This window comes from Thermanaerovibrio acidaminovorans DSM 6589 (genome assembly GCF_000024905.1).
GTDB classification, from domain to species: Bacteria; Synergistota; Synergistia; order Synergistales; family Synergistaceae; genus Thermanaerovibrio; species Thermanaerovibrio acidaminovorans.
Genome location: NC_013522.1, coordinates 1,380,092 through 1,494,157, shown reverse-complemented (window position 1 = coordinate 1,494,157; position 114,066 = coordinate 1,380,092). Strand labels below are relative to the sequence as shown.

Below are 114,066 nucleotides of genomic sequence, written 5' to 3'. Positions count from 1 at the left end.
CTGGTCCGGGTGGCGGGGTACAGCGACTACTTCGTGGACCTGGACCGGTACCATCAGGAGGAGATCATAGCCAGGACCGCCCAGGAGGAGATATAGGCCAGGGGAGCTCGGGGAGTAAATGTGAAATTCGTAATTTTGGGGGGAGCCGTGGGGCTCCCCCTTTTTTGGACTATGTGGTATCTTGTGCGGGTGGCATGGGTAAGGCGATAGGTGGCAATCTGCCAACTTTTGATCTAGTTTATGCGGGTTTTTGGCTTGCAAATGCAATGTGAAATCCGCTTCAGCCGGTTGGCGGAAGTTATACCACCTTTCGTGAGTTTGTTATAATGTTCCCGATTGGGGCAGGATGCGGAGGCGGGAACATGCCCCCCTTATCCCGGGCCCCACGGGATAGAGGGAAAATCAAGGAGGTAGGATAGGATGCGACCGAAGGTTACGCTGGATGGTAACGAAGCGGCGGCCTACGTGGCCCATGCGACCAACGAGGTCATAGCCATCTACCCCATCACCCCCTCGTCCAACATGGGGGAGTGGGCGGATCAGTGGAGCGCCGAGGGTAGGACCAACATCTGGGGAGCGGTGCCCACTGTGGTTGAGATGCAGAGCGAGGCGGGGGCCAGCGGCTCCTACCATGGGGCTCTGCAGGCGGGGGCGCTGGGCACCACCTTCACCGCCTCCCAGGGGCTCCTGCTGATGATCCCCAACATGTACAAGATCGCCGGAGAGCTCACCAGCACGGTGATGCACGTCTCCGCCAGGTCCGTGGCGGCCCATGCGCTCTCCATCTTCGGTGACCACTCGGACGTTATGGCCGCCAGGTCCACCGGCTGGGCGCTCCTCTGCTCCGGCTCGGTCCAGGAGGTCATGGACATGGCCCTCATCGCCCAGGCGGCCACCCTGGAGGGTCGGATCCCCATCCTGCACTTCTTCGACGGCTTCAGGACCAGCCACGAGGTGGCCAAGGTGGAGCAGATCACCTACGACGACATGAGGGCCATGATCGACGAGGACCTGGTGAGGGCTCACCGGGAGAGGGCGCTGAACCCCGATGACCCGGTCATCCGGGGCACCGCCCAGAACCCGGACACCTTCTTCCAGTCCATGGAGACCCGGAACCCCTACTACATGGCCATGCCGGACTGCGTCCAGCGGGCCATGGACCGGTTCGCCAAGATAACCGGCCGGCACTATCACCTCTTCGACTACGTGGGGGCCCGGGACGCGGAGAAGGTGATCATCATGATGGGCTCCGGTGCTGAGGTGGCCCACGAGTGCGTGGAGCACCTGGTGGAGCGGGGCGAGAAGGTGGGGCTCGTGAAGGTCCGCCTGTTCAGGCCCTTCAGCGCCGAGAGGCTACTGGAGGCGCTACCCGCCACCGTCCGGTCCATCGCGGTGCTGGACCGCTGCAAGGAGCCCGGCGCCAACGGGGAGCCCCTCTACAAGGACGTGGTGGAGGCCCTGGCCAACCGGCCGGAGATCATGGTGGTGGGCGGCCGCTATGGCCTCTCATCCAAGGACTTCACCCCCGCCATGGTGAAGGGGGTCTTCGATGAGCTGGACAAGCTGGAGCCCAAGAATGGCTTCACCGTGGGCATCGAGGACGACGTCACCTACCTATCCATCGACTACGATCCCAGCTTCGTCACCGAGGATCCCAAGACGGTCCGGTGCCTGTTCTACGGCCTGGGGTCTGACGGCACCGTGGGGGCCAACAAGAACTCCATAAAGATCATCGGCGAGGAGACGGACTACAACGCCCAGGGCTACTTCGTCTACGACTCCAAGAAGTCCGGCGGGCTCACCATAAGCCACCTGCGCTTCGGTCCCAAGCCCATAAGGGGCTCCTACCTGATCAGCAACGCCAACTTCGTGGCCTGCCATCAGTTCTCCTTCATCGAGCGGCTCAACGTGCTCAAGAGGGCCGCCAAGGGTGGAGTGTTCCTCCTCAACAGCCCCTACGGCCCCGACCAGGTGTGGGACAAGCTGCCCATCACCATCCAGCGGGAGATCATCGAGAAGGAGCTCAAGTTCTACGTGATCGATGCGGTCTCCATCGCCAAGGAGACCGGCATGGGCGGCCGCATCAACACCATAATGCAGACCTGCTTCTTCGCCATAAGCGGCGTTCTCCCCCGGGAGGAGGCCATCGAGCAGATAAAGAAGTCCATCAAGAAGACCTACGGCAAGAAGGGTGAGGACGTGGTGATGAGGAACATCGAGGCGGTGGAGGCCACCCTGTCCAACCTCCACCAGGTCAAGGTGCCGTCCCAGGTGACCAGCACCTTCGACCTGAAGCCCCCCATGTCCCAGTGGGCCCCCTGTTTCGTCAAGGAGGTCCTGGGCCCCATGCTCATCGACGAGGCGGACTCGGTGCCCGTATCCGCCCTGCCGCCCGATGGGACCTATCCCACCGGCACCTCCCAGTACGAGAAGAGGAACATCGCCATCGACATCCCCGTGTGGGATCCGGAGGTGTGCATCCAGTGCGGCAAGTGCTCCCTGGCCTGTCCCCACGCGGCCATAAGGGCCAAGGTGTACGATCCCAAGCTCCTCGAGGGGGCCCCCGCCGCCTTCAAGTCCGCGGATGCCAAGTGGAAGGACTTCCAGGGGATGAAGTACACCGTTCAGGTGGCCCCGGAGGACTGCATCGGCTGCGGCCTGTGCGTGCAGAACTGTCCCGCCAAGAACAAGGCCAACCCGGGGCGCAAGGCCATCAACATGGAGTCCAAGCTCCCCTTGAGGGACCAGGAGGCGGAGAACTGGGACTACTTCCTGGCCATCCCCGACATGGACAGGAGCAAGCTGAACAAGAGCACCGTCAAGGACATCCAGCTCCTGCGGCCCCTCTTCGAGTTCTCCGGCGCCTGCGGCGGCTGCGGTGAGACCCCGTACCTTAAGCTGGCCTCCGCTCTGTTCGGCGACAGGATGCTGGTGGCCAACGCCACCGGTTGCTCCTCCATATACTGCGGCAACCTGCCCACCACCCCCTGGACCTACGACGACCTGGGCAGGGGGCCCGCTTGGAGCAACTCCCTCTTCGAGGACGCGGCGGAGTTCGGCCTGGGCTTCCGGCTCGCGCTGGACCAGAAGGCGGACTACGCCCGGGTGCTGCTCAAGAAGATGGCCCCCCAGATCGGGGACGAGCTGGTGACCGCCATCCTGGAGGCCAAGCAGACCACCGAGGAGGAGATCGAGGCCCAGCGGGAGCGGGTGGCCATCCTGGAGGACAAGCTCTGCGAGATAGGCACCTTCGAGGCCATGGAGCTCCTCACCGTGGCTTACGCGCTGGTGAAGAAGAGCGTGTGGATCGTGGGCGGCGACGGCTGGGCCTACGACATCGGCTACGGCGGGCTGGACCACGTGATCTCCATGAACAGGAACGTGAACATCCTGGTGCTGGATACGGAGGTCTACTCCAACACCGGCGGCCAGATGTCCAAGTCAACCCCCAGGGGTGCCATAGCCAAGTTCGCCGCGGGGGGCAAGAGGCAGGGGAAGAAGGACCTGGCCATGATGGCCATGACCTACGGTCACGTTTACGTGGCTAGGGTGGCCATGGGGGCCAACGACAGCCAGTGCGTCAAGGCCTTCCTGGAGGCGGAGGCCTACGACGGTCCCTCCATGATCATCGCCTACAGCCACTGCATCAACCACGGGTTCGACCTGAGGCACGGGTTCGAGCAGCAGAAGCGGGCGGTGGAGTCCGGGCACTGGATACTCATGCGCTATAACCCGCTGCTTGCCAAGGAGGGCAAGAACCCTCTAATATTGGACAGCAAGGAACCCACCCTTCCGCTGAAGGACTACGTCTACAACGAGACCCGCTACAGCGCCCTTCAGAGGATGAACCCCGAGGAGGCGGAGGCGCTTCTCCAGGAGGAGGAGCGGGAGCTTCGCCAGAGGTGGAGGCTCTACAAGCACCTGGCGGAGATGCCCATGGAGGGCTAGGCCCCGGTTGGTGTCGGAGGGGCGGGGGTAGGACCCCCGCCCCTTTTTGAATGGGCGGAACATTTGGAATATACAGGGGAGCTTGGAGGTGTGGAGGAGTTGTCTCAGGATAGGATGAGCAATGACAACGGTAAGCGCAGGGCTTACGTTAAGGTGTCCGAGGCGCCCGCTACGGCTGGGGAGTCGGCGGCCCCCAAGGGGTGCTTTCGGGATCCCTTTGCGGTCGGTCCCCGCAGGATTGGTATAACCGAGACCGCCTTCCGGGATGCCCATCAGTCCATAATGGCCACCCGTCTCAGGACCGAGGACATGATCCCCATAGCGGAGGCCATGGACCAGGTGGGGTACCACTCCATGGAGGTTTGGGGGGGCGCCACCTTCGATGCCTGCATGCGGTTCCTGGACGAGGATCCCTGGGAGAGGCTGCGGGAGCTCCGCCGCAGGATGCCCAACACCAAGCTCCAGATGCTTCTGAGGGGCCAGAACCTGGTGGGGTACCGGCACTATGCGGACGACGTGGTCAGGGAGTTCGTGAAGAGGGCGGTGGGTAACGGGATAGACATCATAAGGATCTTCGACGCCCTTAACGACCTTAGGAACATGGAGGTGGCGGCGGACCAGGTCAAGCGGGAGGGGGCTCACCTGCAGCTGGCCATCTCCTACACCATATCGCCGGTGCACACCCTGGAGTCCTTCGTGAAGCAGGCGGAGGATATGGTCTCCATGGGGGCGGACTCCATATGCATAAAGGACATGGCGGGGCTTCTGTCCCCCACCGAGGCGGGGAAGCTGGTGTCCGCCATAAAGTCCCGGATAGGCAGGGTGCCCCTGCAGGTCCATAGCCACTACACCAGCGGCTTCGCCGCCATGACGTACCTGGCGTCCATAATGGCCGGGGCGGACGTGGTGGACTGTGCCATATCCCCCTTCTCCATGGGGACCAGCCAGCCCGCCACGGAGACCATGGTGGCCGCCCTGGCGGGAGGGGCCTTCGACACCGGGCTATCGTTGGAGAAGCTGTTGCCGGTGGCGGAGCACTTCTCGCGTCTCAGGGAGAAGTACTCGAAGCTCATCATGGGGGTTCAGGGGGTAGATATAAACATCCTGATCTACCAGGTGCCCGGTGGCATGTACTCCAACCTGCAGAGCCAGCTCAAGGAGCAGGGGGCGCTTCACAAGCTGAGGGAGGTGCTGGAGGAGGTGCCCCGGGTCAGGAAGGAGATGGGCTATCCTCCTCTGGTGACCCCCACGAGCCAGATAGTGGGTAGCCAGGCGGCGGCCAACGTGCTGGTGGGGGAGAGGTGGAAGGTGGTACCCAAGGAGGTCCGCCAGGTCTTTCAGGGCTACTACGGCCGCACCCCTGCGCCGGTGGACCCGGAGATCCAGCGGAAGGTGCTTGGGGACGAGGAGCCCATCACCTGCCGTCCCGGGGAGCTCCTGGAGCCCGAGCTGGAGAGGGCCTACCGGGAGGTGGAGCCCTGGGTGCTTCAGCCCGAGGATGTGCTGTCCTACGTGCTGTTCCCCCAGGTGGCCAAGGACTTCCTGCCCCGGAAGTACGCCCGGTCCACCCTGAGGGACGTGGGCTTCGAGGAGCTCCGGGAGGGGGCCGCCTACCCGGTGTAGCGGGGCCGGGCAAGTAGAAAGGCTTTTAAACCAGCAAAGGTTTTACATTTTTAGGATCCACCGTCCAGGTCCCATCTGGGGCCCGAGGCGGTGGATTTTATTTTGTCAAGCCGGGTCCCGGCGGTTTTTATGGCATTTATTGACGTTAAGTGGAGAAAAGCTTCACATTAAGGACGGGTTTTTGTAGCATATGGGCAAGCTGGGGATGGTAAGAGAGGACCAGTTAGGTGTGAGACCATGAGAGGAGGTAGGTTGGTATGACGTACCTGGCTTTGGCGGCGTTCTGTCTCTCGGTCTTCGGGCTTCTGGAGCTATTGGACGTGGTGGGCATGGGGCTTCACATGCTGGTGCCCTCCAGGGTTCGCCACGCCTTCTTTGGGGCGGTGAGCCTCTGCGTGTCCTTCATAGTGATGGCCCCCCTCTCCATATAGGGCGGTATGCCTTGGATCGGTCAAGGGAGAGCTGAAAAGTTGAATACGCCGGAGGTTTCCTGAGGGCCGCTTGGGCGGCCCTCGAGTTTTTTATTGGAGCGCAGAAGCCTTAATTTTCCGGCTCATTTTATCCATTGACCCCGGAATGGCTCTATGATATATCATAACATGGTATCTTAAATATATTTTATGGGGGTGAAAATATTGGGTTTGACGAGGGGCGAGAGACGAGGCCTGGTCTTTCTCGTGTTGGCCGTATTGGGGTTCATGCCACCGGTGACATGGTTGGCTAATCGGTTGACGCCCATGGTTTTGGGGATGCCGTTCCTCCTCTTCTGGCAGTCTCTGATGATCCTTTTCACATCCCTATGGATAGCCATGGCCTATTGGACCAAGGAGAGGGGGGATGGACGTTGATCAACGTTGCCCTTGTGATCATATTCGGCTGGCTTCTGGCCACCACGGTGGTCGGGATAATGGCGGGGCGTAACAGGGCCTTCAGCATGGAGGAGTACTTCGTGGCGGGTAGGTCCTTTGGCCTGATCCTCTTCTACACCACCGCGGCGGCGGAGATATACAGCTCCTTCGCCTTCCTGGGCCTGGCCGGGTGGGCCTACAGCAAGGGTATGAGCATCACCTACGCCTTGGCCTACGGTTCCATAGCCTACGCCATATACTTCCTCCTGGGTCCACGCATAAACCGGCTGGGCAAGAGGATGAACTACATAAGTCAGCCGGACTACCTGGAAGACAGGTACGGAAGCAAGGGGCTTGGTGTGTTGGCGGCGATCATAGGGGTGGTGTTCATAATCCCCTACCTGCAGCTTCAGATAATGGGCAGCGGCATGATAGTGCAGCTCGCCTCCGGGGGGGCCATAAGCTGGCAGTGGGCGGTTCTAATCAGCTTCGTTGCGGCGGTCATCTTCGTCTACGTATCGGGCCTAAGGGGTATAGGGTGGACCAACTTCATGCAGGCCATAATCATGCTGGTCGGCATGGCCTCCGTTGGCTTCCTGGTGTCCAGGAACTACTTCGGAGGGGTTGGTAGGATGTTTGAGACCTTGGCGGAGCTCAGGCCCACGCACCTGGTGCTGCCGGACACATCGGGCAACGGGATGTTCTGGTACGCCTCCACCGCCCTGCTTTCCGGGCTGGGCTTTTGGATGTGGCCCCATCTTTTCGCCGCCACCTACAGCGCCAAGGACGAGAACGTGGTTAGGCGCAACGCGGTGATACTGCCCCTGTATCAGCTGGCCATGGTGCCGGTGATAATAGTTGGCTTCGCGGTGGCCGCCAAGGGGGCGGTGGATCCCTCCTTCGGGCTCAAGATAGCCAAGCCGGACCACGCCATGTTCGTGGCGCTTCTTGACAGCACGCCCCCTTGGGTGGTTGGGCTACTGGGAGCCGGGGGCCTTGCGGCCTCCATATCCACCTCATCGGGATTGATCCTTACCGCCGCCAACCTGACCGCCCGGAACATAATGCAGAAGGGCCTGCTCCCCCGGATGACGGACATGCAGGTGGCGAGGGCGGGGAGGGGGCTGGTGGTGCTTTACACCGTGGTGGCGCTGGTCTTCGCCTTCCTGGCCCCGTCGATGCTGGTTAACCTTCTGATCGTTGGCTACTCGGGCATAACCCAGTTCTTCCCCGGGGTGGTGTTGGGGGTCTTCTCCGAAAGACCCACCAAGTGGGGGGTGATCAGCGGCCTTGTGGTTGGTCTGTCCGCCCTGTTCATGTTCCAGTTCGGGGGGATAAAGGCCCCGTTCGATCTGCAGCCCGGGTTCGTGGGGCTGATCCTTAACTTCGCAACCGTTTGGGTTGTGAGCGCGTTCACCGAGCCGGTGGATGACGCCAGGCTGAACCGATTCAAGTCGGCCCTGTCCGATGGGGAGGTGGCGTAGGGTGATGGACTGGATTCTCGAGGCGGCGGAGGCCATGGGGCCCCAGCTGACCGAGTGGCGGCGCTGGTTTCACGCAAACCCGGAGCTCTCATTCCAGGAGGTGGAGACATCCCGGAGGGTGGCGGAGATACTGAGGTCCTTCGGCTGTACCTCCGTCCGGGTGGGGGTGAAGGGGACCGACACGGGGGTGGTGGCGGACATCGACCCCGGACGTCCGGGACCCTGCGTGGCCCTTAGGGCGGACATGGACGCGCTCCCCATCCAGGAGAGGGGCAGTGCCCCCTACAGGTCCCGCCGTGACGGGGTCATGCACGCCTGCGGCCACGATGCCCACGTTACCATGCTGCTGGGGGCCGCCAAGGTGCTGATTGACATGGGGGATCGGCTGCCCGGCAGGGTTAGGCTCATCTTCCAGCCCTCGGAGGAGTCCCCTCACAGCAGCGGCGCCAGGGCCATGATAGAGGAGGGGGTCCTGGATGGGGTTGGGGCCATAGCGGGGCTCCACGTGTGGGGCACCATGCCCTCCGGGCTGGTGGGGTACCGGGTGGGTCCCTTCATGGCCTCCGCAGACGAGTGGGAGTGCCTCATATTGGGCAAGGGGGGACATGGGGCGGTGCCTCACCTTGCGGCGGACCCCATCGTGGCCGCCGGGGCGGTGATAACCTCCCTTCAGACCATCGTTAGCCGGGAGGTGGACCCCCTGGAGCCTGCGGTGGTCACCTGCGGCCACATGGAGGCGGGCACCACGTTCAACGTGATACCCGACCGGGCGCTTTTGAGGGGCACGGTCAGGACCTTCGGCCGGGGTGTGTGGGAGTCAATGCCGGGCAGGTTGAGGCGAATATGCGAGGGGATCTGTTCCGCCATGAACTGCAGGGCGGAGGTGAGGTACAACCGGGTGCTGCCCCCCACGGTGAACCATCCGGAGCTGACGCTGGAGGCGGCCCAGGTGGCCCGGGAGATGTTCGGTCCCACCGAGGTTCAGGAGATCCCCCCCACCATGGGAGCGGAGGACATGGGGCTGTACCTGGAGAAGGTGCCGGGCACGTTCCTGTTCCTGGGTATAATGAACGAGGCCAAGGGGGTCGTGCATCCCCAGCACCATCCGGAGTACGACGTGGACGACCAGGTCCTCCCCCGGGGCAGCGCCCTCCTGGCCGTCCTGGCCCTCCGCTTCCTGTCCAAGCTCAGCTGAGACAGGCTAAGCAGCGACCGCCTGGACCCGGCCTTGGGCCCGGTCCAGGCTTTTCATTCCACTTTTCGCCATTTCCCGTTGACACCCCCGGCCCCCTGGTGTACCCTCTAACCCATTCGATCACCACTCATCACTCATCAACAGCAGGGGGAATGGGGGTGTCCTTCCAACTTGGACAGGGGAGCGGAGCTGGAGCTTAACGTCCTCATGATCATAAGGGACTCGATGGTCCCCATGGGGGCCGGGGCCATAAGGAGGGAGCTGGAGAGGCGGGGCATCTTCGTCTCCGAGGCGACGGTGGGTCGCCTCCTGGTGGACCTGGAGATCCTCGGAATGCTCAGGAAGGACCGGAACAAGGGCCGCAAGATAACCGACCTGGGGCTGAAACGGCTGGAGTTGCTGGAGCGGGACAGCGTCAGCAGGTCCATGGCCAGCAATCTGGTGGACTCAATCCTCTCCGACGAGAGGGACCGGATCATGGACCTGCTGGAGGCTAGAAGGGCGGTGGAGCAGGAGGTGGCCCGCCTGTCGGCCCAACGGGCCACTGAGGACCAGATAAGGGCCCTGTGGGCATCGGTGGAGTGCATGGAGGAGGCGGTCCGGCGGGGAAACCCGGTCTGGGAGGAGGATGGCCGCTTTCACCGCATGCTGGCCATGGCCTCCGGCAACCGGCTACTGGTGGCGGTGGTGGAGCTCCTTCGCCAGAACCCCTTCGACGCCCGGGGGCTTGAGATGGTGCGCCGCCTCTCGGGACGGCTGGCCAACTCGGACCACCGGTCCATCATGGAGGCGGTGGAACGCCGGGACCCCCATGGGGCGGAGATGGCCATGAGGCGGCACATAGACAACCTGGTTGAGGACTGCCGGCGCCTTTCGTCCGGCTTGGAGGAAGCTAAACTACCTTAGAGGGAGGGGTATCGATGAGGTTCTTTGCGTGGCTGGGGGGGGCGATGCTGCTGGTCATGGCTTTGGTCTCCGGGGCTCCGGCGGCGGAGGAGATAAAGATAGGTCACTCGGTGTCGCTCACCGGCGGGGCCTCCATGTGGGGCCAGTCGGAGAAGCTGGCGTTGGATCTTTTGGTGAAGAGGATAAACGCCCAGGGGGGCGTACTTGGGCGAAAGATAAGGCTCATAAGCTACGACAACCGTAACGATCCGGTGGAGTCGGTGAACGTGGCCCGTCGGCTCATCGACGACCGGGTGGTGGCCATAATAGGCCCCGCCCAGAGCGGCAACGCCATAGCCACCGCCCCGGTGGTGGAGAGGGCCAGGATCCCCATGGTGGTCACCACCGCCACCAACCCCTACGTCACCATCGACAAGAGGACCGGCAAGACCCGGGCCTTCGTCTTCCGCCCCTGCTTCATCGACCCCTTCCAGGGCACCGTGGCGGCCCGGTTCGCCTACCGGGACCTCAAGGCCAGGACCGCCGCCATCCTCTACGATGTGGGCTCCGATTACGGCCAGTGGCTGGCCCGCTACTTCGAGGAGGCCTTCGCAAAGGAGGGGGGCAAGGTGGTGGCCAAGGAGGCCTTCCGGACCGACGAGCTGGACTACCGGGCCCAGATGGGCAAGATCCGCTCCGTCAAGCCCGACGTGATCTTCATCCCCACCAGCCAGAAGGAGGCCGCCATGGCGGCCAAGCAGGCTAGGGACATGGGCATCCGCTCCACCCTGCTGGGCACCGACAACTGGGGGAGCCCGGATATAATCGACCTGGGGGGCAACGCGGTGCACGGCAGCTACTTCGTGAACCTGACGGACCTCTCGGATCCGGACATAAAGGGCTTCGTGGCGGAGTACAGGAGGGCCTACGGGGCGGATCCGGTGTTGCCCAACCCGGTCATGGCCCAGGATGCCCTGCTGCTGATCGTGAACGCCATAAAGGTCTCCAAGGGCACCGACGGGGAGAGGATGGCCCGGGCCATGGAGAACACCCGGAACCTCAAGGTCACCAGCGGCACCCTGACCATTGACCCCAAGACCCACGACCCGCTCGACAAGCCGGCGGTGATCCAGAGGGTGGACGTGAAGGCCCGTTCGTTCCAGTTCGTCAAGAAGTTCGATCCAAAGGGGCGCTAGGCGGCGTCCGATCCAGGCAGGAGGCGTAGATCCCGTTGTTCTTGCAGACCTTGATAACCGGCCTCTCGGTGGGGGGTGTGTACGCCCTCATGGCCCTGGGGTACTCGTTGGTGTTCAGCGTGCTCAACTTCAGCAACTTCGCCCACGGGGCGGTGATAATGCTCGGGGCCTACATGGGCCTGGGGCTCGCCATGAGGCTCAACCTGGGGCTGGGCCTGGTGGTGGCCCTGAGCGCCGTGGGGGCGGGGGTGATCGGGATCCTGAACGAGAAGCTGGCCTACTCGGCCATCCGCCGGAAGGGATCCCCCTCCCTTTACCTCATGATATCCGCCATGGGCTGTGCGGTCCTGCTGGAGAACCTGGTCTACGCCACCATAGGGTCCCGGTTCTACTCCTTCCCGGAGTTCTTCCCGCGCACCTCGGTCCACCTCCTTGGGGCCTCGATAAGCCTCATGGACCTTTGGGCCTTCGGGTTCTCCCTCCTGGCCATCTGGGGGCTCAACCTGTTCCTCACCCGGTCCAGGACCGGTATGGCCATAAGGGCGGCGGTGCAGGACATGACCATGTGTGCCGTCATGGGGGTCAACGTGGACCGGCTCATCTCGGTGGTCTTCTTCCTGGCGGGGCTCTTTGGGGGCATATCGGGGGTCTTCCTGGGCATAAAGTACCTGGTCTACCCCACCATGGGCTGGGTTACCAACAAGGCCTACATAGCGGCGGTCATAGGGGGCCTGGGGAGCCTGCCGGGGGCCCTGGTGGGGGGGATCCTCCTGGGGCTCCTGGAGACCTTTGTCTCCACCTACGTCTCCAGCGTCATGCGGGACGTGTTCAGCTTCGGCCTCCTGGTGGTGCTGCTCCTGGTCCGGCCAAACGGCCTCATGGGCCGCAGGTCCGCGGAGAGGATATAGCCATGGACTACGTGCTGTCCATCCTGTCCCTGGGGGCCATAAACGGAATAGCGGTCCTGGGGCTCGCCATCTTCACCGGCTTCACCGGCATGTTCTCCCTGGGGCACTCCGCCTTTGTGGGCATTGGGGCCTACGGGTCCGCCATCCTGACCTACTACTACTTCGTTCCCTTCCCCCTGGCCCTGCTGGCGGGCTCCCTGATGGCCGCCCTGGTCGGCCTCCTGGTGGGTGCCCCGGCTCTGAAGGCGGACCTTAGGAGCGACTACTTCGCCATCGCCATCCTGGGCTTCGGGGAGGCGTTCCGGGTGCTGGTGGAGAACCTGGACCTCACCAATGGCGCCAGGGGGCTCCCCGGGCTGGAACCCTTCTCCACCCCGGCCTGGATCTTCGGGTGCCTCGCCCTGGCGCTGGCTCTGGCCTTCAACTTCGTCCGGTCCCCCCTGGGCCGGAGCTGCGCCGCGGTCCGGGAGGATCCGGTGGCGGCCCAGATGGCGGGGGTGAGCCTGTTCACCGTGAGGCTCTGTTCCCTGGCGTTCAGCGCCGCCCTGTGTGGCCTCTCCGGTGGCCTCATGGCCCATTACCTTTCCTTCGTCCAGCCCTCCATGTTCACCCTGACCCAGTCCACCATGTTGCTGGCGGCGGTCATAGCGGGGGGCATGGGGAGCCTCACGGGCCCCTTGCTGGCGGCCTTCATCTTCGTGGCCCTGCCGGAGGCTCTCCGCATGGCCCAGATGTGGCGCCTTGCGGCCTACGGGCTGATCCTGGTGGCCATGATGGTTTTGAGGCCCAAGGGCCTAATGGGGTATCGGGAGGTGTGGCAGCTACTGCCCGCCTTCAGGGGGAGAGGTGACGGGCGTGCTTAGGCTGGAGAGCCTTTCCAAGAGCTTCGGGGGCGTGGCGGCGGTGAGGTCCCTCTCCATGGAGGTGGAGGAGGGGCTCATATGGGGCCTCATAGGCCCCAACGGGGCGGGAAAGACCACGGTCTTCAACCTGGTGTCCGGCGCGGTGCGCCCCGACGGGGGCCGGGTGATCTTCCGGGGCCGGGATATAACCGCCCTGGCCCCCCACAGGATAGTCAAGCTGGGCATGGCGAGGACCTTCCAGAACATAAGGCTCTTCCATAACCTGTCGTGTCTTGAGAACGTGTGCATCCCCATGCTCCAGGCCGAGGGACCCTTGAGGTCCCTCCTGGGCTTCGGGGGCCGGGACGTCCGTCGAAAGGCCATGGACCTGCTGGACCGGGTGGGGCTGGCGGACATGTGGGACCGGGGGGCGGGCACCCTGCCCTACGGGCTCCAGCGGAAGCTGGAGATCGCCCGGGCGCTGGCGTCGGGGCCCAGGCTACTCCTCCTGGATGAGCCCGCGGCGGGGATGAACCCCGAGGAGTCCCGCCGCCTGGGGGACTTTATCACCCAGGTGCGTCAGGCCTTCGGCCTCACGGTGATCCTCATAGAACATCACATGGACGTGATCATGCGGATATGCCACCGGGTGACGGTGATGAACTTCGGCTCCATCCTCTTCCAGGGGACCCCGTCGGAGGTGCTGGGGTCCCGGGACGTGATGGAGGCCTACATGGGCCGGAGGAGGTGGGCGGTAGGTGCTTAAGGTGGAGTCCCTCCGGGTCAGCTACGGCAAGATCGAGGCCCTGAAGGGGGTCAGCCTTGAGGTCTTAGCCGGGGAGCTGGTGGCGCTGGTGGGGTCCAACGGGGCGGGGAAGTCCACCCTAATGTGGACCCTGGCGGGGGTCCTAAGGCCCATGGCGGGCGGGGTGACCTTCAACGGATCCCCCCTGCCCCCCAATCCCTCCCGGGTGGCCCGGATGGGCATGGCCCTGGTGCCCGAGCGGCGGCGCCTCTTCCCGGAGCTCACGGTCCGGGAAAACCTGCTAATGGGGGCCTTCACCCGCCCCAGGGACGAGGCCCCGGGGACCATCGAGGAAGTGTTGCAGATATTCCCCCCCCTGTCGGACAAGATGGATACCCTGGCGGGCTCCCTTTCCGGGGGGGAGCAGCAGATGGTGGCCATAGGGAGGGCCATCATGTCCAGCCCGTCCCTGATGCTACTGGACGAGCCCACCCTGGGGCTCTCGCCCCTCATGGTGGACCGGGTGATGGACGCCATACTGGAGGTCAACCGAAGGGGCGTTTCGGTCCTCCTGGTGGAGCAGAACGCGGAGCTGGCACTGGAGATATCCCAGCGGGCCTACGTGCTGGAGGGGGGATCGGTGGTGCTGGAGGGTCCGTCCCGTCAGGTGGCGTCGAATCCGGCGGTGAGAAGGGCCTACCTGGGGGATGGGGTTGGCATCCCATCCGACTAGCCGCCGACGGGACCTGTAGAGGGGGGAGGCCAGGCCTCCCCCCTTTGAGTCTGAGTTGGTGCCTTACTTCTTGGCCTTCCCCTGGTTGGCCACCGCCTGCTGGGCCTTGGCGATCTCCTCCGGGTCCCCCAGGTAGCGGCTGGATATGGGCTTGAAGTTCTCGTCCAGCTCGTAGAGGAGGGGTATGCCGGTGGGGATGTTGAGCTCCAGGATGTCCTGGTCGGACACGTTGTCCAGGTACTTGACCAGGGCCCTTATGCTGTTCCCGTGGGCCACCAGCAGGACCTTGCGCCCCTCCTTGAGGGAAGGGACGATCTCGTCGTTCCAGTAGGGGAGCACCCGGGCCACCGTGTCCTTGAGGCACTCCCCCAGGGGCACCAGCTCCCTGGGAAGGTCCCTGTAGCGGGGGTCCAGGATGGGGTCCCTCTCGTCCCCCTGGTTCAGCATGGGGGGCCGCACGTCGTAGCTCCTGCGCCAGATCTTTACCTGCTCCTCCCCGTACTTCTCCGCGGTCTCCGCCTTGTTGAGCCCCTGCAGCGCTCCATAGTGACGCTCGTTCAGTCTCCAGGAGGGCTTGACGGGGATCCACATGAGATCCATCTCCTCCTGGATGAGCCACAGGGTCCGGATGGCCCGCTTGAGCACCGAAGTGTAGGCCAGGTCGAAGGTGAAGCCCTCCTCCTTGAGGGTCCTGCCCGCCTTCCGGGCCTCCTCTATCCCCTTGGGGGACAGGTCCACGTCGGTCCAGCCGGTGAACCGGTTCTCCTGGTTCCACTGACTCTCCCCGTGTCGCACCAGAACTATCTTGTACAATCTAATCACCTTCCTAGGTTGGAGTGATCATCTCTCCGATCTCGGACAAATGATATTCTCATAAGATAAGGGATGCAAGCTTCCCACGGGGGGGATGGGGTTGTTCGATTTCCACGAGCCGGTGCCCAGGGCGGGGACCGGGTGCAAGAAGTGGGACCTCCTGGATCGGATCTTCGGTGAGCACCCCAGGGGTATGCTGCCCTTCTGGATCGCCGACACGGAGTTCCGGGTCCCGGAGGAGGTGGTGGAGGAGCTTCGCCGCCGGGTGGATCACGGGATCTTCGGGTACCCGGTTAGGGACCAGCGGGCGGTGGAGGCTGTGGCCCGCTGGTGGGGCAGGAGGCACCGCTGGGAGGTGGACCCGGGCTGGATATGCCACAGCCACGGGGTCATGGGGGGAGTGGCGCTGGCCATCCGGCTCTTCACCCGGGAGGGGGACCGGGTGGCGGTCCAGACCCCCATATACCCCCCCTTCCGCTGGGTGGTGGAGAACAACCGCCGGGTCCTGGTGGAGAACCCCCTGGTCATGCGGGACGGGAGGTACCATATGGACCTGAACGGGCTGGAGGAGATCTTCGCCTCCGGCGCGAGGGCGCTTCTGTTCTGTAGCCCCCACAACCCCACCGGGCGGGTCTGGACCCGTGGGGAGCTCGAGGCCCTGGCGGCCCTGGCGGAGAGGTATGGGGTTCTGGTCATATCCGACGAGATCCACTGTGACCTGGTCTACGATGGATCCCCCGGGCACGTGCCCTTCCCGTCGGTGAGTCCCTGGGCCCGGGAGGGCTCCATTCTCTTCTCGTCCCCCAGCAAGACCTTCAACCTGGCGGGGTTCTACACCGCCTACGGGATAATCCCCAACGGGGCCATGAGGCGGGCCTACGAGACGGAGCTGAACAACCTGTTCATGGACCAGGGTAACGAGCTTGGCCAGCGGGCCATGGGGGCCGCCTACTCCGCCGGGGAGGCCTGGCTCGAGGGGTTGCTCTCGTACCTTAAGGCCAACCGGGACCTGGCGGTCCGGCGCCTCGGCTCCATACCCGGGGTGATCCCCACGGTGCCGGAGGGGACGTTCCTCATGTGGATAGACTTCGGAGGCCTCCTTCGGGACACGGGCCTTACCGCCGCGGGGTTCCTGAAGTGCCTGGGGCTTGCGCTGAACAAGGGGGAGTCCTTCGCGGAGGGGCATCAGGCCTTCGCCCGGCTCAACTTCGGCTGTCCCAGGGCGATGCTGGAGGAGGCATTGGGCCGGATCGAGGAGGGTGCCCGGGCGGTCATATTGGGCCCCAGGGGGTCTGCTTGAGGAGGGATTGGCCGATGGAGGATCTTAGGTTCTGCAGGTTCATGATGGAGGACCGCACGCCCCGGTTCGGTCTCATCCGGGGACAGGTGGTTCACCAGGTTTCGTCGGACCCCTTCGGTCCCATGGAGGAGACGGGTCTTAGGGTCCCATTGGAGGAAGTGAGGCTCCTGCCCCCCGTGACTCCCCCTTACGTCTACTGCGTTGGCAGGAACTACGTGGAGCACGCGGAGGAGCTGGGCAACCGGGTGCCGGAGGAGCCGCTGATCTTCATGAAGCCCGGCACGTGTGTGGTGGGCCCCCAGGATCCGGTCCGGATCCCCCCTTGGGTCGGCCGGGTGGACTACGAGGGGGAGCTGGCGGTGGTGATCCGCCGGAGGTGCCGGAACGTGTCGGAGGAGGAGGCGCTGGACTTCGTCCTGGGGTACACCGGTTTCAACGATGTGACCGCCCGGGACCTCCAGCGGTCCGACGGTCAGTGGACCCGGGCCAAGGGGTTCGACACCTTCGGTCCCCTGGGGCCCTGCTTGAGGCTGGTGAGAGACTGGCGGGAGCTGGGGGACCTGGTCACCCGCCTGAACGGAAGGCAGGTACAGCTGGGGCAGTTCCGCCGGATGGCGTTCCCGGTGGAGAGGATCATAGCCCACGTGAGCCGATTCGCCACCCTGATGCCCGGGGACGTGATAGCCACCGGCACCCCCGCTGGGGTGGGCCCCTTGTCCCCCGGCGACCGGGTGGAAGTGGAGATAGGAGGGGTCGGGTGCCTTTCGAACCCCTGCGAGGCGGATTTGTAACCCGTTGAAGGCCGCCCTGTTAAGGGGTAATATCTGATCGTCAGGTTGGTTCCAGTGCAGGTCCTTAGGGGCCTGATCCGCTGAGTTGAGGAGGGGATTTGAATGGGCGACAAGGTATGGGTTGTCATAGAGGCGGATGGGGAGCGTTACGATGCCCACGTCTTCAGGAACCGGAGCGACGCGGAGCACTACGCCAACGAGAGGCTGGGGGGCGAGGGGATCTGCGCCTGCTCCGGCTGCTGCCCGGATGTGAAGATCGTGGAGACGGTGCTGGTGGATCGGCAGGAGGTCAAGCACGACGACGGCCACTGGGGGGTCCAGGTGCCGGACATAAACGAAACTTTCGTGGAGGGCCTCATGGAGGAGATAGACTGGGAGGGCATTGAGGCGGCCCCCGAGGAGATCAAGGAGAAGTTCTTCAAGGAGAAGGGGGAGGAGGTCCGCAGGGAGGCCCAGAACATCCTCAAGGAGTTCCTCCTGGACGAGCTTAAGGACTACCTGGAGACCCAGTGCCGCTGCCAGGAGGACTGATTCAGGTGTCCGGCCCTTCCGGCGACGTGATGGATCTCATAAGGGCCTCCTCCGTCCTGAGGGGGGCGGTGATGGAGGAGCTTAAGTCAATAGACTCGCTCCTCAACGCCTGGGCGTCCTCTGGGGAGCCCGGCGTGCGGTTCGCCGTGGCCCACGCCCTCTCGTGCAAGCGCCAGGCCCTCTTCGAACTGTGGACCGCCCTTCAGGAGGTGGAGGAGGGGATCTTCTCCGGAACCCCCGAGTGCGACTGCGGCAGGCTTTAGATCCAGGTTGACGGGTCATCTCCCCTGGGGGGGTGGCTTGGTTTGTGCGCCCCCCGGGACGGCTGTCAAGGAAAAGAGCTTGACAGCCGTCCCGGGGGGTGTTAAATTACCTTGGCCTGCGTTTGGGTTTAGCGCGGCGTTGGGGGGTTCTCCATGGAAGACCTGTTGGATGAGCGTCTTAGGCTCTGCGAGCTGTACGACCTCTACGGTGGTCTTCTGACCGAGAAGCAGCGGAGGGCCTTCGAGCTGGTGGTCCTGGAGGACTGCAGTCTCTCGGAGGCGGCGGTGGAGCTGGGGGTGAGCCGACAGGGGGCCCACGACCTGGTTCAGCGGTCCAGGGAGCACCTGGTGGAGGCGGAGAGGGCCCTTGGGGTCCTGGAGGATCGGGAGCGGCTCCGGGGAGAGCTTAAGCGGTTGCTGGACCGCTACGGGTCAAGGCTCCCGGGGGATTTCGTGGAAGAGCTTTCCAAGCTCATAGGCGGAGAGGAGGGGCGGGATGTTTGACTCCCTGAAGGATAGGTTCGAGAAGGTCTTCACCTCCCTTAGGGGCAAGGGCAAGCTGACCGAGGAGGACGTCAAGCTGGCCCTTAGGGAGGTCCGCCTGGCCCTCCTTGAGGCGGACGTGAACTACAAGGTGGTCAAGGACTTCGTTGAGCGGGTTCGTCAGCGGGCCACCGGCCAGGAGGTCCTCTCGTCCATAACCCCCGCCCAGCAGGTCTACGCCATCGTGTTCGAGGAGCTACTGGACCTGATGGGCAGGGAGGTCAAGCCCCTGTCCATATCGCCCAAGCCGCCCACGGTCTACATGATGGTGGGCCTTCAGGGGTCCGGTAAGACCACCACCGCCGCCAAGATAGCCCTCAAGATGAAGAGGTCTCACCGGCCCATGCTGGTGGCCTGCGACCTGAGGCGTCCCGCCGCGGTGGAGCAGCTACGGGTCCTGGCCTCCACGGTGGGAGTCCCCTTCGTGGGACCCGAGGAGGGGGAGACGGATCCCATAAGGGTGGCCCGGCGGGCCCTGGAGAGGTGCTCCGAGACCCTGGTGGACCTGGTGATAGTGGACACCGCCGGTCGGTTCCAGATAGACCAGGAGCTGATGCAGGAGGTCCAGGACCTCAAGGGGGCGGTTAACCCCCACGAGGTGTTGCTGGTGGTGGACTCCATGACCGGTCAGGAGGCGGTGTCGGTTGCCAGCGCCTTCAACGATCGGCTGGGGCTCACCGGGGTGGTGCTCACCAAGCTGGATGGGGACGCCAGGGGTGGCGCCGCCCTTGCCATCCGGGCGGTGACCGGGACTCCGGTCCGGCTCGCCGGGTTGGGCGAGAAGGTGGACGACCTGGAGGTCTTCGACCCCAACAAGATGGCCCAGCGGATCCTGGGCATGGGGGACGTGATGGGGCTTCTCGAGCGGGTCCAGCAGGCCACGTCCGAGGAGGACGTGGAGCGGCTCTCGGAGAGCATAAAGAGGAACCGGTTCACCTTGGAGGACATGTTGATCCAGCTCCGGCAGGTACAGAAGATGGGCCCGTTGGAGAAGGTGATAGAGATGCTCCCGATCCCCGGGGTCAGCAAGGCCTTGAAGGACGCCAACGTGGACCCCAAGAGGATCAAGCACATGGAGGCCATAATCCTGTCCATGACCCCCCGGGAGAGGCGGAACCCGGAGATAATAAAGGGCTCCCGCCGGAGGCGGATAGCCCAGGGGTCTGGCACGTCGGTTCAGATGGTGAACCAGCTTCTGCATCAGTACGAGCAGATGAAGGACCTTATGAAGGCCTTCGGCAAGGGGCCCAAGAGGGGCTTCAAGGTGCCGCCGGGGCTGAAGGGTCTTTTCAGATAGGTTCGTCCCACCGGGACGTAGACCAATTAAAACAGGAGGTGTGAGTCCATGGCGGTTCGCATTCGTTTTGCCCGTCACGGGAGGAAGAAGAGTCCCTTTTATCGTTTGGTGGTGGCGGATTCCCGCTCCCCCAGGGACGGCAAGTTCATCGAGCTCATCGGCACCTACAATCCGATGACCGATCCGGCGGAGCTGAAGGTGAACGAGGAGAGGGCCCTCTACTGGCTTAAGCAGGGAGCCACCCCCTCTGACACCGCCCGGGCGGTGCTGAAGAAGACCGGCGTCTGGGAAAAGTTCGAGGCTGAGAAGGCCTAAAGGGCCCGGTAGCCATGCCTAACTATGCCGCTCTGGTGGAATGGATAGTCAAGGGCCTGGTGGACCTTCCCGACCAGGTGGAGGTCACGGAGGACAGGGGTTCCTCCGGGGCGGTCCTGGTGACCATCAAGGTGGCGGATCAGGACATGGGGAGGGTCATAGGCAAGAAGGGATCCACCATAAACGCCATAAGGCTCATAGCCAAGGCGGCGGCCGTGAAGGCCAAGGAGCGGGTGGACGTGGAGGTCCAGGAGGAAGAGGAGCCAGATGGGGAGCGATAGGTCTCGGGTGACGGTGGGGTGCATAGTGGGCACCCACGGGATCAAGGGGAGCTTGAAGCTTAAGCCCCTGACGGACTATCCCGAGCGCTTCCTGCACATGGAGACCCTCTACCTGGAGTTGCCCCAGGTCAAGGGGCGTCATCGCCCCCCCAGGGAGCTCAAGATCCTGGACGTGCGCTTCCAGGACGGGAAGGACCTCTTCATCGTGACCCTGGAGGGGATCGACACCATCGAGATGGCGGAGGACCTGAAGGGAGCCCTGATCACGGTGGCCCCGGAGGATCGGGTGCCCCTGGAGGAAGGGGTCTACTGGATCGACGACATAATAGGCCTTGAGGTGGTGGAGGACGAGACCGATGCGGTCCTGGGTGTGGTGGAGGACGTGATGCCCACGGGCAGCAACGACGTCTACGAGGTCCGCACCCCCGATGGGGTCCTCAAGATGATACCCGCCACTGGGGAAGTGATCCGCAAGGTGGACCTGGAAGCCCGGCAGATCAGGGTTCACCTGTTGGAGGGCCTCTGGGACTGATGCGGATCACCATCGTGACCGCCTTTCCGGATCTGATCCGGAGTTACCTGGGCTTCAGCGTGGTGGGCCGGGGGGTCTCCTCCGGGGCGCTGGACGTCCGGGTGCTGGACCTTCGGGACTTCGCCGAGGGGCAGTATCGTCAGGTGGACGATTACAGCTTCGGCGGCGGCGGGATGGTCCTCATGGCGGAGCCCCTGGCCAGGGCGGTGGAGTCCCTGGATGATCAGGGTGAGGCGTACGTGGTATGTCCTACCCCTCAGGGGGTTCACCTTCACCAGGAGCTGGTGGAGGAGCTGGCCCGGAAGGATCATCTGGTGCTGGTCTGCGGCCACTACGAGGGGATGGACGAGCGGTTCGTGGAGGAGCATGTGGACCTGGAGGTCTCCCTGGGGGACTTCGTCCTAACCGGAGGGGAGCTGCCCGCCCTGGCGGTGTTGGACTCGGTGGCCCGGCTGGTCCCCGGGGTGGTGGGCAGGATGGAGGCGGTCCGCAACGACTCCTTCTATCGGGGTTTCCTTGACCATCCCCACTACACCAGGCCCGCGGTGTGGCGGGGAATCCGGGCTCCGGAGGTGCTGCTGGGCGGTGACCACGGGGCCATAGAGGAGTTCCGGCGGGACCTGGCGGTCCGCCGCACGCTGGAGAGGCGGCCGGACCTGTTGGCCCGGTGCGGGATAATGGGTTACCTCTGGGGGCGTTTCTACGTCTACCTGGGGGAGGAGGGGTTGGAGTTGGATCGCTGCGCCGCGGTGAGCGGCGCCTTCGGGGCCGTCAGGATGCTGGCCCACAGGTCCCTCAGGGGCCATGAGCCCCAGGGGGTGAAGTTCTTCCCCTCCTTCGGTGGTGCCTTGAGGTGGGTGGCCCAGCGCGACAGGGCGAAGCCCATGGTGCTCTCCGTATCGCCCCGGGGTGGGTTTGAATGGCTCGGGGTGAAGCGTCGGGTGTTGGAGTACCGGGGGCCAGTGGTGTTGGCCCTGGGCGGAGCCTTCCAGGGGGACCTGGAACTGGGGCATCCCGAGGGTCCCACGGGGAAGTGGGGACATCCGGAGGTGCTGGGTTACTGGTTGGGTAGGCTCTTCGACCTGGATCGGGGAGCCTTGGTGAGCGATAATTGACGAGACTCAAAGAGGAGGGAAAGTAGATGATAGATCCGCGCATCGCCTTGGTGGAGAAGAGGTATTCCAAGGCCGATCCCGTGCCTCCCTTCCGGGCGGGTGACACCGTGAAGGTGCACGTGAAGGTCAAGGAGGGTAACCGGGAGAGGATTCAGATCTTCGAGGGCGTGGTGATCGCCCGGCAGCACGGGGGGATCAACGAGAACTTCGTGGTCCGGAAGGTCTCCAACGGCGTTGGGGTGGAGAGGATCTTCCCCGTCCACTGCCCCACGGTGGAGAAGATCGAGCTGGTCCGCCGGGGCCGGGTCCGGAGGGCCAAGCTGTACTACCTGAGGAAGCTCTCCGGCAAGGCGGCCAGGATAAAGGAGAGAAGGGACTTCAACTAGTCCGTATCCCAAGGGTTCCATTTGGAGGGCCGACCCCCGCAGGGGGGTCGGCCCTCCCTCATGCGATGGCCCGCCAATTGATGGAGACCAGCTGGAGGTCAATGCCCGGCAGCTGACGGGGGATGAAGACACGGGGACTCCCCGGTTGGGATAGGCACGGTCCTATCCCTGGAGCTACCCTATGCGCTCGCTTACCTGGTCTGCTTCTCCATCCAGCTGGCCGTATGGTACGTCTTGAACCTACCCCTGGGGCCCGGGGTCGGAATGTTCATGTAACCTCGGCGGTAGCGGCCGGGGGCGGGACTTACCGCCCCCGGTCTGCTAGTAGCTCACCTCCGGCGCGACTTTGAAGGTCAATAGGTTCCCGCCCCTGAGCACCTTTAGTTGGTTCTCCCCGTTAACCAAAAGCTCCCCTAGTGCCTCGGGGCTTGTAACCGGACTTCCGTTGCACTCCACCAGCACGTCCCCTACCTTGAGTCCCGCCGCCTCCGCCACTCCCCCTGGGGTCAGGGAGGATATCACCGCCCCCTTGTGTCCATTCAGTGCCTGAAGCTCCGTCTGGTTAGGGAGCCTCAGCGAGAGACCGAGTCTAACTGGAGCCTTGGAGTCCTGTTGAGGCTGAACTGTGGACTGAAGTGGCTGGGCGAAGGTGAGCGTGGGCGGAGCCTTGGGGAAACGATCCTCCGGTAAGGGGGTCAGCGTCACCGAAGCGGGGCCCTCCTTCCGCAACACCCGGATCTCGTAGGAGGGGAACTTGCCCCGGATGTCCCGGTTCCACTGCTCAACGCTCTCCACCGGCACCCCGTTGCACTCCACCAGCACGTCCCCCACCCTTAGGCCCCCCAGGTGCGCGGGACCCTCCTGAATGACCCAGGTGACCTTGACCCCCTTGGGCTCCTTGAGCCCCAGATCCTTAAGGGGGCCCTTCAGGTCCTTCTCGGCCACGTCCTCGAAGGTGAACCCAAGCCTCGGCAGTATCACGTCCGCCCCCGCCGCCACCGCCAGGGATATGAGCCCATTGAAAAGGGTCTCCGCCGACTCCCTTGTCGGGGTCCTGAAGGTCTTGATCTCGTAGCCGCTGGCCCCCTCCACTCTGAGGCTGACACCCCACTTGTAGTTCTTGTTCAGTTCCGGATAGTTCATCAATCGCAGCCCCCTTACCTTCCTTAAGGGGACCACCGTGACCTCCTCCTCATGGATGGGTTCCACCACCGTCTGGTTGTGTCCCCCCAGTATCCCGAGCCCCGTGTAAACCCACTGCTGCCGGGTCTCCGTGTAGTCCACCGCCCCGAAGGTCCTGAAACCCATGGGGTCCACCTCGATCCTCCTTAATGGAAGCCCCTCCCAGCCCACGAACCGGTCCTGCATGTTCCGGATGGCCCCCTCCGCCTCCTGGGCGGTGGCGTAGAAGGTGGGCACGTGCCAGTACTCCACCGCCCCCAGCGCCGGACTCCAAGACCACAGGGCGCCAATCAGCGCCGTTAGCGAAACCAGATGTCTAAGAGCCCTCGTCATGCCGATCTCCCCCTGGTATGAACGAAATTTTCCCAATTATACCGCAAGGCTCGTGTCCGTGTCCCCCCATGGATCCCCAGGCCTTGTCACCCCAGCTGGCCGGATCCCTTGACTTGCCCCCGTTTGGCTAGTAGAATAGCCCCTGTCAGTGCCGGGGTGGTGGAACTGGTAGACACGCACGTTTGAGGGGCGTGTGGGGAAACCCGTACGAGTTCGAGTCTCGTCCCCGGCACCATTCTTTTACCCTTCCGCCGGCGGACCTGTGAGGGATCCACACCCTCACCGCCTATCCACTTTTCTCGAGAAATCCTCCCGCGCCTGTGGCATAATCTCCTGGGATGGCCCATCGAACCTCATTTCGATCGTGGGGGTAGAATTCATGCGAATACTTGTGACCGGCGGGGCCGGGTACATAGGGAGCCACTGTTGCGTGGAGCTCCTCTCGGAGGGGTATCAGCTGGTGGTGGTAGATAGCCTGGTGAACAGCAAGCCCGAGGCACTTCGGAGGATCCGCAGGATAACCGGCCGGGATCTCGAGTTCTACCGGGGGGATGTGGGGGACCGGGAGCTGCTGGAGCGGGTCTTCTCCGAGAACCGGATAGACGCGGTGATCCACTTCGCGGGGCTCAAGGCGGTGGGGGAGTCGGTGCAGGTGCCCCTAAAGTACTACCGGAACAACGTGTGCGGAACCGTGGCCCTGTGCGAGGCCATGGAGAGGCACCAGATCAAACGGATGGTCTTCAGCTCCTCCGCCACGGTCTACGGGGAGCCCGAGAGGTGCCCCATATCCGAGGACTTCCCCCTGGAGGCCAAGAGCCCCTACGGAAGGACGAAGCTGATGATAGAGCAGATCCTGGGGGACCTGGCCAGCTCCAACCGGGACTTCTCGCTGGTCATACTGCGCTACTTCAACCCAATAGGGGCCCACGAGAGCGGCCTCATGGGGGAGGACCCCAACGGAATACCCAACAACCTGATGCCCTACATAACCCAGGTGGCCTCCGGAAGGCTCGAGACGCTCAACGTCTTCGGAGGGGACTACGATACCCCCGATGGGACCCCCATACGGGACTACATCCACGTGGTGGACCTGGTCAAGGGGCACCTCAAGGCGCTGGACAAGGCCACCTCCTCCGCCGGCACCTTCGTCTACAACCTGGGCACCGGCAGGGGCTACAGCGTCCTGGAGGTGATACGCGCCTTCGAGGCCGCCACGGGGGTAAGGATCCCCTACCGGATAGTGGACCGCCGCCCCGGAGACGTGCCGGTATGCTACGCGGATCCCTCCAAGGCCCTCCGGGAGCTGGGCTGGCGGGCGGAGCGCACCCTGGAGGACATGTGCAGGGATTCCTGGCGTTGGCAGACCATGAACCCCATGGGGTACGATGACCAGGACTGATCACCGCGGGGGGGCGATGCGGGCTCCCCGCTTCCTTCCCGCCACCCCGGAGGAGGCCCGGTCCCTCCCGGGGGGCTTCGACTTCCTCCTGATCACCGGGGATGCCTACGTGGATCACCCAACCTTCGCCAACGCCCTGGTGGGCCGGTACCTGGAGTCCTTGGGCTTCAAGGTGGTTCTGGCCCCCCAGCCGGACTGGAACGACCCGGGATCACTCGAGGCCTACGGGGTCCCCCGGTTGGCGGTGCTGGTGAGCGGCGGGAACGTGGACTCCATGGTGGCCAACTACACCTCCGAGAGACACAGGAGGTCCAGGGACCTGTTCTCCCCCGGGGGACAGCCGGGGCTCAGGCCCGACAGGGCGGTTATGGCCTACGTGAACCTGGCCCGCCGGGCCTTCAAGGGCCTCCCGGTGATAATAGGGGGCATAGAGGCCAGCCTTAGGCGCCTGGCCCATTACGACTACTGGTCCGACAAGGTCCGGAGGTCCATCCTGGTGGACTCCAAGGCGGACCTTCTAATATACGGCATGGGGGAGCGATCCCTTATGGAGGTGGCCCAGCGGCTGGCCCAGGGTCAGGAGGTAAGGACCATCCTGGACGTCAGAGGAACCTGCGTCAGGGTGAGGGACCACCAGGTCCCGGAGGGGGCGATACGCCTCCCGTCCTACGACCAGGTGTCCTCGGATCCCGAGGCCCACTGCGAGGCCTTCCGCCTGGCGTATCTGAACAGTGACCCCTTCGGCGGAAGGCCCATGGTCCAGGACCAGGACCCGGGGCTGGTGCTCCACAACCCGCCCCCCGAGCCCCTGTCCACCCGGGAGCTGGACCGGATCTACCAGCTCCCCTTCGTGGGACTTCCCCACCCCAGGTACCGACAGCCCATACCGGCCCTGGAGGAGGTCCGGTTCAGCGTCACCGCCCACCGGGGCTGCATAGGGGACTGTTCCTTCTGTGCCATCGGGGTTCACCAGGGTAAGAACATCCAGCCCCGGAGCATCCGGTCGGTGGTTCGGGAGGTCCAGCGGTTCCTCCAGTCCAAGGACTTCAAGGGGGTGGTTAGCGACGTGGGGGGCCCCTCCGCCAACTTCCATCAGATGCCGTGCTCCAAGGCGGACCGCTTAGGGGTCTGCCAGGGGCGAAGTTGCCTGAGGCCCAACCCCTGTCCAAACCTGGAGGCGAGGCACCGGGAGTACTTCGAGATGCTGAGGGCGGTCAGGTCCATCCCGGGGGTCAAGCGGGTCTTCGTCCGCTCCGGCGTCCGGTATGACTACCTCATGATGGACCACCCATCTTACCTTCGGGAGCTGTGCGAACACCACGTGAGCGGCCAGATGAGGGTGGCGCCGGAGCACCTCAGCGACCGGGTGACGGAGGTGATGAACAAGCCCCCCCGGGAGGTGTTGCTCCAGTTCATGGACCGCTTCCGGGGCTGTTCCGGCGGGAGGCTCTTCCTGGTGCACTACATAATGACCTCCCACCCGGGTTGCACCCTGGAGGACGCGGTGGAGATGGCGGTCTGGCTAAAACGGCTGCGGATAAGGCCCCGGGAGGTGCAGGACTTCACCCCCACCCCCATGACCCGGTCCACCTGCATGTACGCCACCGGGATGGACCCCATGACCGGCAGGCGGGTTCACGTGCCCAAGGGCCGGGAGAGGCGGCTCCAGCGGGCCCTGGCCCAGTACTGGGTGGAGGAGAACCGGCCCCTGGTGGAGGAGGCCCTCCGGCTGGTGGGGAGGACGGACCTGATCGGGGATGGGCCCCAATGTCTCATCCCCGGTTCCCCGGGGGGATCGAAGGGCGGGCGCCCCAAGGGGATCGGGCCGAGGGGGAGGCGTGGACGGGGGAAAGGGGCTTGACCCCCTCCCCCGGCCCGCTACATGGTGGGCAGGTTGTTCCTGGTTATCCTGAGTATCCGGTCCATCCAGGACTGGAAGCGGACCGCCCTTAGCAGGTTGAGCAGCGTTACGTTGGGGTCCGCCATGCTGCTGCAGGAGTCGTTCTTGAGCGCCGTGGCGTACACCTCCACCGGATACCGGAGGACCCAATCCTTGAGGACCGAGTTGCCGGTGGGGTGGTAGACGATGGCCCCCAGCCCCCCCTCCTTGTGGATGTACACGGTGACCATGAAGGCCTGCTTGCCCAGTGTTCCGGCGGGGAACTCCACCCGGTCCCGGCGGCCGAAGCCCTCCTTCAGGAGCTGCTCGTGCCCGTCGATGATCCGCTCCACCTCTATCAGGGTCAGGTCGTAGAAGTGCCTCACGTACGCCACGATCCGGCGGATGAGGTCCGTGGCGTGGGGGGCTATCTCGGACCTATCCAGGGAGCCCAGAACCTGGACGGTGCCCCGCTGGGACCAGATCTTGTGGGCTATGGAGGTATCGTCCACCGCCGGGTTCTGGGGCTCCACCATCCCCAGCACAGACGCGGCGGAGGAGATCATGAGGGGGGTGTACCACCTCTGGGGGTTTGACCTCATGAACTTGGTTATGAGCCCCCTCCGCTGCAGCCCCTGGACCCCCATGTCCTCCGCCGGCAGCTTGAGCCCCTCCTCCAGGTCCCCTTCCGCAGCGGAGAGGAAGATCTGCGCCTCCTGGTCGTTCATGGGGAAGCAGGGTATGAGCCTGCCCATGGGGGCACCCGGCATGGACCAGGCAAGCCAGAGGGAGTACCTCTTCTCCTCCGGAAGCATGTTGAACTCGTTCTCCCGAGTGATCACCTTGGGCTGGTGAAGGATGTCCGTCAGGGCCCTGAAGGTCTGCCATATCATGGGCTTCACCACCGGGTGCGCCATTGCCTGGTTCATCAGCTGCCACAACGTCTCGTCCAGCTGGGCCACCGTGTAGGTGACGCTGCTCTTGGGGCCGGTCTTCATGTGAAGCTCCCGTCCCTCGTTCAGGAACCAGGACAGGTACGTGGGCTTCCGCTTGCCGGTGCCGTTGTTTATTATGTTCACCACCGGCGAACCATCGGTCAGGTGGAACGTTAGCGTAAGGTTCTCGTCCACCCGCAGGTTCGCTATCTCCTCCCTCATGGACATGGAAAGACCTCCTAAGTTTCTCGTATCAACCCACCTATTTTACTCCCCAGGGCTCAAAAGTGTTTCCCCGGTGTGGATGAGATCTGTGGCCGTGGGTATGAGGTATCCGGGACCCGGGGCCCAGATGGGGTCTCCCGGCTGGCAGATCCCAGCCGGCGGAGCTATCGGCCGAGGCCCGGTATCCGGTATATTATTCGTGTTACATTCGATACCAAAGCGCGGGGCCCAGTGCCCCCTGGGGGTGTTTGCCGTTGAAGGTGGAGGGTGGAAGGGACCTGTGGGGGCTTATGTCCCCCCGGGGGGTGGCGGTGGTTGGGGCCTCCTCTAACCTGGAGAGCATATCCGGCCGGCCGCTGAAGCTGCTGCTCAAGTACGGCTATGGGGGCGGGGTATATCCGGTGAACCCCAAGTACGACTCCATAGGGGGCCTTAGGTGCTACCCGGACGTGGGCTCCATAGACGGGGACGTGGACGTGGCGCTGGTGGCGGTCCGGGCTCCCCTGGTGCCGTCGGTGATCGAGGGATGCGGCAGGAGGGGGATCCGCTTTGCGGTGGTCTTCTCCTCCGGCTTCGCCGAGGCGGGGCGGGAGGACCTGCAGAGGGAGCTGCTGGAGGCGGCGGACCGCTGGGGGGTCCGGATATTGGGCCCCAACTGCCAGGGGCTTGTGAACCTGGCGGGTGGCATCCCCTTGAGCTTCTCCGCCTCCCTGGACACGGACCGGCTTGTGGGGGCCACTCCGGGGGGTATCGCCTACGTGTCCCAGAGCGGCGCCTTCGGCTTCGCCTCCTTCGCCTGCGCGGTGGACCGGGGGGTCCGGTTCCGCCACGTGGTAACCACCGGCAACCAGGCGGACCTGGACACGGTGGAGGTGGCTGGGTGCCTGCTGGAGGACCCGGAGGTCAGGATGCTGCTCCTGTACCTGGAGGGGGTCAGGGACGGGGATCGGTTGGTGGAGCTGCTGATCAGGGCCCGGGAGAGGGACGTGACCGTTGGGTTGATAAAGGCGGGCCGAAGCGAGACTGGCTCCAGGGCCGCCCAGAGCCACACCGCCTCGGTGGCGGGAGATCAGCGGGTGTGGGGGGCGGTGATGGAGCAGTACGGGGCGGTAATGCTGGGTGACATGGAGGACATGATATCCCTGGGGCTCGCCTGCGGGCTCCCTCGTCCCAGGGGCAGACGGGTGGGTATAATCACCACCTCCGGTGGTGCGGGGATAATGATGGCGGACCTGTGCTCCGACCAGGGGCTTCAGGTGCCCCTCCTGGACGAGGGGACCCAGGAGAGGATCCGGAGGGTGATACCCCCCTTCGGCTCCCCCGCCAACCCGGTGGACGTGACCGCCCAGGTGATAAACGATCCCCAGGGAATGACCGAGTGCCTGTCCGCCCTGGAGGCGGACCCCAACGTGGACATGATGAGCGTGGTGATCTCCATGATCACCGGTCAGGCGGGGGAGAGCACCGCCAGGCAGGTGGCGGACTTCGCCGCTTCTTCCCGGAAGCCCCTGGTGTGCTCCTGGCTCATCGACCGAGAGCACGGGGGGGATCTGACCTCCTACCTTTCGGAGCGGGGAGTTCCGGTGATCGGCAGCCTCAGGCAGGCGGCGTGGACGCTGGGGGCCATAAGCAGGCCGAGGGGCAGCTTCTTAAGCGGTGACCTCCCCGGTTTGCCTTGTGACGATCCCCTTCGTGGGCTGGAGGGGCTGCTCACCGAGCACCAGGCCAAGCAGGTCCTAAAGGCCTGGGGCGTGCCGGTCACCATGGAGGAGATGGTGAGGGACCCGGATGAGGCCCGGGTGGCGGCGGAGAGGATCGGCTACCCGGTGGCCCTCAAGGTCATGTCCCGCCAGATACCCCACAAGACCGACGCGGGGGTGGTGGCCCTCAACGTGAAGGGCCCCGGGGAGCTTAAGGAGGCCTTCGATCGGGTGATGGACGCCGCCCGCCGGGTCCAGGGGGCCCGGTTGGACGGGGTCCTGGTTCAGCGGATGGCTAGTGGGGTGGAGTGCATCGTGGGGGTCAAGCGGGATCCGGTCTTCGGCCCCGTGGTGGTCTTCGGCCTAGGAGGGGTTCTGGTGGAGGTCCTGAAGGACGTGGCGGTTCGCAGGGCCCCGGTGAGCCCGGAGGAGGCCCTGGAGATGATCCGGTCCCTCAGGGGATACCCGATCTTCGGCCCCTTCCGGGGCAGGGGACCCCTGGATCAGGGGGCGGTGGCGGAGGTCATCTCCCGGGTGTCCATCTTGGCGATGGATCCCAGGCTGCTGGAGCTGGACGTGAACCCCCTCTTCGTGATGGAGGAGGGACAAGGGGTTGTCTGCGCCGACGCGCTTATGAACGTCAAGGGGGAGTGATGGGATGAGCTGGTTATGGCCTCTGATAGGTTACCTGGCGGGTTCCTGTCCCACCGGCTACCTGGTGGTCAAGCTGATGCGGGGGGAGGACATCCGCAACTACGGCTCCGGGAACATAGGAGCCACCAACGTGGGGAGGGTTATGGGCCGCCGGTGGGCCATAACCGTGGCCCTCATCGACATGCTCAAGGGGGGGGCGGTGGTGGCCCTGGCCATGGCCATGGGGCTTAGGGACCACGGGCTGCTGGCCATGACGGGGCTCTTCGGGATCCTGGGGCACAACTTCCCGGTGTGGCTCCGGTTCAAGGGGGGCAAGGGGGTGGCCACCTCCTTTGGGGTCATGTTCTTCTACAACTGGTTCTGCCCCTGGCCCGCCCTGATCGGCGGGGCCCTCTGGTACCTGGTGATGAAGGTGACCCGTTACGTATCCCTGGCCTCCCTGGTGGGGCTTTACGCCTGCGCCCTGGCCATGGGGCTCTTCCGGGCCCCATCCCCCTACGTGGCCGCCTCGTTCGCTCTGGCTCTGCTGTCCACCGTCAGGCACAAGGACAACATCCGCCGGCTGCTGGCGGGTACCGAGAACCGGGTGGGGCAGAAGAGGGTCTGACGCTTGGTTGACTTATATTGACCATATGTATAAAATTACCCCCAGAAGCAGTTTAGGGAGGGGTAATCGTGTCCAGTCTGACCAAGGCCATCGAGGAGTACATAACCCAGCTCTTCAATGAGGCGGGTTCCCACCAGATCTCCTTGAGGCGCAAGGAGCTGGCGGAGAGGTTCGGTTGCGTTCCGAGCCAGATAAACTACGTGCTCCGGAGCCGGTTTGCCCCGGAGCAGGGCTTTGTGGTGGAGAGCCAGAGGGGAGGGCATGGTTACATAAGGATAGTCCGGCTGAGGCTCCGGGACCCCAACGAGAGGGTGGAGCACCTGGAGAAGCTCATAGGCCGGTCCATAACTGAGCAGGAGAGCAAGCGGCTCCTGTCGAACCTGGAGAAGCGGGGGCTCATAACCCCGAGGGAGAGGCTGATCATAGAGGTGGCGCTGAGGAACCAGGATGAGCAGTTCCGGAACCTGTTCGACGTGCCGGTCTTTCGCCGGGACACCATGAGGGCGGACCTGCTCAAGCGCCTCATAACCAGCCTGGCCCTCATGTAGCCCCGCCGGTATGGGTCGATGAAATGTGAGCGGTGCGGAGGGGAGGCGTCCATAAACATAAGGTCCATCTCCGGCGGCGTGTCGGAGGAGCACTGGCTCTGTCCCCAGTGCGCCGCCCAGGTGGGGCTCCATGCGGGGCCCTTCTCCATCTCCATATCCCTCAAGGACCTGTTGCCCTCCCTGGCGTCGTCCACCTGCGGGGAGGAGGAGCTCACCTGCCCGTCCTGCGGTCTCACCTGGTCCAGGTTCGCCAAGACCGGGCTCCTGGGTTGCGGGGGCTGTTACGACGCCTTCGCCAGGCGGCTCACCCACATAATAAGGCGGGTCCAGGCGGGGGAGTTCCACCGGGGCCGCCGTCCCGCGGAGGACCGGCAGGAGGTGGAGAGGCTCAAGGAGGAGCTGAGGCGGGCCCTGGAGGAGGAGGCCTACGAGAGGGCGGCGGTGATCCGGGACCGGATAAGGGAGATAGAGGGGGGAGATCGGGATGCTTGCCGCTGAGCTGGCGTCCCGGCCCCTGGAGTGGTTCTCCGCCCGGGGAGACCTGGCGGAGGTGGTCATGTCCAGCCGGATTCGGTTCGCCCGGAACCTGAAGGACCGGCCCTTCCCCACCTTCGCTTCTCCGGAGGACCTCACGTCCGCCCAGGAGGAGGTCATGTCCCTTCTCCTGTCGGTGGAGCACCTAAGGGACAGCGCGGTGTATCACATCGACCAGCTGGATTCCCTGTCGAGGCAGGTGTTGCTTGAGAACCGGCAGATAAGCCCCGCGCTGGCCCGGGGAGGGCCAGGCAGGTCGGTGGTTACCGACTCCAGGGGGGTGGTGTCCGCCATGGTCAACGAGGAGGACCACCTTCGTCTTCAGGTGCTGCTGGGGGGGCTTAACCTGAGGGAGGCCCTGAGCGTTGCCAGCTCCATCCTTGAGCGGGTGGACGAGTCCCGGTTCGCCTTTCACAGGTCCCTTGGGTTCCTCTCCAGCTGTCCCACCAACGTGGGGACCGGCCTTCGGGCGTCGGTGATGCTGCACCTGCCTGGGCTCCAGCGGTTGGGTCGGATGGAGGCGGTGTCCCTGGAGTGTCAAAAGCTGGGTTTGGTGGTTAGGGGTGCTTTCGGGGAGGGGACCCCTTCCCAGGGGGCCATATTTCAGATATCCAACCAGGTGACCTTGGGGCCTACCGAGGAGGAACTGGAGGAGAAGACCTCCGCGGTGGCCCGTCGGCTGTTCGAAGAGGAGATGAGGGCCCGTCAGGAGCTGCTTCGGGTTGGAGGCGAGAACTTGGAGGACAGCATATTCAGGGCCTATGGCATACTGACCAACGCCAGGCTCCTGTCCAGCCGGGAGGCCATGGAGCTGCTGTCCACACTACGGCTAGGTAGCTCTCTTGGGATGTTGCGGCCAATGCCGGCGGGGTTCTGGAACCGGCTGGTTATGGATGTCCAGCCCGGCAGAGTTCAGGCCCTCCGGTGCCCGGACGATACGGATCCATCGGGTCGCAGGAGGGCCCGTGCCGCCCTGGTTAGGGAGAGGCTGGCGGAGATGGCGGCGTGACAGCAACCCGGAGCTTTCCCGCCCTTGGCGTTGGTTCCCGCTGGGTGTTTGAGAGGGGGTATTTCCGTGTGGCAGTTTTTCACTGAACGGGGCAAGAAGGTTATCCAGCTGGCCCATAGGGAGGCCTTGAGGCTGGGTCATGAGGTGATAGGCACCGAGCACCTTCTGCTGGGTCTCTTGGCGGAGGGCGAGGGGGTGGCTGCTCAGGTGCTGAAGATGGCCGGGCTGGACCTGGACGAGATAAGGGAGCAGGTGGAGCGGGTTGTGGGAGTTGGGGAGCCCAAGGAGAAGGCGGTGGACCTGCCGCTGAGTCCCCGGGCCAAGAGGGCTCTGGATCTGGCCATGCGAGAGGCCAGGAACATGGCGGTGAACTATGTGGGCACCGAACACATCCTTTTGGGGCTCCTGGCGGAGGGAGAGGGGGTTGCGTTCCAGATCCTGATCCGTATGGGGTTAGACCCGGTGAAGGTTAGGCAGGAGGTCCAGTCGTACCTGTCCGGCACATCTTCGGACATCCAGGATCCCCGCAGGGGCTCTGATGAGCAGGATCGGAAGGGTGCTCAGGCCAGCAAGACCCCCACGTTGGACCAGCTTGGAATGGATCTGTCCGAGATGGCCAAGAGTGGGGAGCTGGACCCGGTGATAGGCCGGGCCAAGGAGATCCAAAGGCTTGTCCAGGTCCTCTCCCGCCGAACCAAGAACAACCCGGTGCTCATCGGAGATCCTGGGGTCGGCAAGACCGCCATAGTTGAGGGCCTTGCTCAGCGGATAGCCTCCGGGGACATCCCGGAGGTGTTGAAGGGCAAGCGGGTGGTGCAGCTGAACGTGGGGAACCTGGTGGCGGGAACTAAGTATCGAGGCGAGTTTGAGGAGAGGATGAGGAAGCTGGTCAAGGAGCTGAAGGAGAGCCGATCGGTGATCCTCTTCATAGACGAGATCCACACCATAGTGGGCGCCGGGGGCGCCGAGGGGGCGGTGGACGCGGCCAACATCCTGAAGCCAAGTCTTGCCAGGGGCGAGTTTCAGGTGATAGGGGCCACCACCATGGAAGAGTACCGGAAGTACATAGAGAAGGATGCGGCGTTGGAGCGTCGTTTCCAGCCCATCCAGGTGGAGGAGCCTTCGGAGGAGGACACGGTTAAGATACTGGAGGGTCTCAGGGATCGCTACGAGGCCCATCATAGGGTCAAGATATCCGACGACGCCCTGGTGGCGGCTGCCAGGCTGTCCAAGCGGTTCATCACCGAGCGGTTCCTGCCCGACAAGGCCATAGACCTGATAGACGAGGCGGGGGCCCGGGCCAGGCTCAAGACCATGGAGGCCCCGGAGGACCTGAAGGAGCTGGAGCGGAGGCTTGAGGAGGTCCGGAAGGAGAAGGAGTCAGCGGTGATGGCCCAGGAGTTTGAGAAGGCCGCCGCTCTTAGGGACGAGGAGCGGCGGATGTACGAGGAGATCGAGCAGCTCCGCCGGGATTGGCAGTCTCGCCGCAACCAGGAGGAGCCGGTGGTGACCGGTGAGGACGTGGCCACCATAGTCTCCGAGTGGACCGGGGTACCGGTGGTTCAGCTCACTGAGGAGGAGGCCAAGCGGCTTCTTCGGATGGAGGAGGAGATCCATTCCCGGCTGGTGGGGCAGGAGGAGGCGGTGAACGCCGTGGCCCGGGCGATACGGCGGGGCCGGAGCGGTCTCAAGGATCCCCGTCGTCCGGTGGGGAGCTTCCTGTTCCTGGGGCCCACTGGGGTGGGCAAGACGGAGCTGGCCCGTCGGCTTGCGTGGTTCCTCTTCGGCAGCGAGGATGCCATGATCCGGTTCGACATGAGCGAGTTCATGGAGCGCCACGAGGTGGCCAAGCTGATAGGGGCACCTCCGGGTTATGTGGGTCACGAGGAGGGGGGGAAGCTCACCGAGGCGGTGCGCCGCAGGCCCTACTCGGTGATCCTTTTCGACGAGATAGAGAAGGCCCACCCGGACGTGTTCAACATCCTGCTGCAGCTGCTGGAGGATGGACGGCTCACCGATGGACAGGGGCACTTGGTGAACTTCAGGAACACGGTGATAATAATGACCAGCAACGTTGGGGCCTCGGAGGGGACCAGGTCCCACCTGGGTTTCTCCTCCGGTGATGAGGATCAGGCCATGGCGGGTTGGGACAGGACCAGGGGGGCCATAATGGACGCGGTGAAGCGCACCTTCCGGCCGGAGTTCCTGAACCGGGTGGACGAGATGGTGGTCTTCCGGCCCCTTAAGAGGGAGGAGCTTCGCCAGATAGCCGCCATGATGCTGGACGAGGTGGTGGCCCGGTGCGGCGAGCGGGGGATATCCCTTGCGGTGGACCCCCAGGTGGTGGAGAGGGTCCTGGACGAGGGGTTCGACCCCAAGTTCGGCGCCAGGCCATTGAGGCGCACCATCCAGCGGATGACAGAGGATCCGCTCTCTGATATGATGCTGGAGGGCAAGGTGCCCCAGGGTGCCCGGGTGGAGGCGGTGATGGAGGATGGCCGGGTCTCCTTCCGGGTGGAACACTAAAATTTAAACGGAGGTGATGGGGGTGGACGGACTCTTTCTGATTCTCTTCCTATTCATGGTGGTTACGCCCACGCTGAAGCAGTGGAGGATAAACCAGCTAAGGCTCTCTGCCATGAGGAGCCTGGAGAAGAGGAGGGGGAGCCGGGTCATCTCCCTCATCCACCGGCAGGAGACCATGGGGTTCTTCGGCATGTTCCAGCGCAACTTCATAAACATCGAGGACTCCGAGGAGGTTCTCCGGTTCATCCGGATGACCCCCGACCACGTGCCCATAGATATGGTGATCCACACTCCTGGGGGTCTTCTGTTGGCGGCGGAGCAGATAGCCGAGGCGCTGAGGAAGCATCCCTCCAAGGTGACGGTCTTCGTCCCCCACTACGCCATGTCGGGGGGCACCCTCATAGCCCTGGCGGCGGACGAGATAGTGATGGACCGACATGCGGTGTTGGGGCCCGTGGATCCTCAGCTGGGTCAGTGGCCCGCTGCCTCCATAATCAAGGCGGTGGAGCAGAAGCCGGTGGAGGAGGTGGACGACCATACCCTCATCATGGCGGACGTGGCCCGGAAGGCCATGAGGCAGACCGAGGATTTCGTGCGGCGCCTTCTCAAGTCCAACGGCATGGAGGAGGAGAGGGCGGATGCGTTGGCCAAGGCGCTCACCGACGGTCGGTGGACCCACGACTACCCCATAAACATAGACGAGGCCAGGTCCTTGGGGCTGCCGGTGACGGACCAGATGCCCGACGAGATCTGCGCCCTCATGAGGCTCTACCCCCAATCGGGCCAGGGTCGTCCGTCGGTCCAGTATGTGCCTTTGCCCTTCGAGCACGGGGTGGGCGCCAAGGCCAGCATGTAAACCTTGATTCGATTGCAAAGGGTGCCCCGGGGCACCCTTTAATTTTGTTTATCGTTGGACAGATATTTTAGACTATTCCTTCTGGACATGCCCCCCGTTGGGGCTATAATTACGAAAAGAATCTCTCGGGTAAGGGGGTGTAGGGGGGAAAGTTTAGGAACGGGATGTCTTAAAAATTTTTTAAAAAAGGAGGAGATCTGGGCTATGACGGAAGAGAGGAAGTATCGCAAGCCTAGCCTGATGGAGGCCGTTTTGGTCCTCCTGTTCAGTGCCGCCTTCATAGGAGCTGGGGTCCTTTATTGGGAGGTCTCGGTTCACATTCCCATAGTGGTGGCCGCCACGGTGGCCTCTTTGGTTGGAAGGTTCGTCCTTGGTCGTCCCTGGAGGGACATAGAGGAGGGGATGGTTAACGGCATCATGGTTGGCATGCAGGCCATGCTCATCCTCTACATTATAGGGATGTTGGTTGGCACCTGGATCCCCGGCGGAGTGGTTCCCAGCATGATCTACTATGGTCTGTCCATACTCAATCCTGCGGCCTTCCTCCTCACCGCCCTGATAATATGCTCCATAGTCTCCTTCGCCACCGGCACCTCCTGGGGGACCAGCGGCACGGTGGGCATCGCCCTAATGGGAATAGGTGCGGGGCTTGGCATACCGGCCCCGATAACGGCGGGCTTTATAATCTCCGGCGCTTACGTGGGGGACAAGATGTCGCCTCTGTCGGACACCACCAACCTTGCTCCTGCGGTGGCGGGCACCGACCTTTTCCAGCACATAAGGGCCATGATGTGGACAACCCTTCCTACCTATGCCATAGTCTGCGTGGCGGCGGTCTTCCTGGGGATGAAGTATGCCGGGGGAACCCTTGATGTGGCCAAGATAAAGGCCATTCAGGCGGTGCTTGCCGGGGAGTTCAACATAAGCCTGATGGGGCTCATCCCTCCGATCCTGGTCATACTCATGTGTGTCATGAAGATTCCCGCGATACCTGGCCTCTTCGCCGGTGTGGTGGCCGGCGGTGTTCTGGCCCTGTTCAACGGTTACGGCGTTGGGGACATCCTCAGCGTAACCCTGGATGGTTACTCCGCCAAGCTAGCGGCGGATCTAGCCAACGCGGGAGACATGGCGACGGTGGCCAAGCTTATGCAAGAGGCGGGCATCTCTGGTGTAACGCCCGAGATGGCCAAGGAGGTTGGAACGCTTCTAAGCGACCTTCTGACCAGGGGCGGTATGATGTCCATGGCCAACACCATCGCCCTCATAACCTGCGCCTTGGCTTTCGGAGGCATCATGGAGCGGTGCGGCTTCCTGGAGGTCATCCTGGATAACGTCCTTAGGGTTGTCCGCTCGGTGGGGGGGCTTGCCACCTCCGTCATAGTGGCTAGCTTCATATCGAACCTCTTCCTGGGTGACCAGTACCTGTCCATCGCGATGCCGGGCCGAATCTTCAAGCCCGCCTTCGAGTGGAAGGGGCTGCATCCGAGGATGCTCTCCCGGAGTCTAGAGGACAGCGGGACTCTGACATCGGTTCTGATCCCGTGGAACACCTGTGGGGCCTACAACTCGGGTGTTCTGGGGGTTCCAACCGTCCAGTACGCCCCCTTCGCCATCCTCAACTGGCTCAACCCCATAATGGCCATCACCATCACCTACCTTGGCATAGGGGTGGCCTGGAAGGGCAAGGACGGGGAGCCGGTCATAGCGAAGGAGAGGCCCGCGGAACTGGCGTGAGATGTCTTCGGTGGATCGTCTCAAGATAGAGTCCCCTCACCACCTCTCCCTCCCAAACTGGGGGAAGGTCCTAGCGGCCTTAGCGGGGGTTCTGCTCATGGGAGATGCCATGAGGGGGTTTCTGTTCGGCTCCGGGTCTAATCTGAGCGCCAAGTTCATAGTGGGAGCTGCGTGCCTGTACGCCACCGGAATTAGCAGGAAGCTCTATCTATCCGAGGAGGGGATCGTTCGAGAGACCAGGACGTGGCTTGGCGCGAGGACCGAAGTCTTCCCTTGGGAGGAGGTTAAGTTCGTAACGCTGGCCACCCGGGGGAATACCACCCTGGCTTTTTTCGAGCGGGATCAGTCGGGTTGGAAGGTGCCGCTGAACGCCTCCGATGAGCCAAAGGTGCAGGAGCTGATAGCCCGGCGAGCTCCCGGCGTTCAGGTGGATCGTGTGCGGGGTTGATGTCTTGGCGCACCAAAGGTAAGCTTCTCGGGCGGGGGGATGCCCCCCGCCCGTTTTCGATTTGGGTTCAGTACTTTGCAGGCAGAGGATAGGAGTGATTCATCCCTTGTTGTCGTTTGCGTCCCCGTCTATCCCTTGGCCTATTGGGGAGCTTGGTCAGTTGGGGTTGGAGCTTTTGCTTTGGTTTGGGTTTAACCGTGTGTTGGCGCACCTTATCCGCCGGGCCGCCGCCTTGGCCAGGTCCAGGGCGGCCGCGCCGGGGGATCAGAACCGGGTCGACACCCTTGAGAGGATGGGGGTTTGGGTGGCCCGGGTGGGATTGGGGATACCCATGGGGCTGTCGGTGATGGACACCCTGGGGATCAACGTCAAGGCCCTGATGGCGGGGGTGGGGGTGGCGGGGCTGGGCATCTCCCTGGCGGCCCAGAGCATAATCCGGGACTTCCTCTGCGGTTTCCTAATCCTGATGGAGAACCAGTTCAACGTGGGTGAGGTGGTTGTCATCGACGGGCTCGCCGGGACGGTGGAGGCATTCAGCCTCCGGTGCACCCGCCTCAGAAGCCTGAACGGGGAGCTAATCATAATCCCCAACAGCCAGATATCCAGGGTGGTGAACCACACCAGGGGCTGGTCGGTGGCCAACGTGGAGGTGAACATCCCCTACGAGGAGGACCCCAAGGGGGCCATGGCCGCCATGGAGGACTGCGCGGCGGCCCTGATGGGAGAGATGGGGGACGTTGTGATCGAGCCCCCGGTGATCCAGGGGATCGTGGACTTCAAGGACAGCTGGATGGTCCTGAGGGCCCTCATAAAGACCGTCCCGGGCAGCCAGTGGGAGGTGGGCAGGCGCTACCGGATGCTGCTCAAGGAGGCCTTCGACTCCAGGGGCATCCAGTTTGCCTACCCTCACCTGGACGTGTCCCTCCTGGATCCTCAGCGGGGGAAGAGCCCTATGCCGTAGGGAAGAGGCCTCTCCTTCCCGTCCGAGGGGATGTTGACCGTCACCCCCCGCCAGATCATCTGACTGGATCCCCCTCCGTCCAGGTTGAGCGCCGCCACGAGCCCCTCTTCCAGGGCCAGGTTGGCGGCCTCCTCCAGGGTGACCCCGGAGCTGTGGCCGTTCCTGCCGTCTATCACCATGAAGACCAGCCCCTGCTCGTCTATCCCCACCAGGGTCCGGGGATGCCGCCTCTCCCGTATGGACCTGGAGAGCCCCTCGGATCGGTTCACGTACCGGCGGTTCTCGACGATCATGGGCCCCCCCTGGATCACCAGCCGGCAGGCCTCGAAGGCGGGGAAGGCGAACCGCCGGACCAGTTGCAGGGTATCGCCGATGTTCAGGGATCCCAACGCCTCCGCCGCCCTTCCGTTGGCCAGCAGGGTGAAGTCCGCCCCCTGGGGCTCATCCTGGACGATCCCGTCCTTGACGGACAAGGAGAGCAGCGCCTGGTTCCCCGGCCTGTAGGCCCCGCCGTAGAAGATGGACAGGTTCCCGTTCTTGGGGGGCACGTTGAAGTCCCCGATGGGAAGGGTCCACTCCCCGTTGGAGACCCCGAAGCTGGCTGAGCCGTCGCCGAAGAAGACCGATCCGTCCTGGGTGATCCCCACCGCCGACCGGCCCATGATGGGCCTGCCCAGGGGGATGCCCCGGTGCACCATGGTGCCTATGGGGTAGGCGGAGTAGTAGTAGCCCCCGTTCACCATGGCGACGGCCTTGGACATCTGGCTCAGGAACGACATGGGGGCCCTGCCCATGCCGTAGGAGCCGGCGAAGACCGGGTCCACCTGCACCTTGGAGGTGTCCACCCGGAGCACCGCGTAGTAGAGCTTGGGGCCCCCGGACTCCTCCTGGGAGGCCACGCAGGAGGCGTTCCAGTCCGGGTTCTCCTCCGATGCCCTGAGCGCCTCCTCGGAGGTCTCGAAGGGCCCCACCTGGACGCTGCCGTCCGGGAGCGCCGTGGCCGCCTTCCCCTGTCCCATTGCCCAGAGGGCCATGGGGGCGAAGAGGTCCGACCGGTCGGACTGGAGGAAGAAGGGGCCCCTTGCGGTGGTCTGCCTGCCCACCTGGACCACCTTGAGGCTCATCCCCTCCATCCGGTCCAGCACCTCCACCCGGGATATGGCCTCCCCCTGGGGCAGGTTCGCTTCCGCCTGACCGTTCAGCGTCACCTGGGGATCCGCCCCCGCGCCCCTCAGGGATGCCACGAGCCGCATGGCGGCGCCGAAGCCCGCGGACTTGAGGCGCTCCTCCAGGACACCGGATGAGGCCTCCTGCCCCTGAACCTGATGGGCGGCGTCGGATGCTAAGTCCTCCGCCAGGGCGGGGCTTGTTAGGACCATGAGCGCCAGGAAGGTGATGAAGAGGGGCCGCAGGGGCCATTTATAGCCGGTCATGGGGAACCTCCGATCCTAGTTTATGGCTTTTTTAACCCATTATCCTCCATGGAGACGGGTATTGGACAACCTGGGCAAGGTTCTGTATATTAAGAACTGCTCCGGCAGTGGAGATCAGAGCTACTTTAACGGTTTTTCAACCTTGCGCCTTGGAGGTGGATCCGTTGCAGCTATTCCTGGAGCAGCTTTTGAACGGTCTCGCCATCGGGGCCATATACGGCCTCACCACCCTGGGGCTTGCGCTGGTGTACGGGATCTTGAGGATCCTGCACGTGGCCCATGCGGGGGTCTACGCGGTGGGGGCCTACGTGGGGCTCTTCGCCGCCCAGTGGACCGGCAGCCTGCTGATGGGGGTCCTGCTGGCGGGGGCGGTGAGCTCCCTGCTGGGGGTGGCCATCGAGAGGCTGTTCTACTTCCCGCTCCTCAAGTACCCTCCCTACGTGCCCCTCATAGGCAGCATAGCGGTGTTCATATCCCTGGAGGAGCTGATCCGGCTGGTGGCGGGGCCGGAGATCCGGTCCTTCCCGGCGGAGATCCCGCTGCCGGCCCTGAAGCTGGGGGTGGTCACCGTGTCGCCGCCGTTGCTCGCGGTCTACCTCACCACCGGCCTGGTGCTCCTCTCCCTCTGGTTCGTCACAACCCGGACCGAGTTCGGCCTTGCCATGAGGGCCGCCTCCCAGGACATGGAGGTGGCCTCCTCCCTGGGGGTGAACAGCCACCGGGTGGTGAGCCTCACCTTCGTCATAGGCTCCTTCACCGCCGCCCTGGCGGGGGTGTTGGTGGGGGTCTACTACAATCAGGTCTACCCCTCCATGGGGGCGGTCCCGGCCTACAAGACGTTGGCGCTCATCGTGGTGGGAGGCATGGGGTCCGTGCCTGGGGCGGTGATGGCCTCCCTGCTTTTGGGGGTGGCGGAGACTTTGCTCATCGGCTACGCCAACGTTCCCCTTCCGAGGGACGCCCTGGCGTTCATCGCCATGATACTGGTTCTCCTGGTCAGGCCCAAGGGGCTATTCGCCCGCCGGCCCCGGTAGTCTGGAGGTGATCCCGTGAACGATTACGCGGTGAGCGTGGCCACCATAATAGCCATCCAGGCCATAGGGGCCCTGGGATTGAACGTGATAGTGGGTTATGCGGGGCAGATATCCCTGGGTCATGCGGCCTTCTTCGGAATAGGGGCCTACGCCTGCGCCATGTTGACCACCAATGGCCTGTCCTTCTGGCTGGCGCTGCCGGTGGTGCTTGCCATATCGGGTTCCGTGGGGGCCCTGCTGGGGCTTCCCAGCATAAGGCTGAAGGAGGACTTCCTGGCCATAACCACCATAGGGATCAACTTCATCGTGGAGGCCATATTCCTCTACACCCCCTTCTTCGGCGGTGCCCTGGGGATAGGGGGCATACCCCGGGTGGTCTTCCTGGGGGAGAAGCTCAAGGGGGTGGGGTTCCTGTGGCTCTGCCTGGCCTTCCTTGGGGCATCCGTCCTGGGCTGTCTGTGGTTCCGGCGATCCTGGCTGGGGCTTGGGTGCTTTGCCATCCGGGAGGACGAGACCGCCGCGGCCAGCATGGGCATCTGGCCCATGAAGTTCAAGCTTAGCGCCTTCGTGGTGGGGGCGAAGCTGGCGGCCCTGTCCGGGGCCCTCTACGCCCACTACATGAGGTTCATAAGCCCCGGGGACTTCGGCTTCCCCGTGTCGGTCATGTTCCTGTCCATGGTGGTCCTGGGTGGCATGGGGACCCTCTGGGGCCCGGTGGTGGGGGCGGTGGTGCTGGGGATCCTGCCGGAGGTGTTCCGGCCCATAATGGAGTACAGGATGCTCCTCTACGGGGCCCTGCTCCTGGGGATGATCCGGTTCCAGCCTGGGGGCCTTTTGGGGGATCAAAGCCTTGCCATGAGGGTCTTCAGAAGGCTTAGGCCCCGGGGAGGTGACTGAGTTGGACCCGATCTTGGAGGTAAGGGACCTTTCGATCAGCTTCGGTGGGCTCAAGGCGGTGGACTCGGTGAGCTTCTCCATGGCTCGAGGGGAGATACTGGGGCTGCTGGGCCCCAACGGGGCGGGGAAGACCACCTGCTTCAACATGATATCCGGGGTGCTTAAGCCCACCGGGGGCACCATCGTCTTCGATGGCCGGAGGACCGACGGTCTCCCGCCCCATCGGATGGCGGAGCTCGGGGTGGGCAGGACGTTCCAGATAGTGCGCCCCTTTGGGGCCCTCACGGTGTTGGAGAACGTGTGCGTCGCCCTGGGGGGCTTCCGGTACCGGGGATCCCCCTTGAGGGCGTCCGGATTTTGGCGTACCAGGGCCACCCTGGAGAGGGGGGAGGAGATCCTCGCCAAGGTGGGGCTTCTGGATCTCAAGGACGCCAGGGCCTCCTCGCTGCCCATAGGTAACCTCAGGCGACTCGAGATAGGCCGGGCCCTGGCGCTGGAGCCCAAGCTGCTGTTGCTGGACGAGTGCTTCTCCGGGCTGAGGCACGAGGAGATCGTAATGATAGAGGAGCTGGTGAGGTCCATAAGGGACTCCGGCGTGTCGGTGCTCCTCATAGAGCACAACATGAGGGTGGCCATGGGGCTTAGCCACCGGGTGGTGGTGCTGGACCACGGCCGCAAGCTGGCGGAGGGGCTGCCCCAGCAGGTGGCCTCCGATCCGGCGGTGGTGGAGGCCTACCTGGGCAAGGGGGGTGTGGCGGTTGCTCCTTGAGGTGGAGGACCTGAAGGTCTCCTACGGGGACTTCGAGGCGGTCCACGGGGTGAGCCTCGGGGTAGAGGAGGGGGAGCTGGTCTCGGTGATAGGGGCCAACGGGGCGGGCAAGACCACGGTGCTCAGGGCCCTCATGGGGCTCACCATGCCCAAGGGGGGCAGGATATCCTTCATGGGCCGGGACGTGACCCGGATGGAGCCCCACGAGAGGGCGCGGCTGGGGATCCGGATGGTGCCCGAGAGGGCCCGGGTCTTCCCGGAGCTCACCGTGAGGGAGAACCTCCTGATGGGGGCCTACGGGATCCCCAAGGATCGGGGGCTCAAAGAGAGGCTGGAGTGGATATACCGCCTCTTCCCGGTGCTTGAGGAGAGGGAAGGTCAGCTGGCGGTGACCCTCTCGGGGGGTGAGCAGCAGCAGCTGGCCATAGGCAGGGCGTTGGTGTCGGATCCCAAGCTGCTCCTGGTGGACGAGGTGTCCATGGGGCTCATGCCCAAGCTGGTGGATCAGGTGTTCCAGGTGCTGAGGGATCTCAACATATCGGAGGGGATGACCATACTCCTGGTGGAGCAGAACGCCCTGGCGTCCCTTGGAATATCCCACCGGGGCTACATCCTTCAGACCGGGCGGATCGAGATATCCGGCAGCAGCCAGGAACTGATGGCGGATCCCAGGGTCCGGGAGGCTTACCTTGGCATATAGGTTTCGGGGGGATGTCCCCTTATCTACATGGAGGAGGTGGGTGCGCATGAGGAGGTTTGGAGTGCTGTTCCTGGCGGCGGTGATGGTCCTGTCGGTGGGGGCCTGGGCTTTTGGGGCGGAGCCCATAAAGATAGGGCTCCTGGTCCCGATGACCGGTTTCGCCGCCGCTGATGGGGAGAGTGCCCTCAACTCGGTGAAGCTGGCGGTGGAGCACGTGAACGCCTCCGGTGGCGTCCTGGGCCGCAAGGTCCAGCTGGTCTACTACGACGACGCGGCGGATCCCAAGCAGGCGGTCCCACTGGCCCAGAAGCTGATCAATCAGGACCGGGTGGTGGCGGTGGTGGGGGGGTCCTACAGCATGCCCTCCCGGGCGGTGGCCCCCGTATTTGATGACGAGGAGATCCCCTTCGTTGCCGCCTATGCGATTCACCCGGACGTGACCAAGGGGGACTACACGTTCCGCAACGGGTTCCTGGGCAAGGTGGAGGGGCAGGCGGCGGCCTACACGGCGGTGAAGCTCTTGAGGGGCAAGAGGCTGGCCATGCTGACCAGCGACAATGACTTCGGCCGCACCCTGGCGGAGGGGTTCAAGACCTACCTGAACAAGTACGCCCCCAACGTCCCGCTGGTGGCTTCCCTCACCTATCCCGCCAGCGAGAAGGACTTCAAGGCGTACCTGGCCAAGATCAAGGAGGCGGACCCGGACGTGATCTTCGCCAGCGGCTACTACTTTCAGACGGGCCCCATGCTCAAGCAGGCCCGGGAGATGGGGATAATAGCCCAGATAATAGGCGAGGAGGGGGCGGACTCCCCCAAGACCATCGAGATCGCCGGCAAGGCGGCGGAGGGGTTCGTGATCGTCACCAACCTGAACCGGGACGACCCCCGGCCGGTGGTGCAGAAGTTCCTTAAGGAGTACCGGGCGCGCTACAAGGTCGAGCCCGACATGGTGGGGGCCTCCGCCTACGACGCCTTCATGATAATCGTGGAGGCCATCAGGAGGGCGGGGAGCGCGGACCGGAAGGCCATCCGGGACGCCATCGCCAAGACGTCCGCCTACAACGGCCTCACGGGCATAATCCGGGGCTTCGACAGCCGCGGGGAGGTCATAAAGCCCGTTCAGGTGCAGATCGTGAGGAACGGCAAGTTCCGCCACTTCGGCATGATCGACAACCCGGACATAATAACCCCCTGATGGGGATCCGGGCTGTTGACAGGGGGCCCGAGGGCTAATATAATTCTCTCCGTTGTGACTGGGGCTGTGGCGCAGCGGGAGCGCGCTTCCTTGGCATGGAAGAGGTCGGGGGTTCAACTCCCCCCAGCTCCACCAGGACTCACGGGGCCGTCTTCGGACGGCCCCTTTCGATTTTTCCACCAATTCCTCCCAATCTTCAGATCCGAATACCGGGGGCCTTCCCGTCGGTAAGTCCCGACCCCATACGTCGGAATTTGCGTTCAATACCCAAGAGACATTTCGGATTTAACTTTCATACTTGAAGGTTTTGTCCGGCAATGTAGTATTTGCTTCGGGTCGTTCGCGTTTTTGTCGTGAATTTTGGAAGGAGGATGTTTCGTGGAGGGAAGGGAGACTTTTTCGGGCAAGATAGGTTTCGTTTTGGCCTGCGTGGGGGCCGCCATGGGGCTCGGTAGCATATGGCTCTTCCCCTGGAGGCTGGGGGCCTTCGGCGGGGCGGCCTTTCTGATCCCCTACCTGGCCTTCACCTTCGGCTTGGCGGTAACGGGCCTCATGGGGGAGTTCGCCTTCGGTCGGAGCCAGAGGGCGGGGGCCATCAGGGCCTTCGGCAACGTGCTCAAGGAGCAGGGGGTGGGCTTCGGGGGTGCCCTGGGCCTCATCCCGGTGCTGGGCGTCAGCGGGGTCTTCGTCTTCTACCTCATAGTCTGCGGCTGGGTGCTGAAGTACCTGGTCCTCTCGGTCCTTGGGGCCTTCGGGCGGATGGACCCAGGTCCCTACTTCCAGGCCTTTGCGGGCAGCTGGGAAAGCGTCCTGTGGCACCTGCTGGCCATGATCATCACCATGGCCATCATCGTGAGGGGGGTCCAGGGGGGCATCGAGAAGTCCAACAAGGTGATGATGCCCGCCCTGTTCCTGATCCTGCTGGCCCTGGCGGTAAGGTCCCTGACCCTGCCCGGGGCCATGGAGGGGGTACGGTTCCTTTTCGTCCCCAAGTGGCATCACCTTCTGGAGGCCAAGACCTGGGTCATGGCGCTGGGGATGGCGTTCTTCACCGTCTGCCTAGGTGGGGCCGCCATGCTGGTGTACGGCAGCTACCTGGGTGACGGGGAGGACATCCCCTCCTCGGCGGTGAACGCCGCCTTCTGGACCACGGTGGCGTCCATCCTCTCCGCCCTGGTGACCATCCCCGCCGCCTTCGCCTTCAAGCTGGACGTTGGGGCCGGCCCGTCGCTGCTCTTCATAACGGTGCCCCACATCTTCGGCTCCATGCGGGGGGGCTACGTCTTCGGGGTGCTGTTCTTCCTTTGCGTGCTCTTCGCCGCCGTGTCCTCCGCCATAAACCTGATGGAGGTGCCGGTGGAGGCGGTGATGGACCGCTTTAAGCTGAGCCGCATGAGGAGCTCCCTTCTGGTGGCCGCTCTGGGCTTCCTGCTGGGGATGCCCATGGACGTGAACCTTAATCTCTTCGGCACCTTCGCCGATCTGGTCACCACCTACGTGGTACCCCTGGGGGCGGTGCTCTCCGCGGTGGTGTTCTTCTGGTTCTACGGGGCGGACCGGGCTCGGGAGCAGGTTAACCGGGGGGCGGCCAGGAAGCTGGGGGCCTGGTGGTCCTTCCACGCCAAGTACGTCTTCGTCCTGACCTCCGTGGCGGTGCTGGTGCTGGGCATACTGGTGGGGGGCTTCTAGGCTGTAAGCTAAGCGGGGGGCCAGTGGGCCCCCCGCTTCCTCACCCCTCCGCCTTCACGTACCCCTTGGGCAGCTGGAAGAGCCCCTCCGGCAGGGGCCCCTCCTTGATGTCCCTTATCTCCATGCTCCACCGGTTGTACCGGTCCGCCACCTTTACCAGGAGCCCCGTCTTGGAGCTGACCCACTTGACCAGGTTCTCCCGGATCCCTCCCACGGTCCTGCTCACCAGGAACTTGGAGCACCGGACGTCCCCCACCAGCTCCTCCCCCAGGTACGACTCCCCGGTGGTGCCCGGCACCCCGTCCAGGGAGAAGTAGCCCGGGTGGTCCTGGTACCTTAGCTCCTGGTAGGTCTTGTCCCCCCCATTGAGGCGCCACACCACCCCCAGGTCCGGCCTGTATATGTCCACCGCCCCCTGGGCATCGATCCTTACCCCCTTGGAGCTCACGTATATCCGGTAGCTCTGGGCGCCGTTGGGGCCTTTGTATATCATGTAGCCCTGGTGGTCCGAGGGCAGGAAAGCCACCCCCATGGCGGGCAGCCCCCCCAGGGGGGCGAGCAGAAGCAGGATCCCCAGGGTCAACGGGCCCCAGGGGAAGCTGAAGGATCTCCGGTGGATCATCTTTTAGTGCTCCTCCTTTTTCACCGCAAATTAGGATTATTATATTATAATCCTATCTCCAGATGTACAAGACCATGGGGGTGATCAGAGATGAGTGGGGCGGACTTCGAGGCTTCCATAGGGAAGGTGGACGGGGACCTTTACGGTCTGATGGTTCGGGAGCAGGGCAGGCAGAGGGCTGGCCTGGAGATGATCGCGTCGGAGAACTTCGTTCCCCGGGCCATCCTGGAGGCCCAGGGGTCCATTCTCACCAACAAGTACGCGGAGGGTTACCCTCACAAGAAGTATTACGGGGGCTGCGAGTTCGTGGAGGAGATAGAGGACCTGGCGATCCGCCGGGCCAAGGAGCTCTTCGGAGCGGAGCATGCCAACGTGCAGCCCCACTCGGGGACCACCGCCAACATGGCGGTCTACTTCGCGGTCATGAAGCCCGGGGACACCATGTTGGCCATGAAGCTGGACCAGGGGGGGCACCTGTCCCACGGGCATCCGCTCAACTTCACGGGGCTCATATACAACGTGGTGGGCTACGGGGTCAGGCCCGACACGGAGACCATCGACTACGACCAGGTACGCCAGCTGGCCCTGGAGCATCGTCCCCGGGTCATCGTGGCGGGGGCCAGCGCCTATCCCCGGTTCATAGACTTCGAGGCCTTCGCCCGGATCGCCCAGGAGGTGGGGGCGGTCCTCATGGTGGACATGGCCCACATAGCGGGGCTGGTGGCGGGGGGAGTCCACCCAAGCCCGGTTCCCCACGCGGACTTCGTGACCACCACCACCCATAAGACCCTGCGGGGGCCCAGGGGGGCTTTGGTGCTGTGCAGGTCCCAGTACGCCGCTCAGCTGGACAGGACGGTCTTCCCGGGCATCCAGGGTGGGCCCCTGGTCCACGTGATGGCGGGCAAGGCGGTCTGCTTCCACCTGGCCATGAGGGAGGACTTCAAGGAGTACGCCCGGAACGTGGTCCTTAACGCCAAGGCCCTGGCGGAGGCCCTGATGGATCGGGGCTTCCGGCTGGTGAGTGGCGGGACCGACAACCATCTGTTACTAGTGGACCTCCGCTCCAAGGGGATCACCGGCAAGGAGGCGGAGGTCCTCCTGGATCGGATCGGCATAGCCTGCAACAAGAACATGATCCCCTTCGACCCGGAGAAGCCCATGGTTGCCAGCGGCATAAGGCTGGGCACCGCCGCGCTGACCACCCGGGGCTTGGGTCCGGTGGAGATGAGGACCATAGCGGAGATCATAGACCGGGCCATCGCCTTGAGGGACAACCATCAGGAGCTGGAGAGGCTGGCTGGCCAGGTGCGGGAGATGAGCCTGGCCTTCCCCCTCTACACCTCCATGAGGGAGCCCTGGGTGGAGGCCCGGTGATGGCTCATATCGAGCAGTTTGGAGGATGAGAGATGTCTAAGATGGATGCCCTGTCCCTATCCTACGAGGATTGGGTCAGGGAGATGGAGGCCCTGGGGGAGAAGCGCTTCCGGGCGGATCAGGTTTGTGGGTGGTTCTACCGACGGCACGTCTTCGAGTTCCAGCTGATGAGCGACCTGTCGTTGGAGTTGCGGAATAGGCTGGACGGGGCATTCCGGGTGGGGCTGCCCAAGATGCTGGGCATGAGGGCCTCCGGCAGGGACGGGACCAAGAAGTTCCTCTTCGACTTCGACGGGTCCTCGGTGGAGTCGGTGGCCATATGGCACCCGGGGCGGATCACCGCCTGCGTGTCCACCCAGGTGGGTTGCCCCTTGGGCTGTCCCTTCTGCGCCACCGGTCAGTCGGGGTTCGAGAGGAACATGACCGTGGGGGAGATGGTGGGCCAGTTTCTTGCCATGGAGGCCCGGCTTGGGGAGATAAAGAACCTGGTCTTCATGGGGATGGGGGAGCCCATGCTTAACTACCACAACCTGATCGGGGCCATAAGGAACCTGAACCACCCCAAGATGAGGGGGCTGGGCATAAGACACATCACCGTCTCCACCAGCGGGATCATCCCCGGGATACTTAACCTCGCCCGGGAGGGGCTGGGGGTTAGGTTGGCGGTATCCCTGCACGCCCCGAACGACGAGCTAAGGGACCAGCTGGTCCCCATAAACGCCCAGTACCCCCTGAAGGAGCTCAAGAGGGCCCTCATGGAGTACCAGGAGATCACCGGTGACAGGATAACCATAGAGTACTCCCTGTTCGACCAGGTGAACGATTCGGTGCCCATGGCCAGGCAGCTGGGGGAGTACCTGAAGGGGCTCTCCGCCTTCGTAAACCTGATCCCCGGCAGCTGCGTGGGGGACCAGCGCTTCAGGCCCTCGCCGCCCTTCCGGGTCAGGGCCTTCGGGGACCTGCTGACCGCCATGGGCTACCCGGTGGCCATGAGGCAGAGCAAGGGCTCCGACGTGGGAGGCGCCTGCGGGCAGCTCCGGCGCCAGGTGTCCCCTGGGATCCAGGAGGCCAGCCCCCAGGGGGGCCAAAGGGGGGGCGAGCAGGCCCCCAAGGCCCCAGGTCCTGCGGGGGATTCGAAGCCCGACAGGGGCCCCAACAAGGGGGGCCGCCGGCAGGCTTCGGCCTCCAAGGGGGAGGGCGGAAAGGCCAGTGGTGGCGACTCCGGCGGATCCCGCAGGGGAGGACATAAAAAGCCCGCCGCAGGGGGAAGGTCCGCGCCGGAGGGGAACCGGCCCCGGGGCGAGGGCCCGGGCAAGCGGGACCGGAGTGGTCCGGGGCCCGCGGGGCGCCCCCGGGGGCCAAGGGGCAACGGTCCTAGGGGCAAGCGCCCCGGCGGGGCCGGCAGGAACAAGGGGAGGTAGGGCCGGGGGCTCCAGCGGGGCCCCCTTTAGCGGTGGGGTTTGTGACCGTGGGTCATTTAAAAGACCGGTGGTATAATGACCGGGCCTTGGTTTATAGGTTGTGAGTCTTGGAGTGAAGCGGGGGTATCTTCTTGTCTTTTCGGGGAAGCGAGTTTTTGGGTAGCGAACCGGTGGGGCGGCTTCTCATGAGGCTGTCCCTGCCCGCCATGGTGGGCATGTTCGTCCAGGCCACCTACAACATGGTGGACGCCCTCTTCATAGGGTGGGGAGTTGGGCCCTTGGGTTTGGCGGGGACCGCCATGGCTTTTCCGGTGCAGTTCCTGGCCATGGCCTTCGCCACCATGGGGGGAGTCGGGGGGTCGTCCCTGGTGTCCCGGAGCATCGGGGCGGGGGATCGAGAGACCGCCTGCTACGCCTTTGGCAACCTGATGTGGTTCGCCTGGACGTTCGGTCTGATCATGGCGGTGGGCTGTCACCTGGCCCTGGGGCAGATCCTGGGCCTCATGGGGGCCTCTGAGGATGTCCTGCCCCACGGCAGGGCCTATCTTGAGGTGATCATATGGGGCTTTCCCCTCATAATGGCGGGCATAGGGATGAACAGCACCGTCAGGGCCCAGGGGCGGGCCAAGCTGGCCATGGCCACCATGCTGGTCTCCGCGGGGACCAACGTGGTGCTGGACTATGTCTTCATATTCCCATTGGGCATGGGGGTCAGGGGGGCCGCGCTGGCCACGGTCATATCCCAGGGGGTGATGGTGGTCTGGCTCATGGTCCACTTTGCCCTGTCGGGGGGCAGGATGCTTTCCATAGGGGTCCGTCACCTGGTGCCCCGTTGGGGGGTGCTGAGGCAGATCCTCGGGGTGGGGTCGTCGGAGTTCGTCCGGCTTGGGGCCTCGGCGGTGGTGGTGGCCCTGGTGGTCCGGAGCCTTCAGCGGTACGGGTCCAGTGACGCGGTGGCGGCCTTTGGGGTGGTGAACCGAGTGGTCGCCCTGGCCTTCATGCCCATCATAGGGGTCGGGCAGGGGCTGCAGCCCATCCTGGGGTACAACTATGGGGCGGGGAAGATGGATCGGGCCATCAGGGCCATAAAGCTGTCGCTTCTCATGGCCTCGGGCCTGTCCACCCTGGCCTTCGTCCTGATGATGATCTTCCCTAGGGAGATCTTCTCCCTCTTCACCCCCGAGGAGGCCCTGATAGGGGTCGGGGAGAGGACCTTGAGGACCATGGGGCTTGGCTTCCCGGTGGTGGGGTTCCAGGTGGCGGGCACCGGGGTCTTCCAGGCCATGGGCAAGGGGCTCAAATCCTTCGTGTTGTCCCTCTCCAGGCAGGTGCTCCTGTTCATCCCGCTCCTTCTGGTGCTGCCCCCCGCCATGGGGCTCAAGGGGGTTTGGCTGGTCTACCCCCTGTCGGATCTCATCTCCGCCATTATCACCGGCGTCATGCTGGCGCTCCAGCTTAGGGCCCTGGGCAGGATCGAGGATGGGAAGGTCATGTGATCCGCCGGGGGATCTAAGGGGGGCTAAAAGAAAGCGGGGCCGGACAGGTGCCCGGCCCCGCGGTACGTTCTTGGCAGTCCCAAGGGGATTCGAACCCCTGTTTCCGGGCTGAGAACCCGGCGTCCTAGGCCTCTGGACGATGGGACCGCGTATCGCGCAAGGGTTATTCTACCACCCCCCATTGGAACGCGCAAGGGGGGATGGGCGTTTTCCCCGTGGGTGGAACGCGCCGGGCCAGGGGGAGAATCTTCTTGGCCGCGCAGGTTGATTTGTTTGTTGATTTGTAATATTTATGGTGTGAAGGTTGACAAGCTGGACAGCCGGGTGGCGGTGCTCGAGAAGGACCTGGGGGCTGGAGCCTCGCCGGTGAGTTCCGCTTCGATGCCAAGTTCCAGAACGAGGACGATGGCTATTACGGTGTGGACGGCAAGGCGGACTTCGACCTTAACCGTTACCGCATTTGGATCAAGAAGCGGATCAACGAGGCCACCAGCTTCACCGCCCGTCTGGGCAGCGAGGCTGATGGCGCCACCGATCTAGTTAAGTGGGACTACTACTATGTGACCACCAAGTTGCCCTACGACATCACCATGACCGTCGGTCGGCAGAACATCGACTGGGAGGACGAGAGGGGCCTCTACGTGGACAACGAGGCCTTCGTGGGCGACTGGGACCTCAAGGGCTTCCGTTTCCAGAAGGGCTTCGGGATGGTGGACTTCGATGCCTTCGTGAGCCACCGGGACGATGACGCCGTTTCCGTGGACGAGTTCTTCATGTACGGCGCCCGGATGGACTTCAACTTCAACGAGCAGTTCCGCCTGGGGCTCAGCGGCGTGTGGAACAGTTACGACTATGAGCAGTCCCGAAGGAGCGACGGCGTGGGGGTAAGCGAAACCTACGGGGCCGACATGGAGTTCAAGTTCAACCCCTCCGTGTCCCTGAAGGGGGTCTACTACAGACAGAACCTGTGGCATAAGTCATTCCTCACCCTGGCCAACGACTCCCCGGTGGCCTACAAGGTCATCCTGGACGTGAAGCAGGACCTTCTCAGGTTCACCAGCCTGTGGCTCGAGTACGCAAAGATTGACGATGCGTTCTGGATGGTGGGGGACACCGTGGATGACGGTTTGGGGGACAGGAACAGCAGCGCCTACAGCAACTACGGCGCCAAGACGCTGGCCAATCGTGGTGCAAGTACCGGCAAAGGCGATACCACCGTGTTCTTTGCCTACGCCAAGCAGAACTGGAACGACAAGTGGTCCACCTTCCAGCGCTACATGAGGGCGGACTTCTCCGGTGCCAGGGATACCACCCAAGTGGGCAACGTGAACGATACGGTAAACTACACCTTCGGTGTGGCCTACCAGCTCAATCCGGCGGTCCGGTTCGAGCTCCTGTACGACAAGATCGACTACGGCACCGGCAACCACAGCGATTTCCGCTCCGGGGACGACCACCTGGTTCGGTTCCGGACCCAGGTGGTCTTCTGATCTGCGGTCTGCAGCCGGGGGGATGCGGCGACGCCCGTGTCCCTCCGGCCCTTCTTGGCCCCTGGGGTTACGGGGCAGTATAAGAAAAATAAGAAAGCGGGGCCGGATCGGTGTCCGGCCCCGCGGCGCGTTCTTGGCAGTCCCAAGGGGATTCGAACCCCTGTTTCCGGGCTGAGAACCCGGCGTCCTAGGCCTCTGGACGATGGGACCGCGTATCACACAAGGCGCATTCTACCATCTCTCATGGGAACGCGCAAGGGGTTACTGGGCGTGTAAGGTTCAGTCTTCGGTGGCCTCTTGGGTTGCCTTGTGGGAGACCGGGTCCCCGTCCCTCATGCCCTCCGGGAAGGGGGTTATGACCCGGTCGGATGCGGAGAGCCCCTCAAGGACCATCAGCATCCCGTCCCTTTCGGCCCCCGGCTTGACGGCCCTCTCCCGCGCCTTCCCGTCCTCCAGGACGAAGACTTTTCCATTCATGGCGGCCTCAACGGGTATCTTGAGCCCCCTATGGGTGCCCTTAACGAAGGTCACCCGGGAGAGCATGCCGGGTTTAAGGTTTCCCGGGTTCTCCATCCACACCTGGGCCTTGACGGTCCTGGTGGAGGTGTCCACGTAGGGGTAGATGGTCTTCAGCGTCCCCCGGAAGGTCACGTCCCCCAGGGCCTCGCAGGTCACAGTGGCGGCCATGCCCTCCTTCAGGTCCTTGAGCTCCGTCTCCGGCAGGTTCACCGTGGCCTTGAGGATCCGCACGTTGGCCACCCGGAAGAGGGGAGTGGAGGGGCCCGCCATGGTGCCCGGCGCTATGCCGTAGTCGTCCAGCACGGTGCCGTCCACCGGGGAGGTTATCTGGTAGTCCCGCCGGTTGACCCTCTGGGCGCTCAGGGAGGCGGAGGCGGATCCCAGGTTGGCCTCCGCCTGCCGGTAGGATGCCTCCGCCTGGCTAAGGGCGGTGGAGCGCTTGTCCATCTCCTGCCGGGTGGCGTACCCCTGCTCGAACAGCCTCCGGTAGCGCTCCATCTCCCGCCGGGCCTCCTCCAGGCTCGCCCGGGCCTGCTGGAGGCTTGCCCGGGCGGACTCCACCTGGGCGGATGAGGCCCTCACCTGGGCCTCCTGGGCGTCGTAGTCGATCACCGCCAAGAGCTGTCCCTTCCGGACCCGCTCCCCGGGGCGGGCAGTCACCCGGGTTACCCGGCCGGTCACCTTGGAGTAGAGGACCGCGTCCTCCATGGCCTCCAGCGTGGAGGCGCCGCCGAATGTGACCTGCACCTCCCATGGTTCTGGGGCCACGGTGGCCACCGCCGGAGCTGGTGCCTGGGCCCTGGGCTGGGCCTTCTTGGGGGCCTTGAGCCCCCGGGTGACCCCCAGGGCGATGAGCACCGCCGCCAGGGTTAGTATGAGGATCGTCCTGTTACGCTTGTTCATGGGATCGCACCTCCCGGTTCATCACCTTGTCATCTTCTCCAGATCCTCCAGGATGGTACCCCGCTGATAGGCCAGGTTCTTCATGGCCCCCAGGAGGGACCTCACCGCCTCCAGGTAGGTCACCTCCGCCTGGGTCAGGTCCCGGCGGGCGGATATGAGGTCCAGCTGGGTGTTTACCCCCTCCCGGTAGCCCACCTCCGCCAGGGCGAGGCTCTCCCGGCTCACCTCCAAGCTGCCTCGGTAGGCGGACAGGTTCTCCCGGGCGGTCCTTAGGGCTATTATCCCCTTGCTCACCTGTTCCCGGATGGAGTCCTCCAGTTCCCTAAGGCCGATCCTTGCCTTCTCCAGCTTTGCGGCCTCCTGGGAGACCTTGGCGTCCGTCTTTCCGAAGTCCAGGAGGGGCACCGTCAGGTTCAGGGAGGCGGTCCACTCCCCCTCCTTGGTGCTCCCCGGCTTGTCGTGGTAGAGCCGGTAGCTGCCCGAGAGCGACGCGGAGGGTCTCATGGACGCGCCGGCTATTATGAGCCCCTGACGCTGGATTTCCAGGTCCTCCCGGAGGGCCATCAGATCCCGCCGGTTCCTCAAGGCCTCCGCCAGCGCCCGGTCCTCCTCGAGATCCAGGTCCACCGGTTTCAGCTCCCCCTTGACCGATAGACTGGTGGAGGGGTCCAGCCCCATGGCCCTGGAGAGGGTGACGAGCGACCGCTCCAGGTTGCCCCGGGCGGTGACCACCGATCCCACCGCGTCCCGCAGGTTCTGCTCCATCCGGGATACCTCCAGCTTGGTGTTAAGCCCCACCTCAAGCCTCTTCCGGGCCATGTCCAGCGCCCTTGCGTAGTAGTCCCGGGTCTGCTCCGCGGAGCGGAGCTTCTCCCTCTGAAGGAGCGCGTCCAGGAACGCGTCCCATGCCACGGAGGCCGCCTCCTCCCGGGCGCGTTGCAGGTTGTGCTGGGCCTTCCTCAGGTTGGCCTCTGCCTGATGGAGACCCGCGGTTATGGCCCCCCCGGCGTAGACCGTCTGGGATAGGCTTATGTCCCCGTAGTTGTTCCGCTCCGAGCCCTCCTCGCTGGACCGGCTGGCCCCCCCCTGAAGGTTCACAGTGGGCATCATGGCCGATCTGGCCTGCTGGAGGAGGGCCTGAGCGGCCTTCACGTCCTGCTCCGCCGCCAGGACCGCCTGGCTGTTTTGGATCGCCGTCTGGACCGCCTCCTTCAGCGTCAGATCCAGGGCCACGGAACGCGCTGGGTTCAAGACCAAGATGGAGGACACCACCGCCAGGGTGCCCAGGAGGCGGCGAAATCCCTCCATGCTAGCCAAAGAGATCCTCATGTTCAGCTCCCCTCCCGTAGCCTCGGGGCCTTGGCGCCCCGAAGGTATCTCAAAAGGGCCCTGGCCCTGTCCTTCATGTCGTCCAGGATCAGGTACACGGTGGGCACCACGAAGAGGGTTAGCAACGTGGAGGTGGAGAGACCCCCCACCACCGCCACCGCCATGGACTGTCGGAAGTCTGCCCCCTCGGAGAGCTTGAGTGCCGTGGGGATCGCCCCCACCATGGTGCTAACCGCGGTTATGAGGATCGGCCTCAGCCTCAAGGGCCCCGCGGTGAGCACCGCCGCCGTCTTGGGTGCCCCCTTCTCCCTCTCCTGGTTTATGAAGTCCACCAGGATTATCCCGTTGTTCACCACGATGCCCACCAGCAGGATTATGCCGATGAAGCTCATCATGTCCAGCTCGTTCCCCATTAGGAACAGGAGACCGAACGCCCCGGGGGTCAGGAGCGGCAGGGAGAACATGACCGTCAGGGGGTGAAGGAACGACTCGAACTGGATGGCCATCACCACGTACACCAGGGCTATGGCTATGGCCAGGGCGGTGAAGAGCCTCTTGAAGTCGTCCCGCTGGCTCTTGGACCTGCCGGAGGGCATGATCTGGACCCCCTCGCCGGGGCGGACGAACTTCCGGAAGGACCCCTCCATCATGGTCATCAGCTCGCCGGTGGAGATCCCCCTTCCGTTGACGCTTATCTCCACCGAGTTCCTCCGGGAGTACCGGTTTATCACATTGGGGGCCAGCACCTTGCGGACGTCAACCACCCCAGGTATCCGGATGGAGCTCCCGTTGGCCCTCACCGCCACGTCCTTCACGTCCTCCGCGGAGGTCCTGGCCATCTGGTCCGCCATGATCCTTATGTCGTACCGGAAGCCCCCCTCCTTGAAGACCCCCACCTTTGTGCCCCCGAAGTAGGCCTGGATCTCCTGGGCCAGGTCCTTGACGCTCAGGTCCAGCGCGTCCGCCATGGGGCGGTTTATGAGGATCTCCAGCTGGGGGATGTTGAGTCGCACGTCGGTGTCGAAGTCCGACACCTTGCCGGTGGCCTCCAGGTCCCGCCTCATCTGCTCCGCTATCTGGTAGAGCCTCTCGGTGGTGGCCCCCACCAGCATCATGGTGACCCCCGATCGGCCCTCCTGGGAGAAGGTGAGCTTCCCCTCCCGGAAAGACGACAGGTCCTTCCTCACCTGGTCGATCACCTGGTCTATGGGGGGTCTCTCCTTTATGGGCACCAGCTCTACCGATATGCTCCCCTTGTTGGCCTCCCCCCCAATGCCGGACCCCGCGTCACCGTAGGTGTACTTCACGTATTGGTTCCGGCGGATCCGATGGTCCAGCTTAGCGATGAACTCCTGGGTCCGCTCCAGGGACGAGCCCGGTGGCAGCTCCACGTCCACCGAGAAGGATCCCCTGTCGCTGGTGGGGAAGAAGCCCTTGCCTATGTTGGCTGCCAGCCCCAGCCCCAGGACGAAGAGCCCAAAGGCGGCCAGCACCACCGCCTTCCGATGCCCCACCGCCCAGAAGAGGGACCTGCGGTATCCCGCCTCCAGGCGGGCAAAGAACCTGTCGAAGGCCCGCCCTAGCCTTCCCGGCTCCGGCTCGTGCTTCAGCGCCAGGGAGCAGAGGAAGGGGGTTAGGGTAAGGGAGACCAGCAGGGACAGCCCCACAGTGACCACCACGGTTATGCCGAAGTGGTAGAAGAAGCGTCCCACGATGCCTCCCATGAAGGCTATGGGGGCGAAGACCGCCATGGTGGTGGCCGCCCCGGCCACCACCGAGAAGGCCACCTCCTGGGTGCCCTTGATGGAGGCCTCCAGGGGCTTAAGCCCCCCCTCCACCTGGCGGTGCACGTTCTCCAGAACCACCGTGGTGGCGTCCACCACCATGCCCACCGCCAGGGATATGCCCATCATGGTCAGGTTGTTTATGCTGAGCCCCAATGCCCTCATGACCAGAAAGCTCCCTATCAGGGAGACCGGGATGGAGATGACGGTTATGAAGGTGGACCTCAGGGTCTTGAAGAAGAGGAACATCACCAGGGCGCAGAGTAGCACCGCCTGGAAGACGTTGGAGAAGACCCCCCGGATGGACCTCATGATGTAGTCCGACTGGTCCCCTATGACCATGATGTTCACCCCTGCTGGGGCCTGGCGTCTCATCTCCTGCACCGCCTCCCGGACCCGGCGGCACACCGCCACCTCGTTGGCCCCCCGCTGCTTCTTGACGGTTATGAAGATGGTGTCCGAGCCGTTGTAGAGGGCGGCGCTCCCCTTGTCCTCCAGCCCGTCCTCCACCCGGGCCACGTCCCGGAGCCGTACCATGGCGTTGCCCTCCACCTTGATGGGCATGGAGGACAGGTCCTCCACGGTCTGGTACTCCCCGATGAGCCGGAGCTGGATCTCCTGGCGGCTGTTCTTGACGCTCCCCGCCGGTAGCTCCACGTGCTTGGCCTTGAAGGCGTCGATCACGTCCTTAACCATCAGGTTCCTGGCCTCCAGCTTGACCGGGTCCAGCCAAACCCGGATCTCCCGGGTCCTCAGCCCCGGGGTGCCCACCTCGCCCACCCCTTCGATGGCCTGGATCCGGGGCTTCAGCACCTTGTCGGCGAAGGTGGCCAGCCCCTTGGGGTCCGATCCCCCCACCAGCGCCAGGGTTATGATCGCCCGGTCCCCGATGGAGAACTTCTGGACCACCGGGGTGTCCGCCTCGCTGGGCAGCGACCGGGCCGCCAGGTTGACCTTGTCCCGCACGTCCGCCGCCGCCCGGTCCACGTCCACCCCCAGCTGGAACTCCAGCACCGTGATGGACACCCCCTGGTAGCTGCTGGAGGACATGCTCTCCACCCCCGATAGGGTGGACAGCTTGTCCTCGATCACGTCCGCCACGTCGTTGTCCATCACCTTGGCGCTGGCGCCGGTCATGGAGGTGGAGACCGTCACCACCGGCAGATCTATGTCCGGTATCAGCTGAAGCCCCATGGCGGAAAGGGCCATGAGGCCGAAGAGCACCATCGCCCCGGTTAGCATGGTCACCGTGACCGGCCGCCTCACCGAGAACTCCCAAAGCTTCACAGTTCAGCCCCCCTTCTCCTGAGCCCGTGGAGGATTATCCTCGTGAGCAGGCTCGATATGTCCTCCTGTCCCATCCCGTGGGAGTCCCGGTCCTCCATGGCCAGGAGCCTGCCTAGGCCCATCATGGTGCAGTGGATCACCGCCTCGGCCCCCCTGGGATCAACCTCCACCAGCCCACCGGACCTTACCCCCGCCTCCAGGATCCGCAGCATGGAATCCCTTATGGTCACCAGCGGGTGCTTTGGGTCCTGACAGCTACGCTTCCGGGCCAGGAGACGTGGGTCGTCCTCGAAGGCCCTCGCTATGGCGGCTATCACGTGCCGATTCCGGTACATCCCCGAGGTGGCCACCTGGAGCGCCTCCCCCAGGGCCTCCACCGGGTCCGCTTCCCCCGCCTCCACTCGGTCCGCCAGGGACTTCAAGGCCTCGGCGGTCCTCATGCCGTTCCTCTCCATCACGAAGAAGAGCACGTCCCCCTTGCCGTCGAAGTAGTTGTAGACCGTACCCTTGGCCACCCCGGCCCTGGCGGCCAGCTTCCCCATGGTGAACCCCTTCCAGCCCTCCTCCCTCAGCAGTCCCACCGCCGCCTCGTAGAGGGCGTCCCGGGTCACCGACTCCATCAGACTCCTCTTCCTCTCCGAGAGCTTCAAACCGTCGGTTACCTCCCTGTTACGCTGGTCATAAAATAGACCAGCGGTCATCAATGGGGGAAGTCTAGCCCGGTCATCGGTGACCGTCAAGCTGTCAAGTTTGCCTATCCTGTCCGCCAGGTCGATGGATTATAATCGGCTGGAAAAGTCAACCGTGGAGGTGGGCATTTTGGACGCTAAGCTTCTGGGTCTGGTGAGCAGGGAGGTCTCGGAGGGCCGCATGGGGGTCCTCTGCACGGTGGTGGAGGAGGTGGGCTCGTCCCCCCGTAGCCGGGGGGCCTCCATGTGGGTCAGGCCCGACGGCTCCATAGCGGGCACCGTGGGGGGTGGGCTCCTGGAACACCAGGTGATCCAGCGGGCCCTGGAGATGCTGAAGACTGGGGAGGGGTGTGCCACCTTCAAGAAGAACCTGAACGCCCCGGACGGGATGGTGTGCGGCGGGGAGGTGACCGTCTACCTGGAGGTGCTGGGCAACGAGGAGCGGCTGGTCATCTTCGGCGCCGGGCACGTGGGGAAGGCCATCGGGGACCTGGCCCACTTCCTGGGCTTCTCGGTGGTGGTCTGGGACGAGCGGGAGGAGTTCGCCAATCCCGAGCGGTTCCCCTACGGGGAGGTTCACCCGGTGTCCCTGGGGGAGTTCATGTCCCGCTTCAGCGGTGGGTCCAGGACCTACGTGGTCATATGCACCCGGGGGCACGCCCTTGACGGGGAGGTGGTGCGCCTCACCGACGGGCTCGAGGCGGCCTACATAGGGCTCATAGGCTCCCGGAGCAAGCTGGGGGTTCTGAAGGCCAACCTGCTCAAGGAGGGGGTCAGCGAGGCCCACTTCGACCGGATCTTCAAGCCCATAGGGCTGCCCATAAAGGCGGAGACCCCGGAGGAGATAGCCCTGTCGGTCATGGCGGAGATAGTGGCGGTCAAGCGTGGGGCGGACGTGGGGGCCCTTCGGGCTCCCTGGTGAGGGGATGAGCTCCCCGGGCCCCCTGGCGGGGCTTATCCTGTCCGCGGGCTACTCGAGCCGGATGGGGACCCTGAAGGCGGCGCTACCTATTGGGGACGTGACGGTCCTGGAGCGGGCGGTGCGGCTGCTATCCGGGGTCTGCGATCCGGTGGTGGCGGTGCTGGGTCACCGGATGGAGGAGCTGGCCCCCCTGGCCAGGTCCTCCGGTGCGGCGGTGGTGGAGAACCCCCGGTACCACACCGGCATGTTCTCCTCCATCCAGGCGGGGGTGGGGGCCCTGGCGGACCTGCCGGTCCGGGGGCTGGTGATGCTCCCCGTGGACGTGCCGCTGGTGAGGCCCTGCACCGTCCGCTCCCTGGTGGCCTCCTACCGGGGGCAGGACGCACTGGTGCCCGCCTTCAAGGGCAAGAGGGGGCACCCGCCGGTCATATCCAGGGGGCGCTTCGGTGAGATCCTGGCCTTCCAGGGGCAGGGGGGCCTCCGGTCCCTGATGGACCTTTGGGAGGTGGAGGAGCTCCCGGTGCTCGACCGTCACGTGCTCATGGACATGGACTCCCCGGAGGACTACCGTCGGGTCCTGGACCGGCTACCCTATATGGACGTGCCGGACCGGGAGGAGTGCCTGGAGCTGCTACGGATCATGGGGACCCCTACAGGGGTGGTGGAGCACTCCCTGAAGGTGGCGGAGGTGGGGCTCCGGATCGGAAGGGTCCTGGCGGATGCGGGGTATGAGCTTGACGTGGAGGCCATCCGATCCGGCTGTCTTTTGCACGACCTGGCCAAGGGGGGTCGGGACCACGAGGCGGAGGGGGGGCGGATCCTGTCGGAAATGGGGTTCACTCGCCTTGGGGAGATGGTAGCCTCCCACAGGGACCTGCCTGAAGGGGCGTCGATGGAGGCCCAGGTGCTGTACCTGGCGGACAAGTCGGTCATGTCCACCCGGCTGGTTGCCTTGGAGGAGAGGATGGAGGCCATGGAGGCCCGGTTCGCCGGGGATCCGCCCGCCCTGGAGGCGGCCAGGCGCAGGATCCGTCGCGCCATGGGGGTGAGGGCCCTGGTGGAGGAGGCGGCGGGGGGGGCGCTTCTGGAGGTGATCCGGGGTGGATAGGCTACTGCTGGTCCGGCACGGTGAGACTGGTGCCCCGCGGGGGATCATGCTGGGGGGAAGGACCGATGTGCCCCTCTCGGAGGAGGGGGAACGCATGTCTCGGGCTCTGGGGGGTCTCTTGAGGTCCCTGGGGGCGGGTAGCGCCGTCTCCAGCCCAATGGTCCGCTGTACCGCCACCGCCCGCCTGGCGGGGCTCGATTTCCTGGTGGAGGAGGCGTTCAGGGAGCTGGACCTGGGTCTGTGGGATGGGCTCAGCAAGGCGGAGGTCCAGGCCCGGTGGCCAATGGAGTTCAAGCTTAGGGGGGAGGACCTGGCGGGGGTCCGTCCTCCCGGGGGCGAGAGTTTCCAGGACCTCTTGGGGCGGGTCATGGGGGGGATCCAGGCCCTGGAGGGGCTGGGGGGCACCTTGGCGTTGGTGGCCCACCGGGGGGTCTGCTGGGCGGTGCTGTGCGGCCTTCTGGGTTTCCCGCTGGGGCTCTACGGGGCGGTGGAGCAGGACCACTGCGGGGTCCACGTGCTGGTTAGAAGGGGGGGCAGGTTCGTCCTGGAGAGGTCCAACCTGTCCCCCCGGTGGAGCGGAGTCTAGGGCAGGTTGACCTCCCTGCCCTTGGGGTAGGTTACCGTGTACTCCACCGTCACCTCCCTGGATCCTCCGGCGGGGACGGTGAGGAGCCAGGTAAGGATCCCGTCCTCCGCCCGGTCCTCCGGCACGGAGCTCCTGTGGGAGACCCTTATGGAGTCGTCGGCGGGGACCGGCACCCGGTCCTTGAGGGTCACCCGCACGTCCCTCTCCAGCCCATTGGAGACCCGGATCACCGTGGTCCCCTTGACGAAGGCCCGGTCCCCCTGGATGCCCCGGGTGGTTAGCCTCTCCTCCCGGGAGGCGCTGACCGCGCTGGCCCGGCCCACGGTCAGGCGGAGAGACTGGCCGGCGGGGGTGGGAGGCAACATGGCCCGGCCGGTGGGGACCCCGTCCAGGGTTATGTTGGCATCGCCCCCCAGGACCGTGCGGGGGAGGGGGGAGGTGGACACGGTTAGCAGCGCCACCGGCGAGAGGAGGGGCATGGCGGTCAGCTCCACCTGTCCCGATAGGCTCATGGATCCGCTCCTCAGCACCACCTCCTCGCCGGTTCCGGGGACTCTCCCATGGGCGGCGAAGGTAACGTCCGCCTGGGAGGCCTCAAAGGAGGCCTGAAGGGAGTCCGACGCCTTCATCATCAGGGCCCGGGGGGAGGCCTCCGCTGGACGCCGGAAGTCCACCACCCAGGGGGAGAGCTGCTGGTCCTGGTTGAAGTCCCTGGGGGAGGCGGTGTGGCAGGTCACGATCCCGTTCCAGTCAACCCCGGTCCGCTGGGATATGGACAGCTCCTCGTCCAGCTGGACCCGCTGGCCGGTTATCCTGATGGAGTATCGGTTCCGCCAGGAGGCGTGATCCGTCCAGGCGGACAGCTTGATGGAGCCGGTCCCGTCGATGGTCACCCGGTTGAGCAGGTCCCCCCCCGGGGGGGAGAGCCTGGCCATCTCGTCCTTTAGCACCTGGGCCTTGTCCTTGAGGGCCGAGAGTCGCTGGGACCAGCCCATCATCTGCCGGTGTAGCTCTCTCCTCTGGGCCTCCCACCCGGGTATCCTCTTGGGGTCCTTGGGGGAGGCGGCATCCAGCCCTTTGAGGGAGGCTGCCCGGGCCGCCACCGCGGAGGACAGATCCTGGATCTCCGCCTCCAGGCGCCTCAGCTCCTTGGCCTGCCCCTCCAGGGACGGAGGGACCCAGCCGGGAAGCTTGACGGGCCTCACCACGAAGCCCCGTAGCGTTCCCTCCCCCGCCTGGACCTCAAAATGGTCCCGATCGTAGGCGGAGGGTAGGAGCACCTCCCTCATGCGGTCCACCTTGACGTGGAAGGTCACCGACGCTCCGGAGGGGTAGACGTGAGCCTCGGTGGACATCTCCTCTCCCAGGGCGGGGAGCTGCGGGGCCAGAAGGCAGGACCCCACGGCCAGGATGCGGATCAGCTTTCTCATTTCACGTACCTCCAATCTGAAGTTGGCAGTATTATAGAGCCGTCTTGAGCCTTTTAACAAACTGGGTGGAGGGATGTGGGGTGGAAAGACTGTATCACCTTGACAGGCTTAGGGTCTGGTGCGTCTACGGGGTGGTGGCCCTTCACGGGGCCATGACCTACATGGAGGGGTGTCCCGGTTGGTGGTACGTGCAGGACCAGAGCCGCTGGTGGGGTTTCACCCTGCTGGTGCTGATGCTGGACGTGTTCCTGATGCCCGTCATGTTCTTCCTGGCCGGGTACCTGGCCCCCGGTTCCCTGGATAGGAGGGGGGGCGGGGGGTTCGTCCGGGAGAGGCTCCGCCGGCTTGGCCCGCCTTGGATTCTGGGGGTTGTCCTCTTCGCCCCCCTTTTCGCCCTGGCCAGCCTGGTGAACCTGGGCTATCCGGTGCCGCCCCTGGGCACCTTCGTGTGGAAGGTCTTCCTGGGTCCCGCCTATCAGCAGGCCCATTTCTGGTTCCTTGGGGTGCTGATATCCTTCTCGTTGATCTTCCCATTGCTCTGGAGGTGGCTGTGTCCCCTGGTGGACCGGGTCCCCATGGGTGGTTGGGTGGCTGCCTGTTGGGCCCTGGCGGCGGGATGGTTCGTGGTGATGGGGAGGCACTTCCCCCTGGACGGATGGGTTCACCCCGGGTACGTGCTGGTCTTCCAGCCCTTGAGGATAGGAGGGTACCTGTTGGTGTTCCTCCTGGGGGCCGCCGCCGGGCGGGGTGGGTGGTTTGGTGGGGACCGGTCCGCCCTGGCGGATCTGGGGCTGGCGATCCTGGGGATCTGTCTTTTGGGGGCCAGTGTGGCCATGAGGCTTCAACTTCCCCCCAAGCCCCAAGGGGTCCACCTCCTGGTCTATGCGGCATTAAATCAGGGATCCGCGGTTCTGATGCCACTGGGCCTGGTGGCGGTCATGAGGCGGTTGGGTTCCGGTGGGTCCTGTAGACTGGATTTGGCATCCAGGGCCTCCTACGGTCTCTACTGGTTGCACCAGATGATCCTCGTTCCCATAGCCTGGGCCCTAGGGGGGCTTGGCTTGCCGGCTCTCGTCAAGTTCTCCCTGGTGGTGGGCCTCACCGTATGGTTGGGGGAGATTTCGTCCGCCCGGGTCCTGCCCCGGGTCCCCTGGCTTGGCGGGTCCTTTCAGTGACCCCTGGCCAGGGGTAGCAGGATCCTGACCGTGGTGCCCCGGTTGGGTTTGGAGTCTATTATGACCGATCCCCGGTAGTGGGTCACCAGTCCGTGCACCACCGATAGTCCAAGGCCGGACCCCAAAGGTACCCGGGAGGAGAAGAAGGGCTCCGTGGCCCTGTTCCTGGTGGTCTCGTCCATGCCGCACCCGTCGTCGGTCACCTGGATCACACAGTAGGGGCCCTCGGAGAGGCTGGGATCCATGGCCGCCTGGGTGGCGTCGATCTCCTCCAGCGATAGTGTAACGGTCACCTTCCCCTTGTCTTCCACCGCCCATATTGCGTTGGACCAGAGGTGGAGCAAGATCTGCCGAGCGTGCTCCATGGAGATCACCGCCCATGCGGGCTCATCGGGAAGGGTCCACGAGAGCTCTATCCCATCTGGGGCGGACTCCGCCAGGATGGACAGGTGCCTTTGCAGGAACTCCCTCAGGTCCAGCAGGTCCGCGGTGGACTTTGGTGGATGGGCTGCCATCATCAGTTTCATTGTCAGCTCCCTGGCCCTCTTGACCCCTTCCAGGATCTTCTCGAAGCACAGTATGGGGTGCAGGTTTCCGTAGAGTCCCATCTCCGCGTAGCCCTGGAGAGGGGAAAGAATGTTGTTCAACTCATGTCCCATCCCCTCCGCCAGGGTGGAAAGGGCCCTCATCTTGTGGGACTGAAGGAGCTGGGTCTTCATCTTCAGTATTGGGGCCAAGTCCCTCAGGGTTACCAGGATGGCCCTCTCTCCCCCGGGTAGCTCCATCCACTTGGCGGAGGCCTCCACCGGGCTGGGGGCCCCTCCTGGCACTGACGCGAAGACCTCCACCCGGGAGGCGGTGGGCCTCTGGGCCAGTTCATCGGGTGAGATGGGCCGGGCCGCTTCGCCGGATATGGGGTAGAGGAGCACCTTGTGCCCTATGGGGTCGTTCTTGCCCAGGAGCCGCCGGGCCTCCGCGTTGGCCTCCACTATCACGGAGCTGCGCCAGCCCAGGACCAGCAGGCCGTCCAGGGACCCCTCGAAGAGGCCCCGGTATCGGGCCTCGGACCTCTCCAGCCTTACCGTAGCCTCCATTCGGTCGGTTACGTCCCTTGCCACTCCGGTGACCCGGATGGGCCTCGCCTCCGGATCCCACTGAGTGACCGCCCCCTTACACCAGATCCACTCCCACTCACCCAGGCGGTTTCTTCGGCGGAACACGTGGTCGAACACGCTCCTGGAGCCATCTAGAATCTGGGCGATCTTGGACCGCACCGCCTCCTGGTCATCCGGGTGGATCCGGGAGAAAAGCATGTCGTCCTCTCCCATCGACACCTCGTCCCCGTTCCCGTCCCCCCAGGGGGATGGGGTTAGGGTTATCTTCCCCCCATCGACGTCCCAGTCCCAGGCGTATATGTCCCCGCACTCCATGGCCAGCCTTAGCCTCTTGCGGCTCTCTGTCAGCTCCATCTCCATGGCCTTCTCCCGGGTGATGTCCCGGCCGCAACCAACGGTGCCGATGAGGACCCCGTTGGGATCGAAGAACGGGGCCTTGTGAACATCCAGGAAGAGGAACTGGCCCTTCACGTTCCCCCACTCATCGAACCGGCTGGGGGCCATGGCCTGGATGGTCAGAAGGTCCGAGTCCTGGCAGATCTCACCGAAGGTGTGCCACTGGGGGTCCTCCGGGTGGGAGTCCCGTTCCCGCTGGGCGAAGAATATGTCCGTCTTTCCGATGGGCTCGTCGGTGTCCCTGGCGTTCAGGAGCTTCTCCGCCAGGGCCCGGTTGGCGAATATGTATCGCTTGTTCAGGTCCTTGGCCCATATCATGTCCGGCACGTTGTCGCACATGCTCCTGAGTAGGGTGGAGAGCTCCCGGTGCCGCCTCTCGCTCTCCGCCAGCTTCATCTGCTTCTCCCACAGGTCCGACAGGTCGGTGATGATCCCCATGACCCCCATGGGACCCCCAGTGGGAGAGGAAAGGCGCCAGAGGGTAAGGTTCACCGGCGCCTGCCCCTCCCTCCACGGGGACCCCATGAGGCAGTTGGCCTCCACGTTATCCCCCCCGAGGGCTTGGGAGAGCATGTCCATTGGGGAGAGGGGTTCCTGGGTCATCAGGTCCAGGATGGAGAGGTCCTTGAAACTCCAGGAGATGGGGCCGTCTCCGATGAGTAGGGAGGCAGCCCGGTTGGCCAGGAGCACGGAGCCGTCGGGGGATATCACCGTCATGCCCTTGGGGAAGTCCATGACGATCCCTCTGTGGGCCTCCACAAAGGAGGATATGTCCATGGGGGATGCGGTCCCATGTACGCTCCTATGATGCATCTGGCTCACCTCCCGGGTCTGAATGGACATTTAGCATACCATAAAAGAACGGAATTTAAAAACCCCATCCCATGAATTTGCACCCCATGCTTCGCGGATTATATCCCAATATTCAGAAGTTGGTATGTCGATCTGTAGCGGTTGACCTGTGAATATGCGTTTCGGTGAAGCTGAGGGGGTGAATTCCCCGGTTCGATTCGGTCATTTTTAACCCAATCAGGGTTGAAAGGTTCAAAGAATCTTTCTATTGGGCATATTGGAGATTGGTATGGATTCCATATTGGGATTTATGTATTCTACCTTGGGCCTTTTGGCTATTTTCAGTAGAGGGGGTATCTTCGTGCAATTTTCTTTTAATGCGGTTGAGACCCTGGCCTTCGCCTGCATGCTCCTCTGGGTGGGGTTCCGGCTAGTGGAGCGGATCCGGTTTCTTTACAAATACAACATCCCCGCCCCGGTGGTAGGAGGGTTCCTGTTCTCCCTCCTTAACCTGGGGCTCAGGACCGGGGGGGTGGAGATAACCTTCGATACCGCCCTGAAGGACCCAATGATGATAGCCTTCTTCTCCACCATAGGCTTCGGGGCCAGCGTTAGGCTCCTCAAGAAGGGGGGGCCCGCGGTGGCGGTGTTCCTGCTAACCGCGTCGATCCTCTTGGTGCTCCAGAACCTGGTCTCCTGGGGGCTCTCCATCGCCACGGGCTTCAATCCCCTGCTGGGGCTCCTGGCGGGATCCATAACCATGTCAGGCGGGCACGGCACCGGCGCCACCTTCGCCAGCTACTTCACCGAGGCTTACGGCCTCGATGGGGCCATGGAGATCGCCATGGCGGCCGCCACCTTCGGCCTGGTGTCCGGGGCCCTCGTAGGCGGTCCCGTGGCCAGGGCCCTAATAACCTGCTTCAACCTCAAGGCCCGGCCGGAGGATCAGTTGGAGCCCATAGAGCCCGTCACCGAGGAGCTCCATGACCGGATGGACCAGCCCACCACCACCGAGGCCATGGTGGTCAGCATATTCCAGATCGCCCTGGCCATTAGCATAGGAGCGGTCTTTCTGGACTTCTTCAAGGACCAGGGCATAAAGATCCCCACGTACCTCTGCGCCCTCTTCGTTGGGATCATCATTAGGAACGTGGCGGACCTCACGGGGCTATACAGAGTCAACATGCCCATGATCGAGCAGTTGGGGGGAGTGGCCCTCTATCTGTTCCTCGCCATGGCCCTCATGTCCCTCCAGCTCTGGCAGCTGGCCGGAGTGGCGGGCCCGCTACTGGTGATCCTCCTGGGACAGGTGGCGCTGATGGTCCTCTACGCCTACTTCGTGACCTTCAACATGAACGGCCGGGATTACAACGCGGCGGTCATGGCGGCGGGGCACTGCGGCTTTGGCCTTGGGGCCACGCCGAACGCCATATCCAACATGCAGGCGGTCACCATAAAGTACGGCCACGCCCCCAAGGCCTTCTTCACCATATCCATCGTGGGGGCCTTCTTCGTGGACATAGTGAACTCCTTCGTGATCCAGATCTTCTCCTCCCTGGCGTCCCGGGGGATGTAACCCAAGGCCCAGATGGGGGGACCCGTTCGGGTCCCCCCGATCACTTCTCAATCCCCGTCCCCCAGAGGCTTGAACCCCAGGCGTTTGAGGCGCCGGATCCGCCAGCGGTTGCCGAAGGCGCCGGGTATCAGGGTGAGGCACCCGATGGACAGGCAAGCGAAAACCTGAGCCATCCACAGCCAAGGCCCAGGCCCCATGGCCTCAAGGGCCAGACATACGATGCCGAAGAACGCGGCAACAGCCCCCAGAATCCAAACGGCCAGGTGAAGCCACAGCCGATGGTAGATCATCCAAAGGGGTGGTAGCAGGCACGCGGCGAACGAGAAACCCCCGGGCACGGTCACCACCCTCCCGTCTGGAGCTGCCAGCCTCTCATGCCTCACCTTCCCCGTCCCCCATCTCCAGGTGTATCGCCTGGAATGCGTCGGAGGCCCGAACGAAGGCCTCCACCACCATGGGATCGAACTGGGTACCCCGGCCCTCCAGCACCATCTCCACCGCCCTGTGGTGGGGGAAGGGGGGCTTGTAGGGTCGCCTTGACCTTATGGCGTCGTACACGTCCACCACGGACATTATCCTGGCGGATAAGGGTATCTGATCCCCCACGAGCCCGTCCGGGTAGCCCCTGCCGTCCCATCTCTCATGGTGCCACCGGGCGATCTCCATCCCCATGTTGACGAAAGGGTTGTTTGGGTACCGGTCCCTGGCGGCCTTGAGGGCCTCCGCCCCTATGACCGCGTGGGTCTTCATGATCTCGAATTCCTCACCGGTTAGCTTGCCGGGCTTGAGGAGGATCTGATCCGGTATGGCCACCTTCCCTATGTCGTGGAGCGGGGCGGCGTGGAAGATGTTCTCCACGAACTGGTCGCTCACCCGAGACACCAGGTCCCGGGCGACCTCCATGGCCAGCGCCTTGCACAGGTGCCCGGTTCTCTCTATGTGCATCCCCGTCTCGCTGTCCCTGTACTCGGTTATCCTGGTGATGGCCAGTATTATGGCCATCTGGGAGTCCGATATCTCCCGCACCTTCTCGTTCACCAGGTCGTTCAGGTGACGGTTGTGCATCTGGAGCTCCCGCCGGGCCATGCTTAGCTCCAGGTGGGTCCTCACCCGGGCCATGACCTCCTCTGCCTGGAAGGGCTTGGTGACGTAGTCCACCCCCCCCTCCCGGAAGGCCCTCACCTTGCTGCCCGTGTCCGACAGGGCGCTCACGAAAAGGATGGGGATCCCCCGGGTCCTCTCGTCCTCCCTAAGGCGCCTGGCCACCTGGAAGCCGTTCATCTGGGGCATCATCACGTCCAGCATGATCAGGTCCGGCGGGTCCTGGCAGGCGGCCTTCAGCGCCATGGGTCCGTTGGGGAAGGCCCTGACCTTGACCCCCCCGGACTCCAGCAACCCCCTCAGCACGTGCAGGTTCTCCGGCGTGTCGTCCACCACCATCACGGTGGGGGGCCGTTCAATCCATATCATCCCGCCGCTTCCCCCCTTCTAAAAGCTTGAGGATCCCCTCGTAGTCGAACCTCTCTGCCATGGCGCCGATGACACCGGCGACCCCGGGACTGATCTCTCCCAGCTTCCCTATGGCATCCTCCAGGGCTCCAACGTCCCCCATGAGAACCGCATCCTGGATGGCGTCCAACAGCGTAGCCGCCTCCGGGGAGGGCGGCAGGTCAATGTTCTGCCGGGGGGCATCATCCCTCCACCCCTCCCTCCGCTCCTCCCGATAGACATAACTCACCCCGAGGGCCCTCCCCACCGCCCGGTACAGCTCCTCCGCATCCACGGGCTTGAGGAGGATACCCGACGCCCAGGACAGGTCCTCCTTCACGTCGGCGGATCTGCTGCCGCTCATTATAAGGATGGGCACCGGTGATCTGGCACTCTGCCCAATGATCCTGGCGGCCTCCGCACCACCCAACCGCGGCATGTGAAGGTCCGTGATGATGAGGTCCGGGGGGGATGATGTCACCATCCGAACCGCCTGCTCCCCGTCCTCCGCCTGGTCCACCAGGAAGCCCACCTCCTCCAGCAGGTGCCTTAGCACCTCCCGGCTCTCCCGGTCGTCGTCCACCACCAGTATGCGCTTGAGGCCCCCGTCCCCCTGGATGCCCACCACCGATCCAACGGGCTTCACCTCACCGGGGAGGTCCTCCCGGGTGGATGAGGGAAGTCCCAGGGGCACCGTGACGGTGAACACGGTCCCATGGCCCACCTGGCTCGAGACCCGGATGTCACCCCCCATGGCCTCCACTATGCGCTTCGAGATGGCAAGCCCAAGCCCGGTTCCCCCCGCCTTGAGCCCCACGCTGCCCTGTCCGAAGGGGTCGAATATCACCTCAAGCTCCTCCTCCGGTATCCCGGGCCCCGTGTCCTCCACCTGGAAGCGAAGCTGGGTCCTGCCGCCCTCCTGGTCCCTGTGGATCTCCTGGGCCCGAAGGACCACCATCCCCTCGGAGGTGAACTTGATCGCATTGCCCAGGAGGTTCACCAACACCTGCCTCAGCTTCCGCTGGTCCCCCGACACCCAGTGGGGGGCCTGGTCCAGCCCCTCCAGGAGCAGGTGCAACCCCTTGGCCTCCGCCCCGCCCCGGAACATGACCTCCACGTCCTGGAGCATCTTCCGCAGTGGGAAGACCTCCTGCCGGATCTCCAGCACCCCCGCCTCGATCTTGGATAGGTCAAGAAGGTCGTTAAGGAGCTCCAGGAGGTGGTTGCCGCTGCGTATTATGGCCTGCACCTTCTCCCTCTGCTTGGGCCCCAGCGATGGGTCCCTCTCCAGGATCTGGGTGTAGCCCAGGATGGCGTTCATGGGGGTCCGGATCTCGTGGCTCATGTTGGCCAGGAACGCAGACTTGGCGGCGCTGGCCTCCTCAGCCCGCCTCTTGGCCTCCAGCGTCTCCGCCAAGGAGCTCAGTCTGTCCATGGTAGCCTTAAGCATGATCCCCAGCAGGCTCAGAAGCCCCAGCTGGTCATCATTAAGACGGTTCGGCACGTCCCAGCCGAAGCACACGAAGCCGTGGCAGCCTTCGGGCCCAAGGATTGGCACCGTGACCAGGCCGGTCACCCCTAGACTCTTCATCATCTCACCCATGGGGTCCCCCTGGGGCAGCTCCCGCAGATCCCCCACCTGGAAGGCAAGCCCATTCCGGTGAGCCTCCCGCATTGGCCCCATGAGATGGTACCGGATCTCCCCGGTCTTGGGGAACTCATGCCCCATAGGGGCCCACCGGTGGGTCATCGCCGCCGCCTCCCGGCGGTCATCGTAGGAGAAGGCGTAGCCACCGATGGCTCCCAGCGCGTCCCCCACGGCGGCCAGGGAGGATGTCAGTGCCTCGTCCCAACTGTCCGTTGGAACGTTTATGAGGTTGTTGGCCGCGGAGGTGAGCCCGCTCAGGATCTCCGCCCGGCGGATCAGCTCCTCCTCCGCCATCTTCCTGTCGGTGATGTCCGAGTGGGATCCCGCCATCCGGATAGGCCTGCCATCCCGGTCCCTAACCGCGGTCCCCTTTGAGAGGATCCAACGGACTGATCCGTCCTTGTGAATCATCCTGAACTCAATCGAGTAGTTCCTAACCCTACCTTCCAGATAGAGACCCAGATACTCTTCAACCCTGGGTCTGTCGTCCGGGTGGAGGAGTCGAACGAAGGTTTCGTGACTATTCTCCAACTCGTTGTCTTGGTAGCCCAGGATCTGCTTCCATCGGGGAGAGAGGTAAAGGCTGCCACTCGCAAAGTCCCAGTCGTAGATGCCGTCATTGGTGCCTCTTATCACCAGGTCCAGCCGCTCGTTGGCTCGTCTGAGCTCCTCCTCCATGTGCTTAAGGGTGCTTATGTCCATGAAGACCTCCAGCAGCTTCCTCCTGCCCCCCAGGGTCACCATCCTGGCGGTCTTGAGCACCTGAGGCTGACTCCCGTCGGACCTGAGCAAGGTCCGCTCCGCGTTGTCCATCGGGTTTCCCAGGTCGCATATGGGACACGACCCCTCCAACGCGGGGCACACGGAGCCGTGGCAGCGGCGTCCCACCAGCTGGGACGGGTCCTCAACCCCCAGGAGCTTCACCGCGTGGGGGTTAACCGACTCGATGGAACGGCTCTCCGGGTCCACCACCATGACCCCCACAGGCATGATCTCCAGGAGCTCCCGCTGGAACGCCTCCCGTTCCTTTAGCTCCTCCCGGTTCCGCCTGTCCTGGGTCACGTCCCGGAAGACCGTCACCGATCCGGTGACATCCCCGTTGGGGCCCACGATGGAGGAGACGCTCCCCTCCAGGAACCTGTCCTCTCCCCGGACGCTGACCACCCCGCCGAAGGATGCGTGGACCTGGGGGACACCTCGCAGGTCCCCGTGCTCCAAAGCGATCAGGTCCATGAAGTCCCTCCCCCGGACCTCCCCTTCGGGGACCCCCAGGATAGATGCGGCGGAGGCGTTGGCGTTCACCACCCTGCCGTCCGGGTCGCAAACCAAGACCCCGTCGCTCAGGGATTCCAGCGTGGCGGACAGGTCCGCCAGGCGCTCCTGAGAGGAGACCACCGCCCGGAGCAGCAGGTTCACGTCCTCCGCCAGGTCCGACAGCTCGTCGTCCCCCTCCACCGGCAGAGCCTCGTCGAACCGGCCCGACTGGGCTATCCGATGGATCCTGGAGCTGATCCCCTCCAGGGGATCCAGCACCATCCGGCGGGTTATCAGGTTGACCCCCAGGGTCCCCATTAGCCCTATGGAGGCCAGGAGCACCCCCAGGGTCCACAGGGTCCTCTCCTCGTGGGCGTAGATGTCCCTGGTCCTGGTGACCGTGACCAGGACGCCGTTCCCGTCCAGGGTGGGCACGATCCGGTGGGCCTTGAGGGTCCGATGGTCCACTGGGTGGATCCAGCTTCGGTGGGATCCGTCCGAGAGGTCCCCGGTCTTGGATGTGCTATCTATCATCACATCCATCTTGAGCACCCAGGAGAACTCCTCGGAGGTGAGGGCCCTTCCCAGGACCAGCCGCCCCGCCGAGGGGCCCTCGCCCAGGCTCGTGAGGATGGGGGAGTGGGCGATCATCATGGGCATGCCAAAGGCAAAGAGGACCCCCCGGTTGGGATTGCCGGTGAGGGCACCCAGGGATCTGACGGGCCCTTCCCGGCGGATGTCCTCTCCGCTCAAGAGGGTCATCTCCCCCCCCTGGGGCAGCAGGGCGCCGAAGAGGGGGGATCCCTCCCGGTCGAAGATCAGGAAAAGGTTGGCGTTAAGGGCCCTCAAGCTGTCCTCGTTGAGGTTGTTTCTTATGTACCCCGGGTTGCGATTGGTGGCGAAGAGGTAGGTGTCGTCCCACCGGCCCCAGTCGGTGGCGCTTCCCTGGAGGAAGTAGCCCATGGTGTCGATGGCGGTCTCCACCCGGTCCAGGTCCTTCCTGGCGTCCTCCACCTCCAGCTTCTCGAAGCCCCGGTGGAGGATCCAGTAGCCGGCTGTCAAGAGCACTAGAACCATCAAGGCCATGAAGCTGCCCAGCGCCAGGGCCGCCTTGAACCTTAGGCCCCTTCGCCTGGTAGGGATGGAGGATCCCATGGTCAGCACACCTCCCTGCCATCGGGGGATTTTTGTAGTATTTTAAACGTGATGTGGACAGTTTAAAACTGCTGGGGAGGGGAACGCCCCCTCCCCAGCAGTCCGTGTTTGGTGGGATCACCGGGCCTTGGGTTTGACCTGTCTTATCACGTCGATCACCGTGCCGTCCCGCCACTCCACCACCGCCACGATCCGGTCCTCCTGGGGCAGGGGGTCCATGGGGCCCGAGATCCGGCGGGCTCGATGCAGCAGCTCCTCCATGGATATCAGGGGGAGCCTGGCCTCCCGGGCGGCCTCCAGCAAGTCCTCCCTCCTAGGGTTCACAGTGATGCCGAACTCGGTGACCACCGCGTCCACCACCTCACCGGGGGTGGTGACGCAGTGGACCCGGTCCACCACGCAGGGTATCCGGCCCCGAAGGAGGGGCTGGGCTATTATGGTGAGCTTCGCCCCCGCGGCGGTGTCCTGGTGCCCCCCTATGCCGTGGAGCAGGTAGCCGTCCGCCTCGGTGTTCACGTTGGCGTTGAAGTCCAGGTCCACCTCCGTGGCCCCCAGGATAACCGCGTCCAGGCTGTCCACCGCGCTGCCGCAGGTCCAGGGGCTGGCGTACCACTCGGCGGAGATCTCCATGTGGCGACCGTCGGAGGCTATGGACCTAACCGCCTCCAGGTCGAAGGACTGCACGTCCATGAGGCACTCCAGCAACCCCTCCTTGAGCAACTCCACGAAGTAGCCGGTTATACCCCCCAGGCCGAAGCTCCCCTTGACCCCCCGTCGGATCATGGCCTCCTTGAGGAAGGCGGTCACCGCCAGGGGTATGCCCCCCGCCCCGGTCTGGAATGAGATCCCGTCCCTGAAGTAGGGGGAGGCCTCGATGAGCTCCGAAGCCATCCGGGCTATGAGGAGCCTCAACGGGTCCTTGGTTATCCTGGTGCTGCCCGACACGATCCCCGCCGGATCCCCGATGGAGTCCACCTTGACCACGTGGTCCACGTAGATCTGGGGAATGGAGATGGGGCAGAGGGTACCCTCCACCAGGTTGTCGGTCACCGCCACCACGTGGTCCGCGTACATGGCGTCGGTGAAGGCGTAGCCCAGGGAGCCGCAGGCGCTCCTGCCCTGGGATCCAGACAGGTTGCCGTGCCGGTCCGCCGATGGGGCGGCTATGAAGGCCACGTCTATCTTCACGTCCCCGGAGGCCACCGCCCGGGGGCGTCCCCCGTGGCTTCGGAGCACCACCGGCTCCGCCATGCCCCCCTCGGAGACCAGCCGCCCTATGGGGCCGTTCACGGACCCCATTATCCGGCGAACCACCCCGGACCTTATGTGCTCCATCAGCTCTCTGTGGACCCCGAAGAGGGCGGTGGGGAAGATGGTAAGATCCCCGATCCCCATCTCCGCGCAGGTTCGTATCACCTGGTTAACCACCATGTCCCCGTTGCGCAGGTGGTGGTGGAACGATACGGTCATGCCGCTTTTGAGCCCCGATGCCTCGATGGCCTCCTTGAGGTCCTTGAGCACCTTGGAGGACGCCCCGTCCCTGGCCCTCCTGATCAGGGGCCCCACCTTGGGCCCCTGAGGGAGCCTCTCGAAGGCCCCCTCATAGTGACGCACCGGTCCGTAGCCCTCTATGTGGTCCGGCACGGAACGTCCCGCCCGGTTAACCGTCATGGCGGTCACCTCCCCCCATGGCCTCCGCCAGCTCCAGGGTCCTAATGGCCCTCTTCACCACCGGGGCGTCTATCATCCTGCCGTCCAGGGCCACCGCCCCCAGCCCCTTGGCCTCCGCCTCCCTGGCGGCCTCCACGATCCGGCGGGCCCTTAGCACCTCCTCTTTCGAGGGGGTGAAGACCCGGTGGATCACCCGGATCTGGTTGGGGTGGATCACGCTCTTCCCCTCGAAGCCCAGCTGCCGGATGAACCGGACCTCCCGCTCCAGCCCCTCCGGGTCGTTAACGTCCGGGTAGACCGTGTCCAGCGGGTCCACCCCCGCGGCCCGGGCGGCCATGACCACGTATCGCCGGGCCCACTCCAGCTCGGTCCCCTCCTTGGACCTGGAGGTCTTCAGGTCCGCCGCCAGGTCCTCCCCGCCGGGGATTATGGCCGCCACCCGGCTGGACGCGGTGGCTATGTCGAAGGCCCGGAGCACCCCCCTGGCGGTCTCCAGCAGGCAGAAGATCTTGGTGCTGCCCACCTGGAGCCCCGCCTGGGCCTCCAGTTTCGACATGGTCCGGTCCAGGTCCGCCACCTCCGCCGGGTCCTCCACCTTGGGGACCCGGATCCCGCTTATACCCAGGGGAACGATCTCCTCCAGGTCATACTGAACGTAAGGGGTGTCCAGCCCGTTGATCCGGACGGTCACCTCGCAGCCCCCGAACTCCCATCCCCTTATGGCCTCCCGGACCAGGACCCGGGCGGAGACCTTCTCCCCCAGGGGGACCGAGTCCTCCAGGTCCAGGATTATCCCGTCGGGGGCGAACAGGTACCCCTTGAGCAGCATGTTGGGGTTGTTGCCCGGCAGGTACAGCATTGTGCGCCTCACGGGGCCTCCCCCCCCTCCATGCGCTTCCTCAGCGCTGCCTCCACCCGGGCTCTTATGATCAGGTCGATGGCCCCGTTATCCTGCAGGTCCACCGACACGTCCCTTACGCCCAGGCGCTCCAGCGTCTCCCTCACCGCCGCCTCCATGGAGGACCTGAAGCGGCACGCCCCGGATCCGCTTATGGAGACCTTAACTTCTCCGGGGCAGTCGGATACGGTGACCAGACAGTCCATGGACTCCAAGGTCCCCGCCTGTACGGTTCTCATGTGGTTTCCCCCCCGTGCGAAGGAGGGGGGAGGCGAGCTCCCCCCTCGGGTGATCAGTCCTCGAACCCGAACGTCTTGGTCCAGTCGCACATCTCCCTTGCCTTGGCCTTGATGTCCTCCAAGGTGCTGTCCGTGAGGGAGGGGTTTATCTTCTGGGCTATGGCGGTGGCCATCTCTATGGTGCTGGCCGCGTTCCTCTCCCAGTCGGGATCGTTCCGGAAGTCCCTCAGGATGTCGTAAGTGAGGGTCTTGGGCCGGTTCTCCTTCAGGACCTCGTTTATGGCCCACTCGATCTTCTGCCCCGCCTGGTCCAGCCCCAGGTACTCCAGCATCATCTTGGAGGTGAGCAACATGGCGGAGGGGTTAACCCGGTACTGGTGGGCGTACTTGGGAACCGAGCCGCTGCAGGGCTCGAATATGGCGGTGTTCTCCCCTATGTTGCCGCTGGGGGCAAAGCCCAGGCCGCCGGTCAGTTGGCTGGCCTCGTCGGAGAGGATGTCCCCGAAGACGTTGCTGGTGACGATCACCTGGTAGTCCTGGGGGTTCTTTATGAGCCACATGGCGGTGGCGTCCGCGTTCTCCTCTATGCCGGTGATGCCGTACTGCTCGTACTCCTTGGCCACCTCCAGGAAGATGCGCTTCATCATCCCGTCGGTCTCCCGGATAACGTTGGCCTTGTTGCAGCAGTGAACCTTGGTCCTGCCGGTGGACTTGGCGTACTCGAAGGCGGCCCGGATTATCCGCTCACAGCCCACGCTGGAGAAGACCCGCCAGGAGACCGCCACGTCCCCCATCTTCCTGAACCGCTCCATCCCCTTGTGGAGGTTGAACATCTCCTCCGGAAGGGGGTGGAACTCGACGGCAGAGTAAAGATCCTCGGTGTTCTCCCGGAAGAGGACCAGGTCGATCTTTGGGTCCCCCTTGAGGGGGGAGCCCAGGTCCGGCAACGTCTTGGCGGGGCGCAGGTTTATGTAGAGGTCGAAGAGTTGCCGCATCTGGAGGATGGCGGACTTGAAGCCCTTGACCCCCGACTTGGAGGTTATGGCCGCCATCAGGGTGGCGTCCGAGGAGCGGATCTTGTCGATGGTCTCCGGGGGGACCGTGTTGCACCGGGGATCCCCCTGGCCGAACTTGTTGACCGACTTCTCCCACATGCACCAGCCCAGGTCGGCTCTTACCCAGTCGATGGGCAGGTCCATGGAGAGGAGCACCACCAGGGCCCCCTCCATCATGTCGAACCCCGAGTCGTCCCCGGGCATGTAGCAGACCTTGTAGCGGTCCTTGCGCTCCTTCACCTTCAGAACGTTGCGGCTCATGCGGAATACCTCCTTATTGGTTTTAAGAGAGTCCCAGGGACTTCTTCACGTGGGGGATGAGGCCCCCGTCCTCGATAAGGCCCTTGACGAACTCCGGGTAGGGGGGGAAGGAGAAGGTCCCCTTGGGGGTGTGGACCTGCCCCAGGTCGAAGTCGATCTCCACCGTGTCCCCCTTCTCCAGGGCGTCCACCGCCTGGGGGCACACGATTATGGGGAGCCCCTCGTTAAGGGCGTTCCGGTAGTAGATCCTGGCGAACCCCTTGGCTATGATGGCCCCTATGCCCCGCTCCACCAGGCAGGTGACCGCCTGCTCCCGGGAGGAGCCGCAACCGAAGTTCTTGCCCGCCACGATGATGTCCCCCCGCTGGGCATCCCGGTTGAACTCCGGATCCAGGTCCTCGCAGGCCACCTTGGCCATCTCGGACCTCTCCTTTATGGTGTAAGTGTACTTGCCGGGGAAGATCACGTCGGTGTTCACGTCGTCCCCGTACTTCCAGACCCTGCCCTTTATCCTCATCTACAGCACCTCCCTGGGGTCCGCTATCTCCCCCGCCACAGCGGAGGCCGCCACGGTGAGTGGGCTCGCCAGGTATATGAAGCTGTCCTTGTTGCCCATCCGGCCCTTGAAGTTCCGGTTGGCGGTGCTTATGCACGTCTCCCCGGGGGCCAGGATACCCTGGTGGTTCCCCATGCAGGGACCGCATCCCGGGTTGGAGATCACGCAGCCCGCGTCCAGGAACGTCTCCAGGAGACCCTCCTCCATGGCCTGCCGGTAGACCCGCCATGAGGCGGGGATCACTATGGTGCGCACCGCCACCTGACGGCCCTTGAGGATCGTTGCCGCCTCCCTTAGGTCCTCGATCCGGCCGTTGGTGCAGCTGCCGATGAAGGCCTGGTGGATCTGGGCCCCCTTCACCTGGTCCACCGGGGCGTAGTTGTCCACCGTGTGGGGCTTGGCCACCCCGGGTACCAGCTCCGACAGGCAGTAGGACAGCTCCTTGGCGTAAGTGGCCCCCTGGTCCGCCCAGATGGCCTCCCACTGGTCACTCTTGGCAATGTCCCTCACGTGGTCCAGCACCTTCTGGTCCGGCGGGCAGACCGCGTTCTTGGCCCCCATCTCTATCCCCATGTTGCACAAAGTCATCCGCTCCGACAGGGACATCTGGAGGATGCCCTCCCCGTGGAACTCCACGCTCATGTAGTCCGCCCCGTCGGCCCCTATGTCGCCTATGATCTTGAGGATCAGGTCCTTGGCGGATACCCCTTTGGGGAATGAGCCGGTGACTGTGATCTTCATGGACTCCGGCACCCGGAACCAGATCTTGCCGGTGGCCCAGGCGGCGGCCATCTCGGAGCGGCCTATGCCGGTGGAGAAGGCCCCGAAAGCCCCGTAGGTGCAGGTGTGGCTGTCGCTGCCTATCATGATGAGCCCCGGCAGGGCGTAGCCCTCCTCGCACATCTTCTGGTGGCACACCCCGCCCTTGCTGGTCACGTCGAAGAAGTGGGGTATCCCCTGCTCCCTGACGAACTCCCGGATCTCCTTGTGGTTCTGGGCGTGGTCGTCCGAGGGGGCTGGCACCGCGTGGTCCAGGATGAAGACGATCCGGTTGGGGTCGAAGACCCTTGAGACCCCTATCTTCTTGAAGGTCCTGGCTATGGGGGCCGCGTTGTCGTGGCTCATGCAGAAGTGGGGCTCCACGGTGACCACGTCACCGGCCTTAACCGGCCGCCCCGCCCACTTGCCGAGCACCTTCTCCGCGAAGGTCCTAGGTTCCGTCATCTCACAACCCCTCCTCAGGCCTTGGATTTGAGGTACTCGATGAGTCCCCCGGCTTCCATGATCTCCATCTCCAGGTCGGTGACCGCGTCTCCCTGGAACTCCACCCCCTGGGTCAGGTTCCTTATGACCCCCGTGGAGGCGTTCACCTCCAGTTGATCCCCGTCCCTCACCTTGCCCTCCTTGATGGCCTCCGAGAGCCCCTTGACGAAGAGGACCGGGTAGCCGTTGTTTATGGCGTTCCGGTAGTAGATCCGGGCGAAGGACTCCGCCAGCACCATGGGCACCCCTATCTCTTTGAGGCAGTAGACCGCGTGCTCCCGGCTGGAGCCGGTGCCGAAGTTGCGCCCCGCCACCACGAAGTCCCCGGGTTTGACCTCCTTGGCGAAGTTCTCCTTGCCGGGGTAATACTCGAAGGAGTACTGGGCCATCTTCTTGGGGTCCGTCTCCGCCAGGTACTTGTTGTGATATATGAGGTCCGTGTCCACGTCGTCCCCGAAGACCCAGGCCCTGCCGCGAAGAACCGCATCCTTCATGTCTGGCACCTCCCTAGCCCAGGATGTCCCTGGGGTCCGTTATGACGCCCCTCACCGCGCTGGCCATGGCGGAGGCGGGGCTCATCAGGTAGGTGTGGCTCCCCTTGCCCACCTTGCCTATGAAGTTCCTGTTGGTGGTGGAGACCCCCACGTCACCGGAGGGCAGGGCCCCGTAGTGCTCTGCGGTGCAGAGGCTACAGGTGGGGTTGGTGAAGATGACCCCCGCGGAGAGGAAGTCCTGGATCATCCCCGCCTCGGCACAGGCCTTCATGACCTCCCGGGTGGCGGGGGTTATGATGACCCGCACGTGGTCCGCCACCTTGAAGTTGGCCGCCTTGAGCACCTCGTATGCGGCCCGTATGTCCTCGAACCGGCCGTTGGAGCAGGATCCTATGTGGACCTGGTCGATCCTCTCCCCCTGAACCTCCCGGACCTTCCTCACGTTGTCCGGCGCGTCCGGGCAGGAGGCCAGGGGCTCCAGGGAGGACACGTCCACGGCGACGGTCTCCGAGTAGACCGCGTCCTCGTCGGGGCGGATCATCTCCACCCGCTCCGGCACCTCCTGGCCGGCCCTCCGGACCAGCCAGTCAAGCACCTCCCCGTTGGGCATGATGAGCCCCACCTTGCCGCTCATCTCGGTCACCATGGAGCATAGGGTGATCCTCTCCGCCAGGGAGCTGCGCTCGATGGCGTCCCCCACGAACTCCACCGCCTTGAAGAACATGCCGTCCGCCCCCAGGGTCCCCACCAGGTGGGTCAACAGGTCCCTCATGTAGACCCCCCGCTGGAATTTGCCGGTGGCGGTCACCTTCATGGTCTCCGGCACCCTGAACCATAGTGTCCCCTGGATCCAGGAGGCCACGATGTCCGTGTTGCCCACCCCGGTGGCGAAGGCCCCCACGGCCCCCAGGAGGTTCATGTGGCTGTCGGTGCCAAGGATCACGTCCCCGGGCTTGACCAGCCCGTTCTCCAGGAGCACGTGCTGGCCTATGCCCCAGTTGACGTCGAAGACCTTTGAGATCCCCTGGCGCTTGGCGAACTGGCGGATTATCTTCTGGTTGTTGGAGACCTTCTCCGAGTGGGCCGGGGCCTGGAGGTCGAAGGTGAAGGCGATCTTGTTGGGGTCCCACACCTTCCCCTCGGTGCCCATCACCTCCTCGAACTGGAGAACGCAGTTGGGCCCCCCGAAGTCCCGGGCGGTGGAAAGGTCTATCCTGCACCAGACCCGATCCCCCACCTGCACGTCCTTACCGGAGGCCCGGGCCATTATCTTCTGTATCGCCGTGCGTCCCATTTGAGATCCTCCCTCCCGCCTTCCGGGCTACTTCATGCCCAGGAAGGACTTTATGGTCTCGAAGTTCATGAAGTCCGCCTTGTTGACCATGACCCCCTCGGGGCTCCGCAGGCTCCCGTCCCCCTCGTGGGCGTGGTTGGCTATTATGTGGGCTATGTCGCTGGGGATCCCGTTCCTCATGGCGATCACCGTGCCGGAGAAGGGGTGTCTCAGGTCCTTGCCCATCTGGGACTTGACCGTCTTGCCCTCCGGGTCCTTCTCGTACTCCACCAGCTTGCCCACGTCGTGGAGCAGGGCGCCGGCGATGAGCCGGTCGTTGTCCAGCCGGTAGCCCCCCTCGTCCCGGTAGAGGGCGTTGAACTCGTCCATGGCCGCCTTGGCCATCCGGGTGACCCCTCGAACGTGGGTCAGGTAAGAGGCGGGGCAGTTGGGGATGAGCAGCGTGAAGGGTATCCGGGCCATGTCGTCCGGCTCCCAGCCGCCGGTCTTCAGCGCGTCCTCGTAGGTGGCAAGCACCTTCTCCTTGAGCTCCCGGTCGCAGATCCAGTCCACCTCCGGCAGCAACTGGGCTATGCGTTCTCTCATCTTTATCCTCCTCTCTCTTGGCGGTGCCTTGTGGATGGGCCCCGGATCACCGGCCAAGGGCCATTACCTCCTGCAGGGTCTTGTATATCCGGTCGATGTGCTCGTGGGCGGACCGCTCCGCCCGGTCCGGGTCGTGGTCCAGGATGGCCTCGTATATGGCCTGGTGCTCGTCCACGAAGACCTCCCGGTCGGTTAGCAGGGCGTAGATCCTGTCGTGGGTGGCCATTATGAGGTTGAAGTTCATCCGGACGATGTTGACGAACACGAAGTTCCTGGTGGCCTCCGCCAGGGTCAGGTGGAAGTCGAAGTCCCCCTTGGCCCGGCTCTCCAGGTCCTCCAGCCCGTCCTTGGTGGCGGATATGACCCGGCGAAGCTTGGTGAGGTCCGACGGGGTGGCTCGCTTTGCCGCCTCCCGGGCTATGGCGGGGTCCAGTATCCGCCGGGCCTCCATGAGCTCCAGGATGGCCTCGTCCTCCAGCGGTATGCCCCGGTTCTCCCCCTGGTCCTTACGGGGGCGCCGGACGAACCGCCCCTTGCCGGGGATGCTCTCGATGAGCCCCATGAGCTCCAGCACACGGAAGGCCTCCCGGAGGGAGCTGCGGCTCACCCCCAGGCTGTCCATCAGCTTCCGCTCCGGGGGCAAGGGATCCCCGGGCCTGAGGCGCCCGGCGGCGATGTCGTCCTTTATCTCCTCCACAACCTTCTCGTATATCCTGGTCTGCCTGACCCGATCCTGCGTCAACCGCATCCCTCCCAAACGGGGTCTCAATTGGACCACCCAGTGCACCTTATATACCATTCGAACGAATTGTGCAATGGGGAGCTAGTTTTGAATAGTTGGAAAATTACCAAGTTGGACCTTCCGTGGTATCCTTACAAATAGATTCACCTTGTGAGCGATCATGGGTCCGGATCGGGCCCGGCAGGGGAGGGGTCCAGTTGGGGTTCAAGGTCAACATATCCGGGTTTGGAAGCATCGAGTGTGAGATGCCCCTCACCGGGGCGGAGCTTCTGTCCCTGGCCAAGGCGGAGATGGCCCACCAGGTGGTGGCCTGCCGGGTGAACCACTACCTGAGGCCTCTCAGCTGGGTTATCGACGGGGCGTCGGATGTGGAGTTCGTGGACACCGGCAGCTTCGAGGGCATGGAGGTCTACCGGCGGACGTTGAGCTTCCTCCTGGTCATGGCCTCCAAGCGGGCCCTGGGGCAGGACGTGATAATCCGGCACTCCATGAGCGATGGCTACTACTGCGAGCTGGTGGGGGGAGAGGCCAGCCAGGGGGACGTGGAGGCCATAAGGGGGGAGATGAAGCGCCTCATCGACCTCAACATCCCAATAAACCGGGAGGTGCTCCCCCTGGACCGGGCCAAGGGGATCTTCGAGCGGCAGGGTAACCTGGACAAGGCCCGGCTCCTCAAGTGGACCGCCATGGACCCGGTGGTGGTCTACCGCTGCGCCGACACCTACGGCTACTTCTACGCCCCCTTGGCGTCCAACACCGGCCAGGTGAAGGTCTTCGACCTGCTGTACTACCCGCCGGGGATGGTGCTCCAGTTCCCCACCATATCCTTCCCGGACCGGATCCCCCCTTTTCAGGCCCCCAAGAGCCTGGCGGAGGTGTTCATCCAGTACTCCCAGTGGCTGGACGTGCTGGGGGTCACCACCATGGACAGCATTCACGAGAGGGTGACCTCCGGCAGGGGGCTGGAACTGATCCTCATATCCGAGGCGCTCCACGGGGAGGCCTTGGCCCGGGTCTCCCGGGAGATATGCGACCGGCCGGACGTGAGGCTGGTTTGCCTGGCGGGGCCCTCCGGCTCCGGCAAGACCACCACCGCAAGGCGGCTCATGGTGCAGCTCCAGGTCTGCGGCAAGCGGCCGGTGGCCATCTCCCTGGACGACTACTTCGTGGACCGGGAGAAGACCCCAAGGGACGAGAACGGCAACTACGACTTCGAGGCCCTGGAGGCCTTGGACGTGGAGCAGATAAACCAGGACCTCTCCGCCCTGCTGGAGGGCCAGGAGGTGCAACTCCCCAAGTTCGACTTCCTCACCGGCCGCAGGAAGAAGGGGAAGAGGATCAAGGTGGGTTCCGACGACGTGATAATAATAGAAGGGATCCACGGCCTCAACGAGAAGCTGACCCGGTCCATACCGGAGGAGACGAAGTACAAGATCTTCGTCTCCCCCCTCACGGGGGTCAGCCTGGACAGGCACAACAGGACCAGCACCACCGACAACCGGCTTCTTAGGCGGCTCGTGCGGGACCACCGGGTCAGGGGGCACTCGCCGGAGAGCACGCTCCTCATGTGGCCCTCGGTGATCCGGGGATCCCACCGGCACATCTTCCCCTACCAGGAGAGGGCTGACGTGATGTTCAACACCGCCCTGGTCTACGAGCTGCCGGTGCTGAAGGGCTACGCGGAGCCCCTCCTTAGGTCCGTGCCGGAGGAATCCCCCGCCTACGGGGAGGCCCAGCGGCTCCTCTCCATGCTTAGGTTCGTGCCCTTCATCCCCTCCGACGACGTGCCCAACATATCCATCCTTCGGGAGTTCATCGGCGGCAGCTGCTTCGAGGACTGACACATCGGGCCCCCGGGGGATAGACCCCGGGGGCCTTTGCCTTGGGGGCGGCTGGAAATCCGTCCAGTGGGACTGAACTCAAAAAGGGGACCCGTCAGGGTCCCCTCGGTCATCATGGTGGGCGGCACAGGGATCGAACCTGTGACCCCTGCCGTGTGAAGGCAGTGCTCTCCCGCTGAGCTAGCCGCCCGAAGCACGAGAAGGATTCTAGCACCGAATCCTCCTCTTTGCAAGCCCCCCGGTGAAGATCAGCGCTTCACGCTGTAGCTCTTGCTACCCCAGGGCTTCCCCTTGATGGGGTCCCCCTCCAGGAGCTGGAGGAACTTGTCGAAGCACTTGGGACAGCGGGTGACCTGCTCCTTGCCCTCCACCTGGAACTCGTGCTTGCAGCTCACGCAACGAAAACGACGCACCGCAGCTACACCTCCTAAGTCCTAGGTTTTCAAGCGCATACGAAGGGCGGAACGTGGGGCCGCCCACGGCCCAAATTATAATATTGGTCAGACCTTTTTCCAAGATCCCAGGGCCTCCTGGGCGATCCTCATGGCGCAGAGGGGGCCGCACATGGCGCAGCCCTGGCTGGACATGCCGGTCACCCGGTCGAACTTCCAGGGGAACAGGGCCGCCTCCCTCTGGGCGTCCCAGTCCATGGCCCTCCTGGCCCGGGACACCTCCATGTCCCGTCGGACCGCGGAGCGGATCCCCTTCTCCAGGTCCCCCACGTGGGCCGCCACCACCGAGGCCCTGACTCCCTCCGCCACGTCCTCCTCGTCGGGGAACCCCAGGTGCTCCTTGGGGGTCACGTAGCAGAGGAAGTCCGCCCCGAAGGAGGCGGCCACCGCACCCCCTATGGCCCCCACCAGGTGGTCGTAGCCCGCCGCTGAGTCGGTCACCAGGGGACCCAGCACGTAGAACGGGGCCCCCTGACAGAGCCTCTTCTGAAGCTGCACGTTGGCCCCTATCTGCCCCAGGGGCACGTGACCGGGGCCCTCCACCATCACCTGGACCCCCGCCTCCCGGCAGGCCCCCACCTGGCGTCCCAGCTCCAGTAGCTCCGCCACCTGGGCCCGGTCGGTGGCGTCGTGCCCCGATCCGGGCCTCATCCCGTCGCCTAAGCTCAGGGTCATCTGGTACCGCCGGGCTATCTCCAGTAGCCGGCCGAAGTCCCGGGCGAAGGGGTTCTCCCGGTCGTGGTGGATCATCCAGGCGGCCATGATGGAGCCCCCGCGGCTCACTATGTCGGTGAGGCGCCCCTGGTCCACCAGGTGCGACAGGGCCTGGCGGGTTAGACCGGTGTGCACCGTGACGAAGTCCACCCCCATCCTCCCGTGGAGCTCCACCGCCTGGAACATCTCGTCCTCGGTCATGTCCACCACAGGCCTGCCGGAGAGCCGGCACATGACCGCCCCGTGGTATATGGGCACGGTTCCCACCGGCACCGGGGAATGGGAGAGCACCGCCTGGAGGACCTCCCCCGCGTCGTCCCCGGTGCTCAAGTCCATCACCGCGTGGGCCCCGTTGCCCACCGCCGCCTTGAGCTTCCGAAGCTCCATCTGGACCGAGCTCTGATCTTTTGAGGTGCCTATGTTGGCGTTCACCTTGGTCCTAAGCCCCTGGCCGATCCCCACGGGCCTCGCGCAACCCCTCGATGGGTTGTAGGGGATCACCGCCAGCCCCTCCGCCACCAGCCGGGCCAGCTCCTCGGGCCCCACGTCCTCACCAGCGCAGGCCCTCTGGAAGATGGGGTCCATGACCCCCTCCCGGGCCCTGTCAATCAGGGTCATCATCCTCGACCACCCTGGCCCCTCAGCGCCCGGGAGACCAGCTGGGCCGCCTTGCGCCCCGACAGGAGCATGCCCCCGAAGATGGGGCCCATCCGGGGACCGCCGAAGGTGGCGTTGGCGGACATGCCCGCCACGTAGAGCCCCGGGAACACCTCCCGGGTGTTCTCCAGCGTCAGCTCCTCCGCCCGGTGGCTCCAGAGGGACTTCTCCCCCTCCGCCCGGCCCGTGGGGGTCATGAGCTTGCCGGGCACCTTGCGCTCCACCACCCGGACCACGTTTATGTCGTGTCCGGTGGCGTCTATTACAAACCGGCTCCGGATCGCCAAGGGGTCCACGTGAAGCCCCGCCATCTCCACCGGGGTCCAGGTGATAACGAGGCCCACCACCCGGTCCTCCCGCATGGTCACGTCCTCGGCGGTGACGCAGTTGAAGACCCTCAGCCCCGCCCGGGTGGCGGAGGAGATGAGGGTGCTCACCGCCTCCACCGAGTCGGCGGAGTAGTAGCCCTCCCCCTCGTCCAGGACCCGGACCCCGAACTCCCGGAGCACCTGGGCCCCCTCCTCCTGGACCACTATCTGGTTGAACATCATGCCGCCCCCCCACATGCCTCCCCCCAGGGACAGCTTCCGCTCGAACATGGCCACCTTGAACCCCTCCCGGGCCAGGTTGTGACCCGCCACCAGGCCGGCGGGACCTCCCCCCACTATTGCCACGTCCAGGTCCATGGAGTCCAGCAGCCTGTCCATGAACCTCCTTACGATCACCGCCGATATCCTCCGCTCGTCCAGCTCCAAGCTCACCATCTCCTTTCGCTTGATACGACCCAGGGAGGCTGGGGCGGGGCCGGGGATGAAACGAGGAAGGCCGAGCCGCCCTCCGTTGTGGAAGGCGGCCCGGCCTTATCCATCGGCTTGAACCGCTCTCTTCTTGCGAAGGGCCTCCCTGCGCCGGTATTAACCGGTGCCGCTAAACCGCGACAGCGCCCCTTGGGCGCTCAGGTTCGAAGGGTCTGCGGGTCCTCCCGCACTCTCAGCCCCAGATCAGGAGCTCCCCCGTGATGTGTCAAGGTTCGATCCGACTAAAGCCCGTAATCTAAAACAAATGATACACGTGAGCCATTGTCATGTAAAGCCCTATCCCCATGAGGCCCATCGCCGCCCAGGTCCTGATCTTCCCCTCCCTCCGGGCGATCCACCCCTCAAGGCCCGGGGGCAGTAGCCTCAGCCCCGCCGCCATGAGCACCGGGGGCAACCCGCTACCCAGGCCGAACGCCATGGCCCCAAGCAGGGCCCCCACGGGTCCCATGCTGGCCGCCTGGGGGATCACCGCCCCGAAGAGCGCCGCTGCCCCCTCCGGGCAGGGCACCAGGGAGAGCAGGATCCCCGCCGCGGCGGCCCCCAGGTGCCCAGACCCCGCCGCCCGGGCCCCCCGCTCCGCCAGGGGCCTCATGTCAAGCCATGGGAGGGCCTTGAGCATGGCGCAGGAGGAGAGGATCAGCAGGGGACCTGCGGCCCTCTGGACCAGGAGGATCGGAAGGCTTAGGGCCCCCAGGGCGGAGATGGCGAGCCCCATGAGGCCGTGGGCCGCCCCCCGGGCCGCCAGGTAGGCCCCGGCCCGCCAGAGATGCCCCCTTGAGCCGCCCCCCAGCACCGCGAAGGCGGCGGCCAGCTGATACACCGCCCCGCAGGGAATGAGGGACGACGTGGCTCCAAGCAGGGCGAATAGCCCAAGATGGAGGGGGGAGATCACCGGTTGACACCCCCAAGGAGGCGGGACAGGTGCCCCATCAGGTACCGGTCGAAGTCCCCCTGGCTGTCCAGGTGGCCGTATGGGTCCCTGAGGGGGATTCCCTTGCCGCCGGGCCCCAGGAGCAGTAGCCCCCCCTCCGGGAGATGGTGCCGCTCCATCAGCTGGACCGCCCCGTCCCCCCAGGATACCTCCCGCACCCGGACGGATCCCCTGAGGATCAGGTCCCCCAGCTCCCCCGCCATGGCCCCCTTGAGCCGCTCCCTCAGCCTCCGGCAGGACGGGCAGTACCCGTCGGGGCTTAACAGGATCACCTCCGCATAGGTTCCATCGAGCTGGACATGGGCCCGCTGCTGGCCCCTCTGGGCCATCACCTCTCCCGCCCCGTAGCCCAGGGAGATGAGGGCGAAGACGGACATCACGATTCCCAAGATCCTCACCGGAACACCCCCATTTATGTTGTCGAACTTGAAAATGAGCGAATGGGGCATTATAAACAGAAGGCATCGGTTCCAACAAGTTGGGAGGTATATGGTGAATGGCTAAACCGTGGTGGAGGGAGGGGGCGGAGACCCTCTTCTGGGCGTTAGTGCTGGCGCTGATCCTGAGGACCTTCGTCATCCAGGCCTTCTGGATACCCAGCGGCTCCATGGAGCCCACCCTGGAGCCTGGGGATCGGGTCCTGGTGCTCAAGTTCTGGTACCATCTGCCCAACGTGGCCCCCAAGCGGGGGGACATGGTGGTCTTCAAGTATCCGGTGGACCCCAGGCGGGACTTCGTGAAGCGCATAATAGGCCTCCCGGGGGACATGGTGGAGATCCGGGGAGGCAACGTTTTCGTCAACGGCATAGGCCTGTCGGAGCCCTACGTGGTGAACCCCGACGACTTCGACATGACGCCCACCAAGGTTCCGGAGGGCAACTACTTCTGCATGGGGGACAACCGCCCCAATTCCCAGGACAGCCGCTACTGGGGGTTCGTGCCCAAGAGCATGATCCGTGGTCCGGTGGTCTTCCGCTACTGGCCCCTGAGCCGGCTGGGGGTGCCCAGGTAGATGGGACGCACCGTATGGTACCCGGGCCACATGGCCAAGGGAAGGCGTCAGCTGGAGGGGCTTCTGGACGCCCTGGACCTCTGGATAGAGGTCCGGGACGCCAGGGCCCCTCACCTCACGTCCTCCCCGTTCATGGAGGCCGTGAAGGGGCTTAACCGGTGGGTGGTGCTCTCCCGGGCGGACCTGGCGGACCCGGCGGTCACCGATCTGTGGGTGAAACACCTGAGATCCAAGGGGGTACCCTGCTGGGCCCTGGACGCCCGGAAGCAGGCCCCGTCGGCCATGATGAGGCAGATCCGGTCCCTGGCCCCCGCCCACCGGGAGGTCCGGCTGGCGGTGGTGGGGGTCCCCAACGTGGGCAAGTCTGCCCTGCTCAACCACATGATAGGCAGGAGCTCCGCCAAGGTGGGGAGCATGCCGGGGGTGACCCGGGGGGTCTCCTGGTTCCGGGGCGACGGGATCATGATCGTGGACTCCCCGGGGGTGCTGGACCCCCGGTCCGGCGCCCTGGTCCACCGCCGGCTGGCCTGGCTCAACGCGGTGAAGGGGGCGGTGGTCTCCTCCCCGGTGGACCTGGCGGCGGACTGCCTGGACTGCCTTTCCCGCCTGGGGCTCCTCCGGGACATCATGTCCCACTGGGGAGTTGAGGTGGAGGACCGACCCTGCCATGAGATCCTGGGGGCGGTGGCGGAGCGGCTAGGCAAGCGCCTCAAGGGCGGCGTGCTGGACCTGGACGGGGCCGCCAAGGCCTTCCTGGAGGCCTTCGCCTCCGGCAGGCTGGGCCGGGTGAGCCTGGAGGTGCCCGGGAGGCCCCTGGTTCCATGACGGTGGCGGGGGTTGACGAGGCGGGCAGGGGGCCCCTGGCGGGGCCGGTGGTGGCCGCTGCGGCGGTGCTGACCCGAGATCAGGCCCGGGAGCTGATGGCCCTGGGGCTCAAGGACTCCAAGGCCCTCTCCCCCCGGAGGCGGGAGGCCCTCTTCGAGGCCATCCGCTCCCTGAACGTCCAATGGAGGGCCCAAGCGGCCTCCTGGGGCAGGATAGACCGAACCCATGTGCTAAAGGCCTCCCTTTGGGCCATGGGGATGGCGGTGATGGCCCTTCCGGTGAGGCCCCAGCTGGTCCTGGTGGATGGCTCGGTGCCCATAGAGGGGTTGCGCATACCCCAGCGGTGCGTGGTTAAGGGGGACTCCAAGGTGCCGTCGATAATGGCCGCATCGGTGATAGCCAAGGTGCTTAGGGATCGGGTCATGTTAGCCCTGGACCGGCTCTACCCCCAGTACCGCTTCGCCTCCCACAAGGGCTACCCCACGGAGGAGCACCGGAGGATCCTGTCCCAGCTGGGTCCCTCCCCGGTGCACCGGCGGAGCTTCTCGTTCAGGAGGATCTGAGATGACGGGCTACGACGTGGGGGGTGTGAGATCCGGGGGGGTAGGCAGGGATCTGGGCCCATCGGCCCCCCAGCCGGTATCCCCCGGGAGGGAGGTAAGGGGCCTCAAGGACGGCCAGGAGGTGGAGGGGCTGGTGCTCCGCTCCGAGGACTCCATGGTGCAGGTGCGGGTGGGCACCTCCACCCTCTGGGCCAGGTCGTCGGTGCCCCTCTTCCCGGGACAGCGCTTCCGGGCCATCTGGGACTCCTCCGGGGACGTGCCGGTGCTGCGACTGAGGCAGGAGGACCTGCAGCTCCTCTCCCGGTTCCCCTTGAGGGATCGCCCCCTTGCCCAGGCACTGATCCTGCGGGGCCTCCCCACCGACGGGGACTCCATCCTGGCCTTGAGGCAGGCTTGGATGTCCTTAGGGGGCGGGGAGGCGGACCTGTCCGCCGCGGTGGAGCTCTTCGCCCGGGGGGTGCCCATCAACCGGGAGTCGGTGGACCTGATGGGCTGGTACATGGCCCTCAGCCCCGGCCAGGCACTGGCCCTGTGGAGGAGGATCCGGGATAGGCTAAAATCCTCCAAGGGACGGTCCCTGGAGGAGATCACCCGGGACGACCCGGAGGCGAGCCGGTTCCTAAAGGCCCACCGCTGGGCCATGCGGCCGGTCCGGTGGCCCCTCCAGGGGGAGGGGTTTCTGTGTCCCGCCTTCTGGCCCGTGGGGGATCAGGGGCCCATGGCCCGGGTGGTCTTCTCTGAGGGGCGGGAGGGGGATAGGCGGGCCTTCTCGGTCTTCTTCGACGTGGAGGACCTGCAGGTTGGCAGGACCGATGGGACCGTGACCCTGATAGGCCCCCTGCTGGGGGTGGAGATCCGATGCGATCGGCCGGAGGGGGTGGAGCTGATGAGGAGACACTCCGACAAGCTGATGGATGACCTGTCATCCGGGGGGGTCTCGGTGTCGCACCTGTCCGTCTCCCTGAGGCGGCGTAGGGCGGCGGAGGGGCCTCGCCCCATAGACGTGGAGGCCTGATCATGTCCGGTGGATCCAGCCCCAAGCGCCGGGGCCAGAGGAAGGCGGCGGCCCTACGGTACGACGAGGAGCGGGACCGGGCGCCGGTGGTGATGGCCTCCGGCCGGGGTCACGTGGCGGAGAGGATCCTGGAGGTGGCCCGGGAGGCCAGCGTGCCCATCGTGGAGGACGCGGCCCTGGTGGGGGCCCTGCTGGCCTTGGAGGTGGGGGAGGAGATCCCGCCGGAGCTCTACGGGGCGGTGGCCAAGGTGCTGGCCTTCGTCATGGAGGTGGAGAGGAGGGCCAGGGGTGGAGGCTAGGAACCTGGCCCGGGGTGCCCTGGGGGAGGAGATGGCGGTCCGGCACCTGATCAGGATGGGCTGGAGGATACTGGGCCGGAACGTCCGCTACCCCTTCGGGGAGATAGACATAGTGGCCCACGACGGCACGGAGCTGGTCTTCGTGGAGGTGCGCCTCCGGGGGCCCGGCCCCCAGAGGGCGGCGGAGACCGTGGGCCCCGCCAAGCTGAGGAAGCTCATCCGGGCCTGCAGAGCCTTCGCGGAGTCCCGGGGCTACGACGGCCCCTTCAGGATAGACCTGCTGGCCATCGACCAGGGGCCCTGCGGGTACCGGGTGGAGCTGATAAGGGACGTCACCGGGGGGTGAGGTTTGCCTTTGAGCCGGTCCATGGGGGTTACCTTGCGGGGCATAGAGGCGGTGCCGGTGGAGGTGGAGGTGCAGGTCACCGGGGGCCTCTTCGCCATCAACGTGGTGGGGTTGCCGGACGCATCGGTCCGGGAGGCCCGGGAGAGGGTAAGGGGGGCGTTGAAGAGCCTTGGGGTATCCTTGAGGGGGCGGGTGACGGTGAACCTGGCCCCGGCTGAGGTCCCCAAGGAGGGGGCCCTGCTGGATCTCCCCATGGCGCTGGCCATGATGGACGCCTCGGGGATGTCCCTCCCCCTGGAGGGATCCCTGTTCATCGGGGAGCTCTCCCTGGACGGGCGGCTGCGCCCCGTCAGGGGGGCCATACCGGCGGCGGTGCTGGCCGCAAGGCTGGGGCTACCGCTGATCCTGCCCGCCGAGAGCGCCCGGGAGGCCGCCATGGTGAGGGAGGCCCGGGTGTTCGGCGCCTCCACCCTCTCCCAGGTGGTATCCCATCTCAAGGGGGAGCGGGTCCTGGAGCAGGCGGTGAGCCCCGAAGTGGAGGATCCCGGAGGGGATGTCCCGGTGGACCTGAGGGACGTTCGGGGCCAGGCGGCGGCCAAGCGGGCCCTGGAGGTGGCGGCGGCGGGGCATCACAACCTGCTGATGGTGGGGCCCCCGGGCTCCGGCAAGACCATGCTGGCCCGGGCCCTCAAGGGTCTCCTGCCCCCCCTGGACGATCGGGAGATGATAGAGGTCCTATCGGTGCACAGCGTGGCGGGCCTGCCGGTGCGCAGTTGCAGGGAGAGACCCTTCAGGCCCGTCCACCCCACCGCCAGCACGGTGGCCATCTGCGGCGGAGGCTCGTCCCTTAGGCCCGGGGAGGTTAGCCTAGCCCATCGGGGGGTGCTCTTCCTGGACGAGCTGCCGGAGTTCCAGCGGGACGTGCTGGAGGCCCTCCGGGGCCCACTGGAGGACGGGGTCATCCGGGTGAGCCGGGCGTCCGGCACGGTGGAGTACCCCGCCCGGGTCCTGCTGGTATGTTCCGCCAACCCCTGTCCATGCGGGTACCTGGGGGATCCGGAGGGCCGGTGCCGTTGCAGCCTGGGGGACGTGAGGCGCTACCGGCGCAGGATATCGGGCCCCATCCTGGATAGGATGGACATGCGGCTCGAGGTGCCCCGGGTGCCGGCGGCGGAGCTCATCGACGCCCCCTCAGGCGGGGAGGACTCCCGGATGGTGAGGAGTCGGGTCCTGGCGGCCCGGAGGATCCAGGCGGACCGGTGGGGACCCCTGGGCTACCTGTGCAACTCCGAGGTGCCCGAGGGGATCCTGAGGAGGCACGTGAGGCTCACCGGGGATGCCAAGGAGATCCTGAAGGGGGCCATAGGGGCCTTCCGCCTCAGCGGCAGGGGCCTCAGCCGGGTGATACGCCTCTCCAGGACCGTGGCGGACCTGGAGGGATCCCCGTCGGTGGAGGGGCGCCACGTGGGGGAGGCCCTCTCCTACCGTAGCTTGGAGGAGGTGGGCTGATGGATCTGGCGTCCAAGGAGGCGGTGCTTTGCCTCAACAGGCTCTTCGAGGGCCGCGCCGGTGCCGCGTTGGTCCGGTGGGCCCGGATGGGGCGCCTTCCCCGGGAGGTGATCTCCGGCCCCGCTGCCCTGGAGGAGGCGGGGTTTCCCAGGGGTGGCTGGTCCCGGGTGGAGGAGGCCATGAGGACCGGCTGGGCCCGTCGGGAGCTGGACCGGGCCTCGTCCATGGGGATCGGGGTCCTGGCCCTGGGGGAGGAGGGCTACCCGGAATCCCTCCTGGAGCTGTCAGATCCGCCGGCGGCCCTGTACGTGAGGGGCACCAGGGGTATCCCCCTGAGGCCTCAGGGGGCGGTGAGCGTGGTGGGAACCCGGCGGGCCAGCACCTATGGCCTCAAGGTGGCCATGGCGGTGGGGGAGAGGTGCGCCGGGTCATCCCTATGGACGGTGAGCGGCGGCGCCATGGGGATCGACGGGGCAGCCCACCAGGGGGCCCTCTCCAAGGGGGGACTCACCTGCGCCGTGCTGGGGAACGGGGTGGACGTGGTCTTCCCGGCGGATCACCGGGAGCTGTTTGAGCTGGTGGCCCGGGATGGGTGCCTGGTCAGCGAGTACCCCCTGGGGACCAAGGGCAGCCAGTGGCGCTTCCCCATGAGGAACCGGATCATCGCCGCCCTCTCCGCCAGGCTGGTGGTGGTGGAGGCGCCGGAGAGGAGCGGGGCCTTGATAACCGCGTCCAGGGCGCTGGACCTGGGGCGAGAGGTCTGGGCGGTGCCCGGCAAGATCGGGGAGGCCCAGTGCAGGGGTTCCAACCTGCTCATATACGACGGGGCCATGCCCCTGGTGGACCTGGATCTCCTGTTTCCCCCCGGGGAGGATAGGGGGAGCTCCCGGCAGGTGGATCCCCTGGAGGGGGCCATCCTCCAGGTCATGGCCTCCGAAGGGGATTGGACGGTTGACAAGTTGGCCCTTGAATGTAAAATCGGCGCCGCCGACCTGTTGAGTCGCCTGGCGATCCTGGAGGCGAGGGGGCTGGTGTACCGCTCGTCTCCCGGCAGGTACAGCCTGTCTCCCGGCGCTGGGGCGTGAGACTTCGGCGGTTCGGCGCTTTTGGTCTCTTCATCAGAGGGCCTCTTGAAGCCTTGGCTCTGGGTCCTCCAAATTTCCCGGAGGTGTTCGATGATCTCGAGGATACTTTCACCCATGGAGAGGGCGGCCCTTATGCCCGAAGCGGCGGCCCTGGCGTACTCTATGATATATCACGGCTTCCCCCCGGAGGACCTGGAGCGGGCCCTGCTGGACGCGGTGTTGCTGCACCGCCTGACCGGCGTCCCGCTGGACCAGGAGACCCTCCGGGAGGCCATGGCCCGGTGGACCGATGGGCCGAAGAGGCGGGAGGATCAGCCCCATGAGCTGCCCACCCTGTCCGGCGGCTGGGGGCTCTGTTGACCATGGCGGCCCGATCGAAGTCCGCCCCGGAGGCCAAGGCCCCCAAGACGGCCAAGGGGAGCAAGGCCACCGGCAAGGGTAGCAGGGCCTCCGGGACCCGGTCCCCCAAGGTGGGTCCCGTGGAGACCCTGGTGGTGGTGGAGTCCCCCACCAAGGCCAAGAGCTTGAGCAAGATGCTGGGGCCCGGCTACGCGGTGGAGGCCAGCCTGGGGCACGTGATGGACCTTCCCAAGGTGAGGCTGGGGGTGGACGTGGAGAACGGTTTCGAGCCCGAGTACATCCAGGTCAGGGGCAAGGGGCCGGTGATAAAGCGCCTCAAGGAGCTGGCCAGGGGGGCCAGCCGGGTTCTCCTGGCCTCGGACCCGGACCGGGAGGGGGAGGCCATAGCCTGGCATCTGGCCACCCTCCTGGGGGTACCCCTGGACTCCCCCTGCAGGGTCCGGATCCACGAGATAACCCCCTCGGGGATCTCCGCCGCCCTTCAGGAGGTGGAGGGCATAGACATGAACAAGGTCTACGCCCAGCAGGCCCGGCGGGTCCTGGACAGGCTGGTGGGCTACCGGCTGAGCCCCCTCCTCTGGGCCAAGGTCCAGCGGGGGCTCAGCGCCGGGAGGGTCCAGTCGGTGGCGTTGCGGCTGGTGTGCGAGCGGGAGGACGAGATAGACTCCTTCGTGCCCGAGGAGTACTGGCTGGTGGAGGTCCAAGCGGAGGCGGAGGGGGGCAGGTCCTACCTGCTCAAGCTGGACAAGGAGGCGGGTAAGCCCGTAAGGCTAAAGGACCAGGCGGATGCCCGGCGGGTGGAGGCCCTGGTTAGGTCCAGCCCCCTCCAGGTGTCCTCCTTCCGGAGCCGGGATGGCCTGAGGCGTCCCATGCCCCCCTTCAAGACCAGCACCCTCCAGCAGGAGGCCTCCCGGCGCCTGGGCTACGGCCCCAGGAGGACCATGCGGATCGCCCAGTCCCTCTTCGAGGGGGTGGAGATCCCCGGTCGGGGCCCGGTGGGGCTCATAACCTACATGAGGACCGACAGCCTCCGGATCTCCGACGAGGCCATATCCGCCATGAGGGGCCACATAGCCTCCCGGTTCGGCCCCATGTACCTGCCCGAGAGGCCCAACCACTTTGCCCAGAAGGGCAGGAGCCAGGACGCCCACGAGGCCATCCGCCCCACGGACGTGACCCTGGAGCCCGACGCCATAAGGGAGTACCTGTCCAGCGAGCAGTACCGGCTCTACGACCTGATCTGGCGCCGAGCCCTGGCGAGCCAGATGGCGGACGCCCGGGTGAGGACCAACACCCTGGAGGCCCGATGCGGGGAGCTCACCTTCAAGTGCTCCGGGGTGGAGGTCACCTTCCAGGGCTGGGGGGCCGTGTGGCCCCTTGGGGTCAAGGACACCGAGGTGCCCGCCGCCTCCGAGGGGGAGGATCTGAGGCCCCTCCAGGTGAGGCTGGAGCAGAAGTTCACCCAGCCGCCGGGGAGGTACACCGAGGCGGGGCTCATAAAGGCCCTGGAGGAGAAGGGCATAGGGCGCCCCTCCACCTACGCCACCATAGTGGAGACCCTCTCCGACCGGGGCTACGTGGTTCGGGACGACGACAAGAAGCTCTCCCCCACCAAGCTGGGGCGGGTGGTGAACGCCTTCCTGGTGACCCACTTCCCCGACGTGGTCCAGGTGGACTTCACCGCCAGGATGGAGGACCAGCTGGACCGGGTGGAGTCCGGCGAGATCCAGTGGAGGGAGCCCATAGGGGATTTCTATGGTCCCTTCGAGTCCAGGCTCCAGGAGGTGGCCGCCAGCGCCCAGCGGATGACGGTCCCCCCGGAGCTTGCCGGCGAGGACTGCCCCCAGTGCGGCCGGCCCCTCCTGATCCGCCGGGGCCGGTACGGGGAGTTCATCGGGTGCAGCGGCTACCCGGAGTGCGACTTCACCAAACGGAAGGAGACCTCCACCGGGGTCCCCTGTCCCAAGTGCGGCCAGGGGACCGTGGTGGCCCGGAAGGCTTCCAAGGGAAAGGGTAAGGGCCGGACCTTCTACGGCTGCTCCAGGTACCCGGAGTGCGACTACGTGTCTTGGAGCAAGCCCAAGGGGGACGGGACGGTTTCGGAGGTGCGGGATGAGGTTTGACGTGGAGGTGATAGGCGGCGGGCTAGCCGGGGTGGAGGCCGCCTTCCGGCTCGCCCGGATGGGGTTCTCCGTGGGTCTCTACGAGATGCGCCCCGAGAGGCGCTCCCCCGCCCATAGGACCCACCTGTTGGGGGAGCTGGTGTGCAGCAACTCCCTGGGGGCGGACCAGGAGACCAGCCCCGCGGGGATCCTAAAGGCGGAGCTTAGGCGACTTGGCAGTCCGGTTATGGCGAGCGCGGACCGCAACCGGGTCCCCGCCGGCAGGGCCCTGGCGGTGGACCGGGAGGGCTTCGCCCGGGACCTGACCGATATGGTGAGCTCCCTCCCGAACGTGACGGTGGTCCGTAGGGAGGTGACCTCCATCCCCACCGGGCCCTGCATCCTCGCCACGGGCCCCCTTACCGAGGGGGAGATGGCGGAGGCCCTGAGAGCCGTGGCGGGGGGCGAGGATGGCCGGTTCCTGTACTTCTACGATGCCGCCTCCCCCATCGTCACCATAGACAGCGTTGACATGTCCCGGGCCTACCGGGGGAGCCGTTACGGTCAGGGGGAGGACTACGTCAACTGTCCACTGACCAGGGAGGAGTACCTGGCCTTCTGGGAGGCCCTGGTGTCCGCCAGGCAGGCGCCTCGGCACCAATTCGAGGAGCCCAGGTTCTTCGAGGGGTGTCTGCCGGTGGAGGAGATCGCCCGCCGGGGGGTGGACACCCTGCGCTTCGGCCCCATGAGGCCCGTAGGGCTACCGGGCCCGGACGGCCGGGAGCCCTACGCGGTGGTCCAGCTGAGGCAGGACGACCGGGAGGGGAGGCTCTACAACCTGGTGGGGTTCCAGACCAACCTGCTGTGGGGGGAGCAGGAGCGGGTCTTCCGGATGATCCCCGCCCTTAGGGATGCGGAGTTCGTCCGCAAGGGGGTCATGCATCGGAACCTCTACGTCTGCGCCCCCAAGGTGCTGGACGGGTACCTGAGGCCCCTTGGGGCCCACAGGCGGGATCTGTTCCTGGCGGGGCAGATAACCGGCGTGGAGGGCTACCTGGAGAGCGCCGCCATGGGGCTATGTGCCGCCATGTTCATGGGTTGCGTCCTCAAGGGACTGGAGCTGCCCCATCTGCCCCCCGAGACCGCCCTGGGGTCCCTGCTGAGGCACCTTAGGGAGGCCCGGCCCGAGGGGTTCCAGCCCATGAACGTGAACCTGGGGATCTTCCCTCCCCTGGAGGAGAGGATCCGGGACCGGAGGGAGCGCTGCGCCCGGTACTTCCGGAGGGCCCTGGAGGCCCTGGAGGCGTTCCTCCGGGAGAACCCCCATCTGGACACGGCGGGCTAGAATCATTCCGGGGCTGGAAAAATTCTAAATATTGTGTTAGCCTGAACATGGGGTAAAATAGTCGGCATGGCCGATGGAATTTACCCCATGATCGATTCTTTTCTGGAATATTTAAAGAGTCTCGGCAGATCGGAACACACGGTGATCAACTACGGGGTGGATCTGGGGCAGTTCGCCGAGTACCTGGAACAGGCGGAGGTACACCGGGTCCAGGATATTACCAGGGATCACGTGAGGGGCTTCCTGCGGAGCCTTGTGGGGTATGGCTTTGCCAAGGCGTCGGCGCTGAGGAAGATGTCCTCCATCCGGGGTTTCATGGGTTACCTCAGGGACATTGGGGTGATCGAGAGGGATCCCAGCGAGGGGGTGAAGGGCCCCAGGTCATCGCCGGGGTTGCCCCGGGCCATCTCCTATCCGGACGTGTGCCGTCTCCTGGAGGAGGGCCCGTCGGGCAGGGAGGCCTTTCGGGACCGGCTGGTGATGGAGCTCCTTTACGGCTCGGGGCTTCGGGTTTCGGAGCTGTGCGATCTGGACTGGGATGACGTGGACGTGGAGGAGCGCTGGATCCGGGTCATGGGCAAGGGGAGCAAGGGGCGCATGGTCCCCTTCGGGTCCATAGTGCAGGACATGTTGCGCCGTTGGGGTGAGATGGTGGGTCGCGCGGGTCCCCTGTTCCCCGGCAAGAGGGGGGCGGAGCGGCTGACCCAGAGGACGGTGCACCGGATAGTGTCCGGCTGCGCCAGGCGGGTGGGGCTCTTCGGGGTTAGCCCCCACACGTTGAGGCACAGCTTCGCCACCCACCTTTTGGAGGGGGGCGCATCGCTTCGGGTGGTTCAGGAGCTCATGGGGCACGAGAGCCTGGTGACCACCCAGCGGTATCTGGACGTTACGGCGGAGCGGATGAGGTTCAGCTATCAGGTCCATCATCCGCGGGCTGGAGGGGATAAGAGCCATGGAGATGCTTAAGGGTACCACGGTGGTCTGTGTGAGGCGGGGTGGCCGGGTGGCCATGGCGGGGGACGGCCAGGTCACCCTGGGGGCCCAGGTGGTCAAGACCCGGGCCCGGAAGGTGAGGCGCCTCAAGTGGGACGTGTTGGCGGGCTTCGCGGGGTCCACCGCGGACGCCATGACGCTGTTCGAGCGGTTCGAGCGGGCGTTGGACGCCCACAAGGGGGACGTGCTTAGGGCGTCGGTGGAGCTGGTGAAGGAGTGGCGGACCGACCGGGTCCTTCGGAGGCTGGAGGCCATGATGTTGGTGGCGGACCTGGACAGGACGCTCCTCTTGTCCGGAGCGGGGGACGTGCTGGAGATGGAGGAGATGTGCGCCTCCATAGGCTCCGGTTCCGGCTACGCCCTGGCGGCCGCCCGGGCCCTTCTGGAGGGCACCGACTGGGACGCCCCAGCGGTGGCCCGGAGGTCGTTGGAGATAGCGGCGGAGATATGCATATACACTAACAGCAACGTGACGTTGGAGGAGATAGGCAGATGATGGATCTCACGCCCCGGATGGTGGTGGAGTACCTGGACCGGCACATAGTGGGGCAGTCCAAGGCCAAGCGGGCGGTGGCGGTGGCGTTGAGGAACCGGATAAGGCGTCGTCGCCTTCCGGAGGAGCTGGCCCGGGAGGTCTACCCCAAGAACATCCTGATGGTGGGTCCCACCGGGGTGGGTAAGACCGAGATAGCCCGTCGGCTGGCCAAGCTGGTGGGGGCCCCGTTCGTCAAGGTGGAGGCCACCAAGTTCACCGAGGTGGGCTACGTGGGCAGGGACGTGGAGTCCATGATCCGGGACCTGGTGGAAGTGGCCTTCCAGATGGTGAGGTCCCGCAGGCTGGAGGAGGTGTCCCCCGAGGCCCGGCGTCGGGCGGAGGAGCGGGTCCTGGACGCGCTGTTGCCGTCCCCCAAGCCCAGGACGGAGGGTTTGAACTTCCTGAAGCTCCTTGGGGTCGAGGGGTCCCAGGAGGAGGCCGCGCCGGAAGAGCCCGACGAGAGGAGGTCCGCCACCCGGGAGAAGCTGCGGGAGCTTCTGAGGGCCCGCAAGCTGGACGAAAGGACCGTGGAGGTGGAGGTCTTCGAGTCCCCGTTGCCCAACGTGGCGGTGATGGGCCCCATGGGGGGCGAGGGTTTGGACCTGGGGGACATGCTTGGTGGGTTGTTCCCCAAGCGTCCCCGGCGCAAGTCCATGACGGTGGCCAAGGCCCTGGAGGAGCTGGAGGCCGACGAGGCGGACAAGCTGCTGGACCGGGAGTCCTTGAGCCGGGAGGCGGTGCGCCTGGCGGAGGAGGAGGGTATCGTCTTCATCGACGAGATGGACAAGATAGCCTCCAGCGGGGCCTCCCACGGGCCGGACGTGAGCCGGGAGGGGGTTCAGCGGGACCTTCTGCCCCTGGTGGAGGGGACGGTGGTGAACACCAAGTACGGACCGGTGAGGACCGACCACGTGCTCTTCATCGCCGCCGGTGCGTTTCACAAGGTGAAGCCCTCGGACCTGGCGCCGGAGCTCCAGGGCCGGTTCCCCATAAGGGTGGAGCTGGAGCCCCTGGGGGAGGAGGACCTGTACCGGATACTGGTGGAGCCCCAGGGGAGCCTGACTGTCCAGTACGGGGAGCTGCTCCGGACCGACGGGGTGGAGCTTAAGTTCCTGGACGAGGGGCTCCGGGAGGTGGCCCAGATGGCCCACCGGATGAACCGGGAGATGGAGGACATAGGGGCCCGGCGGCTGCACACCCTGATGGAGATGTTGCTGGAGGATCTCAGTTTCGAAGCCCCCGACGGGGTGAGAGGGGAGGTCACGGTGGACCGGGAGTACGTGGCGTCCCGGGTGGGTGGGCTGCTGGAGGAGAGAGATCCGAGAAGGTATCTTCTATAGTTGAGGTTAAAATAAATCAAGGTGTATGCAATCAGGAGGAATCGAAGATGAACACCCCTAGTGAGTTGGTTGAGTCCCGGCCGAAGATCCTGGATCCCTCGGCCATGCAGGATCTGTTGGAGAAGACCCGGCTGGTGGCCCGGGCGCTGCAGAACCGGAAGGACCGGGGGGCCCCGGACTACTCCAAGCTGTCCAGGTTGCTCTGCGACCTGTCCGCCGCCAACGTGTACATCGTGAGCCGCGATGGCCGCATCCTGGGCTACGCCTGGATAAGCTCCTACGACTGTCCCATCATGGTGGACATCCTGTCCTCCAATACCCTGCCCAGCGGGTACATGGATCGGTTGAACCAGTACCACGAGTCGGTGTTGAACCACACGGACAACGGCATGTGCGCCTACACGGACCAGCCCTGCACCTACTCCAACAAGCACGTGCTGTACGTTCCGATAAATGGCGGGGGCGACCGGCTTGGGACCCTGATCCTGGCCCGGTTCGGCTGTCCCTTCGACACCCGGGACCTGGTGTTGGCGGAGTACCTGGCCACGGTGGTGGGGCTGGAGATCCTTCACGACCGCTCCAGATCCATAGAGGAGAGGGGCCGGGAGAGGCTGGTGGTCCAGATGGCCATGAGGGCCCTGTCCTACTCGGAGGTGGAGTCCGTGAGGCACATAATCCAGGACCTGGGGGGCTCCGAGGGGGTCGTGGTGGCCAGCAAGGTGGCGGACCGGGTGGGGGTCACCCGGAGCGTGATAGTCAACGCCCTGAGGAAGCTGAGCAGCGCGGGGATAATAGAGAGCCGGAGCTTGGGTATGAAGGGGACTTACATCAAGGTCATAAGCTCTCTCTTCCTGGAGGAGCTGGGCATAGAGGAGTAGGGGCCGTTCAGGCCCCCTTTTTGTAACAAAAGAAAACAAAGTTAGGAGGGTGTAACTTTGTTGACGCCCCCCGAACGTTGTCTTTGCGGATATAATATGGGGCGATGGACCCATTGGGAGGTGGTAGGCGGTGCGGGGAGATCTTTCTTGGGGGGTTATCCAGAAGGATCTGGAGGGGCTGTCCCGCCGGATGGGGGCGGTGGCCCAGAACGTGGCCAACGCCAACACGCCCAGGTACGCCCGCCGGGAGGTCAGCTTCGAGGACCAGCTGGCGGCGGTGATAGATCAGCCCAGGAGGTTGCCCCTTGCGGTGAGCGACCAGAGGCACATGACCAACGTCCCTCTGGGGTTAGATAACGTCAAGCCCCGGGAGGACCGGGTGGAGGACGAGATCTACCGGTACGACGGCAATAACGTGGACCCTGAGGTTGAGATGGCCAAGCTGGCGGAGACCAGGATGATGTACCAGGCCATGAGCCGGGTCCTGAGCCGGAAGGTGGCCATGTACAGGACCGCCATAGGAGGTGGACGTTGATGAAGGTCTTCAGGAGCGTTGACGTGGCGGGCAGCGCGCTGACCGCCCACCGGGTATGGATGGACGCCATATCGTCCAACCTGGCTAACGTGAACACCACCAGGACCCCCGAGGGGGGGCCCTACGTGAGGCGGGTCCCCATATTCCAGGAGAGGCTCATGGCGGCCATGAAGGACGGCTCCACCTCGTCGGGGGTCAAGGTGGTGGCCATAGAGAGGGACCCCCTCCCACCCCGGATGGTTTATCAGCCGGACCACCCGGACGCCAACCAGGAGGGGTACGTGGCCTATCCGAACGTAAACGTGGTCCGGGAGATGGCTGACATGATGGTGGCCAGCCGGGCCTACGAGGCCAACCTGACGGTGGTGGAGACCGGCAAGGCCATGTGGAACAGCGCCATCGACATCATGAGGGGCTAAAGTAAATACTGGTTTGTTTTAATGGGTCTAAAGTCCCGTAAGAACGGGAAGATCGGATTAACAAGATTTTATTTTGGTCTCTTTATCTCCCCCCGGGGGATGGGATAAGATTCGTAACCGACGTGACGTGGCCGCCGGTGGCGGCTTTGGGGGGGTATTTCTTGTGGACGTGGTCCGGTTGGATCTTTCTAGGCTTGCGTCGGTGTCCCCGGTGGCTTCCCCTTCGTCGGGGGCCGTTGGGTCGGTGACGCCCTTCGAGGAGGTGTTGCGTTCCAGTCTGAGGAGCGTGAACTCCCTTCAGATGGGGGCGGATCAGATAGTCCAGCGGCTGGCGCTTGGGGAGGTGGAGGACGTGTCCCAGGTGTCCATAGCGGTGGAGAAGGCGGAGCTGGCGCTGAGGACCCTGGTGGAGATCCGCAACAAGCTGGTGGACGCGTACCAGCAGATATCGAGGATGCCGGTGTAGCCCTTTATGGACAGGCTTAAGGAGCAGTTGGAACGGCTCAAGGGCTTCTTCCTTGGGCTGGAGAGGTGGCAGCGGTACTCCCTGGTGGGGGCCGGGGCGTTGGTCCTGGCCTCCCTGGTGCTTTTGGCCTTCGTGGCCGGGCGGACCGCCTACGATCCCCTCTTCTCGGGGCTCACCATGGAGGACCAGGGGGCGGTGGTGGAGTACCTGAAGGAGCAGAAGATCCCCTTCAAGGTTGATCCGGGGGCAAACGCCATACTGGTGCCCCGGCGGAACGTCTACGAGGCCCGGATAGCCCTGGCCCAGATGGGTATCCCAAAGGGGGGCGTGGTGGGTTTCGAGATATTCGACCAGCCCAAGATGGGGATGAACGACTTCCAGCAGAGGGTGGCCTACGCCAGGGCCCTGGAGGGGGAGCTGTCCAGGACCATATCCAAGATAGACGCGGTGGAGGAGGCCCGGGTGAGCATCGTGATCCCCGAGCAGCGGCTCTTCCTGGAGGAGCAGCGGCCGTCCACCGCCTCGGTGTTGGTGAGGCTCAAGCCCGGCCGGGAGATAGGCCAGGAGCAGGTCCGGGGGATAGTGAACCTGGTGGCCCGGAGCGTGGAGGGGCTCAGGCCCGAGGACGTGACGGTGGTGGACACCTCCGGCAAGGTGCTGTCGGACCTTATCCACGACGACAACCTGATCTACATGTCCGGCTCCGACGGGCGAGCGGTGTCTTCGGTCCAGCGGGAGCTGGAGCGCCAGCAGGAGCAGGAGCTGGAGCGGAAGGTGCGGGTGATGCTGGAGAAGGTCTTCGGCCCCGGCAAGGCGGTGGTCCGGGTCCGGGTGGAGCTTGACTTCGACAAGAAGAGCACGTCCCGGAGGGAGTTCATCCCCGGTCCGGACGGCAAGGGGGTCATAAGGAGCCAGCAGAACGTGGAGGAGAGCTACACCGGTCCAGGCACCCCTCCCGGTGGTGCGCCGGGCACCACCACCAACATACCGGGTTACGTTGTGAACCCCAACCAGGGGGGCAACGTGGAGTACAACAAGACCGACACGGTGACCAACTACGACATAACCACCCAGGAGTCCCAGACCCAGTCGACCCCGGGGGCCATAAAGCGTCTATCCGCATCGGTGATCGTGGACGGTCAGCTGGATGAGGCGGCCTCTCAGAACCTGAGGCAGACCGTGGCGGCCGCCATCGGGATCGACGAGGCCCGGGGGGATCGGCTGGTGATCCAGGCCATGAAGTTCGACACCACCCTGGCGGATCAGATGCTGGCCCAGCTGGAGGCGGAGAGGCGTCAGCGGCTCATCGGGGCCGCCCTGGTGGGGCTTCTGGTGCTTTTGGCCGCCGGGGGCTTCGGCTTCCTCTGGTACCGGCGGCGTAAGCTGGCGGCCCTTGCAAGGCTGGTCCCCCAGGAGGGGGAGCAGAAGGCTCCGTCCCTCAAGGAGCTCCTGGAGAACCCGGAGCTCATGACCGCCCAGGGAGAGCTGGCCATACTGGAGGAGCAGCTCAGGCTCTACGCCTCCAACAACCCGGAAGAGGTGGCCAACCTCATAAAGAACTGGTTGGCGGAGGAATCTTAGGGAAGGACGGATTTGAATGGCCAAGGCCAAGGACCTTAGGGGCAGGGAGAAGGCCGCCATATTCCTGGTGGCCATAGGGCCGGAGGTTTCCGCCCAGGTGTACAAGCACCTGGACGACCCCACCATAGAGCTTCTCACCCTGGAGATAGCCAACTTGAGGAAGGTGACCCCGGAGACCAAGCTGGAGGTCCTCAAGGAGGCCCAGGAGATAATCATGGCCCGGGAGTTCATGACCCAGGGCGGGGTGGAGTACGCCCGGAAGCTGCTGGAGCAGGCCCTGGGACCCGAGCGGGCCCAGGACATACTGCGTCGCATCACCGCCAGCCTCCAGGTCAGGCCCTTCGACTTCGTCCGGCACGCGGACCCGTCCCAGCTCATATCCTTCATCCAGGGGGAGCATCCCCAGACCATCGCCCTCATCCTGTCGTACCTGTCCCCCGAGCAGGCGGGGCAGGTGTTGGGGGGCCTTCCCCCGTCGTCCCAGTGGGACGTGGCCAGGAGGATCGCCCGGATGGATCGGATAACCCCCGAGGTCCTTCGGGAGGTGGAGCGGGTGTTGGAGAGGAAGCTGTCCACCGTCATGGGTCAGGACTTCACCATGGCGGGCGGGGTGGACGCGGTGGTGGCCATAATCAACCGGGTGGACCGGGGCACGGAGCGGAACATCATAGAGGCCCTGGAGGAGCAGGATCCGGAACTGGCGGAGGAGATAAAGAAGCGGCTCTTCGTGTTCGAGGACATCCTGGGCATGGACGACCGGTCGCTGCAGCGGGTGCTCCGGGAGGTCGACATGAAGGACCTGGCACTGGCCCTCAAGGGTGCGTCGGAGGAGCTCAAGAACAAGTTCCTCCGGAACATGTCCAAGCGGGCGGCGGACATGCTACGGGAGGACATGGACTTCATGGGCCCCGTGAGGGTCCGGATGGTGGAGGAGGCCCAGCAGAAGATCGTGAACATAGTCAGGTCCCTGGAGGAGGCGGGAGAGATCGTCATAGCCCGGGGCGGAGAGGAGGAGCTGGTTGTCTAGCCCTCGCCGCAGCCTGATAAAGGCGGTCCGGGTCATCCCCGAGGTGGTCCGGATCGGCAGGACCCAGAGGGACAGGGGGCCGTCCCCAGCACAGGAGGATGGGTCGTCCTCCCCGGCGGCACCCGAGGTCTCCCGGGAGGAGGCCCTGAGCGCCAGGGTGTCGGAGCTGGAGTCGGAGCTGGAGCGGGCCCTCTCCAAGGCGTCCGCCCTGGAGGCGGAGCTGGTTTCCCTGAAGCTCCGCCAGGAGGAGGAGATGCGGGCCTTCATGGAGGAGGCGACCCGGAAGGTGGAGGAGCTCAAGCGCCAGGCGATGGAGGAGGGGCGTCGGGAGGGTTTCGAGGCGGGGCACTCCCAGGGGCTCTTGGCCGCCCGGGCGGAGCTGGAGGAGGAGTACCGCTCCCGGTTTAAGGGGGCCCTGGACGTGCTGGAGGGGATACACCGGTCCCTGGAGGAGGAGCGGCAGGCGCTGGCGTCTCTGCTGGTGCCCCAGATGGTGAGGCTGTGGGAGGCCCTGCTGTCCCGGATGCTTTTCGACCGGGTCCGCCTGGAGGAGGGGGCCGCTACGAGGGTCCTCAAGGGGATACTGGCCAAGATAAGCGACCGGGAACGGCTGGTGGTCTACGTTAACCCCCAAGATCACCGGATGGTGGAGGAGGCCGCATCCGGGCTGGGGGACCTGCTTCGGGGGGTCAAACACCTGGAGGTGGTGCCCGATGGGGACGTGGACCGGGGTAGCTGCATAGTTGAGACCAACCTGGGGGTGTATGACGCCCGGTGGAGGACCCAGCTGGAGCAGGTGGACCTCCAGGTGGGGGCCCTCCTGTTCGGGGGTGGGGGCCTTGAGGGGGAGTGAGGTCTTCAAGGCCCTGGAGGGGCGGCTGGAGAGGACCGAGCTGATCCGACTGAACGGCAGGGTGGTCCAGGTGGTGGGGCTCGTGATAGAGTCCCAAGGGCCCGACGTCCAGGTGGGGGACCTGTGCGAGATATCCTTCCGGAACCGCCGGAACCCCTTAAAGGCTGAGGTGGTGGGTTTCAGGTCCGACCGGGTGCTCCTCATGCCCCTGGGGGACCTGAACGACATAGGCCCCGGGTGTGACGTGGCCGCCCTGGGCCCCACCCTGGGGGTCCACGTGGGGGAGGACCTGTTGGGCCGGATCCTGGATGGGCTAGGTAACCCAATTGACGACCTAGGCCCGGTGGGGGCCAGCGAGTTCTACCCCCTCTATGCCCCGCCGCCCCATCCGCTGAAGAGGCAGATGATAGACCGCCCCCTCTCGGTGGGGGTCAGGGTGATAGACGGGTTGTTGACCCTGGGGCAGGGCCAGAGGGTGGGGATCTTCGCCGGCTCCGGGGTGGGCAAGAGCGTGCTCCTGGGCATGATGGCCCGGAACACCGAGGCGGACGTGAACGTGATCGCCCTGGTGGGGGAGAGGGGCCGTGAGGTCCGGGAGTTCGTGGAGCGGGATCTGGGGCCCGAGGGGCTCAAGCGGTCGGTGGTGGTGGTGGCCACATCGGACCAGCCCCCCCTGGTGAGGCTCAAGGCGTCCCTCACCGCCACGGCGGTGGCGGAGTACTTCCGGGATCAGGGGGCCAACGTGTTGCTCATGATGGACTCGGTTACCCGGGTGGCCATGGCCCAGCGGGACGTTGGTCTCGCCATAGGGGAGCCCCCGGCCACCAAGGGGTACACCCCGTCGGTGTTCGCCTTCCTGCCCCGGCTGCTGGAGAGGTCCGGGGCGGGGGACCGGGGGAGCATAACCGCCATCTACACCGTGTTGGTGGAGGGGGACGACATGAACGAGCCGGTGGCGGACACGGTCCGGGGGATCCTGGACGGCCACATAGTGCTCAGCCGGTCCCTGGCGGCCAAGAACCACTACCCGTCGGTGGAGGTGGGCCGGAGCGTCAGCCGGGTTATGCCCCACATAGTATCCCGGGAGCACCTGGAGTCCGCGGGCCGGGTGAGGGAGCTCCTGGCGGTGTACGAGGAGGCCCAGGACCTGGTGAACATCGGGGCCTACAAGGCGGGGAGCAACCCCAGGATAGATTGGGCTTTGGCCAACCTGGAGGACGTCCGAAACTTCCTACGTCAGGGGATGCACGAGAGGAGCTCCTTCGACGAGACCGTATCAAGGCTCCTGGAGCTGGCCCCCCTGGGGGCTTGAGGGGAGGTTGACCCTTGATAAGGCAGAGGATAGCCCGCTTCGAGCGGATATACAGGGCAAGGGAGGCGGAGCTGGACCAGCGGATGACCGAGCTGGCCCGGCGCCGGGCGGAGGAGGAGGCTCACCGGCGTCGCCTGGAGGCCGCCCAGGAGATGAGGCACCGGGCGGAGGCGGACTTCATGTCCCTCTGCGGCACCGTGAGCGCCCGGGACATGTGGATGATGAGGAGCTCCATAGACCTGGCGGCCCAGGAGGTGGAGTCCGCAGGATCGGACCTCTCCAGGTGCATGGAGGAGATAGAGCGGACCATGGAGGCGGTGACCGAGTCCCACCGGGACTTGAAGGTTCTCGAGAGCTTCATGGGCAGGCTTCGGAGCCGCCTTGCGGCGGAGGAGTCCCGGGTGGAGCAGTCCATGTTGGACGAGATGGCGTTGCGTTTGAGGGGCGGGGGTGTGTTGGATGAGGCCTGAGGGCTGCATGGATGGGGTCCTTAGCAGGATAAGGGAGATAGAGTCCCGGTTCGGCATAGAGCGGGTCCAGCGGGGAGAGGTGGTCTCCTTCGACCGGGCGCTGAAGGAGGCGGAGGGGGATCTGGAGGATGAGTCCCTTCCCGGGGGCGATGTGGAGATTCCCGAGTCGGCCCAGGAGCGGCTAAAGGTTTGGGAGCCGGTCCTGCAGGAGCTGTGCGGCCGGTACGGGGTGGATCCGGACCTGGCCAGGGCGGTGATGTACCACGAGTCCGGGGGACGTCCCGATGCGGTGTCCTCTGCGGGGGCCATAGGCCTCATGCAGCTCATGCCCGGCACCGCCAGGGCCCTGGGGGTGGATCCCCGGGACCCGGTGCGGAACCTGGAGGGGGGGGTCAAGTACCTGGCCCAGATGCTGGCCCGCTACGGTGGTGACGTGGAGAAGGCCCTGGCGGCTTACAACGCCGGCGCCGGCCGGGTGGACTCCCACGGTGGAGTCCCCCCGATCCCGGAGACCCAGAGGTACGTGAAGAACGTGATGGCCCTATACCGCAAGTACGACGGAGGTAACCGCTGATGCCCGAGGACGATACCCGGGAGGAACTGCCCGAGGTCCAAGAGGAGAGGCCCAAGAGGGAGGATAAGCCCAAGCCCAAAAAGAAGAAGGGGCCGTCGAAGCTGAGGCGCCTTCTGTTGCTGTCCTTGCTCCTCCTGGGGGTGGCCCTGGGGCTTCACTTCTCCGGGGCGGTGGACATGAGGGGGCCCATGTTCCGCGCGGTGTACTCGATACCCAAGGTGGGGCCCTCCCTGGGGGCCGCTCTCGGGATACCCGCCACCTACGCCATGTCCTCCCAGGAGCGCCGGGCCATGGAGATCCGGCAGATGGAGGAGGCCCTCTCGGCCCTCAAAGCGGAGCTGGACAGGAGGGGGGCGGAGCTGGACGCGGCCTCCGCGGACCTGAGTGCCCGGCAGGGGGAGATAGCGAAGCTGGAGGCCCAGCTTCAGGCGAAGCTAAAGGAGCTGGAGGCCGAAGACGATAAGAAAGAGCAGGCCTCGCTGGCCTCCCTGGAGGACGTGCTGAAGACCTACAAGGACATGTCCCCCAGGAACGCGGCCCAGATCATCGGCAAGATGAACGAGGACCTGGCGGTGGAGATCCTTTCGAGGTTGCCCAAGGATCAAGCGGCCAAGATACTGGGACGCATGGACGCGGACCTGGCGGCCAGGCTGACGGAACGGCTAGCCAACGTGGAGAAGAGGCCTTGACCGTGGGAGGTGGCGTTCGTGCCCGACTCTGTTAACCTGGACCTCTGGTCCTTGCTGGGGCCCTTGGTTCCAAGCATTGGATCCGAGGGGCCCAAGGGTGACGCCGAAGCGTTCCTGAACATGATGGAGGAGATGACATCCGCCACGGGGGATGGCGGCAAACCCCCGAGTGGTGACGCCCATGGGGTGGCGGGGGGAGCCCTTGTCTCGTGGGCCCAAGAGCCCCGGGAAAGGGGTGAGGGCGGTGCCAAGGGGCGGTTCATTCAGCCCATGGTTCCGTTCTCCATGGGTGTTCTAGGGGGGCTTCGTCGCGATGGTGTGGCTCGGTGGTCCTCGTTGGATCCCGATGTAGGGAGGTCCGTCCCGAAGGATGCGGATGTGTCAGCCACAGAGGCGGGTGGGTCCTGTGGGGTGGACGAGAGGCTTGACCGGTTGATCCAGGCCTTGGATGCCCTGGGTAAGGCCAGGGTCACGGGTGAACGGGATGTGCCGGTGATGGATGCGGACGTCTTAAGGCCAGAGGTCCGCGGGCATCAAGAGGGCTCCAGCGACGAAGAGGGGTGTGACACCCGGGCGGGGGCGCCGGAGAGGCCTGTTTCGGAGTCAGGGGCCATGGGTGGGGACAGTTGGCTTTATGCCGGCCCGGCGGAGCTGATGTTCCACGCGTCCAAGCTCGCCGGGGAAGGGGGCTTGCCCGTTGTTTACCTCGATCCCGTGCCTTTGGCATCTTTGGAGGAGGTCCCTAATGGGGGGTGGATGGCCACCGAGTCGCTCCCCGGGGAGGCGCCGGAGGCGTCTTCCCCCGATGCGGGCCCCTCGGCCACGTCTCCCGGGGTCGAGTTCAAGGGTTCCGCATCCGGCCGGGGAGTGGACGGAGCGGAGGATGAGGTCCGTCCCGGTGGGGATGGACAGAAGGGGTTTGCGGGGCCGCTGGAGTTGCGTCGCTCCGGCTCATCCGGGTCGGGGGAGCCCGTGAGGCCCCAGCGGTGGGGCCAGGTGGCCGAATCACCTGGCCCTGTGTCGATCCCCTTCGGTGTGGAGGGTTCCACTGCCACCGGTGTCCCGGGGGCGCCCCAGGTTCCGTCTCGTCCCCAGGTTCCGGTGACCTATCGGCTCGGTTCGGTGGGGGAGATGGCGCTGGGGGAGGCGCTGATCCGGATCATCCCCCTTTCCTCATCGGATCAGGGGGGGCGGGCGGAGATGGTGGTGGAGCCCCCGTCCCTGGGTCGGGTGGAGGTGGAGCTCTCGGTGCAGGACGGGGCGGTGACCGCCAACATCCGGGTGGAGAACCGGGAGCTTCTGGGGATCGTTCAGGCCCAGTCCCAGCGGCTCAGGGAGTCGCTGGAGGCCCAGGGCCTTCAGGTTATGGGGCTCTCGGTGGACCTGAGGAACGACGAGAACCGTCCCCGGGGGGGCGGGGATCAGCGAAGGGGTCGGTCCCGGTTGAACCCGGGATCGGACCAGGAGGCCAGCCTCTTCCGGGTGGACCTGAGGGAGGGGCTCCTCCACTGGCTTGCGTGAGGAGGGATTCGGAATGGCGGAGGTTAACGGGGTGACCCAGGCCGCCTCCGGCGGTCAGGAGGCCACCCGGGCGGTCAAGAAGGAGCTGGGCAAGGACGACTTCCTCAAGATCCTGATAGCCCAGCTGACCCACCAGGATCCGTTGGATCCGCTGAAGGACCGGGATTTCATCGCCCAGATGGCCCAGTTCTCCGCGCTGGAGCAGCAGATGAACATAGCCAAGGGCATAGAGGGTCTATCCAAGCTTTCCATGGCCTCGGCGGTAAACTACGTGGGGCGCACCGTGGGGTACACGGACGACCAGGGGCAGGAGGCGGCGGGGGTGGTGAAGTTCGTGGAGATGAAGGACGGCTCCGTGACGCTCCACCTGGCAGACGGCAACTCGATTCCAATGGAGAAGGTTCAGTACGTGGGTTGAGGACTATGATGGCAGAATCTATGGCCCCCAGGGACGGCGGGCTTTAGGATCTAGGGATTGTGGTTTCGAATTTTGGATTGAAGGAGGAGGCGGGGCATGCTTAGATCCCTATATTCTGGAGTCTCCGGCGTCAAGGGGCATCA

The 114,066-nt window shown here is 64.9% G+C and carries 110 protein-coding genes and 5 tRNA genes (2 of these 115 only partly in view); 83 read left to right on the top strand and 32 right to left on the bottom strand.

Annotated elements, in window-relative coordinates:
• The 13 genes from hypD to TACI_RS07350 all read left to right on the top strand — a co-directional run.
• A protein-coding gene (gene hypD, locus TACI_RS07405; protein ID WP_012870178.1) for a trans-4-hydroxy-L-proline dehydratase crosses the window boundary here: on the top strand, positions 1–96 show its 3' end. It extends 2,265 nt beyond the left edge of the window; 96 of the gene's 2,361 nt are visible here — the last part of the coding sequence; its start codon lies off the left edge, out of view; the stop codon is at positions 94–96.
• Positions 97–420: 324 nt separating this feature from the next.
• Positions 421–3,948: a pyruvate:ferredoxin (flavodoxin) oxidoreductase gene (gene nifJ, locus TACI_RS07400; protein WP_012870177.1), complete on the top strand. Its 3,528-nt coding sequence runs from the start codon at positions 421–423 to the stop codon at positions 3,946–3,948.
• A 99-nt stretch (positions 3,949–4,047) separates the two neighbouring features.
• The gene (locus tag TACI_RS07395; RefSeq protein ID WP_012870176.1) at positions 4,048–5,571 is read left to right on the top strand and encodes a pyruvate carboxylase subunit B; all 1,524 of its coding nucleotides are present in this window, start codon (positions 4,048–4,050) and stop codon (positions 5,569–5,571) included.
• 257 nt (positions 5,572–5,828) lie between these two features.
• The gene (locus tag TACI_RS09150) at positions 5,829–6,002 is read left to right on the top strand and encodes a hypothetical protein (protein ID WP_012870175.1); all 174 of its coding nucleotides are present in this window, start codon (positions 5,829–5,831) and stop codon (positions 6,000–6,002) included.
• Positions 6,003–6,191: 189 nt separating this feature from the next.
• Positions 6,192–6,419, top strand: coding sequence for a DUF3311 domain-containing protein (locus TACI_RS09460; RefSeq protein ID WP_012870174.1), 228 nt, complete (start codon positions 6,192–6,194; stop codon positions 6,417–6,419).
• A complete protein-coding gene (locus TACI_RS07385) occupies positions 6,416–7,903 on the top strand; it encodes a sodium:solute symporter family protein (protein ID WP_012870173.1) in 1,488 nt (495 codons plus the stop codon). Before TACI_RS09460 ends, TACI_RS07385 begins: the two co-directional genes overlap by 4 nt.
• 4 nt (positions 7,904–7,907) lie before the next feature.
• Positions 7,908–9,098: a M20 metallopeptidase family protein gene (locus TACI_RS07380; protein ID WP_012870172.1), complete on the top strand. Its 1,191-nt coding sequence runs from the start codon at positions 7,908–7,910 to the stop codon at positions 9,096–9,098.
• A gap of 171 nt (positions 9,099–9,269) precedes the next feature.
• Positions 9,270–10,004 carry an FCD domain-containing protein gene (locus TACI_RS07375; protein WP_012870171.1) on the top strand — a complete coding sequence of 245 codons (735 nt, stop codon included), beginning with the start codon at positions 9,270–9,272 and terminating at the stop codon, positions 10,002–10,004.
• A gap of 14 nt (positions 10,005–10,018) precedes the next feature.
• Entirely contained in the window at positions 10,019–11,179 is a 1,161-nt protein-coding gene (locus tag TACI_RS07370; protein WP_012870170.1) for an ABC transporter substrate-binding protein, read from the top strand.
• Positions 11,180–11,214: 35 nt separating this feature from the next.
• Entirely contained in the window at positions 11,215–12,087 is an 873-nt protein-coding gene (locus TACI_RS07365) for a branched-chain amino acid ABC transporter permease (RefSeq protein WP_012870169.1), read from the top strand.
• Between the two features lie 2 nt (positions 12,088–12,089).
• The gene (locus tag TACI_RS07360; protein WP_012870168.1) at positions 12,090–12,950 is read left to right on the top strand and encodes a branched-chain amino acid ABC transporter permease; all 861 of its coding nucleotides are present in this window, start codon (positions 12,090–12,092) and stop codon (positions 12,948–12,950) included.
• Positions 12,943–13,695: an ABC transporter ATP-binding protein gene (locus tag TACI_RS07355; RefSeq protein ID WP_242601093.1), complete on the top strand. Its 753-nt coding sequence runs from the start codon at positions 12,943–12,945 to the stop codon at positions 13,693–13,695. The genes TACI_RS07360 and TACI_RS07355 overlap by 8 nt, the downstream gene beginning before the upstream one ends.
• Positions 13,688–14,407: an ABC transporter ATP-binding protein gene (locus TACI_RS07350; RefSeq protein ID WP_012870166.1), complete on the top strand. Its 720-nt coding sequence runs from the start codon at positions 13,688–13,690 to the stop codon at positions 14,405–14,407. Before TACI_RS07355 ends, TACI_RS07350 begins: the two co-directional genes overlap by 8 nt.
• 63 nt (positions 14,408–14,470) lie before the next feature.
• On the opposite strand, the gene gpmA is transcribed toward TACI_RS07350, so the two are convergent.
• Positions 14,471–15,220, bottom strand: coding sequence for a 2,3-diphosphoglycerate-dependent phosphoglycerate mutase (gene gpmA / locus TACI_RS07345; protein WP_012870165.1), 750 nt, complete (start codon positions 15,218–15,220; stop codon positions 14,471–14,473).
• Positions 15,221–15,314: 94 nt separating this feature from the next.
• Here gpmA and TACI_RS07340 point away from each other — a divergent pair, with 94 nt between their 5' ends.
• The 12 genes from TACI_RS07340 to TACI_RS09455 all read left to right on the top strand — a co-directional run bounded on the left by TACI_RS07340 (position 15,315) and on the right by TACI_RS09455 (position 22,850).
• Positions 15,315–16,520 carry a MalY/PatB family protein gene (locus tag TACI_RS07340; protein ID WP_164925207.1) on the top strand — a complete coding sequence of 402 codons (1,206 nt, stop codon included), beginning with the start codon at positions 15,315–15,317 and terminating at the stop codon, positions 16,518–16,520.
• A 14-nt stretch (positions 16,521–16,534) separates the two neighbouring features.
• Positions 16,535–17,311: a fumarylacetoacetate hydrolase family protein gene (locus tag TACI_RS07335; protein ID WP_012870163.1), complete on the top strand. Its 777-nt coding sequence runs from the start codon at positions 16,535–16,537 to the stop codon at positions 17,309–17,311.
• A 102-nt stretch (positions 17,312–17,413) separates the two neighbouring features.
• Entirely contained in the window at positions 17,414–17,842 is a 429-nt protein-coding gene (locus TACI_RS07330) for a hypothetical protein (protein WP_012870162.1), read from the top strand.
• A 5-nt stretch (positions 17,843–17,847) separates the two neighbouring features.
• Positions 17,848–18,105: a hypothetical protein gene (locus TACI_RS07325; RefSeq protein ID WP_012870161.1), complete on the top strand. Its 258-nt coding sequence runs from the start codon at positions 17,848–17,850 to the stop codon at positions 18,103–18,105.
• 153 nt (positions 18,106–18,258) lie between these two features.
• Complete coding sequence (locus TACI_RS07320; protein ID WP_012870160.1) at positions 18,259–18,609, top strand: sigma factor-like helix-turn-helix DNA-binding protein; 351 nt, start codon at positions 18,259–18,261, stop codon at positions 18,607–18,609.
• Positions 18,602–19,945: a signal recognition particle protein gene (ffh, locus tag TACI_RS07315; RefSeq protein WP_012870159.1), complete on the top strand. Its 1,344-nt coding sequence runs from the start codon at positions 18,602–18,604 to the stop codon at positions 19,943–19,945. The genes TACI_RS07320 and ffh overlap by 8 nt, the downstream gene beginning before the upstream one ends.
• 48 nt (positions 19,946–19,993) lie before the next feature.
• On the top strand, positions 19,994–20,260 hold the full coding sequence (gene rpsP / locus TACI_RS07310) for a 30S ribosomal protein S16 (RefSeq protein ID WP_012870158.1): 267 nt from the start codon (positions 19,994–19,996) through the stop codon (positions 20,258–20,260).
• Positions 20,261–20,274: 14 nt separating this feature from the next.
• Positions 20,275–20,541, top strand: a complete 267-nt coding sequence (locus TACI_RS07305) for a KH domain-containing protein (protein ID WP_012870157.1) — start codon at positions 20,275–20,277, stop codon at positions 20,539–20,541.
• A complete protein-coding gene (rimM, locus tag TACI_RS07300; RefSeq protein ID WP_012870156.1) occupies positions 20,528–21,073 on the top strand; it encodes a ribosome maturation factor RimM in 546 nt (181 codons plus the stop codon). Before TACI_RS07305 ends, rimM begins: the two co-directional genes overlap by 14 nt.
• Positions 21,073–22,188, top strand: a complete 1,116-nt coding sequence (trmD, locus tag TACI_RS07295; protein ID WP_012870155.1) for a tRNA (guanosine(37)-N1)-methyltransferase TrmD — start codon at positions 21,073–21,075, stop codon at positions 22,186–22,188. Before rimM ends, trmD begins: the two co-directional genes overlap by 1 nt.
• 26 nt (positions 22,189–22,214) lie before the next feature.
• Positions 22,215–22,574: a 50S ribosomal protein L19 gene (rplS, locus tag TACI_RS07290; protein WP_012870154.1), complete on the top strand. Its 360-nt coding sequence runs from the start codon at positions 22,215–22,217 to the stop codon at positions 22,572–22,574.
• A gap of 150 nt (positions 22,575–22,724) precedes the next feature.
• Positions 22,725–22,850 (top strand): AbgT family transporter, encoded by a 126-nt coding sequence (locus TACI_RS09455; protein ID WP_164925440.1) that lies wholly within the window; start codon positions 22,725–22,727, stop codon positions 22,848–22,850.
• Between the two features lie 45 nt (positions 22,851–22,895).
• Here TACI_RS09455 and TACI_RS07280 read toward each other — a convergent pair whose 3' ends face one another.
• Positions 22,896–24,089 (bottom strand): PDZ domain-containing protein, encoded by a 1,194-nt coding sequence (locus TACI_RS07280; RefSeq protein WP_012870153.1) that lies wholly within the window; start codon positions 24,087–24,089, stop codon positions 22,896–22,898.
• A 150-nt stretch (positions 24,090–24,239) separates the two neighbouring features.
• Here TACI_RS07280 and TACI_RS07275 point away from each other — a divergent pair.
• The 3 genes from TACI_RS07275 (at position 24,240) to TACI_RS07265 (ending at position 27,349) form a co-directional block, all read left to right on the top strand.
• Positions 24,240–24,324, top strand: a tRNA-Leu gene (locus TACI_RS07275).
• A gap of 144 nt (positions 24,325–24,468) precedes the next feature.
• The gene (gene galE / locus TACI_RS07270; RefSeq protein WP_012870152.1) at positions 24,469–25,488 is read left to right on the top strand and encodes a UDP-glucose 4-epimerase GalE; all 1,020 of its coding nucleotides are present in this window, start codon (positions 24,469–24,471) and stop codon (positions 25,486–25,488) included.
• A gap of 16 nt (positions 25,489–25,504) precedes the next feature.
• The gene (locus tag TACI_RS07265; RefSeq protein ID WP_012870151.1) at positions 25,505–27,349 is read left to right on the top strand and encodes a YgiQ family radical SAM protein; all 1,845 of its coding nucleotides are present in this window, start codon (positions 25,505–25,507) and stop codon (positions 27,347–27,349) included.
• Between the two features lie 17 nt (positions 27,350–27,366).
• Here TACI_RS07265 and TACI_RS07260 read toward each other — a convergent pair whose 3' ends face one another.
• The gene (locus TACI_RS07260) at positions 27,367–28,530 is read right to left on the bottom strand and encodes a hypothetical protein (RefSeq protein WP_012870150.1); all 1,164 of its coding nucleotides are present in this window, start codon (positions 28,528–28,530) and stop codon (positions 27,367–27,369) included.
• Between the two features lie 257 nt (positions 28,531–28,787).
• Here TACI_RS07260 and TACI_RS07255 point away from each other — a divergent pair, with 257 nt between their 5' ends.
• The 10 genes from TACI_RS07255 to TACI_RS07210 all read left to right on the top strand — a co-directional run bounded on the left by TACI_RS07255 (position 28,788) and on the right by TACI_RS07210 (position 40,104).
• The gene (locus tag TACI_RS07255; RefSeq protein ID WP_242601208.1) at positions 28,788–30,881 is read left to right on the top strand and encodes an acetate--CoA ligase family protein; all 2,094 of its coding nucleotides are present in this window, start codon (positions 28,788–28,790) and stop codon (positions 30,879–30,881) included.
• Between the two features lie 4 nt (positions 30,882–30,885).
• Positions 30,886–31,488, top strand: a complete 603-nt coding sequence (plsY, locus tag TACI_RS07250; RefSeq protein ID WP_012870148.1) for a glycerol-3-phosphate 1-O-acyltransferase PlsY — start codon at positions 30,886–30,888, stop codon at positions 31,486–31,488.
• A gap of 68 nt (positions 31,489–31,556) precedes the next feature.
• A complete protein-coding gene (locus TACI_RS07245) occupies positions 31,557–32,036 on the top strand; it encodes a CtsR family transcriptional regulator (RefSeq protein ID WP_012870147.1) in 480 nt (159 codons plus the stop codon).
• Between the two features lie 18 nt (positions 32,037–32,054).
• A complete protein-coding gene (locus TACI_RS07240; protein ID WP_012870146.1) occupies positions 32,055–32,534 on the top strand; it encodes a UvrB/UvrC motif-containing protein in 480 nt (159 codons plus the stop codon).
• Positions 32,521–33,579, top strand: a complete 1,059-nt coding sequence (locus TACI_RS07235; RefSeq protein WP_012870145.1) for an ATP--guanido phosphotransferase — start codon at positions 32,521–32,523, stop codon at positions 33,577–33,579. Before TACI_RS07240 ends, TACI_RS07235 begins: the two co-directional genes overlap by 14 nt.
• A 66-nt stretch (positions 33,580–33,645) precedes the next feature.
• Positions 33,646–36,105: an ATP-dependent Clp protease ATP-binding subunit gene (locus TACI_RS07230; protein WP_012870144.1), complete on the top strand. Its 2,460-nt coding sequence runs from the start codon at positions 33,646–33,648 to the stop codon at positions 36,103–36,105.
• Between the two features lie 16 nt (positions 36,106–36,121).
• The gene (locus TACI_RS07225) at positions 36,122–36,961 is read left to right on the top strand and encodes an SDH family Clp fold serine proteinase (protein ID WP_164925205.1); all 840 of its coding nucleotides are present in this window, start codon (positions 36,122–36,124) and stop codon (positions 36,959–36,961) included.
• A 204-nt stretch (positions 36,962–37,165) separates the two neighbouring features.
• Positions 37,166–38,695, top strand: a complete 1,530-nt coding sequence (gene nhaC / locus TACI_RS07220; RefSeq protein ID WP_012870142.1) for a Na+/H+ antiporter NhaC — start codon at positions 37,166–37,168, stop codon at positions 38,693–38,695.
• Position 38,696: 1 nt separating this feature from the next.
• On the top strand, positions 38,697–39,143 hold the full coding sequence (locus TACI_RS07215) for a hypothetical protein (protein WP_012870141.1): 447 nt from the start codon (positions 38,697–38,699) through the stop codon (positions 39,141–39,143).
• Between the two features lie 199 nt (positions 39,144–39,342).
• Positions 39,343–40,104 (top strand): mechanosensitive ion channel family protein, encoded by a 762-nt coding sequence (locus tag TACI_RS07210; RefSeq protein WP_242601092.1) that lies wholly within the window; start codon positions 39,343–39,345, stop codon positions 40,102–40,104.
• Here TACI_RS07210 and TACI_RS07205 read toward each other — a convergent pair.
• Positions 40,077–41,537, bottom strand: a complete 1,461-nt coding sequence (locus tag TACI_RS07205; protein ID WP_012870139.1) for a phosphodiester glycosidase family protein — start codon at positions 41,535–41,537, stop codon at positions 40,077–40,079. The two genes, TACI_RS07210 and TACI_RS07205, sit on opposite strands and share 28 nt — an antisense overlap.
• Positions 41,538–41,701: 164 nt before the next feature.
• On the opposite strand from TACI_RS07205, the gene TACI_RS07200 reads away from it, so the two are divergent.
• From TACI_RS07200 to TACI_RS07170, 7 genes are all read left to right on the top strand, one after another.
• Positions 41,702–42,571, top strand: coding sequence for a branched-chain amino acid ABC transporter permease (locus tag TACI_RS07200; protein WP_012870138.1), 870 nt, complete (start codon positions 41,702–41,704; stop codon positions 42,569–42,571).
• A 15-nt stretch (positions 42,572–42,586) separates the two neighbouring features.
• On the top strand, positions 42,587–43,468 hold the full coding sequence (locus tag TACI_RS07195) for a branched-chain amino acid ABC transporter permease (protein WP_012870137.1): 882 nt from the start codon (positions 42,587–42,589) through the stop codon (positions 43,466–43,468).
• A 1-nt stretch (position 43,469) separates the two neighbouring features.
• Positions 43,470–44,237, top strand: a complete 768-nt coding sequence (locus tag TACI_RS07190) for an ABC transporter ATP-binding protein (protein ID WP_012870136.1) — start codon at positions 43,470–43,472, stop codon at positions 44,235–44,237.
• A complete protein-coding gene (locus TACI_RS07185) occupies positions 44,227–44,937 on the top strand; it encodes an ABC transporter ATP-binding protein (RefSeq protein ID WP_012870135.1) in 711 nt (236 codons plus the stop codon). Before TACI_RS07190 ends, TACI_RS07185 begins: the two co-directional genes overlap by 11 nt.
• A 46-nt stretch (positions 44,938–44,983) precedes the next feature.
• Positions 44,984–46,132, top strand: coding sequence for an ABC transporter substrate-binding protein (locus TACI_RS07180; RefSeq protein WP_012870134.1), 1,149 nt, complete (start codon positions 44,984–44,986; stop codon positions 46,130–46,132).
• Positions 46,133–46,192: 60 nt separating this feature from the next.
• A tRNA-Ala gene (locus tag TACI_RS07175) sits at positions 46,193–46,267 on the top strand.
• A gap of 243 nt (positions 46,268–46,510) precedes the next feature.
• The gene (locus TACI_RS07170) at positions 46,511–47,821 is read left to right on the top strand and encodes a sodium-dependent transporter (RefSeq protein ID WP_012870133.1); all 1,311 of its coding nucleotides are present in this window, start codon (positions 46,511–46,513) and stop codon (positions 47,819–47,821) included.
• A 40-nt stretch (positions 47,822–47,861) separates the two neighbouring features.
• On the opposite strand, the gene TACI_RS07165 is transcribed toward TACI_RS07170, so the two are convergent.
• Positions 47,862–48,443 carry a hypothetical protein gene (locus tag TACI_RS07165; protein WP_012870132.1) on the bottom strand — a complete coding sequence of 194 codons (582 nt, stop codon included), beginning with the start codon at positions 48,441–48,443 and terminating at the stop codon, positions 47,862–47,864.
• Positions 48,444–48,533: 90 nt separating this feature from the next.
• On the opposite strand from TACI_RS07165, the gene TACI_RS07160 reads away from it, so the two are divergent.
• The 3 genes from TACI_RS07160 to TACI_RS07150 all read left to right on the top strand — a co-directional run bounded on the left by TACI_RS07160 (position 48,534) and on the right by TACI_RS07150 (position 52,734).
• Positions 48,534–49,817, top strand: coding sequence for a serine hydroxymethyltransferase (locus TACI_RS07160; protein ID WP_012870131.1), 1,284 nt, complete (start codon positions 48,534–48,536; stop codon positions 49,815–49,817).
• 32 nt (positions 49,818–49,849) lie between these two features.
• Positions 49,850–51,238: a dual-specificity RNA methyltransferase RlmN gene (gene rlmN, locus TACI_RS07155; protein WP_012870130.1), complete on the top strand. Its 1,389-nt coding sequence runs from the start codon at positions 49,850–49,852 to the stop codon at positions 51,236–51,238.
• 155 nt (positions 51,239–51,393) lie between these two features.
• Positions 51,394–52,734 (top strand): MATE family efflux transporter, encoded by a 1,341-nt coding sequence (locus TACI_RS07150; protein ID WP_242601091.1) that lies wholly within the window; start codon positions 51,394–51,396, stop codon positions 52,732–52,734.
• A gap of 71 nt (positions 52,735–52,805) precedes the next feature.
• On the opposite strand, the gene TACI_RS07145 is transcribed toward TACI_RS07150, so the two are convergent.
• Positions 52,806–52,881 (bottom strand) — tRNA-Glu (locus tag TACI_RS07145).
• Positions 52,882–53,153: 272 nt separating this feature from the next.
• Here TACI_RS07145 and TACI_RS07140 point away from each other — a divergent pair.
• Positions 53,154–54,224 carry a hypothetical protein gene (locus TACI_RS07140; protein ID WP_012870128.1) on the top strand — a complete coding sequence of 357 codons (1,071 nt, stop codon included), beginning with the start codon at positions 53,154–53,156 and terminating at the stop codon, positions 54,222–54,224.
• Between the two features lie 134 nt (positions 54,225–54,358).
• On the opposite strand, the gene TACI_RS07135 is transcribed toward TACI_RS07140, so the two are convergent.
• From TACI_RS07135 to TACI_RS07115, 5 genes are all read right to left on the bottom strand, one after another.
• Positions 54,359–54,434: transfer RNA gene (locus TACI_RS07135), tRNA-Glu, on the bottom strand.
• A 69-nt stretch (positions 54,435–54,503) separates the two neighbouring features.
• Positions 54,504–55,646, bottom strand: coding sequence for an efflux RND transporter periplasmic adaptor subunit (locus TACI_RS07130; protein WP_012870127.1), 1,143 nt, complete (start codon positions 55,644–55,646; stop codon positions 54,504–54,506).
• 21 nt (positions 55,647–55,667) lie between these two features.
• Entirely contained in the window at positions 55,668–56,975 is a 1,308-nt protein-coding gene (locus TACI_RS07125; RefSeq protein WP_012870126.1) for a TolC family protein, read from the bottom strand.
• Positions 56,976–56,977: 2 nt separating this feature from the next.
• Positions 56,978–60,046: an efflux RND transporter permease subunit gene (locus TACI_RS07120; protein WP_012870125.1), complete on the bottom strand. Its 3,069-nt coding sequence runs from the start codon at positions 60,044–60,046 to the stop codon at positions 56,978–56,980.
• A complete protein-coding gene (locus TACI_RS07115; RefSeq protein ID WP_012870124.1) occupies positions 60,043–60,696 on the bottom strand; it encodes a TetR/AcrR family transcriptional regulator in 654 nt (217 codons plus the stop codon). The genes TACI_RS07120 and TACI_RS07115 overlap by 4 nt, the downstream gene beginning before the upstream one ends.
• 169 nt (positions 60,697–60,865) lie before the next feature.
• On the opposite strand from TACI_RS07115, the gene TACI_RS07110 reads away from it, so the two are divergent.
• The 3 genes from TACI_RS07110 to TACI_RS07100 are packed head-to-tail and all read left to right on the top strand — an operon-like array spanning position 60,866 to position 63,351.
• The gene (locus TACI_RS07110; protein ID WP_012870123.1) at positions 60,866–61,657 is read left to right on the top strand and encodes an XdhC family protein; all 792 of its coding nucleotides are present in this window, start codon (positions 60,866–60,868) and stop codon (positions 61,655–61,657) included.
• A 4-nt stretch (positions 61,658–61,661) separates the two neighbouring features.
• Entirely contained in the window at positions 61,662–62,765 is a 1,104-nt protein-coding gene (locus TACI_RS09450; protein ID WP_012870122.1) for a DVU_1551 family NTP transferase, read from the top strand.
• Complete coding sequence (locus TACI_RS07100; RefSeq protein WP_012870121.1) at positions 62,758–63,351, top strand: histidine phosphatase family protein; 594 nt, start codon at positions 62,758–62,760, stop codon at positions 63,349–63,351. Before TACI_RS09450 ends, TACI_RS07100 begins: the two co-directional genes overlap by 8 nt.
• Here the strand turns inward: TACI_RS07100 and TACI_RS07095 are convergent.
• Positions 63,348–64,781: a DUF4139 domain-containing protein gene (locus TACI_RS07095; protein ID WP_012870120.1), complete on the bottom strand. Its 1,434-nt coding sequence runs from the start codon at positions 64,779–64,781 to the stop codon at positions 63,348–63,350. The genes TACI_RS07100 and TACI_RS07095 overlap by 4 nt on opposite strands.
• An 80-nt stretch (positions 64,782–64,861) precedes the next feature.
• Here TACI_RS07095 and TACI_RS07090 point away from each other — a divergent pair, with 80 nt between their 5' ends.
• Positions 64,862–65,956: an acyltransferase family protein gene (locus tag TACI_RS07090; protein ID WP_012870119.1), complete on the top strand. Its 1,095-nt coding sequence runs from the start codon at positions 64,862–64,864 to the stop codon at positions 65,954–65,956.
• On the opposite strand, the gene TACI_RS07085 is transcribed toward TACI_RS07090, so the two are convergent.
• Entirely contained in the window at positions 65,950–68,280 is a 2,331-nt protein-coding gene (locus TACI_RS07085) for a PAS domain-containing sensor histidine kinase (protein ID WP_012870118.1), read from the bottom strand. The genes TACI_RS07090 and TACI_RS07085 overlap by 7 nt on opposite strands.
• 340 nt (positions 68,281–68,620) lie before the next feature.
• Between TACI_RS07085 and gltS the strand changes: the two genes are divergently transcribed.
• Positions 68,621–69,835 carry a sodium/glutamate symporter gene (gene gltS, locus TACI_RS07080; protein WP_164925203.1) on the top strand — a complete coding sequence of 405 codons (1,215 nt, stop codon included), beginning with the start codon at positions 68,621–68,623 and terminating at the stop codon, positions 69,833–69,835.
• A 47-nt stretch (positions 69,836–69,882) separates the two neighbouring features.
• On the opposite strand, the gene TACI_RS07075 is transcribed toward gltS, so the two are convergent.
• From TACI_RS07075 to TACI_RS07015, 13 genes are all read right to left on the bottom strand, one after another.
• The gene (locus TACI_RS07075) at positions 69,883–70,218 is read right to left on the bottom strand and encodes a DUF2628 domain-containing protein (protein ID WP_012870116.1); all 336 of its coding nucleotides are present in this window, start codon (positions 70,216–70,218) and stop codon (positions 69,883–69,885) included.
• A complete protein-coding gene (locus tag TACI_RS07070) occupies positions 70,208–71,305 on the bottom strand; it encodes an HD domain-containing phosphohydrolase (RefSeq protein ID WP_012870115.1) in 1,098 nt (365 codons plus the stop codon). The genes TACI_RS07075 and TACI_RS07070 overlap by 11 nt, the downstream gene beginning before the upstream one ends.
• Positions 71,292–75,380, bottom strand: coding sequence for a PAS domain S-box protein (locus TACI_RS07065; RefSeq protein WP_012870114.1), 4,089 nt, complete (start codon positions 75,378–75,380; stop codon positions 71,292–71,294). Before TACI_RS07065 ends, TACI_RS07070 begins: the two co-directional genes overlap by 14 nt.
• A gap of 117 nt (positions 75,381–75,497) precedes the next feature.
• Positions 75,498–77,051, bottom strand: a complete 1,554-nt coding sequence (gene citF, locus TACI_RS07060; RefSeq protein ID WP_012870113.1) for a citrate lyase subunit alpha — start codon at positions 77,049–77,051, stop codon at positions 75,498–75,500.
• Positions 77,041–77,922, bottom strand: a complete 882-nt coding sequence (locus TACI_RS07055) for an HpcH/HpaI aldolase/citrate lyase family protein (protein WP_012870112.1) — start codon at positions 77,920–77,922, stop codon at positions 77,041–77,043. The genes citF and TACI_RS07055 overlap by 11 nt, the downstream gene beginning before the upstream one ends.
• A complete protein-coding gene (gene citD, locus TACI_RS07050; protein ID WP_012870111.1) occupies positions 77,919–78,188 on the bottom strand; it encodes a citrate lyase acyl carrier protein in 270 nt (89 codons plus the stop codon). Before citD ends, TACI_RS07055 begins: the two co-directional genes overlap by 4 nt.
• A gap of 53 nt (positions 78,189–78,241) precedes the next feature.
• Entirely contained in the window at positions 78,242–79,504 is a 1,263-nt protein-coding gene (locus TACI_RS07045; protein ID WP_012870110.1) for an isocitrate/isopropylmalate dehydrogenase family protein, read from the bottom strand.
• Positions 79,505–79,526: 22 nt separating this feature from the next.
• Entirely contained in the window at positions 79,527–80,021 is a 495-nt protein-coding gene (locus TACI_RS07040) for a 3-isopropylmalate dehydratase small subunit (RefSeq protein ID WP_012870109.1), read from the bottom strand.
• Positions 80,022–81,284, bottom strand: a complete 1,263-nt coding sequence (locus TACI_RS07035) for a 3-isopropylmalate dehydratase large subunit (protein ID WP_012870108.1) — start codon at positions 81,282–81,284, stop codon at positions 80,022–80,024.
• 14 nt (positions 81,285–81,298) lie between these two features.
• On the bottom strand, positions 81,299–81,817 hold the full coding sequence (locus TACI_RS07030) for a 3-isopropylmalate dehydratase small subunit (protein ID WP_012870107.1): 519 nt from the start codon (positions 81,815–81,817) through the stop codon (positions 81,299–81,301).
• Positions 81,818–81,830: 13 nt separating this feature from the next.
• Complete coding sequence (locus TACI_RS07025) at positions 81,831–83,111, bottom strand: 3-isopropylmalate dehydratase large subunit (protein ID WP_012870106.1); 1,281 nt, start codon at positions 83,109–83,111, stop codon at positions 81,831–81,833.
• A gap of 27 nt (positions 83,112–83,138) precedes the next feature.
• The gene (locus tag TACI_RS07020) at positions 83,139–83,696 is read right to left on the bottom strand and encodes an HD domain-containing protein (RefSeq protein ID WP_012870105.1); all 558 of its coding nucleotides are present in this window, start codon (positions 83,694–83,696) and stop codon (positions 83,139–83,141) included.
• A 46-nt stretch (positions 83,697–83,742) separates the two neighbouring features.
• Positions 83,743–84,444: a FadR/GntR family transcriptional regulator gene (locus TACI_RS07015; protein WP_164925202.1), complete on the bottom strand. Its 702-nt coding sequence runs from the start codon at positions 84,442–84,444 to the stop codon at positions 83,743–83,745.
• 191 nt (positions 84,445–84,635) lie between these two features.
• On the opposite strand from TACI_RS07015, the gene TACI_RS07010 reads away from it, so the two are divergent.
• The gene (locus tag TACI_RS07010; protein ID WP_012870103.1) at positions 84,636–86,279 is read left to right on the top strand and encodes a nucleoside kinase; all 1,644 of its coding nucleotides are present in this window, start codon (positions 84,636–84,638) and stop codon (positions 86,277–86,279) included.
• A gap of 115 nt (positions 86,280–86,394) precedes the next feature.
• Here the strand turns inward: TACI_RS07010 and TACI_RS07005 are convergent.
• The 6 genes from TACI_RS07005 to TACI_RS06980 form a co-directional block, all read right to left on the bottom strand.
• Positions 86,395–86,469, bottom strand: a tRNA-Val gene (locus TACI_RS07005).
• A 58-nt stretch (positions 86,470–86,527) separates the two neighbouring features.
• On the bottom strand, positions 86,528–86,692 hold the full coding sequence (locus tag TACI_RS07000; protein ID WP_012870102.1) for a hypothetical protein: 165 nt from the start codon (positions 86,690–86,692) through the stop codon (positions 86,528–86,530).
• Positions 86,693–86,779: 87 nt separating this feature from the next.
• Entirely contained in the window at positions 86,780–88,063 is a 1,284-nt protein-coding gene (thiC, locus tag TACI_RS06995; RefSeq protein ID WP_164925201.1) for a phosphomethylpyrimidine synthase ThiC, read from the bottom strand.
• Positions 88,063–88,863, bottom strand: coding sequence for a sulfide-dependent adenosine diphosphate thiazole synthase (locus tag TACI_RS06990; protein ID WP_242601090.1), 801 nt, complete (start codon positions 88,861–88,863; stop codon positions 88,063–88,065). The genes thiC and TACI_RS06990 overlap by 1 nt, the downstream gene beginning before the upstream one ends.
• Before the next feature lie 292 nt (positions 88,864–89,155).
• The gene (locus TACI_RS06985; protein WP_012870099.1) at positions 89,156–89,812 is read right to left on the bottom strand and encodes a hypothetical protein; all 657 of its coding nucleotides are present in this window, start codon (positions 89,810–89,812) and stop codon (positions 89,156–89,158) included.
• Positions 89,809–90,249 (bottom strand): hypothetical protein, encoded by a 441-nt coding sequence (locus TACI_RS06980; RefSeq protein WP_164925200.1) that lies wholly within the window; start codon positions 90,247–90,249, stop codon positions 89,809–89,811. The genes TACI_RS06985 and TACI_RS06980 overlap by 4 nt, the downstream gene beginning before the upstream one ends.
• A gap of 98 nt (positions 90,250–90,347) precedes the next feature.
• On the opposite strand from TACI_RS06980, the gene lepB reads away from it, so the two are divergent.
• From lepB to TACI_RS06840, 28 genes are all read left to right on the top strand, one after another.
• A complete protein-coding gene (gene lepB, locus TACI_RS06975) occupies positions 90,348–90,863 on the top strand; it encodes a signal peptidase I (protein ID WP_012870097.1) in 516 nt (171 codons plus the stop codon).
• Positions 90,864–91,688: a YlqF/YawG family GTPase gene (locus TACI_RS06970; RefSeq protein ID WP_012870096.1), complete on the top strand. Its 825-nt coding sequence runs from the start codon at positions 90,864–90,866 to the stop codon at positions 91,686–91,688.
• Complete coding sequence (locus tag TACI_RS06965) at positions 91,685–92,251, top strand: ribonuclease HII (protein ID WP_012870095.1); 567 nt, start codon at positions 91,685–91,687, stop codon at positions 92,249–92,251. The genes TACI_RS06970 and TACI_RS06965 overlap by 4 nt, the downstream gene beginning before the upstream one ends.
• Before the next feature lies 1 nt (position 92,252).
• Positions 92,253–93,266 (top strand): flagellar hook-length control protein FliK, encoded by a 1,014-nt coding sequence (locus TACI_RS06960; protein ID WP_012870094.1) that lies wholly within the window; start codon positions 92,253–92,255, stop codon positions 93,264–93,266.
• Between the two features lie 2 nt (positions 93,267–93,268).
• Positions 93,269–93,565, top strand: a complete 297-nt coding sequence (locus tag TACI_RS06955; protein WP_012870093.1) for an EscU/YscU/HrcU family type III secretion system export apparatus switch protein — start codon at positions 93,269–93,271, stop codon at positions 93,563–93,565.
• On the top strand, positions 93,555–93,911 hold the full coding sequence (locus TACI_RS06950) for a YraN family protein (protein WP_012870092.1): 357 nt from the start codon (positions 93,555–93,557) through the stop codon (positions 93,909–93,911). The genes TACI_RS06955 and TACI_RS06950 overlap by 11 nt, the downstream gene beginning before the upstream one ends.
• A 9-nt stretch (positions 93,912–93,920) precedes the next feature.
• The gene (locus TACI_RS06945) at positions 93,921–95,420 is read left to right on the top strand and encodes a YifB family Mg chelatase-like AAA ATPase (RefSeq protein WP_164925199.1); all 1,500 of its coding nucleotides are present in this window, start codon (positions 93,921–93,923) and stop codon (positions 95,418–95,420) included.
• A complete protein-coding gene (gene dprA / locus TACI_RS06940; RefSeq protein ID WP_012870090.1) occupies positions 95,420–96,505 on the top strand; it encodes a DNA-processing protein DprA in 1,086 nt (361 codons plus the stop codon). The genes TACI_RS06945 and dprA overlap by 1 nt, the downstream gene beginning before the upstream one ends.
• A gap of 90 nt (positions 96,506–96,595) precedes the next feature.
• The gene (locus TACI_RS06935) at positions 96,596–96,865 is read left to right on the top strand and encodes a hypothetical protein (protein ID WP_012870089.1); all 270 of its coding nucleotides are present in this window, start codon (positions 96,596–96,598) and stop codon (positions 96,863–96,865) included.
• Between the two features lie 2 nt (positions 96,866–96,867).
• On the top strand, positions 96,868–98,988 hold the full coding sequence (gene topA, locus TACI_RS06930) for a type I DNA topoisomerase (protein WP_164925198.1): 2,121 nt from the start codon (positions 96,868–96,870) through the stop codon (positions 98,986–98,988).
• Positions 98,978–100,312 carry a methylenetetrahydrofolate--tRNA-(uracil(54)-C(5))-methyltransferase (FADH(2)-oxidizing) TrmFO gene (trmFO, locus tag TACI_RS06925; RefSeq protein WP_012870087.1) on the top strand — a complete coding sequence of 445 codons (1,335 nt, stop codon included), beginning with the start codon at positions 98,978–98,980 and terminating at the stop codon, positions 100,310–100,312. The genes topA and trmFO overlap by 11 nt, the downstream gene beginning before the upstream one ends.
• Before the next feature lie 87 nt (positions 100,313–100,399).
• On the top strand, positions 100,400–101,278 hold the full coding sequence (locus TACI_RS06920) for a tyrosine recombinase XerC (RefSeq protein WP_012870086.1): 879 nt from the start codon (positions 100,400–100,402) through the stop codon (positions 101,276–101,278).
• The gene (gene hslV, locus TACI_RS06915) at positions 101,271–101,801 is read left to right on the top strand and encodes an ATP-dependent protease subunit HslV (protein WP_164925434.1); all 531 of its coding nucleotides are present in this window, start codon (positions 101,271–101,273) and stop codon (positions 101,799–101,801) included. The genes TACI_RS06920 and hslV overlap by 8 nt, the downstream gene beginning before the upstream one ends.
• On the top strand, positions 101,798–103,180 hold the full coding sequence (gene hslU, locus TACI_RS06910; RefSeq protein ID WP_012870084.1) for an ATP-dependent protease ATPase subunit HslU: 1,383 nt from the start codon (positions 101,798–101,800) through the stop codon (positions 103,178–103,180). Before hslV ends, hslU begins: the two co-directional genes overlap by 4 nt.
• Positions 103,181–103,227: 47 nt before the next feature.
• Positions 103,228–104,058 carry a GTP-sensing pleiotropic transcriptional regulator CodY gene (gene codY, locus TACI_RS06905; RefSeq protein WP_012870083.1) on the top strand — a complete coding sequence of 277 codons (831 nt, stop codon included), beginning with the start codon at positions 103,228–103,230 and terminating at the stop codon, positions 104,056–104,058.
• A 130-nt stretch (positions 104,059–104,188) separates the two neighbouring features.
• Complete coding sequence (gene flgB, locus TACI_RS06900) at positions 104,189–104,593, top strand: flagellar basal body rod protein FlgB (protein WP_012870082.1); 405 nt, start codon at positions 104,189–104,191, stop codon at positions 104,591–104,593.
• Positions 104,593–105,012, top strand: coding sequence for a flagellar basal body rod protein FlgC (gene flgC, locus TACI_RS06895; protein WP_012870081.1), 420 nt, complete (start codon positions 104,593–104,595; stop codon positions 105,010–105,012). Before flgB ends, flgC begins: the two co-directional genes overlap by 1 nt.
• A 163-nt stretch (positions 105,013–105,175) precedes the next feature.
• Positions 105,176–105,478 (top strand): flagellar hook-basal body complex protein FliE, encoded by a 303-nt coding sequence (gene fliE / locus TACI_RS06890; RefSeq protein WP_012870080.1) that lies wholly within the window; start codon positions 105,176–105,178, stop codon positions 105,476–105,478.
• A gap of 6 nt (positions 105,479–105,484) precedes the next feature.
• The gene (gene fliF / locus TACI_RS06885; RefSeq protein ID WP_012870079.1) at positions 105,485–107,059 is read left to right on the top strand and encodes a flagellar basal-body MS-ring/collar protein FliF; all 1,575 of its coding nucleotides are present in this window, start codon (positions 105,485–105,487) and stop codon (positions 107,057–107,059) included.
• 16 nt (positions 107,060–107,075) lie between these two features.
• On the top strand, positions 107,076–108,086 hold the full coding sequence (fliG, locus tag TACI_RS06880) for a flagellar motor switch protein FliG (RefSeq protein ID WP_012870078.1): 1,011 nt from the start codon (positions 107,076–107,078) through the stop codon (positions 108,084–108,086).
• Complete coding sequence (locus TACI_RS09445) at positions 108,079–108,939, top strand: FliH/SctL family protein (RefSeq protein ID WP_012870077.1); 861 nt, start codon at positions 108,079–108,081, stop codon at positions 108,937–108,939. Before fliG ends, TACI_RS09445 begins: the two co-directional genes overlap by 8 nt.
• Entirely contained in the window at positions 108,926–110,251 is a 1,326-nt protein-coding gene (gene fliI / locus TACI_RS06870) for a flagellar protein export ATPase FliI (RefSeq protein ID WP_012870076.1), read from the top strand. The genes TACI_RS09445 and fliI overlap by 14 nt, the downstream gene beginning before the upstream one ends.
• A gap of 14 nt (positions 110,252–110,265) precedes the next feature.
• Positions 110,266–110,721, top strand: coding sequence for a flagellar export protein FliJ (locus tag TACI_RS06865; RefSeq protein ID WP_012870075.1), 456 nt, complete (start codon positions 110,266–110,268; stop codon positions 110,719–110,721).
• Entirely contained in the window at positions 110,711–111,295 is a 585-nt protein-coding gene (locus TACI_RS06860; protein ID WP_012870074.1) for a lytic transglycosylase domain-containing protein, read from the top strand. The genes TACI_RS06865 and TACI_RS06860 overlap by 11 nt, the downstream gene beginning before the upstream one ends.
• Positions 111,295–111,984 carry a MotE family protein gene (locus tag TACI_RS06855; RefSeq protein ID WP_012870073.1) on the top strand — a complete coding sequence of 230 codons (690 nt, stop codon included), beginning with the start codon at positions 111,295–111,297 and terminating at the stop codon, positions 111,982–111,984. The genes TACI_RS06860 and TACI_RS06855 overlap by 1 nt, the downstream gene beginning before the upstream one ends.
• 18 nt (positions 111,985–112,002) lie before the next feature.
• Positions 112,003–113,505: a flagellar hook-length control protein FliK gene (locus tag TACI_RS06850; protein WP_012870072.1), complete on the top strand. Its 1,503-nt coding sequence runs from the start codon at positions 112,003–112,005 to the stop codon at positions 113,503–113,505.
• 13 nt (positions 113,506–113,518) lie between these two features.
• Complete coding sequence (flgD, locus tag TACI_RS06845) at positions 113,519–113,923, top strand: flagellar hook assembly protein FlgD (protein WP_012870071.1); 405 nt, start codon at positions 113,519–113,521, stop codon at positions 113,921–113,923.
• A 96-nt stretch (positions 113,924–114,019) separates the two neighbouring features.
• On the top strand, positions 114,020–114,066 hold the start of the coding sequence (locus TACI_RS06840; protein WP_012870070.1) for a flagellar hook protein FlgE. The gene runs 1,864 nt beyond the window's last position; only the first 47 of its 1,911 coding nucleotides appear in the window; it begins with the start codon at positions 114,020–114,022; its stop codon lies beyond the right edge, outside the window.

Excerpts from the sequence above, each read along its gene's own strand:
- rlmN (WP_012870130.1), top strand. The coding sequence starts at position 49,850 with ATGTCTAAGATGGATGCCCTGTCCCTATCCTACGAGGATTGGGTCAGG.
- TACI_RS07330 (WP_012870162.1), top strand. The coding sequence starts at position 17,414 with ATGGGCGACAAGGTATGGGTTGTCATAGAGGCGGATGGGGAGCGTTAC.
- TACI_RS07015 (WP_164925202.1), bottom strand. The coding sequence starts at position 84,444 with ATGCGGTTGACGCAGGATCGGGTCAGGCAGACCAGGATATACGAGAAG.
- TACI_RS09150 (WP_012870175.1), top strand. The coding sequence starts at position 5,829 with ATGACGTACCTGGCTTTGGCGGCGTTCTGTCTCTCGGTCTTCGGGCTT.
- galE (WP_012870152.1), top strand. The coding sequence starts at position 24,469 with ATGCGAATACTTGTGACCGGCGGGGCCGGGTACATAGGGAGCCACTGT.
- TACI_RS07025 (WP_012870106.1), bottom strand. The coding sequence starts at position 83,111 with ATGGGACGCACGGCGATACAGAAGATAATGGCCCGGGCCTCCGGTAAG.
- rimM (WP_012870156.1), top strand. The coding sequence starts at position 20,528 with ATGGGGAGCGATAGGTCTCGGGTGACGGTGGGGTGCATAGTGGGCACC.
- trmFO (WP_012870087.1), top strand. The coding sequence starts at position 98,978 with ATGAGGTTTGACGTGGAGGTGATAGGCGGCGGGCTAGCCGGGGTGGAG.
- TACI_RS07280 (WP_012870153.1), bottom strand. The coding sequence starts at position 24,089 with ATGACGAGGGCTCTTAGACATCTGGTTTCGCTAACGGCGCTGATTGGC.
- TACI_RS07040 (WP_012870109.1), bottom strand. The coding sequence starts at position 80,021 with ATGAGGATAAAGGGCAGGGTCTGGAAGTACGGGGACGACGTGAACACC.
- TACI_RS07320 (WP_012870160.1), top strand. The coding sequence starts at position 18,259 with ATGGAAGACCTGTTGGATGAGCGTCTTAGGCTCTGCGAGCTGTACGAC.
- TACI_RS07305 (WP_012870157.1), top strand. The coding sequence starts at position 20,275 with ATGCCTAACTATGCCGCTCTGGTGGAATGGATAGTCAAGGGCCTGGTG.
- TACI_RS07265 (WP_012870151.1), top strand. The coding sequence starts at position 25,505 with ATGCGGGCTCCCCGCTTCCTTCCCGCCACCCCGGAGGAGGCCCGGTCC.
- TACI_RS09460 (WP_012870174.1), top strand. The coding sequence starts at position 6,192 with ATGGGGGTGAAAATATTGGGTTTGACGAGGGGCGAGAGACGAGGCCTG.
- TACI_RS07215 (WP_012870141.1), top strand. The coding sequence starts at position 38,697 with ATGTCTTCGGTGGATCGTCTCAAGATAGAGTCCCCTCACCACCTCTCC.
- TACI_RS06965 (WP_012870095.1), top strand. The coding sequence starts at position 91,685 with ATGACGGTGGCGGGGGTTGACGAGGCGGGCAGGGGGCCCCTGGCGGGG.
- nifJ (WP_012870177.1), top strand. The coding sequence starts at position 421 with ATGCGACCGAAGGTTACGCTGGATGGTAACGAAGCGGCGGCCTACGTG.
- hslU (WP_012870084.1), top strand. The coding sequence starts at position 101,798 with ATGATGGATCTCACGCCCCGGATGGTGGTGGAGTACCTGGACCGGCAC.
- nhaC (WP_012870142.1), top strand. The coding sequence starts at position 37,166 with ATGACGGAAGAGAGGAAGTATCGCAAGCCTAGCCTGATGGAGGCCGTT.
- rplS (WP_012870154.1), top strand. The coding sequence starts at position 22,215 with ATGATAGATCCGCGCATCGCCTTGGTGGAGAAGAGGTATTCCAAGGCC.
- TACI_RS06855 (WP_012870073.1), top strand. The coding sequence starts at position 111,295 with ATGCCCGAGGACGATACCCGGGAGGAACTGCCCGAGGTCCAAGAGGAG.
- citD (WP_012870111.1), bottom strand. The coding sequence starts at position 78,188 with ATGAGAACCGTACAGGCGGGGACCTTGGAGTCCATGGACTGTCTGGTC.
- TACI_RS06920 (WP_012870086.1), top strand. The coding sequence starts at position 100,400 with ATGATCGATTCTTTTCTGGAATATTTAAAGAGTCTCGGCAGATCGGAA.
- TACI_RS07070 (WP_012870115.1), bottom strand. The coding sequence starts at position 71,305 with ATGATATGGATTGAACGGCCCCCCACCGTGATGGTGGTGGACGACACG.
- TACI_RS07020 (WP_012870105.1), bottom strand. The coding sequence starts at position 83,696 with ATGAGAGAACGCATAGCCCAGTTGCTGCCGGAGGTGGACTGGATCTGC.
- TACI_RS07085 (WP_012870118.1), bottom strand. The coding sequence starts at position 68,280 with ATGCATCATAGGAGCGTACATGGGACCGCATCCCCCATGGACATATCC.
- TACI_RS07130 (WP_012870127.1), bottom strand. The coding sequence starts at position 55,646 with ATGAACAAGCGTAACAGGACGATCCTCATACTAACCCTGGCGGCGGTG.
- TACI_RS07045 (WP_012870110.1), bottom strand. The coding sequence starts at position 79,504 with ATGAGCCGCAACGTTCTGAAGGTGAAGGAGCGCAAGGACCGCTACAAG.
- TACI_RS07205 (WP_012870139.1), bottom strand. The coding sequence starts at position 41,537 with ATGACCGGCTATAAATGGCCCCTGCGGCCCCTCTTCATCACCTTCCTG.
- thiC (WP_164925201.1), bottom strand. The coding sequence starts at position 88,063 with ATGACCCTGATTGACAGGGCCCGGGAGGGGGTCATGGACCCCATCTTC.
- ffh (WP_012870159.1), top strand. The coding sequence starts at position 18,602 with ATGTTTGACTCCCTGAAGGATAGGTTCGAGAAGGTCTTCACCTCCCTT.
- TACI_RS07235 (WP_012870145.1), top strand. The coding sequence starts at position 32,521 with ATGCTTGCCGCTGAGCTGGCGTCCCGGCCCCTGGAGTGGTTCTCCGCC.
- TACI_RS09450 (WP_012870122.1), top strand. The coding sequence starts at position 61,662 with ATGAGCTCCCCGGGCCCCCTGGCGGGGCTTATCCTGTCCGCGGGCTAC.
- topA (WP_164925198.1), top strand. The coding sequence starts at position 96,868 with ATGGCGGCCCGATCGAAGTCCGCCCCGGAGGCCAAGGCCCCCAAGACG.
- TACI_RS06955 (WP_012870093.1), top strand. The coding sequence starts at position 93,269 with ATGTCCGGTGGATCCAGCCCCAAGCGCCGGGGCCAGAGGAAGGCGGCG.
- TACI_RS07360 (WP_012870168.1), top strand. The coding sequence starts at position 12,090 with ATGGACTACGTGCTGTCCATCCTGTCCCTGGGGGCCATAAACGGAATA.
- TACI_RS07225 (WP_164925205.1), top strand. The coding sequence starts at position 36,122 with ATGGGGGTGGACGGACTCTTTCTGATTCTCTTCCTATTCATGGTGGTT.
- TACI_RS07240 (WP_012870146.1), top strand. The coding sequence starts at position 32,055 with ATGAAATGTGAGCGGTGCGGAGGGGAGGCGTCCATAAACATAAGGTCC.
- codY (WP_012870083.1), top strand. The coding sequence starts at position 103,228 with ATGAACACCCCTAGTGAGTTGGTTGAGTCCCGGCCGAAGATCCTGGAT.
- hslV (WP_164925434.1), top strand. The coding sequence starts at position 101,271 with ATGCTTAAGGGTACCACGGTGGTCTGTGTGAGGCGGGGTGGCCGGGTG.
- rpsP (WP_012870158.1), top strand. The coding sequence starts at position 19,994 with ATGGCGGTTCGCATTCGTTTTGCCCGTCACGGGAGGAAGAAGAGTCCC.
- citF (WP_012870113.1), bottom strand. The coding sequence starts at position 77,051 with ATGACGGTTAACCGGGCGGGACGTTCCGTGCCGGACCACATAGAGGGC.
- TACI_RS07380 (WP_012870172.1), top strand. The coding sequence starts at position 7,908 with ATGGACTGGATTCTCGAGGCGGCGGAGGCCATGGGGCCCCAGCTGACC.
- TACI_RS07095 (WP_012870120.1), bottom strand. The coding sequence starts at position 64,781 with ATGAGAAAGCTGATCCGCATCCTGGCCGTGGGGTCCTGCCTTCTGGCC.
- plsY (WP_012870148.1), top strand. The coding sequence starts at position 30,886 with ATGAGCTGGTTATGGCCTCTGATAGGTTACCTGGCGGGTTCCTGTCCC.
- TACI_RS06960 (WP_012870094.1), top strand. The coding sequence starts at position 92,253 with ATGACGGGCTACGACGTGGGGGGTGTGAGATCCGGGGGGGTAGGCAGG.
- TACI_RS07030 (WP_012870107.1), bottom strand. The coding sequence starts at position 81,817 with ATGAAGGATGCGGTTCTTCGCGGCAGGGCCTGGGTCTTCGGGGACGAC.
- TACI_RS06860 (WP_012870074.1), top strand. The coding sequence starts at position 110,711 with ATGAGGCCTGAGGGCTGCATGGATGGGGTCCTTAGCAGGATAAGGGAG.
- TACI_RS07035 (WP_012870108.1), bottom strand. The coding sequence starts at position 81,284 with ATGACGGAACCTAGGACCTTCGCGGAGAAGGTGCTCGGCAAGTGGGCG.
- TACI_RS06935 (WP_012870089.1), top strand. The coding sequence starts at position 96,596 with ATGATCTCGAGGATACTTTCACCCATGGAGAGGGCGGCCCTTATGCCC.
- fliG (WP_012870078.1), top strand. The coding sequence starts at position 107,076 with ATGGCCAAGGCCAAGGACCTTAGGGGCAGGGAGAAGGCCGCCATATTC.
- TACI_RS07340 (WP_164925207.1), top strand. The coding sequence starts at position 15,315 with ATGGGGTTGTTCGATTTCCACGAGCCGGTGCCCAGGGCGGGGACCGGG.
- TACI_RS07165 (WP_012870132.1), bottom strand. The coding sequence starts at position 48,443 with ATGATCCACCGGAGATCCTTCAGCTTCCCCTGGGGCCCGTTGACCCTG.
- fliF (WP_012870079.1), top strand. The coding sequence starts at position 105,485 with ATGGACAGGCTTAAGGAGCAGTTGGAACGGCTCAAGGGCTTCTTCCTT.
- TACI_RS07065 (WP_012870114.1), bottom strand. The coding sequence starts at position 75,380 with ATGGGATCCTCCATCCCTACCAGGCGAAGGGGCCTAAGGTTCAAGGCG.
- lepB (WP_012870097.1), top strand. The coding sequence starts at position 90,348 with ATGGCTAAACCGTGGTGGAGGGAGGGGGCGGAGACCCTCTTCTGGGCG.
- TACI_RS07160 (WP_012870131.1), top strand. The coding sequence starts at position 48,534 with ATGAGTGGGGCGGACTTCGAGGCTTCCATAGGGAAGGTGGACGGGGAC.
- TACI_RS07260 (WP_012870150.1), bottom strand. The coding sequence starts at position 28,530 with ATGTCCATGAGGGAGGAGATAGCGAACCTGCGGGTGGACGAGAACCTT.
- TACI_RS07370 (WP_012870170.1), top strand. The coding sequence starts at position 10,019 with ATGAGGTTCTTTGCGTGGCTGGGGGGGGCGATGCTGCTGGTCATGGCT.
- TACI_RS06970 (WP_012870096.1), top strand. The coding sequence starts at position 90,864 with ATGGGACGCACCGTATGGTACCCGGGCCACATGGCCAAGGGAAGGCGT.
- flgD (WP_012870071.1), top strand. The coding sequence starts at position 113,519 with ATGGCGGAGGTTAACGGGGTGACCCAGGCCGCCTCCGGCGGTCAGGAG.
- TACI_RS07125 (WP_012870126.1), bottom strand. The coding sequence starts at position 56,975 with ATGAGGATCTCTTTGGCTAGCATGGAGGGATTTCGCCGCCTCCTGGGC.
- TACI_RS07335 (WP_012870163.1), top strand. The coding sequence starts at position 16,535 with ATGGAGGATCTTAGGTTCTGCAGGTTCATGATGGAGGACCGCACGCCC.
- TACI_RS07180 (WP_012870134.1), top strand. The coding sequence starts at position 44,984 with ATGAGGAGGTTTGGAGTGCTGTTCCTGGCGGCGGTGATGGTCCTGTCG.
- trmD (WP_012870155.1), top strand. The coding sequence starts at position 21,073 with ATGCGGATCACCATCGTGACCGCCTTTCCGGATCTGATCCGGAGTTAC.
- flgC (WP_012870081.1), top strand. The coding sequence starts at position 104,593 with ATGAAGGTCTTCAGGAGCGTTGACGTGGCGGGCAGCGCGCTGACCGCC.
- dprA (WP_012870090.1), top strand. The coding sequence starts at position 95,420 with ATGGATCTGGCGTCCAAGGAGGCGGTGCTTTGCCTCAACAGGCTCTTC.